The sequence below is a fragment of the Pseudomonas chlororaphis subsp. piscium genome, assembly GCF_003850345.1.
Lineage (GTDB): Bacteria > Pseudomonadota > Gammaproteobacteria > Pseudomonadales > Pseudomonadaceae > Aquipseudomonas > Aquipseudomonas piscium.
This window is the reverse complement of the sequence record NZ_CP027707.1, coordinates 5648395-5761822: the sequence shown is the minus strand read 5'-3', so window position 1 is coordinate 5761822 and position 113428 is coordinate 5648395. Positions and strand designations below refer to the sequence as shown.

Genomic DNA, 113428 nt, shown 5'->3' with positions numbered 1-113428 from the left:
GACCGCCCGGACGAAGACTCGGACCGCGAGCGTTATCAGACCGTGTATTCCGAGCGCCTGGGCGCCGTGGCCGCGCCGACCGCGGGGCTGCATTTCGACCAGCCGCTGCTGGAGGTGATTGCCGCCAAGGGCGTCGAGACCGCGTTCGTGACCCTGCATGTGGGCGCCGGGACCTTCCAGCCGGTACGGGTCGAGCGCATCGAAGATCACCATATGCACAACGAGTGGCTGGAAGTCAGCCAGGACGTGGTGGATGCGGTGGCGGCCTGCCGCGCGCGCGGCGGTCGGGTGGTGGCGGTGGGGACCACCAGCGTGCGTTCCCTGGAAAGCGCGGCGCGTGATGGTGTGCTCAAGCCGTTCAGCGGCGACACCGACATCTTTATCTACCCGGGCCGGCCGTTCCATGTGGTCGATGCCCTGGTCACCAACTTCCATTTGCCCGAATCCACGTTGTTGATGCTGGTTTCGGCGTTCGCCGGTTATCCCGAAGCCATGGCCGCCTACAAGGCCGCCGTCGAGCATGGATACCGCTTTTTCAGCTACGGTGATGCGATGTTCATCACCCGCAATCCCGCGCCACGCGGCCCTGAGGATCAAGCATGAGTCGCACCTGTCGTATGTCTTTCGAGCTGCTCGCCACCGATGGCAAGGCTCGTCGCGGTCGTCTGACCTTCCCCCGTGGCACCGTGGAAACCCCGGCCTTCATGCCGGTGGGCACCTACGGCACGGTCAAGGGCATGCTGCCTCGGGACATCGTCGCCACCGGCGCCGAGATCATCCTGGGCAACACCTTCCACCTGTGGCTGCGCCCGGGCACCGAAGTGATCAAGAAGCACGGCGACCTGCATGACTTCATGCAGTGGAAAGGCCCGATCCTCACCGACTCCGGCGGTTTCCAGGTGTTCAGCCTGGGCGCCATGCGCAAGATCAAGGAGGAGGGCGTGACCTTTGCCTCGCCGGTCGATGGCGCCAAGGTTTTCATGGGCCCGGAAGAGTCGATGCAGGTCCAGCGCGACCTGGGGTCGGACATCGTGATGATCTTCGACGAATGCACCCCGTACCCGGCCGACGAAGACGTCGCGCGGGTGTCCATGGAGCTGTCGCTGCGCTGGGCCCAGCGCTCGAAGAACGCCCATGGCGACAACACGGCGGCGCTGTTCGGCATCGTCCAGGGCGGCATGCACCAGGACCTGCGCATGCGCTCCCTGGAAGGCCTGGACAAGATCGGCTTCGACGGCCTGGCCATCGGTGGCCTGTCGGTGGGCGAGCCCAAGCACGAGATGATCAAGGTACTGGACTACCTGCCAGGCCAGATGCCAGCAGACAAACCTCGTTACCTTATGGGTGTTGGCAAGCCGGAAGATCTGGTTGAGGGTGTGCGCCGCGGTGTGGATATGTTCGATTGCGTGATGCCAACCCGTAATGCCCGCAATGGGCACCTGTTCATTGACACTGGCGTGCTGAAGATCCGCAACGCGTTCCATCGCCATGATGATTCGCCGCTGGATCCGACCTGCGATTGCTATACCTGCCAGAACTTCTCCCGTGCTTATCTGCATCATCTGGACAAGTGCGGCGAAATGCTGGGGAGCATGCTCAATACCATCCATAATTTGCGTCATTACCAACGTCTTATGGCTGGTTTGCGCGAGGCTATTCAACAGGGTACATTGGCCGCCTTTGTCGATTCCTTCTATGCCAAACGCGGGTTGCCCGTGCCGCCTTTAGAATAAGTTCTAAAGACGTTTAGACCCACTTTTGTAATTATCCGGAGTGTTACATGAGCTTTTTTATCTCGACTGCAATGGCTGATGCTGCTGCACCTGCTGCTGGCCCTGCTGGCACTGGTTTTGAGTGGATTTTCCTGGTCGGTTTCCTGGTCATCTTCTACCTGATGATCTGGCGTCCACAGGCCAAGCGCGCCAAAGAACAGAAGAACCTGCTGGGCAGCCTGCAGAAAGGTGACGAAGTTGTGACTACTGGCGGTATCGCCGGCAAGATCACCAAAGTGACCGATGACTTCGTAGTGCTGGAAGTTTCCGACACTATCGAGATGAAGTTCCAGAAAGGCGCTATCGCTGCCACGCTGCCAAAAGGCACGCTGAAGGCGATCTAAGTTTCATCTTTTACCAATCGACGGGGCGCGCAAGGCGCCCCGCTTCATAAACGGGCGGCGTGATGCTGAACAAATACCCTCTGTGGAAATACGTACTGATCCTGGCGGTGCTGGCGATCGGTTTTATTTATTCCGCTCCCAATCTATACCCTGATGATCCGGCCATTCAGGTCAGCGGCGCGAGTACTGCGTTGCAGGTCACTCAGGCGGATCTGGATCGTGCGAGCAAAGCGCTCACCGACGCCGGGATCAACGTCAAGGCAGCGACCATCGCGGCCAAGGGCAAGGGCGGCCTGTTGCGTCTGACCAAGCAGGAAGACCAGCTTCCAGCCAAGGACGTCGTGCGCAAGGCCCTGGGTGACGACTATGTCGTTGCATTGAACCTGGCACAAACCACCCCGCAATGGCTGCGTAACCTCGGCGCGCATCCGATGAAACTGGGCCTGGACTTGTCCGGTGGTGTGCACTTCCTGCTGGAAGTGGACATGGAAAAAGCCCTCGACGCACGCCTGAAAGTCTACGAAGGCGATGTGAAGAGCCTGCTGCGTAAAGAGCGCCTGCGCTATCGCAGCCTGCCGCAGCTAGGCGGTGCCATTCAGCTGGGCTTCAGCGACGAAGCGACCCGTGAACAGGCGCGTACGCTGATCCGCAAGAACTTCAACGATTTCGACATTGTTCCGGCCGACCTCAATGGTCAGGCGGTGCTGCGTCTGGCGATGACCCCGGCCAAGCTGGCGGAAATCCGCGAATACTCCATCAAGCAGAACTTGACCACGGTACGTAACCGCGTCAACGAGCTGGGTGTTGCCGAGCCTCTGGTTCAGCGTCAGGGCGCCAACCGTATCGTGGTTGAGCTGCCGGGCGTGCAGGACACCGCTGAAGCCAAGCGTATCCTGGGCAAGACGGCCAACCTTGAATTCCGTCTGGCCGCCGAGCCGGGCGCTTCGAAAGCCACTTCCGAATCTTTCGAGTTCCGTGAAGGCAATCGTCCTCCTGCGCTGATCGAGCGTGGCCTGATCATCACCGGTGACCAGGTGACCGACGCCCAGGCGGGCTTCGACGAGCACGGTCGTCCACAGGTGAATATCAAGCTCGATGGCCACGGCGGCGAGCTGATGAGTCGTTCGACCCGCAGCAATGTCGGTCGCAGCATGGCGGTGATCTTCATCGAGCAGAAGCCGACCACCACTTACACCAAGCAAGTGGTCGACGGTGTCGAGAAAGACGTCGCGGTGCAGAGCTTCAAGGAAGAGAAGAAGATCATCAGCCTGGCGACCATTCAGTCGCCGCTGGGCAGCCAGTTCCGCATCACCGGCCTGAACGGCCAGGGCGAGTCTTCCGAGCTGGCCCTGCTGCTGCGTGCCGGTGGTCTGGCCGCGCCTATGTACTTCGCCGAAGAGCGCACCATCGGCCCGAGCCTGGGTGCCGACAACATCACCAAGGGTATCGATGCGTCGCTGTGGGGCATGCTGTTCGTGTCGCTGTTCATCATCGCCATCTACCGTTTCTTCGGCATCATCGCCACCGTGGCGCTGGCGCTGAACATGGTGCTGCTGCTGGCCCTGATGTCCTTGCTGGGGGCTACGCTGACCCTGCCGGGTATCGCCGGTATCGTGTTGACCATGGGTATGGCGGTGGACGCCAACGTACTGATCTTCTCGCGCATACGTGAAGAGCTCGCCGCCGGTATGACCGTGCAGCGGGCAATCAACGAAGGCTTCGGCCGGGCATTCACCGCGATTCTCGACTCCAACCTGACCACCTTGCTGGTCGGCGGGATTCTCTTTGCCATGGGCACCGGCCCGGTCAAAGGCTTTGCGGTGACCATGTCCCTCGGGATCTTTACCTCGATGTTCACGGCCATCTGGCTGACCCGTGCGATGGTCAACCTGATCTTCGGCGGTCGTGACTTCAAGAAGTTGTGGATTTAAGGGGCTGCCATGTTACGTACTATCAACTTCATGGGCGTCCGCAACGTTGCGTTCGGCGTCACCTTGCTCCTGACCGTTCTGGCGCTGTTCAGCTGGTTCCACAAGGGGTTGAACTACGGCCTGGACTTTACCGGCGGTACGCTCATCGAGCTGACCTACGAGCGTCCGGCGGATGTGATGAAGGTTCGTGCTCAACTGAGCGAATCCGGTTATCACGAAGCGATCGTGCAAAGCTTCGGTGCCACCACCGACCTGCTGGTGCGGATGCCGGGTGAAGACCCGCAACTGGGCCATCAGGTAGCAGAGGCGTTGCAGAAGACTGGCGGCGACAACCCGGCGCAGGTCAAGCGCGTCGAGTTCGTCGGTCCGCAGGTGGGTGAAGAGCTGCGCGACCAGGGCGGCCTCGGCATGCTGATGGCGCTGGGCGGCATCCTGATCTACCTGGCCTTCCGCTTTCAGTGGAAGTTCGCGGTCGGCGCCATCGTCTCGCTGATCCACGACGTGGTGGTGACCGTGGGTATCCTGTCGTTCTTCCAGATCACCTTCGACCTGACGGTGCTGGCGGCGGTACTGGCGATCATCGGTTACTCGCTCAACGACACCATCGTGGTGTTCGACCGGGTGCGTGAGAACTTCCGCGTGCTGCGCAAGGCCAGCCTGATCGAGAACATCAACATCTCGACCACCCAGACCCTGCTGCGCACCATGGCGACCTCGATCTCCACCCTGCTGGCGATCGCGGCGCTGCTGTTCTTCGGTGGCGACAACCTGTGGGGCTTCTCTATCGCGCTGTTCGTCGGTGTTCTGGCGGGTACCTACTCGTCGATCTACATCGCCAACGTGGTGCTGATCTGGCTGAACCTGAGCAGCGAGGACCTGATTCCTCCAGCCAATACCGAGAAGGAAGTCGACGACCGTCCGTAACGGTTTCCGCTTCCTGGTAGGCAGTCAAAAAGGCGCGAGTATTGAACTCGCGCCTTTTTTTATGCTCCAAGGCAGGGAGAAGCGCGGGCTTGTCCCGCTTGTGATGGTCAGGAGGTTCACGTGAACAAGTCGATGCTGGTTGGTGCGGTATTAGGTGCCGTCGCTGTGACTGCTGGGGGGGCTGTTGCCACCTACAAGCTGGTCAATAGTGGCCCTGAGTATGCGCAGGTGCTGGCAGTTCAGCCGGTCAAACAACAGATCAAAACACCGCGTGAAGTATGCAAGGACGTCACCGTGACCCGTCAGGCTCCGGTGAAGGATCAACATCAGATCGCCGGTACGGTGGTCGGTGCGCTGGCCGGCGGTCTTCTGGGTAACCAGATTGGCGGCGGTACAGGCAAGAAGATCGCCACGGTCGCCGGTGCGGTCGGCGGTGGTTACGCTGGTAACAAGGTGCAGGAAGGCATGCAGGAGCGTGATACCTACACCACCACTCAGACTCGCTGCAACACGGTCAACGACATCAGCGAAAAGGTCGTGGGTTATGACGTGAAGTACGAGCTGAACGGCAAACAAGGCCAGGTGCGTATGGATCGTGATCCGGGCAGCCAGATCCCGGTCAACAAGGAAGGTCAGTTGATCCTGGGTCAGAACGTACCAGCGCAATAAACGTTTGAGCGTCAATCATGAAAAAGCACCCTTCGGGGTGCTTTTTTATTGCCTGAGGTTTGGATTTGCTTCTGTAGGAGCGAGGCTTGCCCGCGATCCGGGCGCCGCGGTGTATCAGCCTCATTCGGGGCTGAAGCTATCGCGGGCAAGCCTCGCTCCTACAGGGAGAGTGGTTTTTCGACAAATCCCAGGCATAAAAAAAGCACCCCGAAGGGTGCTTTTTTGTCGCTGGCGCTTAGCGCTTCAGCGAAGCCGGCAGGTGCGGCTGGATAGCGGTGAGGACCGCCTTGAAGCATTTGGTGTTGCCGGCAACCACGTGGCCTTTTTCCAGGAAGTCGTGACCGCCGGTGAAGTCGCTCACCAGTCCGCCGGCTTCTTGGATCAGCAGGGCGCCTGCAGCCATGTCCCACTCGGACAGGCCCGACTCCCAGAAGGCATCGAAACGACCGGCAGCCACGTAGGCCAGGTCCAGGCTGGCGGCGCCGGCGCGGCGGATGCCGGCGGTCTGGCCGACCAGGGCGCGGAACATGCCCAGGTAGTTGTCGAGGTTGTCCATCTGGTCGTCACGGAACGGGAAGCCGGTACCCAGCAGGGCGCCGTCCAGGCTGGTGCGGCCGCTGACACGCAGGCGACGACCGTTCAGTTGTGCGCCGCGACCACGGCTGGCGGTGAATTCTTCCTGGCGCACCGGGTCCAGAACCACGGCGTGTTCCAGGCGACCACGGTATTTGCAGGCGATGCTGACAGCGAAATGAGGAATGCCACGCAGGAAGTTGGTGGTGCCGTCCAGCGGGTCGATGATCCACAGGTAGTCTTCGCCTTCGCCGCTGCCAGCGTGCAGACCGGTTTCTTCACCGAGAATGCCGTGAGTCGGGTAGGCCTTGCGCAATGCGTCGATGATCTTCTGCTCGGCGGCGCGATCAACTTCGGATACGTAGTCTTTGGCGTCTTTTTCGTCGACCTTGATGGTATCCAGGCGCTCGATGGAGCGGAAAATCAGTTCACTGGCGCTGCGGGCGGCGCGCAGCGCGATATTCAGCATTGGCTGCATGGATAGGTCACCTAAGGTTGTTAAAGAAAGCCGAGCATTCTAGCAGAAAACTTTTGCAGATGAAGGTCGACATTCGCTCCGCTTGCCTTGATCTGCCGTTCAAACCGGTAAATGCGCGGACATTTTGACGAGTGGCGGTCCGTCTGGAGTTAGTCGGCTTCTATAAAGTGCCAGCCAGAAGCAGTTATTTTTGAGGCGGGAGCGCTGGCTGTTCTGTAAGATTTGCTCCCCTTTCCCGTGTCCGAGAGCGCCTCCCTTGCTGCAGAACATTCGTGTCGTCCTGGTCAATACCAGTCATCCCGGAAACATCGGTGGGGCTGCGCGTGCCATGAAGAACATGGGGCTGTCGCGGCTGGTGTTGGTCGAGCCGCGGATTTTCCCGTCCCATGAGGCCGATGCGCGCGCGTCCGGCGCTACCGACATTCTTGAAAGCGCTCAGGTCGTCGCCACCCTGGAAGATGCCCTGGCCGGCTGCACCCTGGTGTTTGGTACCAGCGCCCGTGACCGGCGTATTCCCTGGCCATTGCTCGACCCCCGTGAGTCCGGGGTCAAGGTGGTGCAAGAGGCAGGGCAGGGCGCCGAAATTGCCTTGGTCTTTGGCCGTGAAGATTCCGGCCTGACCAATGACGAGCTGCAGCGATGTCATTTTCACGTGCATATCCCTTCGGACCCGGAGTTCAGCTCGCTGAACCTGGCGACGGCGGTGCAGGTGCTGGCCTATGAAGTGCGTATGTCCTGGCTGGCGGCCGAAGGTCAGCCGAGCAAGGTCGAGAAGGATGAAGTGGCGTCGCCGCGCAGCGATGAGCTGGCGACCATGGACGAGCTGGAGCGGTTCTACGAGCATCTGGAGCAGACGCTGGTGGCCATCGACTTCCTCGATCCGGAGAAGCCACGGCACTTGATGGCGCGCCTGCGCCGGTTGTACGGACGCAGCTCGGTAAGCCGGGCGGAAATGAATATTTTGCGTGGCATCCTCACGGAAACCCAGAAAGCGGCCCGTGGCGAGCTCCTTAAGCGGAAGAATGATGATGTTTGAGCGTTTGCGTGAAGATATCCAGAGTGTTTTCCATCGTGACCCGGCGGCGCGTAACGCGTTCGAGGTCCTGACCTGCTACCCGGGCATGCACGCCATCTGGATTCATCGCCTGTCCGGCGCGTTGTGGGGCATGGGCTGGAAGTGGCTGGCGCGCCTGGTGTCGAACTTCGGTCGCTGGCTGACCGGGATCGAGATTCACCCGGGGGCCAAGGTGGGTCGCCGCTTCTTTATCGACCACGGCATGGGCATCGTCATTGGCGAGACCGCCGAGATCGGTGACGACGTCACCCTCTATCAGGGCGTGACCCTGGGCGGCACCAGTTGGAACAAGGGCAAGCGTCACCCGACCCTGGAGGACGGTGTGGTGGTGGGGGCGGGCGCCAAGGTACTGGGTCCGTTCACCGTGGGGGCAGGCGCCAAGGTCGGTTCCAATGCGGTGGTGACCAAGGCGGTGCCAGCGGGCGCTACTGTGGTGGGCATTCCCGGGCGCATCATCGTCAAGTCCGATGACGAGCAGGAAGCCAAGCGCAAGGCGATGGCCGAGAAGCTCGGTTTCGATGCCTATGGTGTCAGCGAGGACATGCCGGACCCGGTGGCGCGGGCTATTGGCCAACTGCTCGATCACCTGCAGGCCGTCGATGGGCGCCTGGAGGGTATGTGCGGGGCCTTGAAGGACCTGGGCAGCAGCTACTGCGCCAAGGATCTGCCAGCGCTGCGCGATGAGGACTTCGCAGGCGTCAAGGACAAGGGTGACAGCCAGGTCGGCTGAGCCGTCCAGGCGCCTTGGCATTGGTCGCGAGCAAGCTCGTTTTGTGGAAATGAGCTTGCTCGCGCAGCATCCGAAAGGATGCTGGCGACCCATTAGTCACCCGTCAAATCCAGGGCGTGCCATTACCCTGCAGACTTTGCTATGATTCGCGCGCTCTTTTGCGGGTAAACCTGACTAAAGTAGTAGGTCTTATAGTTGACTTAATTACTCGGGAATTGCATACTCGCTCCCATCCCGAAACACTCCGTGGTACTTGTCCATGCGACTGACTACAAAAGGCCGATACGCGGTAACAGCCATGCTTGACCTGGCGTTGCACGCGCAACATGGGCCGGTGTCCCTGGCCGATATCTCTGAGCGCCAAGGCATCTCCCTGTCCTATCTCGAACAGCTCTTCGCCAAGTTGCGCCGTAGCAATCTGGTGTCCAGCGTGCGTGGTCCAGGCGGTGGCTACCAGCTGTCGCGTGACATGCAAGGCATTCAGGTGGCCCAGGTGATCGATGCGGTGAACGAGTCGGTCGATGCAACCAAATGCCAGGGGCAGGGCGATTGCCATTCCGGCGACACCTGTCTGACCCACCACCTGTGGTGCGATCTGAGCCTGCAGATTCACGAATTTCTGAGCGGTATCAGCTTGGCTGACCTTGTGACTCGCCGTGAGGTGCAAGAAGTAGCCCAGCGTCAGGATCAGCGCCGCTGTAATGGCAAGGCGCAGCACCTGGACAAGATTGAAGCGTCCGCCGTCGAATGACAGCCAAAGAGCTAGCGGCACGCCAGCCAGCCTGATTTAGGAGAGAGTCCATGAAATTGCCGATTTACCTTGATTACTCAGCGACCACCCCGGTTGATCCGCGTGTCGCGCAAAAGATGAGTGAATGCCTGCTGGTCGACGGAAACTTCGGTAACCCGGCGTCCCGCTCCCACGTGTTCGGCTGGAAGGCCGAAGAGTCGGTGGAAAATGCCCGTCGCCAAGTGGCTGACCTGGTCAACGCCGACCCGCGTGAAATTGTCTGGACCTCCGGTGCCACCGAGTCCGACAACCTGGCAATCAAGGGTGTCGCGCATTTCTACCACACCAAGGGCAAGCACCTGGTTACCTCGAAGATCGAGCACAAGGCTGTCCTGGACACCATGCGCCAACTCGAGCGTGAAGGTTTCGAAGTCACCTACATCGATCCCAGCGAAGACGGCCTGATCACGCCGGCCATGGTCGAAGCCGCCCTGCGCGACGACACCATCCTAGTGTCGATCATGCATGTGAACAACGAGATCGGTACGGTCAACGACATCGCTGCCATCGGCGAACTGACCCGCTCTAAAGGCATTCTGTTCCACGTCGACGCCGCCCAGTCCACCGGTAAGGTCGACATCGACCTGCAGGCGCTGAAAGTCGACCTGATGTCCTTCTCTGCCCACAAGACCTACGGTCCTAAGGGTATCGGCGCGCTGTATGTCAGCCGCAAGCCGCGGGTTCGCCTCGAGGCGACCATGCACGGCGGTGGTCACGAACGCGGCATGCGCTCCGGCACCCTGGCCACCCACCAGATCGTGGGCATGGGCGAAGCCTTCCGTGTAGCCAAGGAAGACATGGCTACCGAAAACCTGCGCATCAAGGCGTTGAGCGACCGCTTCTACAAGCAGGTCGAGAACCTGGAAGAGCTGTACATCAACGGCAGCATGACTGCCCGCGTACCGCACAACCTGAACCTGAGCTTCAACTATGTCGAAGGCGAGTCGCTGATCATGGCGCTCAAGGACCTGGCGGTTTCCTCCGGTTCGGCCTGTACCTCGGCTTCGCTGGAGCCTTCGTACGTGCTGCGCGCCCTGGGCCGCAACGACGAACTGGCACACAGCTCGATCCGCTTCACCTTCGGCCGCTTCACCACCGAAGAAGAAATCGATTATGCCGCGCAGAAAGTCTGCGAGGCCGTGACCAAGCTGCGCGCTCTGTCGCCGCTGTGGGACATGTACAAAGACGGCGTCGATATCTCGAAGATCGAGTGGGCGGCACACTAAATATAGAAGCCGCCAGGTACAGCTCCTGTAGCAACGCGGCGACTGACGCAGGCGTAACTACAGGGTCTCAAGAGCGGCCCTGATGAGTGAGGATTAAGAATCATGGCTTACAGCGAAAAGGTCATCGACCACTACGAGAACCCGCGCAACGTCGGCAAGATGGACGCGGAAGATCCTGATGTCGGCACCGGCATGGTCGGCGCTCCGGCGTGCGGCGACGTGATGCGCCTGCAAATCAAGGTCAACGAACAGGGCATCATCGAAGACGCCAAGTTCAAGACCTACGGTTGCGGTTCGGCTATCGCCTCCAGCTCCCTGGCTACCGAGTGGATGAAGGGCAAGACTCTGGATGAAGCAGAGACCATCAAGAACACTCAGCTGGCTGAAGAGCTGGCCCTGCCGCCAGTGAAAATCCACTGCTCGGTACTTGCCGAAGACGCCATCAAGGCCGCCGTTCGCGACTACAAGCAGAAGAAAGGCCTGATCTGATTTAGCGGATCAGCTTTCACAGATTGAGCGAAAAGTAAGGAGTCACGATGGCTATCAGCATGACAGAAGCGGCTGCTCAACACGTGCGACGCTCCCTCAACGGGCGCGGCAAAGGTGATGGGATTCGTCTGGGTGTTCGCACCACGGGCTGTTCCGGCCTTGCCTATGTCCTGGAGTTCGTCGACGAGATCGGTGAAGACGATCAGGTGTTCGAGAGTCATGGCGAGAAAGTGATCATTGATCCGAAAAGCCTGACCTACCTGGATGGCACCGAACTGGACTTCGTCAAGGAAGGGTTGAACGAGGGCTTCAAGTTCAACAACCCCAACGTGCGCGGTGAATGTGGCTGCGGCGAAAGCTTCAACATCTGAGGCTGCTCGTGGGTACTCCTTGTCATTTCGCTTTATTTGAGCTGCAACCGAGCTTCCGCCTGGATCTCGAGCAGCTGGCCACGCGCTACCGTGAGTTGGCGCGTGCCGTTCATCCGGACCGCTTCGCTGACGCCTCCGAGCGTGAGCAGCGCCTGGCGCTAGAGCATTCCGCCAGCCTCAACGAGGCCTACCAGACTCTCAAAAGTCCTCCCAAGCGTGCGCGATACCTGCTCGCCATGGGCGGTCATGAGCTGCCGCTGGAGGTCACGGTGCACGATCCGGAGTTCCTTCTGCAGCAGATGCAGTGGCGCGAAGAGCTCGAGGATCTGCAGGACGAGGCCGACCTGGCCGGTATTGCAGCTTTCAAGCGCCGCCTGAAAGTGGCCCAGGATGAATTGAACGAAAGCTTCGCGGCCTGTTGGGATGATGCTGCGCAACGCGAACAGGCCGAACGCCTGATGCGGCGCATGCAGTTCCTCGACAAGCTCACCTACGAAGTGCGCCAGTTAGAAGAGCGCCTCGACGATTAACCCAGTGCCGCTCCGGTCGCACGCCTGATATACAGATAAGTCCAGATAAACATGGCCCTACTGCAGATCGCCGAACCCGGCCAAAGTCCTCAACCGCACCAGCGTCGCCTGGCTGTGGGGATCGACTTGGGCACTACCAATTCGCTGGTCGCTGCCTTGCGCAGTGGTCTTTCCGAGCCGCTGGCCGACGCCAACGGGCAGGTCATCCTGCCGTCTGCCGTGCGTTATCACACCGACCATGTCGAGGTGGGCGAGTCCGCCAGGCTGGCGGCGTCTGCCGACCCCCTGAACACTGTGTTGTCGGTCAAGCGCTTGATGGGTCGTGGTCTTTCCGACGTCAAGCAATTGGGCGAGCAGCTGCCGTATCGCTTCGTCGACGGCGAGTCGCACATGCCGTTCATCGAAACCATCCAGGGCCCGAAAAGCCCGGTGGAAGTCTCCGCCGATATCCTCAAGGTCTTGCGCCAGCGCGCCGAGTCGACCCTGGGTGGAGAGTTGGTGGGCGCGGTGATCACCGTTCCGGCCTATTTCGACGATGCGCAGCGTCAAGCGACCAAGGATGCGGCCAAGCTGGCCGGTCTCAATGTGTTGCGTCTGCTCAACGAGCCGACCGCGGCGGCCGTGGCCTATGGTCTGGATCAACACGCCGAAGGCGTGGTGGCCATTTATGATCTGGGTGGAGGGACTTTCGATATTTCCATTCTGCGCCTGACCGGCGGCGTCTTCGAAGTGCTGGCCACCGGTGGCGACAGCGCCCTGGGCGGCGACGATTTCGATCATGCGATCGCTGGCTGGATCATCGAGAGCGCCGGCCTGTCCGCCGATCTCGATCCGGGTAAGCAGCGCAATCTGCTGCAAATCGCCTGTGCCGCCAAGGAAGCGCTCACCAATGCCCCATCGGTCGAAGTGACCTATGGCGCCTGGTCGGCGCCGCTGACCCGCGAAGCCTTCGATGCCCTGATCGAGCCGATGGTGTCGCGCAGCCTCAAGGCTTGCCGTCGCGCCGTGCGTGATTCCAATGTCGAGCTGGAAGATGTCCAGGCGGTGGTCATGGTCGGCGGTTCGACTCGTGTTCCACGGGTTCGCGAAGCAGTCGCTGAAATGTTCGGTCGCCAGCCGCTGACCGAGATCGACCCGGACCAGGTGGTGGCCATTGGTGCTGCGATCCAGGCCGATACCCTGGCTGGCAACAAACGCGATGGTGGCGAACTGCTGCTGCTTGATGTGATTCCGCTGTCCCTGGGGCTGGAAACCATGGGCGGGTTGATGGAGAAGGTGATTCCGCGTAACACCACTATCCCGGTCGCCCGTGCCCAGGACTTCACCACTTACAAAGATGGCCAGTCGGCCATGATGATTCACGTGTTGCAGGGCGAGCGCGAGCTGATCAGCGACTGCCGTTCCCTGGCGCGCTTCGAACTGCGCGGCATTCCGGCCATGGTCGCCGGTGCGGCGAAGATCCGCGTGACCTTCCAGGTCGATGCCGATGGCCTGCTGAGCGTGTCCGCTCGCGAGTTGGGCTCGGGCGTCGAAGCCAGCATCCAGGTCAAGCCATCCTACGGTCTGACCGACGGCGAAATCGCCCGGATGCTCAAGGATTCCTTCCAGTACGCCAGCGACGACAAGGTCGCCCGCGTGCTGCGCGAGCAGCAGGTCGATGCCCAGCGCCTGATCGAGGCGGTGCAGGGCGCTCTGGAGGCGGACGGCGAGCGTCTGCTGGATGCCGAAGAGCGCATGGTCATCGAGCTGCAAATGCAGGAATTGAGTGAATTGATGCGTGGCACCGATGGTTACGCCATCGAGCAGCAGACCAAGCGTCTGTCGCAAGTGACCGATGCTTTTGCTGCCCGCCGCCTGGACTCGACGGTGAAAGCCGCTCTGGCGGGGCGCAATCTGAATGAAATCGAGGAATAACTGATGCCGCAGATCATTTTTCTGCCACACGCCGTGTTTTGCCCGGATGGCCTGGTTGTAGAGGCTGCGCCGGGTACCTCGATTCTCGAAGTGGCCCATGACAACCACATCGAGATCGAGAGCGCCTGCGGCGGCGTCTGCGCCTGCACCACCTGCCACTGCATCGTTCGCGAGGGTTTCGACTCGCTGAACGAAGCCGACGAGCTGGAAGAAGACCTGCTGGACAAGGCCTGGGGCCTGGAGGCGCAATCGCGTCTATCCTGTCAGGCGATCGTCGGCGAGGAAGACCTGACCGTCGAAATTCCGAAATACTCGCTCAACCATGCGGCCGAAGCGCCGCACTGATTCAAGGAATCATCATGAGTCTGAAATGGGTTGATGTGCTGGAAATCGCGATCCAGCTGGCTGAGTCCAAGCCGGATGTGGATCCGCGGTACGTAAACTTTGTCGATCTGCACCAATGGGTTCTGGCACTGCCGGAATTCAGCGACGATCCGGCTCGCGGTGGCGAGAAGGTTCTTGAAGCAATTCAGGCCGCCTGGATCGAAGAAGCAGACTGAGTCTGTCCCGTACGCAGTTAGGCAATCCCTATAAACCCGCGTATAATTCGCGGGTTTAATTTTTCGCTTTAATCACCGTTTCTGGAGTTACACCATGGCTGTTCAACGTACTTTCTCCATCATCAAGCCTGACGCTGTTGCAAAAAACGTCATCGGCGAGATCGTTACCCGTTTCGAAAAAGCTGGCCTGCGCGTTGTAGCTTCGAAAATGAAGCAACTGTCGAAAGCCGAAGCTGAAGGCTTCTACGCTGAGCACAGCGCTCGTGGCTTCTTCGGCGAGCTGGTTGCCTTCATGACTTCCGGTCCGGTTGTCGTTCAGGTTCTGGAAGGCGAAAACGCTATCGCTCTGAACCGTGAGCTGATGGGCGCTACCAACCCTAAAGAAGCTGCTGCCGGCACCATCCGCGCTGACTTCGCTGAATCCATCGACGCCAACGCCGTTCACGGTTCGGACTCCGAAGCCGCTGCTGCACGCGAAATCGCTTACTTCTTCGCTTCCACCGAAGTGACCACTCGCTAAGCCAAAGGCCCGTGAGTGAAGGTGAAACCATGACTACATCGACTGGCAAAACTAACCTGTTGGGTCTGACTCAACCGGAAATGGAAAAATTCTTCGACTCAATCGGGGAGAAGCGTTTCCGTGCCGGTCAGGTAATGAAATGGATTCACCACTTTGGCGTCGATGATTTCGACGCCATGACGAATGTCGGCAAGGCCTTGCGCGAAAAGCTCAAGGCCGTTGCCGAAATTCGCGGTCCGGAAGTGGTCAGCGAGGACATCTCCAGCGACGGCACCCGTAAATGGGTGGTGCGCGTGGCGTCCGGCAGCTGCGTCGAGACCGTTTACATTCCCCAGGGCAAACGCGGCACCTTGTGCGTTTCGTCCCAGGCAGGCTGTGCCCTGGACTGCAGTTTCTGCTCCACCGGCAAGCAAGGCTTCAATAGCAACCTCACCGCCGCCGAAGTCATCGGCCAGGTGTGGATTGCCAACAAATCCTTTGGCAGCGTCCCGGCGACCGTCGACCGTGCCATCACCAACGTGGTGATGATGGGCATGGGTGAGCCGCTGCTGAACTTCGACAACGTCATCTCGGCCATGCACTTGATGATGGACGACCTGGGCTACGGCATTTCCAAGCGCCGCGTGACCCTGTCGACCTCCGGCGTGGTACCGATGATCGATGAGCTGGCCAAGCACATCGACGTCTCCCTGGCGTTGTCCCTGCACGCACCGAACGATGCGCTGCGCAACCAGCTGGTACCGATCAATAAGAAGTATCCGCTGAAGATGCTGCTCGAATCCTGCCAGCGCTACATGTCGTCGCTGGGCGAGAAACGTGTGCTGACGATTGAGTACACGCTGCTCAAGGACGTCAATGATAAGGTTGAACACGCTGTCGAAATGATCGCGTTGCTCAAGGACATTCCTTGCAAGATTAACCTGATCCCGTTCAACCCGTTCCCGCATTCCGGTTACGAGCGGCCGAGCAACAACGCCATTCGCCGGTTCCAGGATCAACTGCATCACGCAGGCTTCAACGTCACCGTGCGCACCACGCGCGGCGAAGACATCGATGCGGCCTGTGGGCAACTGGTCGGGCAGGTGCTGGATCGCACCCGTCGTAGCGAACGTTATATCGCCGTGCGCGAGTTGAGCGCCGACGCCGATATGCCGCAAAGCGCTGCGAATCGTACCTGAGAGAGGATCTCCATGACCTTGCGCGTCGCGCTGCTTCTGCTTTTTGTCAGCCTGTCGGCTGGCTGTGTTCTTTCGGGGGATTTCAACCCGATGAAGACAAGCAAGGGGCGGGACGAGGCGCGTGAGGCCTATGTTCAGCTGGGCCTGGGGTATCTGCAGCAAGGCATGACCGAACGGGCGAAAGTGCCGCTGAAAAAGGCCCTGGAGCTGGACCAGTCCGATGCTGACGCCAATGCCGCCCTGGCGCTGGTGTTCCAGGCCGAAATGGAACCCGAGCTGGCTGACCAGCATTACCGCAAGGCCCTGGCTTCGCGTCCTTCCGATGCCCGTATCCTGAACAACTACGGCAGCTTTCTCTTTGAAGAAAAACGTTACAAAGATGCTTATCAGCGCTTTGAACAGGCGGCTGCTGATACCCTGTACCCCGAGCGATCCCGAGTGTTCGAGAACCTTGGCATGACCGCCGTGATGCTGGGTGAGCGTGATCTGGCCCGGCAACACCTGGAAAAAGCCCTGCGCCTGAACCGCCAGCAGCCTCGTGCATTGCTGGAAATGGCTGAGTTGTCCTTCGAAGACAGGCATTATGTGCCCGCACGCGACTATTACGATCGTTTTAGCCTGCTCAGCGAGCAAAATGCACGTAGTCTATTGCTCGGCATTCGGCTGGCAACGGTGTTCGAAGATCGCGACAAGGCCGCCAGTTACGGCCTGCAATTAAAACGACTCTATCCCGGTACGCCGGAATATCAGCAATACCTGTCGGAGCAATGATGAAAGCGGCGCATCCCGAAGTTCTAGCAGCGACTCGCGTAAACCCCGGTGAGACCCTGCGTCAGGCCCGCGAAAGCAATGGTTGGTCGCTGGCTGAAGTGGCCCTCAAGCTCAATCTGACCGCAAGCTCGTTGAGCAACCTGGAAGCCGGTGCTTTCGACAAGCTGCCGGGGCATACCTTCGCCCGCGGCTATATCCGTGCCTATGCCAAGTTGCTGGGGATGGACCAGGCCGTTCTGGTCCAGGCCTTCGACCAATACACAGGCACCGATTCCCAGGGCAGCAATGTGCATAGCCTGGGCCGTATCGAAGAGCCGGTACGGGTTTCCCACACTATTTTGCGCATCGTCAGCCTGTTGCTGCTGATCGCGGTGATCGGCGGCGGCTTTATCTGGTGGCAGGATCAGACCTCGGTGCGCACCAAGGAGCTGATCGGCCTCAATCAGGAACACGTCGAAGTCGAAGGTGCCGACGGCACCACGCAGATTCATCCGATCGACGAGCCGGAAGACCAGGCAGTCGTGGAAGGTCAGACCGAAGGCGAAACCGCCCTGGCCCTGCCTGAAACCCCGGCTCCAGGCCAGGCCCAGGCGGATGCCGCGGCTCCTGCGCCAAGCGTTCCGGCTGCCGCACCTGTTGCCCCGGTTGCTCCGGCACCAGTGGTCGTGGCACCGGCAGCACCCGCGCCGAGCGCTCCGGCCGCGCCTGCCCCTGTAGCGCCTGTGGTCGCGGCAGCGACTATTCCGGCTGCCCCGGCAGCTCCAACTGCACCTGCCGCAGCGCCTGTAGCTGGCGCGGGTCAGGTACAGATCCAGTTCACAGCCGATTGCTGGACCCAGATCACCGACGGCAGCGGTAAAGTGCTGCTGAGTGGCCTGAAGCGCAAGGGCGAGACCGCCGATGTTTCCGGCAAGCCGCCATTTGCCGTGCGCCTGGGTTATGCCCGTGGCGCGCAGGTCAGCTACAACGGACAAGCGATCGATGTGGCTCCGTTCACCAGTGGCGAGACTGCTCGCCTGAAGTTAGGTCAATAAGTCATGCACGGCGAATCTCCAATCAAACGTCGCGAGTCCCGCAAGATCTGGGTCGGCTCGGTACCTGTGGGTGGCGATGCCCCCATTGCCGTGCAGAGCATGACCAACAGCGACACCAACGATGTGGCGGCCACTGTGGCCCAGATCAACCGTCTGGAAGCGGCCGGCGTCGATATCGTGCGGGTTTCCGTACCGGATATGGACGCGGCCGAAGCCTTCGGCCGCATCAAGCAGCAGGTCAAGGTACCGCTGGTTGCCGACATCCACTTCGACTACAAGATCGCCTTGCGCGTGGCCGAACTGGGCGTCGATTGCCTGCGGATCAACCCCGGCAACATCGGTCGTGAAGACCGCGTGCGTGCGGTGGTGGACGCGGCCCGTGATCGCGGGATCCCGATCCGTATCGGCGTCAACGCCGGCTCCCTGGAAAAAGACCTGCAGAAGAAATACGGCGAGCCGACCCCGGCGGCGCTGGTGGAGTCTGCCCTGCGTCACGTCGAGCACCTCGAACGCCTGAACTTCAAGGACTTCAAGGTCAGCGTGAAAGCCTCCGACGTGTTCATGGCCGTCGAAGCCTATCGCCTGCTGGCCAAGGAAATCATCCAGCCGCTGCACCTGGGTATCACCGAAGCCGGCGGTTTGCGTTCAGGCACGGTGAAATCCGCCGTGGGCCTCGGTATGCTGCTGGCCGAAGGGATTGGCGATACTATTCGCATCTCGTTGGCGGCCGACCCGGTCGAAGAAGTGAAAGTCGGCTACGACATTCTCAAGTCCCTGCATCTGCGTTCCCGTGGCATCAACTTCATCGCCTGCCCGAGCTGCTCGCGGCAGAACTTCGATGTGGTCAAGACCATGAACGAACTGGAAGGGCGCCTTGAGGATCTGCTGGTACCGCTGGACGTGGCGGTCATCGGTTGTGTGGTCAACGGTCCGGGCGAAGCCAAAGAGGCGCATATCGGCCTGACCGGCGGGACGCCGAACCTGATTTACATCGACGGCAAGCCGTCGCAGAAACTGACGAATGACAATCTTGTGGATCAACTGGAAAAGCTGATCCGCGAGAAAGCGGCCGAAAAGGTCGAAGCCGACGCAGCGCTGATCGCGCGCGGCTAATCGAACGAATTAAGGATTTTTTGTGAGCAAGTCTCTGCAAGCCATTCGTGGCATGAACGACATCCTGCCCGAGCAGACGCCCTTGTGGCGCTATTTCGAGGGCACCGTTGCACGTTTGCTGGATAACTACGGTTACAAGCAGATCCGTATGCCGATCGTCGAGTTCACCGAGCTGTTCAAGCGCTCCATCGGTGAAGTGACCGACATCGTCGAAAAAGAGATGTACACCTTCGACGACCGCAACGGCGACTCCCTGACCCTGCGTCCGGAAGGCACCGCGGCGTGCGTGCGCGCGGTACTCGAGCATGGCATCACCGGCGGTGGCCAGGTGCAGAAACTCTGGTACATCGGCCCGATGTTCCGCCACGAGCGTCCGCAGAAAGGCCGTTATCGCCAGTTCCACCAGATCGGTTGCGAGGTCTTCAACCTCGACGGTCCGGACATCGACGCCGAGCTGATCGTGCTGACCTGGCGCCTGTGGGGAGAGCTGGGCATCCGTGACGCGGTCAAGCTCGAACTGAACAGCCTGGGGACCGCCGAAGCCCGTGCGCGTTATCGTGATGCGCTGGTGACGTTCCTCTCGGCGCGCATGGAGAGCCTGGACGAAGACAGCCAGCGCCGTCTGAAAACCAACCCGCTGCGCGTGCTCGACACCAAGAACCCGGACACTCAAGCCGTGCTGGTGGACGCGCCGAAGCTGGCCGACTACCTGGACGAAGAGTCCCGCGTGCATTTCGAGGGCCTCAAGGCCCGTCTGGATGCCGCCGGTATCCCTTATGTGATCAACCCGAAGCTGGTGCGCGGGCTGGATTACTACAGCAAGACCGTTTTCGAATGGGTCACCGACAAGCTCGGCGCCCAGGGCACCGTCTGTGCCGGTGGCCGTTACGATGGCCTGGTCGAGCAGATGGGCGGCAAGCCGACCCCGGGCGTCGGTTTCGCCATGGGGATCGAGCGTCTGGTGCTGCTGCTGGAAACCCTGGAGCAGATCCCGGAAGAGATCTCGCGTCAGGTCGACGTTTACCTCTGCGCCTTCGGGGAAGCTGCCGAACTGGCCGCACTGGCGCTGAGTGAGCGTGTTCGTGATCAATTGCCGAACCTGCGCCTGCAGATCAACGCCGGCGCCGGTAGCTTCAAGAGCCAGTTCAAGAAGGCCGACAAGAGCGGGGCGTTGTACGCACTGATCCTCGGTGACGACGAACTGGCCCAGCAAGTGGTAGGTTTCAAACCCCTGCGTGGCCAGGGCGAACAACAAAGCATTGCCTGGGATGCGCTCGCTGCACACCTGGCCACCTGCGTCGTGCAGGGTTGAAGCTGTCAAACAGCCGATTTAGCGAATAAGGAGTATTGGGGTGTCGAGTACCGAAGATGAACAGCTGGCGGATTTGAAGGACTGGTGGCAGCGCAACGGCAAACCCCTGGTCACCGGCGGCCTGTTGGCGCTGGTCATCGTGTTCGGCTGGCAGGCCTGGCACAAGTATCAGAACAATCAGTCGCAAGGCGCCTCGATGCTCTATCAGCAATTGCTGGAGACCACGCTGACGCCTGACGGCAAGCCGGATGCAGCCCGTGTCGCAGACCTGGCCGGCAAGCTCAACAGCGAGTTCGGCGGTACCGCCTACGCGCAATACGGCAGCCTGTTCGTCGCCAAGGTGGCGGTCGACACCGGCAAGCTGGACGACGCGGCGACCGAGCTCAAAGCCATCGCCGACAAGCCGGCCAACCCGACGCTGGGCGAGATCGCCCGTCAGCGTCTGGCCCAGGTCCTGGCGGCGCAGAACAAGGCTGAAGAAGCGCTCAAGCTGCTCGAAGGCGATGCCGACAAGGCATTCCTGGCCACTCGCGAAGAGCTCAAGGGTGACCTGCTGGTCCAATTGGGTCGTACCGACGAAGCCCATGCTGCGTACGAAAAAGCCAAGGCCGCGCTGTCCGATGAAGCGGCGGTCGGTGGCCTACAAATCAAGCTGGACGACCTGGCCAAAGGGGATGCGTGACGTGATCCGTTGGAAACATGCAGCATTGCTGGCTCTGGCCGTTCTGGCCGCGGGTTGCAGCAGCAACAGCAAGAAAGAATTGCCACCTGCCGAACTGGTCGACTTCAAAGAAGAAGTGGTCCTGCAGAAACAGTGGAGCCGTTCGGTCGGTGACGGCCAGGGCGAAACCTACAACATGCTGGTTCCGGCGATCGACGGCAGCACCATCTACGCCGCCGACGTCACTGGCGTGGTAGAGGCGCTGGATCGCATGAACGGCGACGTCAAATGGAAACAGGACCTGGAGTTGCCTGTGTCCGGTGCCGTTGGCGTAGGTTACGGCCTGGTCATGATCGGTACCCTCAAGGGCGAAGTGGTTGCTCTGGACGCTTCGAGCGGTGAAGAGAAATGGCGCGCGCGGGTGACCAGTGAAGTACTGGCTCCGCCGTCCACCAATGGCGATGTGGTTGTGGTCCAGACCCAGGATGACCGTGTGATCGGCCTCGACGCCGCCACCGGCAACCAGATGTGGGTCTATGACAGCACCCCGGCGGTACTGACCCTGCGTGGCACCAGCGCGCCAATCACCACCAACCGCCTGGCGGTCGCCGGTCTGTCGACCGGTAAAGTGGTGGCCCTGGACATCCGCAACGGCGTGCCGGTGTGGGAACAGCGCGTGGCCATTCCGCAAGGTCGTTCCGAGTTGGATCGTGTGGTCGACATAGACGGTGGCCTGCTGTTGTCCGGCGGCACCCTGTATGTCGCCAGCTACCAGGGTCGCGTAGCGGCGCTGGACCTGGAAAGCGGTCGTCCGCTCTGGCAGCGCGATGCTTCCAGCTATGCGGGTGTCGCTCAAGGTTTTGGCAGCGTCTATGTGAGCCTGTCTTCCGGCACAGTCGAAAGCGTCGACGAGCGTTCCACCACTGCCCTGTGGAGCAACGACTCGCTGGCCCGCCGTCAACTGTCGGCCCCGGAAGTCTTCTCCAGCTACGTGGCGGTCGGTGACCTGGAAGGTTACCTGCACCTGCTGAGCCAGGTGGACGGTCGTTTCGTCGGCCGTGAGCGTATCGACAGCGATGGTCTGCGTGCGCGTCCGCTGGTGGTGGGCAACATGATTTATGTGTATGGCAACAGTGGCAAACTGGAAGCCCTGACCATCAAGTAATGGTTTGACTATGCTTGGGGTTGATCCCCAAGCGGCCTTGCCCCGGCAAGGTTCGCAGCACGCGATGTGCTGCCCCGAGCACCAGCCGCTGCCTCGCAGCGGCTTTTGTATTTTCTGAATTAACGCAGTGGAGAGCCGCATGGTTCCCGTAATCGCCCTGGTGGGCCGACCGAACGTCGGCAAGTCCACCTTGTTCAACCGCCTGACTCGGACTCGCGACGCCATTGTCGGCGACCTGTCCGGTCTGACCCGTGATCGCCAATACGGTGAGGCCAAGTGGCAAGGGCGTACCTACATTCTGATCGACACCGGCGGTATCTCCGGTGACGAGCATGGCATGGACGAAAAGATGGCCGAGCAGTCGCTGCTGGCCATCGAAGAAGCCGATGTCGTCCTGTTCCTGGTAGATGCCAAGGCCGGTTTCACCGCGGCCGACCAGATGATCGGCGAGCACCTGCGCAAACGGAACAAGACCTCTTACGTGATTGCCAACAAGGTCGACAATATCGACCCTGACATGGCGCGTGCCGAGTTCGCCCCGCTGGGCATGGGCGACGCGATCCCGATCGCCGGTGCTCATGGCCGCGGTATCACGCAGATGCTGGAAATCGCCCTGCGCGAGTTCCCGAAAGACGACGCAGACGAGCCGGAAGAGGGTGAGGAAGAAGTCGTTGCCGAAGGCGAGGAAGCCAAGCGCATTCCAGGCCCGAGCGAAAAAGACGGGATCAAGATCGCCATCATCGGCCGGCCGAACGTGGGCAAGTCCACCCTGGTCAACCGCATGCTCGGCGAAGACCGGGTCATCGTCTACGACCAGCCGGGTACCACCCGCGACAGTATCTACATTCCCTTCGAGCGTAACGAAGAGAAGTACACGCTGATCGACACCGCCGGTGTGCGCAAGCGCGGCAAGATCCACGAGGAAGTCGAAAAGTTCTCGGTGGTCAAAACCCTGCAGGCGATCAAAGACGCCAACGTGGTGATCTTCGTCATGGACGCCCGCGAAGGCGTGGTGGACCACGACCTGAACCTGCTGGGCTTCGCCCTGGAAGCAGGTCGGGCCCTGGTCATTGCCCTGAACAAATGGGATGGCATGGACCCGCGCGAGCGTGACTATGTGAAGACCGAGCTGGAGCGCCGGCTGTTCTTCGTCGACTTCGCCGATATCCACTTCATCTCGGCGTTGCACGGTACTGGCGTGGGTAACCTCTACCAGTCGGTGCAGAACTCCTTCAAGTCCGCGGTTACCCGCTGGCCGACCAGCCGCCTGACGCAGATTCTCGAAGACGCCGTGAGCGAGCACGCGCCACCGATGGTCAACAACCGTCGCATCAAGCTGCGTTATGCCCACCTGGGTGGCGCCAACCCGCCGCTGATCGTGATCCACGGCAACCAGGTGGAGAAGGTGCCGAAGTCTTATGTGCGCTACCTGGAAAACACCTACCGTCGTGTTCTGAAGCTGGTCGGTACGCCGATCCGCATTGAATTCAAGGGTGGTGAAAACCCGTACGAAGGCAACAAGAACACGCTCACCGACCGTCAGGTCAACAAGAAGCGTCGTTTGATGACGCACCATAAAAAGGCCGAGAAGAAGCGCAAGGACAAGCGCTGAGGCTCGCTGCGGGAACCGGCTTGCCGGTGAGGCTCTGGACCTGGTTCAACGCTTCGCCGGCAAGCCGGTTCCTACAGGACTTGTCTTGGAAAAAGGGCGCCTTTGGCGCCCTTTTTCATGCCTGTGGTTTGGGCTATTCTCGGGACCTCCCCGTGCCGCCGTAGAGCCGGGTGTTCAGTAGGGAATTACCCATGATCACCAGTAAGCTGCCGAATGTCGGCACCACCATCTTCACGCAAATGTCGCAGCTCGCCGTGGAAACCGGCGCGCTGAATCTGTCTCAGGGTTTTCCCGATTTCGATGGCCCGCAAGCCCTGCGCGATGCCGTCGCCCGACATATCGCCAGCGGTCACAACCAATACGCACCGATGACCGGCCTGCCGGCCTTGCGCCAGCAAGTGGCGGCCAAGATCGCCCGCAGTTATGGCGTGCAGGTGAATGCCGACACCGAGGTAACCATCACTCCGGGCGCCACCCAGGCGATCTTCTGTGCCATCCAGGCGGTGATCCAGGCCGGTGATGAAGTGATCGTCTTCGATCCTTGCTACGACAGCTATAAGCCTTCGGTGGAGCTGGCCGGCGGGCGTTGTGTGCATGTGCAGCTGGGCCTGAACGATTTCGCCATCGATTGGCAGAAGCTCGGCGCAGCCCTGAGCCCACGTACGCGGATGATCATTCTCAATACGCCGCACAACCCCAGCGGTGCCTTGATCAGCCGTGTGGAACTCGATCAGTTGGCGGCGCTGATTCGTGATCGGGATATCTACCTGGTCAGCGACGAGGTGTACGAACACCTGGTGTTCGATGGCATCCCCCATGCCAGCGTGCTGGCCCATGAAGAGCTGTACCAGCGGGCATTCGTGGTCAGCTCTTTCGGCAAGACCTACCACGTGACCGGCTGGAAAACCGGCTACGTGGTTGCTCCGCCGGCCCTGAGCGCGGAGCTGCGCAAGGTGCATCAATATGTCAGCTTCTGCGGCGTGACCCCTTTGCAGTACGCTCTGGCGGACTACATGGCCGAACACCCGGAGCATGTCGAAGAGCTTCCCGGCTTCTATCAGGCCAAGCGTGACCTGTTCTGCGATCTGCTAGGGCCTTCGCGGTTCAGCTTTACCCGGGTGGCCGGTACTTACTTCCAACTGGTGGACTACTCGCAGATCCGCCCGGACCTGAATGACGTAGAGATGGCGATCTGGATGACCCGCGAGCACGGCGTCGCGACCATTCCGGTGTCGGTGTTCTACCGCGAGCCACCGCAAGGACAGCGTCTGGTAAGGCTATGCTTTGCCAAACGTGAGGAGACGCTGCGCCAGGCAGCGGAGAAACTATGCGTGATCTGAGTGCTTTGCCCAATCTGAACGTGGCGCTGATCCAGACCTCCCTGGTCTGGCACGACCGCCAGGCCAACCTCGAGCACTTCGAGCTGTTGCTCGAACAGGCCCGGGGCGCCGATCTGATTATCCTGCCGGAAATGTTCACCACCGGGTTTTCCATGGAGTCCGAAGCCCTCGCCGAGGCGGAAAACGGTCCGACCAGCAAGTGGCTGCGCAGTCAGGCCGCCAGGCTCGGTGCGGTGGTCACCGGCAGCGTTATTATCCAGGCTGCCGATGGCAGCCATCGCAACCGCCTGCTGTGGGCTCGCCCTGACGGTGAGGTCTGGCATTACGATAAACGTCATTTGTTCCGCATGGCGGGCGAGCACGATCACTACACGCCGGGTGAGCGCCAGGTGCAGTTCGAACTCAAGGGGTGGCGTGTCAGGCCGTTGATCTGTTACGACCTGCGTTTTCCAGTGTGGAGCCGCGATGCCCGGGATACTGACTTGCTGCTGTACACAGCCAACTGGCCGGGGGCGCGGCGTCAGCACTGGAACCGCTTGTTGCCGGCCAGGGCCATCGAAAACCTGTGTTATGTGGCCGCGGTCAATCGGGTCGGCAGCGACGGCAAGGGGTTTACCTACACCGGGGATAGCCAGGTGCTGGATTTCCAGGGCGAGACGCTGCTCTGCGCGGGGGAGGCCGACGGGGTATTCCAGGTCTGCCTGAACGCCGCGGATCTGGCCGCCTATCGCGCGCGCTTTCCAGCCTACCTCGATGCGGACACCTTCGAGTTCACCCAGGCTTAAAGATCTGTTGGAGTGGGCCGTTAAGGGATAAGAGGATTTTCAGGGAGATTCATCATGACCACTATCGGTGCTGCGAGCATCAATCCATTCCCGCTGGGGGCTGCGCCGCAAAAGCTCAACATCGCCGAGCAGCAGGCCAGCCCGCTTGAGGTGCAGGACAAGAGCGTTGCCGAAGACAGTGACTCGGTGAGTGTCGACATGCAGGAGTACGGCGCCAAGGCCGATTTCACCTCTCCCACCGCTGATATCGTCGCGCAGTTGCAGAAGCAGATCGACCAGACCGAAAAGACCCTGTCCGAGCAGCAGTCGCAATTGTCCGGGGTGCAGAAGGGCCAAGCGAACGAGGAGCAGAAGGCACAACAGGCTTTGGAGGTGCAGGCGCAGATCGCGATCACCGCCAACAACCTGCAGGTGTTGCAGGCGGCCTTGCTCCAGGCGCTGACGGCGCGGATCAATACCACCGCCTGAATGAGGCAATAAATGGCAGCAAAAAAAAAGCCCCGGATCATCCGGGGCTTTTTTGTCGCCGTATAAACCGTCAGGCGGCCTTGGCGTCCAGCTGGCTCAGGGAGCGGTTCAGCGCGCTGAACAGGGCCTTGAAGCTGGCGGTGGTGATGTTTTCATCGATACCCACACCGTGCACCGCGCGTTCGCCGTTCACGCGCAGTTCGATATAGGCAGCTGCCTTGGCGTTGGTACCCGCGCCGATGGCGTGCTCGTTGTAGTCCATGATTTCCACCGGAACCGGCAAGCCGGCCACCAGGGCTTCCAGGGCGCCGTTGCCCTTGCCGCGCCAGTGCAGGTTGGTTTCGCCCTGGCCCTTGCCGGACACTTCCACTTCCACGGCGCTGTGGCCGTTTTCTTCCTGCAGGCGGTGGCTGACCAGCGCGTACGGGGTGTTGGCCTGCAAGTATTCGCTGTGGAGCAGCGCGTGGATCTGCTGGGCGGTCATCTCAAGGCCCAGGCGATCGGTTTCACGCTGTACTACCTGGCTGAACTCGATCTGCATGCGACGCGGCAAGCTGATGCCGTATTCCTGTTCCAGCAGGTAGGCGATACCGCCTTTGCCCGACTGGCTGTTGACGCGAATCACCGCCTCGTAGCTGCGGCCGATGTCGGCCGGGTCGATCGGCAAGTAGGGTACTTCCCACAGCGCATCGGATTTCTGCTGGGCGAAGCCCTTGCGGATCGCATCCTGGTGCGAGCCGGAGAAGGCGGTGTGAACCAGGTCGCCGACATACGGATGACGAGGGTGCACCGGGATCTGGTTGCACTCTTCGACCACTTTGCGCACGCCGTCGATGTCGGAGAAGTCCAGCTCTGGATCGATGCCTTGGGTGTAGAGGTTCAGGGCGACGGTGACCAGGTCGACGTTGCCGGTACGTTCGCCGTTGCCGAACAGGCAGCCTTCGACGCGGTCCGCGCCGGCCATCAGGCCCAGCTCGGTGGCGGCTACACCGGTACCACGGTCGTTGTGGGTGTGCAGGCTGATGAGCACGCTGTCACGACGGTTGATGTGGCGGCCGAACCATTCGATCTGGTCGGCATAGATGTTCGGCGTGGCGACTTCGACGGTGGCCGGCAGGTTGAGGATCACCTTGTTGGCTGGCGTCGGGTTCCAGACCTCGATCACCGCGTCGCAGACTTCCTTGGCGAACTCCAGCTCAGTGGCGCTGAAGGTCTCTGGCGAGTATTCGAACTGCCATTGGGTTTCCGGCTGCTGGGCGGCGTATTTGACGAACAGCTTGGCGGCGTTCACCGCGATCTCTTTCACGCCTTCCTTGTCCTGGTTGAAGACAATGCGGCGGAACGAAGGGCTGGTGGCGTTGTACAGGTGGACGATGGCTTTCTTCGCCCCACGCAACGATTCGAAGGTACGGGCGATCAGGTCCTCACGGGCCTGGGTCAGCACCTGGATGGTGGTGTCGTCCGGAATGTGCCCGCCTTCGATCAGGGTACGCACGAAGTCGAAGTCGGTCTGCGAAGCAGCCGGGAAGGAGGCCTCGATTTCTTTCACACCGACGGCGACCAGGGTTTTCCAGAAACGCAGCTTCTTCACCGCATCCATCGGCTCGATCAACGACTGGTTGCCATCACGCAGGTCGGAGCTGCACCAGATCGGCGCGCTGGTGATGGTCTTCGACGGCCAAGTGCGGTCCGGCAAGTTGATGGTCGGGAACGCGCGGTACTTCGAGGAAGGGTCTTTGAGCATGCTCATGGGGAAATCCTTATTGTCCGGGCCGAAAAGAGGCGGCCTGCCGGTGAATCAATGGGTGTGCTGTTTGAAGCAGGGGACGAGGTACCGCGACTCAACCTGGCAGTCGTGCGCTGACGAGGCAGAGGCTTCGGTGTTGACGGCGCTGAATGAGGGTGTGAGAGGTTTTCATGCCCTCAACCCTAACCATTGGGGTGAAAGATGGCAAGCAGTCGAAAAAAATTGAGATAAATCTCTTAAAACGGAAATTTTGCGAGATTTTATTCTGTCGGAGTGACGGCTTTCTCGATCTTATTGCGCAGACTTTTGAACCTGCGCAATCCCTGCAGGAGCCATGACTCAGGGCTGGAAGGCACCGATAAAGATCGCCGGATCGACCCGGGCGTCGTTCAGGCTGACGTTCCAGTGCATGTGCGGTCCGGTGGCGCGCCCGGTGGAGCCGACTTTCCCGACCACGCCGCCGCGGGCCAGTTGCTGGCCGACCTTCACGTCGATCTTCGACATGTGGCAGAACATGCTGATAAAGCCCTGGCCATGGTCGACGAATACGGTGTTGCCATTGAAAAAGTAATTGCCGATCAGGATCACCTTGCCGGCCGCCGGCGTTTTGATCGGCGTCCCGGCGGGCACCGCGAAGTCCAGCCCGGCGTGTGGGTTGCGCTCCTCACCGTTGAAGAAGCGGCGAACGCCGAACTTGCTCGACAGCGGGCCGCTCACCGGTTTGTCCAGCAGCAGGTTGCTCGGCGTATTGGGGCTAAAACTGCGGTAGGCGCGAACCTGCTCGGCCAACTCGGCGTCGATGCGCTTGAGGTCGGCCGGATCGGGGTTGACCTGGCGTTTGTTCTTCAGCGTGATGTGCTGTTCCGGGTATTTCTTGCTGGTCACGCCGAAGTTCAGGCTGCGACCGCCAGCACTGATCTGCTGGGTGCCGGGCTTGACGGTCAGGGGGATGCCGACAATCGCCAGCCAGTTGTTCTGTTCCTTGACCACCAGCAGCGGTTTTCCCTGGTAGCTGGCCTTGGGCGCCTGGGCGGCGCTGCCCAGGTCGATCACCGCCACGCCGCCGGGCACCGGCTTGTTCAGCAGGCGCGTGATGTAGCTATCGGCGTGGGCGTTGAAGGTCAGGCACAGCAACAGCAGGGAGCTCAGAAAGCGCGGCATGGATCAATCCAGTAAAGAAAGGGTGACAGGCGTCAGGTGATTGTCTTCGACCCGGACCTGCAGTTCGCCTTCGCCAAGGCGGGCCTTGAGACGCTGGCCCGGCTGGGTCTGTGCGGCGCTGCGAATGGCCTGGCCACGCTCGTCCAGCAGGATGCTGTAGCCACGGCCGAGGGTAGCCAGCGGGCTGACCACATGCAGGGTCTGCATCTGGCTTTGCAGTTGCAGGCGCCGGGATTTCAGGCCTTCGCGCATGGCCCGTGGCAGGCGTTCGGCCAGGCTGTCGAGGCGTTGTCGCAGCAGCGCCAGTTGACGCCCGGGGTGCTGGCCGGCGAGTCGGGTTTCCAGGCGGATCAGGCGTTCGCGGCGGGTATTGAGGCTGCGCTCGAATGCCCGGCGCATACGCATGTCCAGGTCGTCCAGGCGCTGTGCTTGCTGGCGCAGGCGCTCGCCGGGGTGGCGCAGGCGCCGGGCCATGCCTTCCAGGCGCAGGCGATCGCGCAGCAGGCGATCGCGCATGCGCATCACCAGGCGTCGATGCAGGCTTTCGACCCGATGTCGCAGATCGCTGGAGTCCGGTGCGAGCAATTCGGCGGCCGCCGAGGGCGTCGGTGCGCGCACGTCGGCGACAAAGTCGCTGATCGAGACGTCGGTTTCATGACCCACGGCGCTGACGATTGGCGTGACACAGGCATCCACCGCCCGGGCCACGGCTTCTTCGTTGAAGCACCAGAGGTCTTCCAGGGAGCCACCGCCACGGGCCAGGATCAGCGCGTCGAAGCCCCGGGCATCGGCCATTTTCAGGGCGCGGACGATCTGCGCGGTCGCCTCGCGGCCTTGCACGGCGGTAGGGATCAGGGTCAGGGCCACTTGTGGCGCGCGGCGGCGGAACACGCTGATGATGTCGCGAATCACCGCGCCCGTCGGCGAACTGATAATGCCGATGCGCTGGGGATGGGCCGGCAGCGGCACTTTGCGTTCGGTGCTGAACAGGCCTTCGGCGCTGAGCTTTTCCTTCAGGGCATCGAAAGCCAGGCGCAGGGCGCCGTCGCCGGCCGGTTCGACCGTATCGAGGATCAGCTGATAGTCGCCGCGGCCCTCGAACAGCGAGACCTTGCCGCGCACCTTGACCGCCAGGCCGTCCTTCAACGCCTGGCGCACCCGCGCGGCATTTTGCCGAAACAGCGCGCAGCGCACCTGGGCACCGCTGTCCTTGAGGGTGAAATACACATGGCCGGACGCCGGGCGGGCGAGGTTGGAGATTTCGCCTTCGACCCAGATGTTGCTGAACACGTCTTCCAGCAACACCCGCGCACGGCCGTTGAGCTGGCTGACGGTCAGGACTTCGCGGTCCAGGCCGAGTCTTGCAAAGGGATCTTTAATCATGGAGCGCAGTTTAAAGGCATTCGGCAAACAATCTCCATGGATCGAAACAAAAGGAGACGATGCCTTTTGTTGGCCTCGAATACTCCTTCGGCGATTAGGGCGTGAGGGCGCCGTGGAAGTGTTCGATGAACTGCTTGACCAGAGGTGTCGGGTCCTGCCGGCAGGCGAGGGCGACCGTGCTCTGGCAGGCCGGGTCTGCCAAGGGCAGGAAGCGCAGGCTGGCGGGTGCGATGTCTTGCATCGATTCGGGCAGCAGGGCGATGCCGAATCCGGCCTGGATCAATTGCAGCTGGGTGGTCTTGCGCGACAGCACCCGCGCCGCCTTGGGAAAAAAGCCCTGGCGCATGCACAGCTCGGCCGACAGGTAACTCAGGCCTCCACGCTGTGGATGGGGAATGGAGATAAAGGCTTCGTCGCGCAGTTGCGCCAGATCCACGCCTTGCTCGGGAGGATCCAACGCCAGAGGGTGATTCGGCGGCACGGCCAGCAACAGGCGCTCGCTGAACAGCGGCGTGATCCGCACGCCCTCGCGCTGGCGCAGTACCGGCAGCCGTAGCAGGCCGATATCCAGCCGGCCTTCGGCGACTTCCTCCAACTGCGCTTCGGAAGACAGGGTGGCGATGTCCATCGAGGCGCCCGGGCACTGCTCCAGATAACCGCTGATGGCCCGCAGCAAGCGGCCGCTCATGGACACCGTGCTGGAGTGGCTCAGGCGCAATGTCCCCAGTTGCCCCTGGCCGACCTGGGTCGCCAGTTCGCTGGCCTTGTTCAGCTCGTCGAGCAGGTTGCGGGCGCGCGGGTAGAAGGCCTCGCCCGCCGCAGTCAGCCTGGGCAGGCGCGCGGTGCGCTCGAACAGCGGGGTCTTGAGGTGGGTCTCCAGTTCCTTGATCTGCCGGCTGAGGGCGGACTGGGCAATGAACAGACGTTCGGCGGCCGCGCTGAAACTGCCGCTGTCGGCGATTTCCACGAAGTAGCGCAGTTGGCGGGTTGAAATCACTCGTCATGCCTTTTTGAGATGGGTGGATGGCTTTGATGATATTAGTCGCAAGGCTTGTGGCTGGCTAAAGTCATTCCTTGATTAAAGGAGGATGGCGAATCGATGAGCATGGTCGAGTTGTTGGGGCAATGGTCGTGGGGGGCGAGTGGCTGGTTGGCGATCGGCCTGGGGATCGCCCTGGCCTATATCGTGTTCGGCATTGCCGGGTTCGGCACGGCGCTGGTGGCCGGGCCGGTGCTGATCCTGTTCATGCCGCTGTCGAAGATAATCCCGCTGCTGGTGCTGCTGGATTTTGTCGCGGCCTTCGGCAATCTCTTGCCAGCGCGGCGGGATGTCGATCGCTCCGAGCTGGTGCGCCTGCTACCGTGCATGGCTCTGGGCTGCACCCTGGGGGTGATCTTCCTGCTCAACCTCAAGTCCGACCTGTTGCTGCTGTTGATGGGGCTGTTTATCAGCGCTTATGCGGTGTACAGCCTGTGGGTCAAGGCAAGACCCAAGGCGCTGGCGGCGGGCTGGGCGATTCCCATGGGGACCGTGGGTGGGACGTTCGGGGCGCTGTTCGGCAGTGGCGGCTTTTTATATGCGATCTATCTGAACAGCCGCCTGCCCAAGGATGCGGCGCGGGCCACCCAGAGTGCATTGATCAGTTGCAGCACGGTGGTACGCCTGAGCCTGTTCGCCATTGCCGGCGTTTATGCGCAGCTGCCTTTATTGCTGCTGGCGCTGTGTTTGTTGCCGGCGATGGCGCTGGGCTTGTGGATGGGGCGGCGGCTGACCATGAAGTTGTCCCGCGAGGCGTTCGTCCGGCTGGTGACCTGGCTGGTGCTGGCCAGCGGCATTGCCCTGATCGGCCGTTACCTGAGCACTTGACCTGTGGGGTTCAGGGATTAAGCTGCGGGTCCTCGGATCTGCCAGGCACGCCGACTTCTACACTTATGGGTAGGTATCGGCTTGCTGGCGGTATTGTCCGAGCAGGCGACGCAGACTTCCCTTCAGACGCTTCAGGCCCCACCCATGAACTCGCAAAGCATCATCGTTCCGAAAATCTCCACCTTGCCGGTTCACGAACCCCGCGCCCGGGCGATCGTGCGCTGGTTGGTGCGCAAGAACATCGTCGAGGAAGCCTTGAGCACCTGTGGCCGTACCGGCAATCGCATGGCGCACGCGATTGCCCCAGGCGCGCGGGAGGTGGTGCTGCATCCGGAGGCCTTGCCCTTCGGTGAGCCGGTCAACGGCCTGGAGATCATCACCAAACGCTGCATCTATACCCCGGCCAAGGGGTTTCTCGAGGAAGCGGGTTGCGCCGAGTGCCGCCAGGAAGTGGGGGAGGCGTTGTTCGAGAGCCTGGAAGACTGGATGCCCGGGCGCACCGATAACTTCACCTGCCCCGAGTGCGGGCATGAAGATGACATCAACGGCTTTCTGTTCTTGCAGGAGTGCGGCTTTTCCAACCTTGGTTTCATCTTCAACAACTGGGCCGAGGCCGGGTTCAAGCAGAGCTTTCTCGACGAGTTCGCCGAATGGCTGGATCAGCCGGTGAGCTGGGTGAAGGTGGAGTTGTAAGGGGATTTCGGCAGCCGGGTCCGGGTGGTGAAATCATCGTCGGCAGGTGCAATGCTGGCCCGCGAAACAGACGCTGTGTTCCGGCAAATTCCCCATCCATCACCCCGTTGATAATAGACAGACTTTTACATTGAGCCCGGGTAGGTGTCTGAGTATAATGGCGCGCTTCCATTTTCCCGCTCGGGAGCCCCCGCGATGCTGCGTATCAGCCAAGAAGCTCTGACCTTCGACGACATTCTCCTAGTGCCCGGTTATTCCGAGGTGCTTCCTAACGAAGTCAGTCTCAAGACCCGTCTTACCCGTGGCATCGAGCTGAATATTCCACTGGTTTCCGCCGCAATGGACACCGTCACTGAAGCCCGTCTGGCAATCGCCATGGCTCAGGAAGGTGGCATCGGCATCATCCACAAGAACATGACCATCGAGCAGCAAGCTGCCGAAGTCCGCAAGGTCAAGAAGTTCGAAGCCGGCGTCGTCAAAGACCCGATCACCATCGAGGCTGACGCCACGGTGCGCGACCTGTTCGAACTGACCCGCATGCACAACATTTCCGGCGTTCCGGTACTGCACGATGGCGACCTGGTCGGCATCGTCACCTCCCGTGACGTGCGTTTCGAAAACCGCATGGACGCCAGCGTCCGTGAAGTGATGACGCCTAAAGAGCGCCTGGTCACGGTCAAGGAAGGCGCCGACAAGAACGACGTGCGCGAGCTGCTGCACAAGCACCGCATCGAGCGCGTGCTGATCGTCGACGACAAGTTCGCCCTCAAGGGCATGATGACCGTCAACGACATCGAAAAAGCCAAGGCTTACCCGCTGGCCAGCAAGGACGATCAAGGTCGTCTGCGCGTAGGTGCTGCAGTCGGTACCGGTAAAGACACCGGTGACCGCGTTGCCGCCCTGGTCAACGCCGGTGTGGACGTGGTGGTGGTCGACACCGCCCACGGTCACTCCAAGGGCGTGATCGACCGCGTACGCTGGGTCAAGGAAAACTACCCGCAAGTGCAGGTGATCGGCGGCAACATCGCCACCGGTGCCGCTGCCAAGGCCCTGGCCGCGGCCGGTGCCGACGCAGTCAAGGTCGGTATCGGCCCTGGCTCGATCTGCACCACCCGTATCGTCGCCGGTGTCGGCGTACCGCAAATCAGCGCCATCGCCAATGTCGCCGCGGCCCTTGAGGGCACCGGCGTTCCATTGATCGCCGACGGCGGCATCCGCTTCTCCGGTGACCTGTCCAAGGCCATCGTCGCCGGTGCTTCCGCGGTGATGATGGGCTCGATGTTCGCCGGTACCGAAGAAGCGCCAGGCGAAATCGAACTGTTCCAGGGTCGCTCCTACAAGGCTTACCGCGGCATGGGTTCGCTGGGCGCCATGTCCCAGGCCCAGGGCTCTTCCGACCGTTACTTCCAGGACTCCTCCGCGGGTGCCGAGAAGCTGGTTCCGGAAGGCATCGAAGGCCGTGTTCCGTACAAGGGCACCCTGACCGCCATCATCCATCAACTGATGGGTGGCCTGCGTTCTTCCATGGGCTACACCGGTAGCGCCAACATCGAAGAAATGCGCACCAAGCCAGAGTTCGTACGCATCACTGGCGCCGGTATGGCTGAGTCCCACGTCCATGACGTGCAGATCACCAAGGAAGCGCCGAACTACCGCGTAGGTTGATGCTTCAAGCAAAACGTTAAATGACCGGGGCTGTTTTATTCAGCCCCGAGTCGTTTCTGAATCACGACTGTTTTCGAATTACCTAGACGAGACTGAATCATGGCCCTCGACATTCATGCCCACCGCATCCTGATCCTCGATTTCGGTTCCCAGTACACCCAATTGATCGCCCGTCGCGTGCGTGAAATCGGCGTGTACTGCGAACTGCATCCGTTCGACATGGATGACGAAGCGATTCGCGAATTCGCTCCAAAAGGCGTCATTCTCGCCGGCGGCCCCGAGTCCGTGCACGAAGCCGATAGCCCGCGCTGCCCGCAAGCGGTGTTCGACCTGGGCGTGCCGGTCTTCGGTATCTGCTACGGCATGCAGACCATGGCCGAGCAAATGGGCGGCAAGGTCGAGGGTTCCGAGCTGCGTGAATTCGGTTATGCCCGCGTCGATGTGGTCGGCAAGAGCCGCCTGCTGGACGGCATCGAAGACCACGTCGACGCCGACGGCCTGTTCGGCCTCGACGTGTGGATGAGCCACGGTGACAAGGTCACCAAGATGCCGGAAGACTTCCACATCCTGGCCAGCACCCCGAGCTGCCCGATCGCCGGCATGTTCAACGACGACCTGCGCTACTACGGCGTGCAGTTCCACCCGGAAGTGACCCACACCAAGCAGGGCGGTCGCATCCTGTCGCGCTTCATCCTCGACATCTGCGGCTGCGAAGCCCTGTGGACGCCGTCGAAAATCGCTGAAGACGCCATCGCCCAGGTGCGTGCCCAAGTGGGCACCGACAACGTTCTGCTGGGCCTGTCCGGCGGTGTCGACTCCTCGGTGGTCGCGGCCCTGCTGCACAAGGCCATCGGCGACCAGCTGACCTGCGTCTTCGTCGACAACGGCCTGCTGCGCCTGCACGAAGGCGAGCAAGTGATGGCCATGTTCGCCGAGAACATGGGCGTCAAGGTGATCCGCGCCAACGCCGAGGACCAGTTCCTCAACAACCTGGCCGGCGAAGCCGACCCGGAGAAGAAGCGCAAGATCATCGGCCGTACCTTCATCGACGTGTTCGATGCCGAATCCTGCAAGCTGGACAACATCAAGTTCCTGGCCCAGGGCACCATCTACCCGGACGTGATCGAGTCGGCTGGCGCCAAGAGCGGCAAGGCCCATGTGATCAAGTCGCACCACAACGTGGGCGGCCTGCCGGAAGAAATGAACCTCAAACTGGTCGAGCCACTGCGCGAGCTGTTCAAGGACGAAGTCCGTCGTCTGGGCCTGGAGCTGGGCCTGCCGTACGACATGGTCTACCGTCACCCGTTCCCGGGCCCGGGCCTGGGCGTGCGTATCCTCGGCGAAGTGAAGAAGGAATACGCCGACCTGCTGCGTCGCGCCGACCACATCTTCATCGAAGAGCTGCGCAAGGCCGACTGGTACCACAAGGTCAGCCAGGCATTCGTGGTGTTCCAGCCGGTGAAATCGGTGGGCGTGGTCGGTGACGGCCGTCGTTACGCCTGGGTCGTGGCCCTGCGTGCCGTGGAAACCATCGACTTCATGACCGCGCGTTGGGCACACCTGCCTTACGAGCTGCTGGAAACCGTCAGCGGCCGGATCATCAACGAAATCGAAGGCATCTCCCGCGTCACCTACGACGTGTCGAGCAAGCCGCCAGCCACCATCGAGTGGGAATGATCCCGGCCGAGTGATCGGCTGCTGATCGTTCAGGCAACAGCAATGGCGATCGAGACCTTCGGGTGTCGATCGCCATTTGTGTTTCAGGGTCTTTAAAAAGCCCGGTTTCCAGCCCTCCCGCAATACCAGGAAAGACATGGGCCCATCGTCGCCCGCCTGGCCTGTGTACCCTCGACAGACATTCATCGAACGCCCAGCGGCGGCCTTTGGCGATGCCGGCGCAGGCGTTGAAAAAATTCATGGTTGTCAGTTGACAACCTTTTAATTGTTGACGAGACTGGAGGCCATGGATGGCTCGCACACCTCATCCCAAGAAAGACATTGAAATGGCGCTGCGTTACGCCGAGTGGCAGGGCTGGCGCGTCGAAGTCGGCGGTAGTCATGCCTGGGGCAAGATCTACTGCCCTTACAACACTGAGGTGTGTCGTTGCGGCGAGTTCTGCATCACCAGTGTGTGGAGCACGCCAAAAAATCCCCTCCAGCATGCCCGGGCGCTGTGCCGGGTAGTCGACAACTGCACGCTGAATCAGCTGCGCGGCGGGAAAGTCCCGCAACCTCGTCGGGAGTCATGACCATGGAATACCTGTTTACCCTCAACTACCTGCTGCCTGCCCACGACTGTGACCCGGACGTGCTGGTGGAGCGCCTTGGCGCGGGGGGCTGCACCGATGCGCTGGTCGGTACCGGGCTGGCGGGGCGCCTGGCGCTGGAGTTCAGTCGCGAGGCCGAAAGCGGTGAGGCGGCCCTGCTCAGTGCCCTGGGCGATATCAAGCGGATCATTCCGGATGCGCGGCTGGTAGAGGCCAGCCCGGATTTCGTCGGCCTGAGCGAGATTGCCGACATCGTCGGGGTCTCCCGGCAGAACATGCGCAAGCTGATGCTGAACCATGCCGGCAGTTTCCCCCTGGCGATCCACGAGGGCAGTGCCTCGCTCTGGCATCTGGCGGAAGTGCTGAGCTGGCTGGCGGCCCGGGGCGGTTACCAGTTGCAGCACCCGGTGATAGAGGTGGCGCGGGTCGCGCAATCCGTGAACCTGGCCAAGGAGGCCCGCCGGGTCGGCACCCCGAGCGCCGAGCTGGTGGCGCTGCTGGGCTGAGCGGGCCTGCCGCGGCGGTCAGCGTCGGGCGACGTCCGAGAAGTAGAACTTGTCCAGGGTGTGGCGTGATTCGGTGTATTCGAACTGCCGGCCGTCCTGCAGGAAGGTCTGGTTGCTGACCACTATCACGTGGCTCTGGCCTTCCAGGTCCAGGTGCTGCTGGTCATCCCGGGTACGTGGAATCGCTTCGATGGTCCGCTGGGCGTAGCTGATCTGCAGCTGCAGGGTTTGCTCGATATAGGCGTAGATCGAGTGCTCGGCAATCTGCCGGTCCAGCCCCGGGATCAACTCGGCGACGAAGTGGTTGATGTCGAGAATCACCCGTTTGCCATCGATACGCCGCACCCGCTTGATGCGGGTGATCAGGCTGCCTTCCTCGGCTTGCAGGTGTTCGCGCAACGCGCCTTCGAGGGGAAACTGGGTGAACTCCACCACCTCGGTGCTGACGTCGTTGCCCAGGCGTGGATAGGTTTCCTGGAAGCTGACGATGCCGCCCAGCTGGAACTCGATCGGGTGCGGCGACAGCACAAAAGTGCCCTTGCCGTGGATCTTCTGGGCGAAGCCGCGCTCCTGCAGCTGTTCGATGGCCTTGCGCACGGTGCCGCGGCTGGCCTGGTAGCTGTCCATCAACTCGGTTTCGGAAGGCAGACGAGCGCCGCGTTCCAGGCGCTCGGTGGTGATACTGGCAAGCAGATCGCTGTAGATCTGGTTGTATTTACTCATGGGATGGCTCTGTGCCGTCTGCGCTCAAGGCGGGAACCTTAAGGGCCGTGAGCGGATTTGTCTATTTGAGGCGCTTGGGTCGAACGCCTGACTGCGGGTGGCGAAGTGGCAGTGAAACACCTTACAGCAGTTTAAGAATTTTCTGGCGCGCATGGTGTGCCCTGCCGGAGAACACGGGTCTAGAGCTGTTTTCGTGCAGCAGAAATTCCCCGCGACCTGGGTTTCGAAGCGGCATTCGTAAACTCGTCTGTACGAGTTGTTGCTTTAACTCGTACAGACGAGTATTTTCGCTTCGGCGTGCTGCCAATAACAAAAAACCAAAGCGGAAGAACAAGCATGAGCCACGATTACTCCACGATCGCCAGCGAGTTGCTGCACAGCCTCGGTGGCGCCGACAACCTCGAACAAGCCGCGCACTGCGTCACCCGTCTGCGCCTGGCGCTCAAGGACCCGAGCCTGGTGGACAGCGCGACGCTGAACCAGATCGATCTGGTCAAGGGCTCGTTTTTCACCGGTGGCCTGTTCCAGGTGGTCATTGGCCCCGGCGAAGTCGAAAAGGTCTATGCCGCGCTGCGCCAACTCACCGGGCTGGCCGCCTCCACCATCGCCGACGTCAAGCAGAAGGGCGCCGACAAGACCCACGCCATGCAGCGCCTGGTGCGGGTGTTTTCCGATGTCTTCATGCCGATCCTGCCGGCGCTGATCATTGCCGGTCTGCTGATGGGGGTGAACAACCTGATCGGCGCCAAGGGCATGTTCATCGAAGGCCGCACCCTGCTCGAGGCCTACCCGACCCTGGATGGTGTGTGGAGCCTGATCAACCTGATGGCCAACACCTCCTTCGTATTCCTGCCGGCCCTGGTGGGCTGGTCGGCGGCCAAGCGTTTTGGCGGCAGCGAAATCCTCGGCATCGTGCTGGGCCTGATGCTCGTGCATCCCGACCTGCTCAATGCCTGGAACTACGGCAAGGCCGTGGCCGGGCTGGAGGGCCAGAGCCTGCCGTACTTCGACATCTTCGGCCTGTTCCAGATCGAGAAGGTCGGCTACCAGGGGCAGATCCTGCCGATCCTGCTGGCGGCCTACGTCATGAGCGTCATCGAAAAATGGCTGCGGGCGCGGGTGCCGAACGCGATCACCCTGCTGGTCGTGCCCATCACCACCATAGTGGTCACCGGCGTGCTGGCGCTGGCGGTGATAGGCCCGGTGACCCGGCACCTGGGGATCCTGATCACCGAAGGCGTGGTCACCCTGTTCGAGCTGGCGCCGATGGTCGGCGGGGCGATTTTCGGCCTGCTCTACGCGCCGCTGGTGATCACCGGCATGCACCACATGTTCCTCGCCGTGGACCTGCAACTGATCTCGACCCAGGGCGGCACCTTCATCTGGCCGATGATCGTCATGTCCAACCTGGCCCAGGGCAGCGCGGCGCTGGCGGTGTTCAGCATGAGCCGCAACGCGCGGGACCGCAGCATGGCCTCGACCTCGGCGATTTCCGCCTATTTCGGCATCACCGAGCCGGCCATGTTCGGGGTCAACCTGCGCTACAAGTTTCCGTTCTACGCCGCGCTGATCGGCTCGGCGCTGGGCAGCATTTTCCTCTCGCTGAACAAGGTCCAGGCCTCGGCCATTGGCGTCGGTGGGCTGCCGGGGTTCATCTCGATCATTCCCCAGTACATCCCGATGTTCGTGGTCGGCATGGTCGTCGCCCTGGTGGTGCCGTTCGTGCTGACCTGCGGCTTGAGCATGAAGATCATCCGGCCGGGGTATCGCGTCGCCTGACAGATTGCTATCGCGGGCCAGCCAGATTTCCGCGTTCCCTTGTAGGAGCGAGGCTTGCCCGCGATAAGGCCCCCAGGGCCAGTACCCAACCCATTGAAGGAGCCCGCCATGCAAGACTGGCAGCGTTCGGTGATCTACCAGATCTACCCGAAGAGTTTCTACAGCCACAGCGGCCAGGCCACCGGTGACCTGCTGGGGGTGGTCGACAAGCTCGACTACCTGCACTGGCTGGGTGTCGATTGCCTGTGGCTCACCCCGTTCCTGCGCTCGCCCCAGCGCGACAACGGCTACGACATCAGCGACTACTACGCCATCGACCCGAGCTACGGGACCATGGCCGATTGCGAGCTGCTGATCGCCGAGGCCGGCAAGCGCGGCATCAAGCTGATGCTGGACATCGTGGTCAACCACACCTCCATCGAGCATGAGTGGTTCCAGCAGGCCCGCAGCAGCCTCGACAACCCGTACCGCGACTTCTACATCTGGCGCGACCAGCCGAACAACTGGGAGTCCAAGTTCGGCGGTTCCGCCTGGGAATACGAAGCGCAGACCGGCCAGTACTACTTGCACCTGTTCGACCATACCCAGGCCGACCTCAACTGGGACAACCCCCAGGTGCGCGCCGAAGTGTTCAAGATGATGCGCTTCTGGCGCGACAAGGGCGTGGGCGGTTTCCGCCTGGACGTGATCAACCTGATCTCCAAGCCGGTCGATTTCCCGGAAGACGCCAGCGATGGCCGACGCTTCTATACCGACGGCCCGAACGTGCACCCGTACCTGCAGCAGATGCATCGCGAGGTCTTCGAGGGCTTTGACCTGGTCAACGTCGGCGAGATGTCTTCAACCAGCCTCGAACACTGCATTCGTTACTCGCAGCCCGAGTCGAAAGAGCTGTCGATGACCTTCAACTTCCACCACCTGAAGGTCGATTACCCGAACCTGCAGAAGTGGATTCGCGCCGACTTCGACTTCCTCCAGCTCAAGCGCATCCTCTCCGACTGGCAGAGCGGCATGCAGGCCGGCGGTGGCTGGAACGCGCTGTTCTGGTGTAACCACGACCAGCCACGGGTAGTGTCGCGTTTCGGCGACGACGGTGAATACCGGGTGGTCTCGGCGAAGATGCTCGCCACCGCGCTGCACTTCCTCCAGGGCACGCCGTTCGTGTACCAGGGCGAAGAGCTGGGCATGACCAACCCCGGTTTTACCCACATCGACCAGTACCGCGATGTCGAGACCCTGAACATCTACCGCCTCAAGCGTGAAGCCGGCGACAGCGAAGCGGACAACATGGCGGCGATCATGCAGAAGTCCCGGGATAACGGGCGCACGCCAATGCAATGGAAGGCCGAGGTCCATGCCGGTTTCAGCAGCGTCGAACCCTGGATCGGCGTGCCGGCCAATGCCGCACTGATCAACGTCGAGCAGCAGCTGGAAGACCCGGATTCGGTGTTGCACCACTACCGTCAGCTGATTGCCCTGCGCCGTCGCGAGCCGCTGATCCAGGACGGCGAGTATCGCCAGCTGCTGGCCGAGCATCCGCAGGTCTGGGCCTATCTGCGCGAAGGGCAGGGCGAGCGCCTGCTGGTGGTGAACAATTTCTACGGCAGCGCCTGCGAAGTGCAGTTGCCGGAGGGAGTGATGACCGAGCGCACGGAGCAGCGCCTGGTCATCAGTAACTACGCGGACCATGAAACCCGCAGTCGCCAGCTGTTCCTGCGGCCTTACGAGTCCTTTGTCCTGCACTTGATCGACCGCTGACAACCTTCTCCGCAAGAGCGCGGCGTGCCTGGCACACCGCGAGCTTTCGCTCGCCGGTAGGGCGGCGCCTGCGGGGCACACACACAGAATAAAAATAATGGGGTGGCTTATGAAAACAACAATAAATCGCGGCCTTGCAGCATCTTGCATCTGCCTGGCACTACCGTTCCCGGCCCAGGCCCTGGAGTTCGCCGGTTACCTGCGCAGTGGCCTTGGGACTTCGGTCAACAGCAGCTCGCAATCCTGTTTCCAGTTGCCCGGCGCGCAGTCCAAATACCGCCTGGGCAACGAATGCGAACAGTACGCCGAGCTGGAACTGCGCCAGGATCTCTACACCCTGGACGACGGCTCGGTATTCAGTGTCGACGCCATGGCGTCGCTCTATAACCAGTACGACCGCAGCCTGACCTTCCAGGGTGACAACGGCTCGGCGCGCATGCCGCAGATGTATGCCCAATGGTCGAACATGCCCAGCCTCAATGGCGGCTCGCTGTGGGCCGGCCGGCGTTACTACAAGCGTAACGACATCCATATCTCCGACTTCTACTACTGGAACCAGAGCGCCACCGGCGGCGGTATCGAGGACGTGCTGATCGGCGACCTGAAATACAGCTACGCCTTCTCGCGCAAGGACAACCTGTACCAGAAGGACTACATCAACCGGCACGACTTCAACGTCGCCGGTTTCAAGACCAACCCCGGCGGCGAGCTGGAACTGGGCCTGAGCTACATCGACAAGCCCGACAGCCGCGACGCCCATCGGGGTTGGGCCATCACCGCCCAGCATGTGCAAAAGGACTTCCTCGGCGGCAAGAACAAGCTGGCGTTGCAGTACGGCGAAGGCCCGGGCACCGGGTTGGGCTACACCGGCAATGTGCAATTGGACGACAGCAACAAGAGCTACCGTCTGGTGGAGTTCTTCGACTGGCAACTGACCCCGCGTTTTGGTGGGCAGGTCGAAGCGATCTACCAGAAAGACATCCGCCCCGACGGTAACGACCAGAACTGGATCTCCCTGGGTATCCGCCCGGCCTACGCCATCAGCGAGCAGTTCAAGCTGGTCACCGAGCTGGGCCACGACCAGGTCGAGGCCCCTGGTGGCACGCGCAAGCTCAGCAAGTTCACCTTCGCCCCGACCTGGTCGCCCAAGGGCCCGGAATTCTGGGCGCGCCCCGAGGTGCGCCTGTACTACACCTATGCCAGCTGGAACCAGGCCGCCAAGCGCGCGGCCAATGAGCTGGCGGCGGGTTCGGCGCTGTCCGACACCGGCGCTTTCGGCACCGCCAGGCATGGTGCGAACGTCGGATTGCAGATCGAGTACTGGTGGAAATAAGCGATGCTGTCGGGGCTCGCGCTCCATCGGCACTTACAAGAACAAACAGCAGGTGAAGTCATGGCTACAACCCAACAATTGCAACTGCTCGCGCCGCTGTCCGGGCTGCTGATGCCCCTGGAGCAAGTGCCGGACCCGGTGTTCTCCAGCCGGGTCATCGGTGACGGCCTGTGCATCGACCCGACCTCGCAGACCCTGCGCGCGCCGCTGGCCGGCGTGGTCAGCAACGTGCAGGACAGTGGCCATGCGGTGAGCGTCACCGACGACAACGGGGTGCAGGTGCTGATGCACATCGGCCTGGACACGGTGAATCTGGCAGGCAAGGGGTTTAGCCGCCTGGTGCAGGAGGGCCAGCGGGTCGAGGCCGGGCAGCCGCTGATCGAGTTCGATGCCGACTACATCGCCGTGCATGCCCGCAGCCTGCTGACGCTGATGCTGGTGGTCAGTGGCGAGCCCTTCACCTGGCTGACCGCGGGCAGCGCGCTGGTGGACAGCGGTCAGCCGTTGTTGCAGTTGAGCCCGGGCGAGCCTGCGCCAAGCGCGGAGCCCGAAGAAGAGGGCGAGGCGCTGTTCTCCAAACCCGTGCTGCTGCCCAATCCCAATGGCCTGCATGCGCGCCCGGCGGCGGTGTTCGCCCAGGCGGCCAAGGGCTTCAAGGCGAGCATCTGCCTGCACAAGCAGCAGGCCAGTGCCAACGCCAAGTCCCTGGTGGCGATCATGGCGTTGCAGACCGCGCAGGGCGATGCCCTGCAAGTCAGCGCGGCGGGCGAGGATGCCGAGGCGGCGATCAAGGCCCTGGCCGAATTGCTGGCGAGTGGTTGTGGTGAGGCGGTGACGGCGGTGAGCGCCTCCGAACCCGTGGCGCCGGTTGCTGCGCCATCGGGCAAATTGCTGCGTGGCGTCTGCGCCTCGACGGGGTCGGCCTTCGGGCAGGTGGTGCAGGTGGCCGAGCAGAAGCTCGAGATCGTCGAGTTCGCCAGCGATCAGGCGGCGCAGCGCGAGCAGCTCAAGCAGGCGCTGGCGCAGGCCACCGAGGCCCTGCAAGCACTGCGGGACAAGGCTGCCAGTGCGGCCCAGGGCGAGATCTTCAAGGCTCACCAGGAGCTGCTGGAAGATCCGAGCCTGCTGGAGCAGGCCCATGCCCTGATCGCCGACGGCAAAAGCGCGGCATTCGCCTGGAACAGCGCCACCGAGGCCACCGCCGAGCTGTTCAAGGGCCTGGGCAATCCGCTACTGGCCGAGCGTGCGCTGGACCTGATGGATGTCGGGCAGCGGGTGCTCAAGTTGTTGCTGGGCGTGCAGGACAGCGCCTGGACCCTGCCGGAGCAGGCGATCCTGATTGCCGAGCAGCTCACCCCGTCCCAGACCGCCGGCCTCGATACCCGCAAGGTGCTGGGGTTTGCCACGGTCGGCGGCGGGGCCACCAGCCATGTGGCGATCCTGGCCCGGGCCTTGGGTTTGCCGGCGGTCTGCGGCCTGCCGGTGCAGGTACTGGCGCTGGCCAGCGGTACGCCGGTGCTGCTGGATGCCGACCAGGGCGAATTGCACCTGGAGCCGCAGCCGGCGGTGATCGAGCAGTTGCAGGCCCGGCGTCAGCAGCAACAACAGCGTCAGCGCCAGGAGCTGGAGCAGGCCGCCCAGGCCGCGGTGACCCGCGACGGCCATCACTTCGAGGTGACGGCCAACGTCGCCTCGCTGGCCGAGGCCGAGCAGGCTATGGGCCTGGGCGGGGAGGGCGTCGGCCTGTTGCGTTCGGAGTTTCTCTACCAGGACCGCGGCGTCGCCCCGAGCCATGAAGAACAGGCCGCGACCTACAGTGCCATCGCCCGGGCCCTGGGGCCGGAGCGCAACCTGGTGGTGCGGACCCTGGATGTCGGTGGCGACAAACCGCTGGCCTATGTGCCGATGGAACCTGAAGCCAACCCCTTCCTCGGCATGCGCGGGATCCGCCTGTGCCTGGAGCGCCCGCAGCTGTTGCGCGAACAGTTCCGGGCGATCCTCGCCAGCGCCGGGCTGGCCCGCCTGCACATCATGCTGCCGATGGTCACCCAGCTGGCGGAGTTGCGGCAGGCGCGGCAGATGCTGGAGGACGAAGCCCTGGCCCTGGGGCTCAAGGAATTGCCGAAGCTGGGGATCATGATTGAAGTGCCGTCGGCGGCGCTGCTGGCCGACCTGTTCGCGCCGGAGGTGGATTTCTTCTCCATCGGCACCAACGACCTGACCCAGTACACCCTGGCCATGGACCGCGATCACCCGCGCCTGGCCAGCCAGGCCGACAGTTTCCACCCGGCGGTGCTGCGTCTGATCGCCTCCACGATCAAGGCCGCCCATGCCCATGGCAAGTGGGTCGGGGTCTGCGGGGCGCTGGCTTCGGAAACCCTGGCGGTGCCGCTGCTGCTGGGGCTGGGGGTGGACGAGCTGTCGGTCAGTGTGCCGCTGATTCCGGCGATCAAGGCCCGCGTGCGCGAGGTCGAGTTGAGCCCATGCCAGGCCCTCGCCGGGCGCATTCTCGGCCTGGAAAGCGCCGAGCAGGTGCGCGACGCCTTGCACCAGCATCAGCAATCGACGCTGGCCCCTTCACTGGTTCTGGAGAACTGAACATGTTCGAGAAATTGCAGCGGGCGTTCTGGAAAGCCCTGACCCCGGACCTGGTGCCTGACCAGCCGAAAGCCACAGCCCGCCCCACCGGCGATGCCGTCCTGAGCCCAGTGCTATTGGCGGCCCTGGGCGGCGCGAATAACCTCAAGACCCAGCAGCGCGTGGCCCTGACCCGGGTGCGGGTGGAATTGCATGACCCGACCTTGCTCGATGCCACGGCCTTGCGTAGCGCCGGCGTGCCCGGGGCGATGGCGCTGGCCGGGGGGGTGGTGCATCTGATCGTCGGCCTATCCGCGGTGTAGCCGTTGGCGAGCGGCGAGTGCTGCGCACTCGATCGCGGGCAAGCCTCGCTCCTACAGGCGCCGCCTATCTGTAGGTGCGAGCGGGTGGCGATCCGACTTGCCCGCGATGGCGTCCTTTCAAGCACCGACGACCTGCCTGCGGCCGCTTGCCGCGCCGCCCTTACTGTTTCTCAACTGCGGGTGTATCGTATTCGCCTTTTGCGGGCCCGACCCGCCGCGGATACGTGAGGTAGTTGAGTCCATGTCCTTTACCCGTCGACAGATACTCGGTGGTCTGGCCGGTCTTGCAGTGGTTGGCGTGGGCGCCGGTGGCGCGTCGCGTTACTGGCTGGGCAAGATGGCCGACGCCGAGGCGGGCCACGATTATCAGCTGATCGCCGCGCCGCTGGACGTGGAGCTGGTGCCGGGGCACAAGACCGAAGCCTGGGCTTTCGGTCCTTCCGCGCCGGGCACCGAGTTGCGGGTGCGCCAGGGCGAATGGCTGCGGGTGCGCTTCATCAACCACCTGCCGGTGGCCACCACCATCCACTGGCACGGTATCCGCCTGCCGTTGGAAATGGACGGCGTGCCTTACGTCTCGCAATTGCCGGTCATGCCGGGCGAGTACTTCGACTACAAGTTCCGCGTGCCGGATGCCGGCAGCTACTGGTACCACCCCCACGTCAACAGCAGCGAAGAGCTGGGCCGTGGCCTGGTCGGCCCGCTGATCATCGAAGAACGCGAGCCCACCGGCTTCAAGTACGAACGCACCCTGAGCCTGAAAAGCTGGCATGTGGATGAAGAGGGTGCCTTCGTGCCCTTCAGCATTCCCCGCGAGGCGGCGCGTGGCGGTACCGCGGGGCGCCTGTCGACCATCAACGGCGTGTCCCAGGCGGTGGTGGAGATCCCGGCCGGGCAGATCACCCGCGTGCGCCTGCTCAACCTCGACAACACCCTGACCTACCGCATCAACATCCCCGACGTCGAGGCGCAGATCTACGCTCTGGACGGCAACCCCATCGAGCCGCGCCCGCTGGGCAAGGAATACTGGCTGGGGCCGGGCATGCGCATCTGCCTGGCGATCAAGGCGCCGCCGGCCGGCGAAGAGCTGGCGCTGCGCAACGGCCCGGTGCGCCTGGGTACCTTCCGTTCGGTGGCCAACAGCGACGCGCCGACCGAGTGGCCGCCCGCGTTGCCGGCCAACCCGATCGCCGAGCCGGACCTGGATAACGCCGAGAAGCTCAACTTCAACTTCGAGTGGGTTGGCTCGGTCTCGGTGAACGTGGACAATGGCAAGCCACCGAGCCTTTGGCAGATCAACGGCAAGGCCTGGGACATCACCGACAAGACCTGCGCCGACCGCCCGATCGCTACGCTCAAGAAGGGCCAGAGCTACATTTTCGAATTGAAGAACATGACTCAGTACCAGCACCCGATCCACTTGCACGGCATGAGCTTCAAGGTCATTGCCTCGAACCGCAAGAAGATCACCCCGTACTTCACCGACACCTACCTGCTGGGCAAGAACGAGCGTGCCCGGGTGGCGCTGGTGGCGGATAACCCGGGGGTGTGGATGTTCCATTGCCATGTGATCGACCACATGGAAACCGGCCTGATGGCCGCCATCGAGGTGGCCTGATGCGGCAGATTCGCCCTGCCCGGATCATCGATCGCAGCCGCGACCAGGACTTCATGCGTGAAGCCCTGGCCCTGGCCGCCCAGGGCGCGGCCCTGGGCGAGGTGCCGGTGGGCGCGGTGCTAGTGCAGGACGGGGAAATCATCGGCCGGGGTTTCAACTGCCCGATCAGCGGCAGCGATCCCAGCGCCCACGCGGAAATGGTCGCGATCCGCGCCGCGGCCCAGGCAGTCGACAACTATCGCCTGCCCGGCAGCACCCTCTACGTGACCCTGGAGCCGTGCAGCATGTGCGCCGGGCTGATCGTGCATTCGCGTATCGCCCGGGTGGTGTACGGCGCCCTGGAGCCCAAGGCGGGCATCGTGCAGAGCCAGGGGCAGTTCTTCAGCCAGGGTTTTCTCAACCATCGGGTACTGGTCGAGGGCGGGGTGCTGGCCGAAGAGTGTGGCGCGGTGTTGAGCGAGTTTTTCAAGGCGCGTAGAGCCAGCCGCAGCTGAGCCCCTTCCTCTTCTGTAGGAGCGAAGCTTGCTCGCGATGAACGATAACGCGGTGTGCCTGCAGAAACGCGGCGTCCCGATCGCGGGCAAGCCTCGCTCCTACAGAGCCATTTATTTCCTGGCGACGATAACGGCGCGCATCGGCGCCGGCAGGCCTTCGATGGTCTTGCTGTGGTCGTTCGGGTCGAGGAAGTCGCTCAGCGACTGGTACTTCATCCACTCGGTGCCGCGCTGTTCCTCGACGCTGGTCACGCTCACATCCACGCAACGCACATCGCTGAAGCCGGCTCGGCGCAGCCAGAGTTCCAGGGCCGGTACCGACGGCAGGAACCACACGTTACGCATCTGCGCGTAGCGGTCTTCCGGCACCAGCGCCTGATGCTGGTCGCCTTCCACCACCAGGGTTTCCAGCACCAGTTCGCCGCCTTTGACCAGGCAGTCCTTGAGCGCCAGCAGATGCTCGATCGGCGAGCGGCGATGGTAGAACACGCCCATGGAAAACACCGTGTCGAAGCCTTCCAGGTTGGCCGGCAGGTCCTCGAACGGGAACGGCAGGTGCCACACTGCGGGCTCCGACAGGTAGCGCTGCACCGCCTGGAACTGGCAGAAGAACAGCCAGTTCGGGTCGACGCCGATCACGCTGTGGGCGCCGGCGCCGAGCATGCGCCACATGTAGTAGCCGTTGCCGCAGCCGACATCGAGGATGCGTTTGCCTTGCAGGTTCAGGTGCGGAGCGACCCGCGACCACTTCCAGTCCGAACGCCATTCGGTGTCCACATGCACGCCGAACAGGTCGAACGGGCCCTTGCGCCAGGGCGACAGGCCCATCAGCGCGGCGCGCATCTGGGCGCGGGTGGCGTCGTCGCAGTCGGTGTCCAGGGTCAGCCCGTTGAGTAGGTCGACGGTGCTTGGCTGGATCTTCGGCAGCGCATCCAGCGCGCTCTGCCAGCGCTCCAGGTCGCCGTGGCCCTTTTCCATCTTGGTGTCGAGTTGCGCTTGCAGGGTGTTGGCCCAGTCGGCCAGCGGCGTACCGGCCAGACGGCGGGCGAGGGGGGACAGATCGATCATGGCAAGGCAATCAACGAGGCAAAGTTAAGACACTGGAACCACGGCACGACTTTCGAGAACCCGGCGGCCAGCAGGCGTTCGCGGTGTTCTTCGAGGCTGTCGGGCTTCATGACGTTTTCGATGGCGCTGCGTTTCTGGGCGATTTCCAGTTCGCTGTAGCCGTTGGCGCGCTTGAAGGCGATGTGCAGGTCGGTGAGCAGCGCATGCTCCTCGGGGTCGTTGAAGCGCAGCTTCTCCGAGAGGATCAGCGCGCCGCCGGGCAGCAGCGATTGGCGAATGCGCCCGAGCAGCGCTAGGCGCTGTTCGGGGGCGATGAACTGCAGGGTGAAGTTCAGCGCCACCACCGAGGCGGGCTGGAACTCCAGGGCGAGGATGTCGCCTTCGATCACTTCTACCGGCAGCAGCTCCTGGAACATCGAGTCCTGGCCGTTGAGGTACTCGCGGCAGCGCTCGACCATGGCCGCCGAGTTATCCACCGCGATCACCCGGCAGCCGTCGGTGCGCACATGGCGGCGCAGGGCCTGGGTCACGGCGCCGAGGGACGAGCCCAGGTCGTAGAGCACGCTATTGGGCTGGGCGAACTGGGCGGCGAGCACGCCGAGGTTCTCGACAATGGTCGGATAACCCGGCACCGAGCGCTTGATCATGTCCGGGAACACCCGCACCACGTCCTCGTTGAAGGCGAAGTCGGGCACCTGGGCCAGGGGCTGGGCGAAAAGGCGGTCGGGTTCTTTGCTCACGGCGGTTCCAGCGGTGGAGATAGAAAGAGGGGCGGCATTGTAGCCGCTGCCGCAGGCTGCGATAAGGCCCGAAGGGCCTTCGGCGCCTCAAGGGCGACACAAGGTGTCCGGTTGATGGATGCCTGCCTGTAGCCGCTGCCGAGCTTGCGAGGCTGCGCACGAGGACGCAGTCCTCGCCAAGCCTGTGCATGGGGTTTATCTGGAGGATCGTTACGGCCGCTTCGCAGCCGATCGCAGCCTCGCAAGCTCGGCAGCGGCTACAGGGCTACAGGGCTACAGGGTTCAGCGGGGTTTCTGGCGGAATACCGACGCTGCGATCCCCCATTGCCCCAGCCAGTAACTGAGGATGATCAGGTAGGGCGCGGCATCGAAGGCCACCACAAAACGGCTGATGCCGATCACGCTGTCGGAGAACACGAAGGCCACGGCGCCGGCGGCGGCCAGTTGCGCCGAGCGTTTGGGCACGTCGCTGCCCAGGCGGGCCAGGGCGCGCCAGAGCATGGCGCTGATGGCCAGGCCGTAGACGATCACCGGCACCAGCAACGGGCCCAGGCCATGGTTGATCAGGATGCCCAGCAACGCCGCGCCGGCGACCAGGGCCAGCAGCAGGGGCAAGGGCGCCAGGCGCCGACAATCGCTGGTATAGGCCTTGAGGTAGGCCAGGTGCGCGACCAGGAAGGCCCCTAGGCCGAACACGAACAGGTCGGCGGGCCAGGCCAGCAGCACGTCGCCGAGCAGGGAAAACAACAGGCCGAGGCTGATCCAGCGGCGATAGTCGCTGGGGGGCGCATCGTGCAGCCAGCCGAGCAGGGCCAGCACCGGCAGCGGCTTGACCAGCAGGCACAGCAGGGTGGCGTGGATGCTCAGGCCGTAGAGGAAGGTCACCGCGCCCATCAGCGCCAGGATCAGCCAGCCCATGTCACTTGACCGAAATGGCGCAGTCGAAGGCTTTCACCGGCGCGACTTCCGGGGCCCAGGGTTGCTGATAGGTCAGCAGCAGGCGCCCGGTGCCGGCGGCGAAGGCCTGGAAGCGCCAGGTGGACTGGCCGGCGCTGCCCACCAGGCCACGGTCTTTGGGGTTGCTATAGACCTCGGGGCTGACTTTACGCAGCACGCCGCCGGCCGAGTCCTGGATCGCCCAGCGATACCCCGTGCTCGGGTTGCTCGGCAGGGTCAGGATCAGGTTTTGCCCGTTGCTCAGTTGCACTGGGCATTCGCTCTGGTTCTCGACCGTGACGTTTTGCTTGGGTTGGCTGGCGCAGGCGGCGAGCAGGGCAAGGCTGAGGGGCAGCAACAGACGAATCGGTGACATGGGTCAGAAAGCTCCGGTCATGACAAAGGGCGAGCATAACCGAAGATGGGGGAATCTGTGGTGGGGTAGCGATTCTGTAGGAGCGAGGCTTGCCCGCGATGAACGATGACGCGGTGCGTCAGGCACTACGCGTTGTCTCCATCGCGGGCAAGCCTCGCTCCTACATATCTGCGTTTAGAACAGCACTTTCGCCACATCGGCGAAACGCTTGGCGAAGTGCACGGTGATGCCTTCCTTGAGGTAGTCCGGCAGCTCTTCGAAGTGGCCGCGGTTGGCTTCCGGCAGGATCAGCTCGAAGAGCTTCTGCCGGCGCGCCGCGATGACTTTCTCGCGTACCCCGCCGATGGGCAGGACATGCCCGGTCAGGGTCAGCTCGCCGGTCATGGCCACGCCCTTTTTCGGCGGCTGGCTGCGCGCCAGGGACAGCAGGGCGCTGGCCATGGTCACCCCGGCGCTCGGGCCATCCTTCGGCGTGGCGCCTTCCGGCACGTGCAGGTGGACGAACGCCTCGTCGAAGAACTTCGCATCGCCACCGAACTGCTTGAGGTGCGAGGTGACATAGCTGTAGGCGATTTCCGCTGACTCCTTCATCACGTCCCCCAGTTGCCCGGTGAGCTTGAAGCCACGGTTGAGGGTATGAATCCGCGTGGCTTCGATCGGCAGCGTGGCGCCGCCCATGCTGGTCCAGGCCAGGCCGGTGATCACCCCGGTGCCGCTGAGCACCTGCTCGTTGCGGAACACCGGCATGCCCAGGGAGGCTTCCAGGTCTTTCGGGCCGACTTTGATCACCGCGTCCGGTTCTTCCAGCAGCCGTACCACGGCCTTGCGCACCAGCTTGCCCAGCTGTTTTTCCAGCTGGCGCACGCCGGACTCGCGGGCGTAACCATCGATCACCGCGCGCAGGGCCGCATCGCTGATGCTCAGGCTGGCCTTGGACACCCCGGCCTTTTCCAGCTGCTTGGGCCACAGGTGGCGCTTGGCGATGGCCAGTTTTTCCTCGGTGATATAGCCCGACAGGCGAATCACTTCCATGCGGTCCAGCAATGGGCCGGGAATCGAATCCAGGGTGTTGGCGGTGCACACGAACAGCACTTTCGACAGGTCCAGGCGCAGGTCCAGGTAGTGGTCGAGGAATTCCACGTTCTGTTCCGGGTCGAGGGTTTCCAGCAGCGCCGAGGCCGGGTCGCCCTGGTAGCTCTGGCCCATCTTGTCGATCTCGTCGAGCATGATCACCGGGTTCATCACTTCGACGTCTTTCAACGCCTGCACCAGCTTGCCCGGCAAGGCGCCGATGTAGGTGCGGCGGTGGCCCTTGATCTCGGCCTCGTCACGCATGCCGCCAACGCTGAAGCGGTAGAACGGCCGGCCCAGGGATTCGGCGATGGACTTGCCGACGCTGGTCTTGCCCACGCCGGGCGGGCCCACCAGCAGCACGATGGAGCCGCTGATCTCGCCCTTGTAGGCGCCGACCGCGAGGAATTCGAGGATCCGGCTCTTGATGTCGTCGAGCCCGGCGTGATGCTGGTCCAGCACCTTGCGCGCATGCTTGAGGTCGAGCTTGTCTTCACCGTACACGCCCCAGGGCACCGCGGTGGCCCACTCCAGGTAGTTGCGGGTGACCGCGTACTCCGGCGAGCCGGTCTCGAGGATCGACAGTTTGTTCATCTCCTCTTCGATGCGTTTCTGCGCCTGGGGCGGCAGGACCTTGCCGGTCAGGCGCTGCTCGAACTGCTCGATGTCGGCGCTGCGATCGTCCTTGGTCAGGCCCAGCTCCTGCTGGATGACCTTGAGCTGTTCCTTGAGGAAGAACTCGCGCTGGTGCTCGCCGATCTTGCGATTGACCTCGGCGGAAATCTCTTTCTGCAGGCGCGCGACCTCGACCTCCTTGCGCAGCATCGGCAGGACTTTTTCCATGCGCTTGAGCATCGGCACGCAGTCCAGCACTTCCTGCAGTTCGTTGCCGGTGGCCGAGGTCAGCGCGGCGGCGAAGTCGGTCAGCGGCGACGGGTCGTTGGGGCTGAAGCGGTTGAGGTAGTTCTTCAGCTCTTCGCTGTACAGCGGGTTGAGCGGCAGCAGTTCCTTGATCGCGTTGATCAACGCCATACCATAGGCCTTGACCTCGTCGGTCGGCTCGCTCGGCTGGTGCGGGTACTCGACCTCCACCAGGTACGGCGGGCGATGATGCTTGAGCCAGGTGCGGATGCGCACGCGGGTCAGGCCCTGGGCGACGAATTGCAACTTGCCGTTCTCGCGGCTGGCGTGGTGCACCTTGACCAGGGTGCCGTACAGCGGCAGGGCCGAGGTGTCGAAATGCCGTGGGTCTTCCGGTGGGGTGTCCATGAAGAACAGCGCCAGCGAATGGTGTTCGGACTTGCTCACCAATTCCAGGGTTTCGGCCCAGGGTTCTTCGTTGACGATCACCGGCAAAACTTGCGCGGGGAAGAACGGTCGATTGTGGATCGGGATGATGTAAACCTTGTCCGGCAGATTCTGCCCGGGCAGGGCCAGGCCCTTGCCGGAGGACGTATGGAGTTCGGCGTTTTCCGGGTCGGCGTATTCACTCATGGTTTCAGGAAGTTCTTGCTGGTCGCTCATGGGGCACCTGCGCAATGGGGTATGCGAAGTTAGATGGGGCAGGTGACGGGCGGTTTCAATGGGCCATGGGCCGGATCAATTATTTCAGTCTTTGTCGCCGGGACGCGGTGCAGTCTTCAAAACGGCGATGGCGAGGCTGTCATTTCTGCGCAGGAACGCTGGTAAATTGGCGGTGACAGAAAAATGACATTGAGAACCCCCTGATTTTATTGCGTGATCTTCTTCTCTCGGCGGTCTAATCTGGACCGATTAAATGTTGTCAGGGAAATGGCATTTATTTGACGCATCTTTAGCTGCCCAGAGGGACGCGTAATGATCAAGGGACTTTTCAGCGGGGAGCGGCGGGTGTCGCCGTGGGTGTGCAAGGTCGACAACAGTGAGGTCGCGGCGACGAGAGCCGTCTCATGAAGTGGCGCCATACGTTCCAGGTAAGGATCACCGGGATATTGGCGTTATTGCTGTTGATCGTGATCGGGGTGGTGTATTTCGCCGTCAAGGCCGCGACCAATCATGCGGTGGAAAACCAGGCGCAAGTGCAGCTGCAAACCGGCGCCCGGGTATTCGAACGCCTGCTAGAACTGCGCGGCCGACGCTTGCGTTATGGCGTGGACTGGCTGGTAGTGGACTCGCAGTTTCGCGAGGCGGTGATCAGCGGCGATTCCCAGGCGATTCTCGAGGCGCTGCGTCAGCACGGCACCGGCACCCGCGGCAGCGAGCTGTTCGTGCTCGGCGTCGAAGGCACGGTGATCGCCAGCACCCTGGGGGCGATCGCCGAGCGCGAGCATTTCCCTTATGACCGTGCATTGCGCACGGCCCTGCGGCAGAACAAAAGCATGTTGATCGTCGCGCTCAAGGGCCAGCCTTATCTGCTGGTCCAGGGGCAGGTGCTGACGCCGATGCACATGAACCGGGTGGTCATGGCGTTTCGCATGGACGACCTGTTCGCCAGCGAGCTGCGCTCCATGAGTAACCTGGAAGTGTCTTTCCTCACCCTGCAGGACGGGCGCGCGGGAGAACTGTTCAGCACTCAGCCGGACATTTTCTGGGCCACCATCATCACCACCCTGCGCAACTCGTCCTGGCGCGCCCTACCGCAGTTGAGCGATGCCCACGGCAAGCGCTTTCTCAATCAGGCCCTGCAACTGGCCAATACCGACGATCCCGACGACCCCAAGGTTCTGGCGTTGCTGCAAAGCCCTCTGGATCACGCCTTGCAGGCCTTTGCGCCGCTGGACCGGGAGTTCCTGGCGATTGCCCTGGCGGCGCTGGTGGTGTCGCTGGCTGGCGCCCTGTTCATGGCGCGGCGGGTGTCGTGGCCGTTGAATGTGCTGGCCGATGCCGCCCAGCGTATCGGCGCCGGCAACTACCAGGTGCCGGTGGTGCTCAAGCGCACCGACGAGTTCGGCTTGCTGGCCGAGGCGATCAACGCCATGCAGAGCGGGATCGCCAGCCGCGAGCTGCAACTGGCCCATAACGCCCTGCACGACCCCTTGACCGGCCTGCCCAACCGGGCGCTGGCCATGGAACGTCTGAGCAACGCCATCGGCGCCGGGCGCAAGGTGGTGCTGCTGTACCTGGGCATCGAGGACTATCGAGCGATCAACGAAGGCCTGGGCCCGGAGGGAGTGGAGCAGATGATGCGCGAAGTCAGCCGGCGGCTGTCGGAGACGGTATCCACCGGCGACACCGCCGCGCGCATCACCGCCAACGAGTTTCTGTTGCTGCTGGAAAATACCGAGATCGATGGCGCGGTGGCCATGGCCGATCGGCTCCACACATTATTGAGCCGGCCGCAGACCATTCATGGCGATGAAGTGCAGCGCCAGGTGTGCATCGGCGTGGCGGTCTACCCCACCGACGGGCAATCGGCGGAAGAGCTGATCAGCCGCGCCGCCATCGCCCGCCATGACGCGGCCGCCCAGCCCGGTTACCTGCAGATCTACCAGCAGGACCGCGACCTGGCCCATCAGCGCCAGGTCGGGCTGATCCGCGACCTGCGTCGGGCGGCGGCGGAAGGTGAGTTGTTCTTGCTGTATCAGCCCAAGCTCGACCTGCGCCATGGCCATGTGCACCAGGCCGAAGCCTTGCTGCGCTGGCAGCACCCGGAGTTCGGCATGGTCTCGCCGGCGGAATTCATCCCCCTGGCCGAGCGCACCGGCAGCATGAACAGCCTGACCCTGTGGGTGATCGAGGAGGGCATGCGGCAACTGGCCGAATGGAACATGCGCGGGCTGCACCTGCAGTTGTCGCTGAACATCTCGGTGGACGACCTGCATGGCCACGACCTGGCGGCGCGGGTGAGCGTGTTGCTGCAGCGTTATCGGCTGTCCGCCGAGCAGTTGATTTTCGAGATCACCGAAAGCGCCATCATGCGTCACCCGGAGCAGGCGCTGGAGGTGCTGCAGAGCCTGCGCGACTGCGGCATCAGCCTGTCGGTGGACGACTTCGGCACCGGCTATTCGTCGCTGGCGCAATTGCAGCGGCTGCCGGTGCAGGAGCTGAAGATCGACCAGTCGTTTATCCGCAACCTCGACGAAACCAGCGGCGACGCGGTGATCGTGCGCTCCACCATCGAGATGAGCCACAACCTGGGGCTCAAGGTGGTGGCCGAAGGGGTGGAACAGGAGCGCAGCCTGCGCCTGCTGGAGCGCTGGCATTGCGACACGGCCCAGGGCTACCTGATCAGCCGGCCGCTCAGCGCCGCGGCCTTCGAGGCCTGGCTGTTGAAGTCGCGGATTTCCAGCTGAGCAACGCTGTGTGGCCGCTCCGGGCACTACGGCCAGACATCCGCAGGCCCTGCTCCACGGTATGAAGTCTGTCGCTGTGAACCTCGGTGATGGGGCCGCGGCTTACTGCTTGGTGCACTCGGCGGGGAGCGCTACGACGCCGCCCATGGAGGCGAAGGCGACCATGCCGCCACTGGGCAACACGCAATTGTATTCGCCGTTGCTGGTGCTGGCGGTGAAGTAGGTCTGGGAAGCGTCGCTACGCACATTGGAGACCGTGGTCACGGGCTTGCCGAGGGTGGTCTGGGCGCGGGTCTTGAGGTCGTCGTTGCTGGGTTTGGCAATGGCGCAACCGCCCAGGGCGAGCACCAGGCCGCCGAGCAGGGTGAGGGTACGGGCAGTGGGGTGGAGGTTCATGGTGATTCTTCCTTGGCGTTGTTGTGTTTTCTACGGCGCAGCCGGCCCCGACACCGCAGAGCGGCGGTGTTGAGAAGAGCGGGTGAGTGGTTGGCACTATATCGCCGGGGTGGGGGAGGGTCGATTAGCACAGATGGGCTAATGTCCCTTTGCAATTATTGGGCTGGGGACGGGCGTCGGCGCAGGGCCGGCTGGAGTCGCCGGCCCCGGATCGAGGTTCAGGTCAGCAGTTGTTCCTGCAGGCGCCGGCCGAGTACGTCCAGCAGGTCGCAGCCATCGCGCAGGGGGATGACGCAGAGCTGGGCGAAGTCCTGGAGCAGCGCCGGGTTGCTGTGCAGGTTGGCGTCGCTGGCGATGTTTTCCAGCAACTGGATCGCGGCGCGGATGCGGTGGGCGGCGGCTTCGTGCAGCACATCCAGGGGCGCCTCGGTGTCGATCAGCAAGGCGGGGATGCTGCAGTCGTTGCTGGTCAGGGCCATGTAGCGGCGGGGTTTGGTGGGTAGGGCGGGTGGATCGGGAACGACTTTTTTCATTGAACTGGCTCCGGGTAGGGATCTGAGCCGCCAACAGCCTTCCTACGGGCTTGGGTGGCAGCCGTGCGCGGGGTAGGAACCGAATACCCAGGGACTCGGCCACGTCGAAACGTGCCCGCGCACAGCCGCCGCGGCTGATCTTACGGACACCTTAAAAGGGCCGCAATCAGTCGGGACGCGTACGCGCCGAGGGTCATCAAAAGGGTTCCTACGCCCTGTCACTGAATTGGCAGTGACAGGCCAAACCATAGAGTCCGGGGCCCGGCGGGACAAGGTGATAGGAGTCGACGCGTGTTGTAGGAATTTTCGCTGTAGCCACTGCCACACCGATCTCGGATCGACATTGGCCTGTAGCCGCTGCCGAGCCTGCGAGGCTGCGATCGTCTGCGTAGCAGACGCAAGGGCGGTACCCCCATCGGCCTGATACACCGCGTTGTCTGATTTGGCGTCCGCTTCGCGGCCGGTCGCAGCCTCGCGGGCTCGGCAGCGGCTACACGAGTCGTTATCGTCCGGGAGCCTTGTGGTGGTTGGGTGGGCCCTATCGCGGGCAAGCCTCGCTCCTACAGAAGCGGAGCGGAACACCACGATCCTGCTTCTGTAGGAGCGAAGCTTGCTCGCGATGACGTCAGCTCGAACAACGCAGGAGCGAGAGGTCAAAGCAACACCCCCAAACGCCACCCACAAAAAAAGGCGGCTACCCGCAGGTAGCCGCCTTTTCATTCACCGCCGGTAAGGCTTATTCCGACAGTTTGTAGGCGATGATGTAGTCGCCCATCTTGGTGCCCAGCGAGCCGTGGCCACCCACGACCACCAGTACGTACTGCTTGCCATCCTTGCCGGTGTAGCTCATCGGCGTGGCCTGGCCACCCGCTGGCAGGCGGGATTTCCACAGTTCCTTGCCGTTGTTCACGTCATAACCGCGGATGTACTGGTCCAGGGTGCCGCTGAGGAAGCCCACGCCGCCGGCGGTGACCATCGAGCCGCCCATGCTCGGCACGCCGATGGGCAGGCCGATCGGTACTGGCGAGCTGTCGCGGCTGGTGCCGTTCTTGTGCTTCCACACCACTTTGTTGGTGGTCAGGTCGATACCGGCCACGTAGCCCCAGGCCGGGGCCTGGCAAGGTACGCCGAACGGCGACATGAACGGATGCATGATCACCGCGTACGGCGCGCCGGTGTTGGGTTGCACACCGGAGGTTTCGCTTTCGCGCTTGCTGCCGGCGGCGACTTCGGCGCGCGGCACCAGCTTGGAAACGAAGGCCATGTAGTTCGGGCTGGTGAACAGCAGGTGACGGACCGGATCGATCGACACGCTGCCCCAGTTGAACACACCGACGTTACCCGGGTAGATCAGGCTGCCCTGGATCGATGGCGGGGTGTACTGGCCTTCGTAGCGCAGTTCCTTGAACTGGATGCGGCACAGCATCTGGTCGAACGGCGTGGCGCCCCACATGCCTTTCTCTTCCAGCGGCGGTGGCAGCAGGTTCAGGTCCGAACGGGCCTGGGTCGGCGCGGTGTGGTCGCCTTCGACTGCACCGGCCGGCGCCGGTACTTCCTGGATCGGCACGATCGGGGTGCCGTCGCGACGGTCCAGCACGTACAGGCTGCCTTGCTTGGTCGGCTGGATCAGCGCCGGCTTGATGCCGTCAGCGGTCTTCATGTCCACCAGGGTCGGCTGGCTGCCCACGTCCATGTCCCACAGGTCATGGTGGGTGAACTGGTAGTTCCAGCGCAGCTTGCCGGTGTCGATGTCCAGGGCCACGGTGCCGGCGCTGAACTTCTCGGCGCCCGCGGTGCGGTTGCCGCCCCACTGGTCAGGCATCTGGTTGCCCAGCGGCAGGTAGATCAGGCCCAGTTTCTCGTCGACGCTGGCCAGGGACCACATGTTCGGCGAGTTGCGGGTGTAGGTCTGGCCTTCTGGCAGCGGAGCGGTTGCGTCGGGATTGCCGGCGTCCCAGTTCCACACCAGGTGACCATCGTGCACGTCGAAGGCGCGGATCACGCCGGACGGTTCGTTGGTCGACTCGTTGTCGGTCACGTGGCCGCCGATGATCACCAGGTTACGGGTGATGGCGGCCGGCGACGTCGAGTAGTAGCCACCCGGAGTGAACGGGCCGATACCGGCCTTCAGGTCCACGGCGCCCTTGTTGCCGAAGTCTTCGCAGACCTTGCCGGTGTCGGCGTTGATCGCGATCAGGCGCGCGTCGGCGGTCGGCAGGAACAGGCGACGCGGGCAGCTGGCGGCGATGGCCTGGCCGGCGGCCGAGAGGCTGGCCGGGGTGCTGATGGCGTCGGTCTTGTTGAAGCTGGCTTCGTCGTAGTACGACACGCCACGGCAGGTCATGTGCGCCCAGCCACGGAAGTCATCGCCGTTCGGACCCTGGATTTTCGGGTCGAAACGCCAGATTTCCTTGCCGGTGTCCGGGTCCAGCGCCAGCACCTGGCTGTGGGCGGTGCAGGCATAGAGCATGCCGTTGACCTTCAGCGGGGTGTTCTGGTTGGTGATTTCCACCGGGTCCTTGGCGGTCGGCATGTCGCCGGTGCGGATGCGCCAGGCTTCCTGCAGCTTGCCGATGTTGGCCGGCGTGATCTGGGTTAGCGGCGAGTAGCGGTCGCCGAACTCGGTACGGCCATACGCCTGCCAGTCGCCTTCGGGCATGGTCGGCGCGGCGCTGGTGGTGTCGGCGCTTTCACGGCCCAGTTCGCCCGAGATTTCGCCCGGGTTGGTGAACTGGCTGTTGATCGCGGCACCACCGGCCAGGACCACGGCCACGCCCAGTACCGCGGTACCCAGCGGCGCCGGGCCGTTGCGCAGCAGCGGACGACGGAACCATGGCAGCAGCAGAACCACACCCAGGGCAAAGAACAGCGACAGGCGTGGCACCAGTTGCCACCAGTCCAGGCCGACTTCCCACAGTGCCCAGACGGAGCTGGCGAACAGCACCACCCCGTAGACGAGCAGCGCGGAACTACGCCCCGCCAGCAGCAGCACGCCGCTGACGATCAGGCCGATACCGGCCAACAGGTAGTACAGCGAGCCGCCGAGCATGCTCAGCTTGATCCCCCCGGCCAGCATGGCCAGGCCCATTAGCAGCAGCAAGATACCGAGCAGGCTCGGCAGCAGGCGGCTCGGACTTGAAGCACCATCAGTGCTCATAGTGTGGTTCTCCGTGACGTTTAAGGTAGTCCCGCGCTTGTTCACTGTAGATGACGATCAGGCGCGGGCATGGTTCAGCAGTGTTTGGGGAAAAACAGTTTTATTCAGATTGAACGAGCCCCAGGGCTCATCAGAACGAGCTCTGGATCTTGATCCCGCCGATCAGCGCGTCGTCGACCTTGTCCACGCCACCCGGGTGGCGGATGTATTGCAGGTTCGGGCGCACGGTCAGCCAGTTGGTGACATGCACGCCGTAGTACAGCTCGGCGCTGTATTCGGTGTCCTGGGGCGGCAGGTAGGCCGGGTTGTCATAGTCCTGGATGAGATTGGCCTGGTTGGTCGCTTCGGCGTTCTTGCGGTAGGCCGGGTTGACGTGGACCCGGGCCATGGCGAAGCCGATGTCGTCCTTGGCGCGCGCATCGAACAGGCCCTTGTAGACCAGGCCGGCCTGGACGTAGTTGTCGATGGCGTTGGTCTTCTTGTCGTGCATCGTCGCGTTGGCGAACAGGCTCAAGCCGCGCGAGTGGTCGCTGGCCAGGCTGGTGATCTGCTGTTGCGCGCCCAGCCACAGGCCGTGCTTGCTCGAACTGCTGCGATAGGCCTCGCCGCTCAAGGCCGCCGGCTGGCCGTTGCTGTCCTTATAGACGTCGCTGGCCTTGGCGCTGCTGTAGTAGTAACCGGCGCGGTATTCACCCGGCAGCCCGTTGAGTTTCGGCGTCCACACCAGCTCCACCGGCAGCAGGGTGCCCTGGGTGCCGCTGCCGCTGAGCTTGAAGCCGTTGCCGCGCTCGAGGTTGGACGGGTTCTGCTCATAGGCGCCGATCTGCGCGTAGAGCTCAGGGGTCAGGTGATATTTGACCCGCAGCGCCCATTGGCTGACCGGCCAGTTGTACCAGACGCTACCGGCCCAGTTGCCGACCTGGGAGCCACAGAACGCCAGGTTCTGGAAGTCGCAAGGGAAGCTGTTGAAGTCTTCGCCCTGGCCGAACCGGCCGACCTTGATATCGAGTTTCTGGTCGAAGAATTTCTGCTGGTACCACATCTGCGTCAGGCGCCAGGTCTGGCCGCGGCCCCAGACTTCCTGGGCCGAGGTGAAGCCGCCGACCCGCGGGTCGTTGATGCGGTCGTTGCTGATGTTGTCGCCGTCACGCTTGGTGATGGTCAGTTGGAACTCGGCATCGTTCCAGCCGAGGATCTTGCCCAGGTCCAGGTGGCTGCCGAAGGCGAACTGGTCGCTGAAGCGCGCGGTGCGGTCATGGTCGTAGCCACCATGCAGGTTGGCGCCCATTTCGCCGACGAAGTCGATCTTGAAGTCGTAGCCTTTTTTCGCCAGCTCGGTGCGGTTGCCGTTCCAGTCGCCGAGCATCCAGGGGGACTCGCTGTCGAAGGCCGGCGCGGCCTGGGCGCAGGTGGCCAGGCCGAAGGCGCTGAGCAGGGCCACGGCTTTGTGGCTGGCGGAAGGGTAAAAGACAGCGCTGTCTTTGAAAGGCTTGAAGTTAGGCATAAGTTGTCAGGTAAGGGCTTTTTATAAGAGGTCAGAAAAACAGGGGATATCGCGCGTTGCGAACCTCAGGGGTCGAAAGCGGTAGCCACTGTTTTAAGGAAAAAAATCGATTCAGCGTTGGGGGCGTAAGGATAAAGCGCCTCCTCTTGGAGAGAAAGCGCTTTTAGTGACATGAATCATTTCGGATTTGGTAACAGTGTGTTTTTTTCAGCCGTTGGTATTCGGCATGGAACTACCGTCAATCTTCTTCCGGTCAAACAGGGGCAAGTCGTTCTACTTTGAATAACTCGCTCCTGTTGTTATGCGGGTTCAACTAAGGACGTTCAGACTTCTTTTCTCCAGCCGGAGAAGGTGATGGACGTTCCTTCTTCCTCTTCATCCTTGATCTCAATCTTGTAAGTACCCCCGCCAGCTACACCGTCAATCAAGGCTTTTTCATCGTTTGCGCGTAACTCGGCACCTTTGGCTTGCTCCTGGTAAAACTTCACGACCTCGGAGAACGGCGTATAGGTTTTCAACAAGACCTCGAAATCATGCCGCGGCCGGCCGGCCAGTTCGTCGTAGTCTCCATAAATCGGCGCGCCTTTCAGGCCCGGGGTGGTGAAAAAACCATCGACGCCCGCGCCCACCAAGTGGGAGTTTTTGGGCAACAACGCAAGCATTGCCTTGGGGAAGTCGGCGGGCAGTTGCGCGGCGCTCCAAGAGTCCTTTTTCGGGTCGGTGGTGATGTATTCGACCGTGGCAATCTTTTGCGCGAGGGCACGTGTCTCGGGATCTTCACTTTCGGCCCAGAACGCGACCATTGGCGGCAACTCTTTGCTCCAGGCAATGATTGGCTCGGCGTCGCTCTTCTGGGCGTCTTTGGCCTGGAAGATGGTCAGCACGGTTTCGGGGCCCGGATTGCAGGACAACGACTCTGTCCTTGATTTGACGGTGCAGTGCCCATTCACCAGGCCTACGGCGATCAACTGCCCCTTGTCGTTCAACAGCAGCGCGGCGCGTTCATCGCCATGATCGTGATCCATGGCCGTGAGCATTTTGCGTCCGGCAGGTACACCTTTCTCGAACGTCGAGAACTCTGAATCGAGGGAATCCAGTACTTGCGTCACGATCATAGAGCCGTCGCTGGTGAAGCTGCCGGTGGCGTAGCCGATGAAGTCGATCAGGGCTGCGCGAACCGCCGGATCTTCATTGAGCTGCGGTGGTCGTGCCGGCGCGGGGGCATTGGTGAGCTGCAACACGGTTGTGCCATCTGCACGTTTTTCCGATTGAAGGGACAGGGCGACGGCGTCAAGCGAGAGGGTGAGTGCCAAAAGCACGGCGAACGGGCGTGTGAGGTTGAACAAGGGGTCAGTCCTTTGTTGGATGGAAATCCGGTTTCTGCGGGAGGTCACGGGTTGATGGCACTGTTTCAGGCCGTCATGACAGGTACGCAACCTTGGAAAGATAAAGCAGCGCATTTTGCCCGGTCACGGCCTGGCGGTACAGGCTGGGGATTGCGCAATGCCGTGGGAGTCAGGTTCTGAGGGGGAGGGGGCGGAGAGGAAAATCGCAGCCCGAAGGCTGCGATTGTGGGGGGACTCAGAAGGTGGTGCGCAGGCCGACCTCGATGCTGCGCCCTTGGGCCGGGGCGATGTCGCGCAAGATCGAGCTGGCGTAACGCACGGTCTGGTTGGTCAGGTTCTCGCCCTTGACGAAGGCCAGCCACTGGCTGCTGCCGATGTCGAAGTGGTAACCGGCGCTGGCGCCCAGGGTGGTGTAGCCGTCGGTGCCGCTTTCGTTGTCCGGCACGCGACGCTGGCTGGCGGCGTGTTCGACATCGATGCGCGCCTGCCAGCGATCCAGTTCCCACAGCAGGCCGCTGTTCAGGCGCAGCGGCGCGATGCGCGGCAGGGCTTCGCCGTTGTCCAGGTTCTTGGCACGGGTGTAGTCGCCGGACAGTTCCAGGGCGAACTTGCCGTAGGCGCTTTCGCCGAGCTTCCAGTGGTCCTGGGCCTCGATACCGGCAAACCGCGCGCGGACCCCGGAGTAGGTGTATTCCGGCATGCCGCCCGCGTCTTCCTCGCCTTCATCGTTGAGGGTGCGGCCGCTGCCGAGCAGCCCGATGTAGTTGGAGAAGTGGCTGTAGAACACCCCGACGCTGCCTTTGTGGGTGCCGTTGTCGAAACGCAGGGCCAGGTCGCTGGACACGGCTTTTTCCTTCGACAGGTTGGCGTCGCCGACTTCATAGGTGCCGGTGGCCACGTGGGCGCCGTTGGCATACAGCTCGTAGAAGGTCGGGGCGCGTTCGGTGTAGCCCAGGGTGGCGGCCACGGACCAGACCGGCGTCAGGGTATAGACCGCGCCGGACGACAGGCTGCCGGCGGTGAAGCTGCTGGAACTGTCGGCCTGGCTGAAGCGTTCGTTGCCTTTGCTGTCCGGGTCGACGCGGGTGTGCTCCAGGCGCCCGCCAAGGCTGAGTTTCAGGCGCTCGGTGGCCTGCAATTCTTCGAGGATGAACAGCGCGGCGCTGTCGGTATCGGTCTGCGGCACGAAGGCCTCTTCGCCGAGCGCGGAAAACTCGCTGCGGCTGACCTGGGTGCCAATCACCCCATTGAGCGGGCCGAGGGGCTGGTGGCGGGCTTCGACACGGGCTTCGTAACCCTTGTTCTTGAAGATAGTGCCGGTCTCGCCGCCTTCGATTTCGCGGTGTTCGTAATCGGTGTAGCCGGCGTCGAACTTCAGCGAGCTGAAGGGGCCGTCGAGGTTGCGCAGTTCCGAGGCGAAGGCGTAGTGATCCTGCTTCATGCGGATGCGCACGTCCTCTTCGGCGGGCGAGCCGTAGTTGGAGTCGTAGTTGCTGTAGGACAGCCCGGCGTAACCGTCGTCCCAGGTGTAGGAACCGCCGATGGCGCCGCCGTCCTGACGGCCGTCGCTGTTGCCCAGGCGACCCTTCTTGCCGTTGCCGTCTTCACTCGCCGGGGCGTGGCGGCTGCGGGCGTAGCCGGGGATTTTCAGGTCGTTGAACTGCCGCGAGTTGGCGTCCAGGTGCAGGGCGAAGGTGCCGTTGCCGGCTTCCAGCTTGCCGGCGCTGCTGCGGGTGGTGTCGGCACCGCCGTAACGCAATTCACCGGCACCCTGGATGCCCTCGATGGCCTCGGTGGGGATGCGGTTGTCGAAGGTGTTGACCACGCCGCCGATGGCGCTGCCGCCATACAGCAGGGCGGCCGGGCCGCGGACGATCTCGATGCGCTCGACGTTGACCGGGTCCAGCGGCACGGCATGGTCGTAGGACAGCGACGAAGCATCCAGCGCGCCGACGCCGTTGCGCAGCAGGCGAATGCGATCGCCATCCAGGCCGCGAATGATCGGCCGGCTGGCGCCCGGGCCGAAGTAGGACGAGGACACGCCCGGCTGCTTATTCAGGGTTTCGCCGAGGCTGCCTTGCTGTTGCAGGGTCAGGTCGTCGCCTTCCAGTACCGTGCTCGGCGCTGCCGTTTGCTGGCTGCCCAGGGGGTTGGCGGTGATGACCTGCGGTTGCAGCTCCAGGGCGTGGGCCTGGGAGGCGAACAGCAAGGCGGCGGACAAAGGGCTAAGACGCCAGAGTAGAGAGCGAGAAGGGCGGTGGGCAGAGAGGGACATCGGTCATTCCTTGGCAGCGCAGGACAGCGCGCTTTGAGTCAAAAGAGAACAGGCGTGACACGGCGAGGTGTCTGGATCAGGGGTTTGTTTTTTATTGATACAATATAACATCTCTTTTGGCGCGAAAAGGAAGGAACTTTTTCAGCGTCCCTTTTCTGTAGGAGCGAGGCTTGCCCGCGATGCAGGCGCTGCCGGTTATCAGAAGCGACGCGCCATCGTTCATCGCGGGCAAGCCTCGCTCCTACGGGTTCACCGGCGCGCGGGATCTCACCTACAGTTACTCAAGATCCGCATCCACCCTTCCACCGGATCGAACCCTCGGCTAAGGTGCGCGACTTCCTTTTTCTCTTGCTCAAAGGCCCGGCATGACTGCAACGAACAACGACCCGCTGCACGGCGTCACCCTGGAACAGATCCTCAAGGCGCTGGTGGAACATTACGAATGGCGGGGGTTGGCCGAGCGCATCGATATCCGTTGCTTCAAGAGCGACCCGAGCATCAAGTCGAGCCTGACCTTTCTGCGCAAGACGCCCTGGGCGCGGGAGAAAGTCGAGCAGCTGTACGTGAAGTTGCAGCGCACCAAACGCCCGCTCTAAGGACATTCGATGGCTGTCGAGCCGGTTTTTCCTTCAGGCGGCAAACGGCTGTTCACCGCGCTGGCCGCGTTGCTCGGCTGGGCGGGGCTGACGATCCAGCTGTACCTGATCCTTCATCTGCGCTGGACGGTGGACGCCAGCCTGTTGGGCGGGCTGATCAATTTTTTCAGTTTTTTCACCGTGCTCACCAACACCCTGGTGGCGGTGGTGCTGACCTGTGCCCTGAACCTGCGCAGCTCACGGGGGCAGCGGTTCTTTCTGCAACCCTGGGTCAGCAGCGGCATCGCGGTCAGCATTTTGGTAGTGGGGCTGGCGTACAGCCTGTTGCTGCGTCACCTGTGGCATCCCCAGGGCTGGCAGTGGGTGGCGGACGAGTTGCTGCACGACGTGATGCCGTTGCTGTTTCTCGTCTACTGGTGGTGCTGCGTGCCCAAGGGACGCCTGGGGTTGCGGCATGTCGCCGGGTGGATGCTTTACCCGCTGCTGTACTTCGCCTATGTCCTGCTGCGCGGGCATGTGCTGGGGCTGTATCCCTATCCTTTTGTCGACGTGGACAAGCTGGGCTATGCGCAGGCGTTCGTGAATGCGTTGGGGGTTCTGGCGGGGTTTGTGCTGGTGGCGTTGGTACTGGTGGGTGTTGATCGGTGGCGGGGGCGAACCTTGGGTTCGGTGTCGTCTGGTTGAAGGTTATCGCGGGCAAGCCTCGCTCCTACAGACAAGCGCAATCGTGTAGGAGCGAGGCTTGCCCGCGATAGGCGGCAAAGCCGCCGTTTTTATTCTTCTTCGCTACTGTCCAGGCGCCAGTAACCGGCGGCCTTCACGAACTCGTCGTCGAGTCGGTGCTCGTCCAGCAGCACCCGGCGAATCTGCCGCGAGACTTTGCTTTCCGTGGCCACCCAGGCGTACAGCTTGCCGCTCGGTACCTGTAGCCCGCGCACGGTGCTGATCAGGTCCTGCTGGCCGCCGTCGCGCTCGACCCAGATCACTTCGATCTGCGCCGCGCTCTCCAGCACTTGCCGCTCGGCCGCATCCTGGATCTCGATCACCGCCAGCACCCGGCGTCCGGCCGGCAACTCTTCCAGGCGCCGGGCAATGGCCGGCAGTGCGGTTTCATCGCCGATCAGCAGGTAGCTGTCGAAGATGTCCGGCACGATCATCGAGCCGCGGGGGCCGCCGATATGCAGGAACTGGCCGGGCTTGGCCTGCTCGGCCCAGGTCGAGGCAGGGCCGTCGCCGTGCAGGACAAAGTCGATATCCAGCTCACCGATGTCCAGGTCGTAGCGCCGTGGCGTGTAGTCGCGCATGGCCGGCATCGCGCCGTTGTCCTTGCCCGGGCCCAGCACCAGGGTTTCCAGGGCGGCCTGCTGTTCGGCGTTCTGCGGGAACAGCAGCTTGATATGGTCGTCGCTGCCCAGGCTGATGAAGCCGGCGAGTTCCGGCCCGCCCAGGGTAATGCGGCGCATGCGCGGGGTCAGGTCCACCACCCGCAGCACTTCCAGGCGGCGGCGTTTGATTTCATGGCTGACCCGATGAATCGATGGCGAGTTGTCTGCGGTCATTCAGCTGACTCCTGAGCAGAAGGGGTGGCCGGGCCGTCGACGATGGCGCGGGCGGTGTTGTTCAGCAGGTCGCGGACCCGCACGATTTCTTGCGGGTTCCAGCGGCCGTGGTGCATCTGCAAGGCGTGGCGCAGGTTGTGCACTGCCTCGTGGATTTCCGCCGGACGATCATGGCCGCGCAACGAGCGCTTGCTGACGTCGATGCGCATGCGCACGCCGTCCAGGGCAATCGCCTGGTCCTGTAATGACAGACGACCGGCCTCGGTCACGCTGTAGCGTTTTTTCCCGCCTTCGGCGTCGCCGCTGATCAATTCGCTCTCTTCGAGGAAGGTCAGGGTCGGGTAGATCACGCCCGGGCTGGGGCTGTAGGCGCCATCGAACATGCCTTCGATCTGGCGGATCAGGTCATAGCCGTGGCACGGCTGTTCGGCGATCAGCGCCAGCAACAGCAGCTTCAGGTCGCCGGGGGCGAAGACTCGCGGGCCGCGGCCGCCGCGTTCACGCCCGGGGCGTTTCTCGAAACCGTCGTGGCCGTCACCGTACTCGCGGTGGGGGTGGTGGTGTTCTCTCATTTTCTCTTTCTCCTGTTTGGTTAAGACATAACTTAAGATATATCTTAAAAGTCGCGCAAGTACTTCTGCGCCAGCCAGATCAGCCGTTTGTCGGAGAATAGAATTGAGAAGCATTCTTGTGGCCGCTGCCGAAGGCTGCGATAAGGTCCGAAGGACCTTTTGAGGCCCTCAAGAGCACGCCTCCTGCGGAGTCGATCGCAGCCTGCGGCAGCGGCTACAGGACGGGGGGAGGATTCAGCGTTGAGCCAGGCTGCCCAGGCATTGGGTGTTGCTGCCCGGTTGCAGGTATGGAGTGAGAATCGGCGCCATGCCCTTGAGCACCTGGACCGGCAAGGCCGAGGTGAACTTGAAGGCTTGGGCCGAGGCGCCCGGCACATAGGCGGTCAGGGTGCCGAAGTGGTGTTCGCCGATATAGAACACGAAGGTGGCGGTGCGGTTGATGGATTTCGAACTGAGAATCCGGCCGCCGGAGCCGATGGCCTCGATGCGGTTGTCGCCGGTGCCGGTCTTGCCGCCCATGGCCAGCGGCGTGCCGTCGGCCAGTTTGAAGCTGCCGGAAACCCGCTTGGCGGTCCCGGCGTCCACCACTTGCGACAGGGCTCCACGTAGCGCGATGGCCACTTGCGAAGGCATCACCCGCTTGCCCTCGGCCGGGTCGTTGATCAGCTTGGTTTCATAAGGCGTACCGGCGGCGAAATGCAGGCTGTCGATGCGCAGGGTCGGCATGCGCACGCCGTCGTTGAGGATGGTGCCGACCAGTTCGGCCAGCGCCGCGGGGCGATCGCCGGAACTGCCGATGGCAGTCGCCAATGAGGGCACCAGGTGGTCGAAGGGGTAGCCGACTTTCTGCCAGCGCTGGTGAATGTCGAGGAACGCCTCGATCTCCAGCATGGTGCGGATGCGGCTGTCCCGGGCGCTCTTGTGCCGGCTCTTGAACAGCCAGCTGTAGACCTCCTGGCGCTCGAATTCGCTGGCTTTGACGATCTCGCTGAACTTGGCGTCGGGGTTGTTCAGCAGGTAGCCGAGCAGCCACAGGTCCAGCGGGTGCACCTTGGCGATGTAGCCCTGGTCGGGCAGGTCGTAGGAACCGGGGCCGTAGCTGTAATAGAGCTTGTCCAGGCGTTCGTCGGTGAGTTTCTCCGTGAGCTTGGCGCCCTTGAGGTGCGAGCGCACGAAACTGTTGAAACTCTCCTGGCTGGCTTCCGGCAGCAGGTAGCGGTGCACGGCCGCCAGGCGGATCGGCGTCGGGTGCATGCTGTCGAGGAAGGTGTCCAGGCGCGCCTGGGTGTCCTTGTTGCGGTACTTCTTCCAGAACCGCAGGAGGAAGGAAGTGCCCTCGCGGTCGGCGAACTTGGCCAGGTATTCCTGGCGCCGCGGGTCGCCGTCATCCTTGAGCAGGGCGGCGCTGTTGCTCGGGCCGGCGTAGGTGCTGTAGCGCACCAGGTCGCGCATCAGGCGGATGAAGGGCAGGTTGATGGACTCGCGCAGGGCGTCGCGCAGGCTCGGCATGCGGCCGTTGTCTTCCTTGCGGAAGTTATGAAAGGTGTGCAGCCCGCCGCCGGTGAAAAAACTCTCGCCGGGGCTGGCCGAGTATTTGCGATCCAGGGCCGCCTCGAGCATTTTCGGCAGGCTGCGGTCGCTGTTCTGGATCAGGTAGTCCACGGCCCAGCGGCTCAGGCGGTCCTGTTCGGCGATCTCGACTTTCTTCAGCACCGCCGGGGTTTCGGCGCCGTACTGCTCGTACAGTTCGGCAATGATCTGCAGGTAGGTGGTCAGGACCCGCAGCTTGGCGGTGGAGCCCAACTCCAGCTTGCTGCCTTCGTTGATGTCGAAGGGCTGGTCGGTGCTGTCGGTCTGGACCCGCACCCGCGAACCGTCGGGCGTCAGTTCGAGCAGGGTGAAGCTGTAGCGCACCTGGGTGGTGCTGGTGGGCGTCAGCAGGCGTTCGCCGAGCAGGCCGATTTCGGCGGCGAACGCCGGGTCGGCCAGGTGCTTGAGGTACTCGGTGGCCTGGCGCTGCAGGTCGCTTTGCAGGGTACTGGTGGCGGACAGGTCGAGGCGGTCGAGGTCGTATAGCGGCCGGTTGAGCAGGCCGGCCAGGCGGCTGCGGGCGACGCTGATGCCCTTGTTGGTTTCGATCGGCTGGATCGTCGGTTGCTGCACCCAGTCGCGGAAGGTGGCCTTGCTGGCCAGGGCGGCGGTCGACAGCGGCGGGTCGATCACCCCGCTCTGGGTCAGTACGCGGATATGGCTGTCGGTGAGTTCGACCAGTTCCTGGCGACCTTTGGACAGGTAATGCGAAGGCCGGCGCTGGGCGATCATCAACGACAGCACCTGGCGCAGGGCCAGGCCGCGTTGCGCCAGGCTCTGCGGATCGCTGGCGGTGCTCGCCAACTGCTCGTTGACCTGGGCGAAGTCGGCGCCATACCAGACCCGCAGCCCTTCGGCCATGCCGTGCACTTCACCGTGGCCGGGCACCGCTGACAGCGGCACGCTGTTGAGGTAGTCGCGGATGATGCGCCGCCGGGCCTCGAGAGTCTGCTGGCCGCCCTGGTAGGCGCGCACGCTGGCGGAAATCATCTGCCGGATCTTCTCCGCGCCGGATACGGTCAGGCCGTCCGGCGAGTGCCGGTACTTTTCCAGCTGGGTCGCCAGGGTACTGCCGCCCGCCGTCTGCCCGGGCAGGTGCAGGAGCTTGGCCACTTGCGACCAGGCGGCCTTGGCGAAGCGCGGCCAGTCCACCGCCGGGTTGGCCAGGGGCTGCTCGGGGTCGAGCAATTCGCGGTTCTCGATGAACAGCAGGCTGCGCACCATCACCGGCGGGATGGAGGCAAAGTTCGAATAGAGCTGTTGCGGGTACTTGAATTGATAGAGCGGCGCCGCGCGGCAATCGGTGATCGACAGCCCGGCCTGAATCTTCTCGGTATAGGGTACGAAGAAGCCGTTCTCGCTGTAGTTCATCAAGGAGGGGGAGAAGCGGGTCTGGGCCTCCACCACGTAACCGCGCTTGAGCAGGCGCGCCAGGAAATCATCCAGGGCGCTGTAGCCCAGGCGTTTGTCGAAGGGGCCGGCGCCGGGGTAGACGATGGCATCGCTGGGCCCGGGCGCCATGGAATAGTTCAGGTCCGCGGCGAACTTGCTGAGCTCGCGCGCCTGCAATTTCGAGGTGCGCATTTCCTTGGATGCGGCAAAGCCCAGGGCAACCAGCGCCATCAGCAGCAATAGCCAGAACAGCCGCCACCAAAGCCGGCTTGAATGGGGTTTTTCGGGGATAGGCGCTTCTTCCACTCGATCAGTTGGCACTACTTTTTTACTCGAATCGGTCTGCCTTAAAGCACCCATAGTCGACTGATCCATTCACGCAGATTGATCGGACTTGTCTGAAGCTTAGACGGTGGCGGGCAATGGTGAAAAATTTGTGATCGGCCTGAAAGCATTCACCTCTCTTGCAGGAGCGCGCGTACTCGCTATAGACCCGAGAGCGCCGGGGTATATCGGAAACACCGCGTCATCCTTGACCATCCACGCGGTCAGGCTCGCGCCTTGGGCATTCGACAGGGAGCGGGAGAGGGTTGAAATAGAGCCATCGCGACCGGTAAATACGCCCTAGGTAGGGGCATGACGCTGCACCATGGCTGTGCAATACTCGGCGCCGTTCAAAAATGACAAACGGCGAAAATTCCAGGTAATGCCACTCGGTAAAACCGGAAAATACCGAGATTTCTCTCTGAATTTATCTGTTTATAGAGTGAAAAAGCCTGCCGTCGGCTTTTTATACTGCACGCCCCACTGATCTTGCAGGATTTGTCCTACAAGACGTGTCGGCCCACAAGGTCGATCCGATCTGGCGGGTACGGGTTATCCGTCCGTGCCTTACAGACTCGGTGGCTCATATCCAATAACAAGATGAGGTTGTATCCCTATGCCAGTTGGCAACCACCTGCCCCAAGGCGAGACCGCTCAAGGCGGCCCGCTGAAACGCGAACTCGGCGAACGGCATATTCGCTTGATGGCGCTTGGCGCCTGTATCGGTGTCGGCCTGTTCCTCGGTTCGGCCAAGGCCATCGAAATGGCCGGCCCGGCCATCATGCTGTCCTACATCCTCGGCGGCCTGGCGATTCTGGTGATCATGCGCGCCCTCGGCGAGATGGCCGTGCATAACCCGGTCGCGGGTTCCTTCAGCCGTTACGCGCAAGACTACCTGGGCCCGCTGGCGGGCTTCCTCACGGGCTGGAACTACTGGTTCCTGTGGCTGGTGACCTGCGTCGCGGAAATCACCGCGGTGGCGGTGTACATGGGCATCTGGTTCCCCGACGTGCCGCGCTGGATCTGGGCCCTGGCGGCCCTGGTGAGCATGGGCTCGATCAACCTGATCGCGGTCAAGGCCTTCGGTGAGTTCGAGTTCTGGTTCGCCCTGATCAAGATCGTCACCATCATCGCCATGGTCATCGGCGGCGTCGGCATCATCGCCTTCGGTTTCGGCAATGACGGCGTGGCGCTGGGCATCTCCAATCTGTGGACCCATGGCGGTTTCATGCCCAACGGCATGACCGGCGTGCTGATGTCCCTGCAGATGGTGATGTTCGCCTACCTGGGCGTAGAGATGATCGGCCTCACCGCCGGTGAAGCGAAGAACCCGCAGAAGACCATTCCCAACGCCATCGGCTCGGTGTTCTGGCGCATCCTGCTGTTCTATGTGGGCGCGCTGTTCGTGATCCTGTCGATCTACCCCTGGAACGAAATCGGCACCCAGGGCAGCCCGTTCGTGATGACCTTCGAGCGCCTGGGCATCAAGACCGCCGCCGGCATCATCAACTTCGTGGTGATCACCGCCGCGCTGTCGTCCTGCAACGGTGGCATCTTCAGCACCGGGCGCATGCTCTACAGCCTGGCGCAGAACGGCCAGGCCCCGGCCGGTTTCGCCAAGACCTCGAACAACGGCGTACCGCGTCGCGCGCTGCTGCTGTCGATCTTCGCCTTGCTGCTGGGCGTGCTGCTGAACTACCTGGTGCCGGAGAAGGTGTTCGTCTGGGTAACATCCATCGCCACCTTCGGCGCGATCTGGACCTGGGTGATGATCCTCCTGGCCCAGCTCAAGTTCCGCAAAGGCCTGAGCGCCTCGGAACGCGCCGGCCTGAAATACCGCATGTGGCTGTACCCGGTCAGTTCCTACCTGGCCCTGGCGTTCCTGGTGCTGGTGGTGGGGCTGATGGCCTACTTCCCGGACACCCGCGTGGCGCTGTATGTGGGCCCGGCGTTCCTGGTGCTGCTGACGGTGCTGTTCTACCTGTTCAAGCTGCAACCGAACAATGCCCAACAGGGCGCGGTGCGTTCGGTGTCGTAACCACTGCAGGCGATAAAACAAAAAGCCCCGGTCAGTGACCGGGGCTTTTTTATGCGGGCGATCTTTCTGCGGTTCCAGGTTTTAGTGTTGCAACCCCCCGTTCACCGCAGCCCGATCGCCGGTGCGCGGTCAGCCCCCCAACAGCCCCGTGGTGTCCGCGTCGAACGCCGCTTTCGCTTGCTGGGCGGCGGGCGCCAGCAGGGCCAGCAACGCGGCCTCGCTGTACAGCTTGGTGCTCGCCAGGCGCTTGGGCGTCGGTTCGATCGGGATCAGCACGTCTTCATCGCTGGCGTGCAGCCAGATCGCCACCACCTGCAGCGCCGAGACGAACAACACTCGCAGTTCAAAGGTTCGGCCTTTGAGGTGCGGCGCCTTTTCCGCCAGGTTCAGCGCATTGACCGTGGCCGACGCCATGGCGCCGTGGTTCAGGGACGAGAACTCGACCTGGCCAGCGACTTCTGCCAGTTGAGCGTCGGCAATCGACCCCCCGTCGCTGAACACCAGGTAATGCCAGTCCCCCAGCGCGGCCTGTTGCAGGCCTTTGCCTTGGGCCAGGTCTTCCAGGCTCAGCGAGTAGCCACGGTAGGGCTCGGACAGGCTCACTTTGCTGGCCGTGGCCTGGGCGATCTGGCGGTTGACGCCGAAGCCTTTGCTCTGCAGGGCGGCCTGGAGAGCCGGGCGCAGTACCTGAGCGCCGTTGGCGGGTGCCTTGGGATAAGTCAGTTGCATGCTGCCCTCCTTAGTTTTTCCGGGTGAAGTAAGTGTGGGTCCAGTTGCCGCCGCCGTTGTACGAGCGGGGGAAGCTGTTCAGGGCACGGGTCGAATAACCGTAGATGGAGTCCGCAATCAGCAGGTAGCTGCCGTTGGTGCCATAGATCGCCAGAAAGTGCGCGCCGCCGCCAAACCAGGCACAGCGCAGGCCAACGGGGCGCCCCATGTTGATCTGGTTGTCGATGGCCGACAGTTGGATCGAACCCTGGCTCATGCCACCAAAGCTGCGGGTGGTTTGCAGGGCCGAGTCCAGGTAGCCGTACACGTTGCACGGCCCCGGCTGGTTGCAGCAGGAATTGCGGCCCAGTTCCGTGTTGGCGACCCCGCATTGAGTCCAGGAACCGGTGCGGTAATAGTTGCCGACCGAGGCCGACAGCGCGGCCCAGCACCAGTTGGTCTGGGTTTGCTGCTGAATGCTGAAGTTGAGGCTGGCGGCCAGGGCGGCGTGTTCCGCGCGGTCGTCGACTTCGCTCAGTCCGGCATTGAGCAGGGTGCCGACCAGGCACTGTGGCAGTGCCTCGGCAGGACCTGTACGGGTGAATGGTGTGTCTTCAAGGGTTAACATTTTCATCCTCCATGAGTGAAAACAAGCGTCCAGCTTGTGTCGTTGTTGCGTGCTGCGATAAAGCGTTTTTCGAAAGCCCGTGACCGGCTTGTAGGGTTCACCATCCTCGATGGCCTGCTCTGGTCGGGCTCAGGGATAACCTTAGTTGCAGTATGCATTTGTGCAAATAAAATTATGCATTAATGCAAATCGTTGGCGGCAAGCCGTCTGCTATGGATGGCCTGGGAGGAGGGCTTGCACGACAACGGCCCATGCGGGCCGGCTTGGATGCCGCACGTCTGAAAGACCACGGGATCAGCAATTTCGCCGATCGATGGGCATAAAAACCTGCCATACAAGTTGAGCAACGTTCCAACGCGGGAGTGTCACCCATGAGACTCTTATGGAAGGGAATCTCCAGATACACGGTGATCGGCATCGCCAACACCTTTATCCACTGGCTGGTGTTCTTCTTGCTGAGCCTGGTGGTGGGCCTCAGCCAGGCGCTCAGCAACCTGGCGGCCTTTTGCGTCGCGGCGTCGTTTTCTTTCTATATGAATGCGCGTTTCACCTTCGCCGCCAGGAGGTCGGTCGGCGGCTATCTGCTGTTTCTGGGCGGCATGGGCGCGCTGAGCCTGGGCGTCGGGCATGCCGGGGATCTGTGGCGGCTGCCCGGCTTGCTGACGGTGCTGGTGTTTTCCGCCCTGAGCCTGGTGGCGGGGTTTCTGTTCGCCAAGTACCTGGTGTTTCGCGAGTGTGAGCCATGAAGATCTCGCTGATCGTTCCGGTCTTCAATGAAGAGCAAGCCATCGGCCTGTTTTACCAGGCGGTGCGTCGCGAGTTGCGCTTCGAGCAGGGCGAAGTCGAGATCGTGTTTATCAACGACGGCAGTTCCGACCGCACGGCCGAGGAGGTCAAGGCCCTGGCGCAGGTGGACGAACAGGTGCTGCTGATCAACTTCTCGCGCAATTTCGGCAAGGAGCCGGCGTTGTTCGCCGGGCTGGAACACGCCAGCGGCGACGCAGTGATTCCCATGGACGTCGACCTGCAGGACCCGATCAGCGTCATCCCGCGGCTGATCGAGGAATGGCAGAAGGGCGCCGATGTGGTCCTCGCCAAACGCCGCGGGCGCGCCGCCGACAGTTACCTGAGGCGCTGCAGCGCGGCGCTGTTCTACCACCTGCTGAACCGTATCGCCTACACCCGGATCGAGGAAAACGTCGGTGACTTCCGGCTCATGGATCGCAAGGTGGTCGATGTGATTCGCACCCTGCCCGAGCATCAGCTGTTCATGAAGGGCGTGCTGTCGTGGGCCGGCTTCACCACGGTGGTGGTGGAGTACGAGCGCGCCGGGCGGGTGGCGGGCAACAGCAAGTTCAATGGCTGGAAGCTGTGGAACCTGGCGCTGGAAGGCATCACGTCGTTCAGCACCGTACCGTTGCGGTTGTGGACCTACGTCGGTGGCGGCATCTCGATTTTCGCCGTGCTCTACGCGGTGTACATGGTCCTGGACAAGATTTTCTTCGGCAACAGCGTGCCCGGCTACCCTTCGTTGATGACCGCCATTCTGTTTCTCGGCGGTGTGCAGTTGATCGGCATCGGCATCCTTGGCGAGTACGTCGGCCGTATCTATATCGAAGCCAAGCATCGGCCGCGTTATGTGATCAAGGACGTCATCGGCGGCAAAGACCGCCTGGGGCTCTAGCATGGGCAGAATGGGCAGCTTGTTCAGTGGGGAACTCGGGCGCCGCCAGGTCTGGCTGTTTTTTCTGTTCGCCACCTTGTTGTATGTGCTGCCGCTGATCCTCGCGGACTTTCCCTATATCGATGACAACTGGCGTTCGTTGTCGGCCGGTACCGCCTGGACGGAGCAGGGGCGGCTGTTTGCCGAGCTGTTCTACAACGCCCTGACCTTCAGCGGCGCTGCGCCGAACATCTTTCCCTTGCCGCTGTTGATCGCCACGGTCGCCATGGCCGCGGCACTGAGCAGCTTGACCTTCCATTACTACCCGCAGCCGACGGCAGCCTGCTGCCTGGTGCTGTTACCGCTCTGGTACAACCCCTTCTTTCTGCAGAATCTGTCGTATCAATACGACGGCCCGGCCATGGCCTTGAGCCTGGTGGCGGTGATCTACGCCATCACCTATCGCAACCCGTACCGCGTGCTGCAGTGGCTGGTGCCGGCCTTGCTGGTCGCGCTGGCCATCGGGCTGTATCAGATCAGCATCAATGTGTTCCTGGGCCTGTGCTGCCTGGAGGTGATCCGCGGCGCCAATGACAAGACTGCCTGGCCGCGCTGGTGGGAAATGATCGGCTGGAAGATCGCCCAGGCAGCCCTGGGCTGGATGATCTATTGCATCACCGCCTATCCCTTCATGGAGCAGACCCGCACCTTGCTGCTGAACTGGTCGGCGCAGCCCTTGCTGCAACTGCAGGTCAACATCGGTCGGGTGCTGGAAAAAGTCGTGCTGCTGTTTCACGGCGGGTTCGCCTGGGTGTTCGCCGTGCTGGCGCTGTGCGCCCTCGCCGGTTGCGTGCGGTTGGGACTGAACCTGTTCAAGCGGCCGGACAGCGGCCTGAAAAAGCTCGTGATGGCCCTGGTCTGCCTGCTGACATTGCTGCTGGTGGTCGTGCTGGTGTCGGGGATCGCGCTGTTTTTCCGCGACTTCAATGAAGGCGCCCGAACCTTGATGGGCTTCGCGCTGCTGTTGGTGTTGCTGTTCTATCTGAGCCACCTGGCGTTGGCGACACTCCATGAGCGCTTGTCGCTGCTGCTGATAGTGCCGCTGCTGGCGATGCTGTCGCTGTCGTTCGCCTATGGCCGGGTGCTGACGGTGCAGAAAACCCTGGTGGCCAGCGCACTGTGGAGCCTTGAACGCGACATCACCAGCCACCAGCAGTTGCGCGAGGCCAAGCGCATCTATATGTCGGTGACCTATTCCGATCACTGGCTGCTGGCGGCCGCAGGCTCGTTCAAGCAGATGCCGGTGCTGCACTACCTGCTGAACATCGACTTCTTCATGCTGGCGGAGAACCTGCCCAAGGTGGGCATTACCAACGTGGTCGCGGAAAGGGGGCGGCGCAATGCGACCCTGGTCGGTTACCAGGGCTATCCACCGCTGGTGGACAGCCGCTACTACCGGATCTACCTGCTGGGGGACTACGGTTTTATCGTCATGAAGGAGCCGGCGCCGATCAAGACGCTGCACTGGTGAGGGCCGGCGGTCCGGCTAGACATCGATGATCACCAGGGTGCCGTGGCTACCGGGCAGCACCGCATGAACCAGCCCGGCTTCGACCAGGTACATCTGGCCCGCGTTCACCCTCACCTCACTGCCGGCAATGCCCAGGCGCAGGCAGCCATGGGTCACCAGCAGGGCTTCGTTGTAGTCGTGGCTTTCTTCGGCGTGGGCCTGTTGGTCCATGCGCAGCACCTTGATGCGCGCCGGCCCGACCTGGCCCACCACGGAGGACTTCCAGCTAGCGGGCAACTGGCTGGACAGCGAATCGAATGACAGCAATGGCATGTGGAACTCCCAAAAGTCAGTGGTGCAGCGGTCTGCTTTCGGTGGTCCGGTCAAGCATCGTGGGGGCGTTTTTTCAGAATTCGTCCATCAGCAGCACACGGCATTCCTTGGCCTGGAAGGCGTTGATCTGCGGCACCAGGCGGGTGAAGTGCTCGGTCTGGCAATGGGCCTTGAGCGCTGCGCGGTCTGGCCATTGCTCGATAAAGATGAAGTGCCCCGGGTCTTGCTGGTCGACGAACAGGTCGTAGGCGATGCAGTCCGGCTCCTGGCGGGTCTTCTCCACCAGTTCGGCGTACCAGGGGCGCACGGTGTCGAGGTGTTCGGGTTTGATGAAGTCTTCGGCGATGACTTTGAGCACGGATTTGCGTCCTTTGCCTATCGATGAATAACGCCCCCACCGCAAGGGCGGGGCGTCGGGAGTGGCTGGTCAGGCCGCGGCTTCGTTGTTCGGCTCGAAGCTGTCGGCGCGCGCCAGTTGCCACATGCGCGAATAGAACTCGCCGGTGACCGCGCCGGTGAGCAGTTCGCCGGGCTTGAGGAACACATGCAACTGCGAGAACAGCTTGATCTCGGTGGCCGACATGCGTCGCACCAGGTGCCTGGCTTCCAGTTGCGACGGGTGTTGCAGGCCTGCGGCGGCGAGCATTTCCGCCAGGGCCTTGAGGGTGTTGCGGTGGAAGCTGAACACCCGTTGCGCCTTGTCCGGCACCACCAGCGCCCGCTGGCGCAGGTTGTCCTGGGTGGCGACGCCAGTCGGGCATTTGTTGGTGTGGCAGCTTTGCGACTGGATGCAACCGATGGCGAACATGAAGCCACGCGCCGAGTTGGCCCAGTCGGCGCCGATGGCCAGCACGCTGGCGATGTCGAAGGCGCTGACGATCTTGCCGCTGGCGCCGAGCTTGATCTTGTCGCGCAGGTTCAGGCCCACCAGGGTGTTGTGCACGAACAGCAGGCCTTCGCGCATCGGCGCGCCGATGTGGTCGGTGAATTCCACCGGTGCCGCGCCGGTGCCGCCTTCCTTGCCGTCGACCACGATGAAGTCGGGGAGGATGCCGGTTTCCAGCATGGCCTTGGCGATGCCCATGAACTCCCACGGGTGGCCGAGGCAGAACTTGAAGCCCACGGGCTTGCCGCCGGACAGCTCACGCAGCTGCTGGATGAAATGCATCATTTCGATCGGCGTGGAAAAGGCGCTGTGGCTCGATGGCGAGATGCAGTCCTCGCCCATGCGCACGCCACGGGTGTCGGCGATTTCCTGGGTCACCTTGTGCTTGGGCAGGATGCCGCCGTGGCCGGGCTTGGCGCCCTGGCTCACCTTGATTTCGATCATCCGCACCTGCGGGTTCTGCGCCTGCTGGGCAAAACGCTCCGGGTCGAAATGGCCGTCGCTGGTACGGCAACCGAAGTAGCCGCTACCCAGTTCCCAGGTCAGGTCGCCACCGTTTTCCCGGTGATAAGGGCTGATGCTGCCTTCGCCGGTGTCATGGGCGAAGTTGCCGAGCTTGGCGCCCTGGTTGAGGGCGCGGATGGCGTTGGCGCTGAGGGAGCCGAAGCTCATGGCCGAGATGTTGAACACCGAGGCCGAGTAGGGTTGCTTGCACTGCGGGCCGCCGACCGTGACGCGGAAGGTGCTCGGGTCGCTCAGGGGCGCCGGGCGCATGGAGTGGCCGATGAATTCGAAACCCGACTGGTAGACGTCGATCAGGGTGCCGAACGGCTTGTCGGCGCTTTCGTTCTTGGCCCGGGAATAGACCAGCGAGCGCTGGGCCCGGGAGAAGGGCAGGGCCTCGCTGTCGGACTCCAGCAGGTACTGGCGGATTTCCGGGCGGATGCCTTCCACCAGGTAGCGGATATTGCCCAGGATCGGGTAGTTGCGGCGCACCGCGTGGGGGCTTTGCAGCAGGTCGAAAATGCCCAGCAGGCTGAGCAGGGCGGTTACCAGGGTGATTGGCCAGAGCCAGTCATGTTCGAGAAAGGGCAAGCTGGCGAGGGTGAAAATCACGCAGGCAGCAAAGAAGGCGTAGCGGCTCAGGAGGGACAGGCTCATACGGTTTCCTTGGTTCGGACTCTATAGATTTCGTTTTTGGGTACTCATTCTTCTTGTGTGGCCAACGATCTTGTTGTTGTAGAGAGCGGCCGTGGCGCAGCAGGTGTGCGTACACCACAGCTTCAGGCATCAGGCATTCTGCGCCTGGAGAAAAATCGAAAACAGCTCGGACTGGGACTTGATGCCCAGCTTGCCGTAGATGTGTTTCTTATGGACTTTCACGGTTTCGGCAGAGATTTGCAGCTTACGAGCGATCTCCTTGCTGGAGCAACCGCTGAGCATCAGGTGCCCGACCTCCAGCTCACGGGCGGTCAATTGCGTGCCCTTGAGCCGTTGCAGCGAATCTTCCAGACGATTGCGCCAGTTGCCGCCTGGGTTCGGCGTGCCGGCGTCCGGTTGTTCCAGCGGCTCATGGGCCAGGCGCTGGCGTAGCAGGCTGACCACCCAGGGCTGGATCAACGACAGCAGGGCGAGTTGCTGCGGAGTGAAGCGCTGCCGGGCACCCAAGGACAGGCACAGGGTGCGTTCGCCGTCGAGCTGGCAATTGAAGTGGACCTCGTCGGCCACCAGGTTCAGGCGAAAGTAGCGCTGGTAGTACTCGGTGCGCTCGAAGTCCTCAGGCGCCACTTCGGCCAGGTGATAGAGGCCGGTCCCCGGCTGTTCGCGGCTGGCGAGGTAGAAGGGGTCGAGCAGGTACAGGCCGTTGAGGTAGTCCTGGAACAACTGGTCGGGGCTGCCGTCCGCCCCCGGGCATTCGGCGAACACCCGCGGCGCCTGTTCATTGCTGAAAAGCAGCGCGACCCAGCTGTCGAAGCCCAGGTACTGCTCCAGCTGGCGCACCAGCAGAGTCCAGAAGTTCGGCCGGTCGAGGGCGTCGATCAGTTGGCCGACGCTGCGGTGCCAGGCGATGTCTTCCAGCGAGAGGGTCATGGATTCTGCCTTTTTCGGAGTGCCCCGACGCCCGATCAGCGGCCGGTTGCTGTTGCGCATACTGGCGCCGGGGCTCGCCGTGGGCAAGCGTGAACGCCTGATGCCAGGCGTTGCCGAGGGGCGATAGACGATTGACGGCTTTCCTTATTGCAACTGGTTCTCGTTTCCATGGCTGAATAATGTTACTGTATAACGCATTGCAACCTTAGCTATCCCCTGGAGACTCCCATGAAAGCCAATATCCATCCCGCCTACCGCACCGTGCTGTTCCACGATACCGCCGCGGACGTGTACTTCCTGATCGGTTCCACCGTGGACACCGACCGCACCCAGCGCCACAGCGATGGCAACACGTACCCCTATGTCGCCCTCGACGTCTCCAGCGCCTCGCACCCGGTCTACACCGGCCAGCAGCGCAAGACCCAGTCCGAAGGGCGGATCGCCGGCTTCAACAAGCGTTTCGCTTCTTTCGGCTCGTCCGGCAAGACCGGCAACGCTTGAGGGATCTTGTGGTTTTTATCGCGAGCAAGCTTGCTCCTACAGGGCACGTGTAATCTTCTGTAGGAGCGAGCTTGCTCGCGATGGCCGCACCAGGGTCTTGTTCAACCCCGCTTAATCCCTGCCGAGCAGGCTCTCGGATGAATGGCATTAAAATGCCACTACGGTTCTGCCAAGAACTTCTACGCTTGAGTCAAAGGACAAGGACAGCTGCTGCCACCGACAAGGAGTATGTGCACCGACGTTGGCCCGAGGTGTTGCCATGGGTGAGCCAAGCGTTGCCAATTCCCCGCGCCTGTCCGGCGTATTGCTGGTCGATGAACAACCTGGCGTGCTTGAGCGCCTGCGTCATCTGCTGCGCCATGAACCCTATGCCCTGCACCTGGCCACCAGCGGCGCCGAAGCGTTGCAGATCATGGCCCGCGAGCCGATCGACCTGCTGCTGAGCAGCGCCCGTCTACCGCAAATGGACGGGGTGACGCTGCTGGCCCGGGTTCACCAGGATTACCCCCATACCACGCGCATCCTGCTCACCGGCGAGTCCGACCTGGCGCTGATCGTCAAGGCGATCAACGAGGGCCAGGTCTATCGCTACCTGAGCAAGCCGTGGAGCGACGAGGAGATGCTCCTGACGCTGCGCCAATCCTTGGCCCATCAACATTCCGAGCGTGAGCGGCTGCGTCTGGAGGAACTGATCCACGAGCAGAACAGCGAACTCAAGACCCTCAACGCGGCCCTGGAAAAACGCGTTGAGGCGCGTACCGCCGAGCTGCAGCAGACCGCCGACATGCTCGACCTGGCCTATGAAGAGCTCAAGCACAGTTATGCCACCAGCACCGAGCTGTTTTCCCTGCTGGTCAATCAGCGCCTGCCGCCTTCCCGGCAGACCAACCGGCAGATCATCGAACTGGTGCGGGCCTACTGCAAAGTGCATGGGGTCGACGAAGGTGGCAGCCGCGACCTGGGCATGGCGGCGGCGCTGTACAACATTGGCAAGCTGGGCTGGAGCGACAGCATGATGATCGCCCCGGCGGACCTGCTGCATCATCCGGAGCGCGAGCGTTATCGCGATTATCCGAAGCAGAGCGAGTCGCTGCTGATGACCCTGGAACCGATGCAGGATGCGGCGCGGCTGATTCTGCACCACCAGGAACACTGGGACGGCAGCGGTTTTCCCGACCACCTCAAGGGCGAGGCGATTCCCTTCGGTTCGCGCCTGCTGAAACTGGCGGTGGACTTCATCGAGTTGCAGCGCGGCCTGATCCTGGAGCGCCACATGAACAGCGACGAGGCGCTGGTGTACATCCGCAAATACGCCGGGCGCCTGTACGACCCGCAGCTGGTGGAAGACTTCATCCAGGTCTGCGCGGTGTACCTGCGCGACGTGACCCTGGGCGATCCGTCGGTCAAGGTCCTGGGTTCGCGCGAGTTGCAGGAGGGCATGGTGCTGGCGCGCAACCTCAATGCCGACAACGGCATGCTGCTGCTCAACGCCGGCAAGGTGCTGAACGGGCCGTTGCTGGACAAGCTGATTGCCTACGAAGCCATGGAGGGCGCGCGCTACAGCATCTTCGTCAAGTTGCCCGAGGAGCCAGGTGTATTGAAAAAACAGGCGCCGACTGTGTCGTGACGACGCCTCGCCAGTCATGGGATCCTTGCCGCCTTCGCGTACCCGATCCAGGTTTTTCATGACTCTTTCAAGCGCTACATCCCCCATTATCCGTATCGCCGCGGCCCTGTTGATCGGCCCCGACGGCCGTACCCTGCTGGTGCGCAAGCGCGGCACCCAGGCCTTCATGCAGCCGGGCGGCAAGATCGAGCCGAGCGAGTTGCCGGCCCAGGCCCTGGCCCGTGAGCTGGAAGAAGAACTCGGGCTGCGTATCGACCCGGCCGACGCACGTTACCTGGGACGGTTTTCCGCCCCGGCGGCCAACGAGCCGGGTTTTGTGGTCGAGGCCGAATTGTTCCGCCTCGATCTGGACACCAACGAGGTACAGCCCGCGGCGGAAATCGAGGAGGTCTGCTGGGTCGATCCGCAGGTTGCCGACGAGCTCACCTTGGCCCCATTGACACGCGACCTGATCTTGCCGTTTTATCGCGCCTCGCAACTGGCCTCGGCCTGATTTTTCAAGGACAAAGGATTGCCCATCATGATTCCCCTTCACGACATGTTGATCTTCATCGCCGCAGCGCTGCTGATGGTGCTGACTCCTGGCCCCAACATGATCTATCTGATCTCCCGCTCGATCTGCCAGGGCCGCCGGGCGGGCGTGACCTCGCTGGTCGGCGTGGTGGCCGGTTTCTTCGTCCACCTGTTCGCCGCGGCGATCGGCCTGACCGCGGTCTTCATGGCGGTGCCGGTGGCCTATGAAGTGCTCAAGTGGGTCGGCGCCCTGTACCTGATGTGGCTGGCCTGGCAGGCCCTGAAGCCGGGCGCGCGTTCGCCGTTCGAGGCGCAGCAGCTGCCGCCGGACTCGTCGCGCAAGCTGATCCTGATGGGCTTTCTCACCAGCGCCCTGAACCCGAAGATCGCGGTGTTCTACCTCTCGGTCTTTCCCCAGTTCATCAGCCCGGAACACGGTTCGGTGTTCACCCAGAGCATCATCCTCGGCCTGACCCAGATCAGCGTGAGCTTCAGTGTCAACCTGCTGATCGCGTTGTTTGCTTCGGGAATCGCCGCCTGGTTCGTGCACAACCCGCTGTGGCTGGCGACCCAACGTTATTTCATGGGCTTCGTGCTGGCCGGGCTGGCGGTGCGTCTGCTGCTGGAACAACGCCAGACAGCTTGATCCTTTCATTCACCCGCGAGCCCGGGGGCCTCGACCAACCATGTCCATCCAGCGCCTCGATGCCAGTCATGCCACCGCCTACCGCGCGTTGATGCTCGAGGCCTACGAGCATCACCCGCAGGCCTTTACTTCCAGCGTCGCCGAACGGGCGGCGATGCCCCTGAGTTGGTGGGAGTCGCGGCTGAGCAGCCCGCTGGACCTGTTGCTGGGGGCCTTCGAGGATGGCGAGCTGGTGGGCATCGTCGGGCTGGCGTTCGAGGTCCGGGAAAAAGCCCGGCACAAGGCCACGCTGTTCGGCCTGTATGTGGCGCAGCCTTATCGCCACAGCGGCCTGGGCTACCGGCTGGTCCAGGCGCTGCTGCAGGAGGCGCGGCAACGCCCCGGGGTACGGCTGGTGCAACTGACGGTCACCGCTGGCAACGAAGCCGCCCTGGTGCTGTACCAGCGCTGCGGTTTCGTCCAGTTCGGCCTGGAGCCGCTGGCGGTGCGGGTGGGCGTCGAATATTTCGACAAGCTTCACCTGTGGCGTGAGGTCATCTCCCCCCTCTGAAGATCCCCGCTCCTACAGGCCGACGCCGCTTTTCAACGCACCGCGCTGACCCCGTCCAGGGTCGAGAACGAGGTGTCCTTGGCGGTCAGCAGGAAGTCGCGCATATAGGGCGCATCCAGCATGTCGGCGCGGATCGCCGCGTACAGCGTGGCGAACAGGCCTTTTTCCCCCAGGCGCTTGGCCTTCACATAACCCCGTGAGCTGTATTCATGCAGCGCCCAGTGGGGCATGCCGCATACGCCCCGGCCGCTGGCCACCAGTTGCATCATCATCACCGTCAGTTCCGAGGTGCGGACCTGGGCCGGCTCGATGTCGGCCGGTTCCAGGAAGCGGGTGAAGATATCCAGGCGGTCGCGCTCCACCGGGTAGGTGATCAGGGTTTCGCTGAGCAGGTCTTCCGGAACTATGTAGGGCTTGCTGGCCAGGCGGTGCTGGTTGGCCACCGCGAGCATGGCTTCGTAGGTGAACAGCGGCACGTAGGTGATGCCCGCCAGTTCCACCGGGTCGGAGGTCACCACCAGGTCCAGGTCGCCGCGGGCCAGGGCCGGCAGCGGGGCGAAGGAGAAACCCGAGGCCAAATCCAGCTCGACTTCCGGCCAGGCGTCGCGGAACTGGTCGATGGTCGGCATCAGCCACTGGAAGCAGCTGTGGCATTCGATGGCCATGTGCAGGCGCCCGGCGGTGCCGCCGGCGAGGCGGGAAATGTCCCGCTCGGCGGCGCGCAGCAACGGCAGGGTGGCGTCCGCCAGTTGCAGCAGGCGCAGGCCGGCGCTGGTGAAACGCACCGGCTTGGTCTTGCGCACGAACAGCGGCATGCCCATGCGCTCTTCCAGTTCCTTGAACTGGTGGGACAGGGCGGACTGGGTCAGGTGCAGGCGTTCGGCGGCTTCGACCAGGCTGTCGGCTTCGCGCAGGGCGTGCAGGGTCTTCAGGTGACGGATTTCGAGCACCAGGGTCTCCATGAATAAATTTTGTGATCAACACGAAAAGGTTGAGTTTGTCTCATGTTGGCTTGGCTGTCGACAATAGCGCCATCTTTTACAGGGAGGAACCCACCCATGGCCTTGGCCCACACCCTTGGTTTTCCGCGCATCGGCGCCGACCGCGAATTGAAAAAAGCCCTCGAATCCTACTGGAAGGGCGACCTCGACCGGCAGGCGCTGCAAGACGTCGGACGCCAGCTGCGGGCCAGGCACTGGCAGCTGCAAAAGGACGCCGGCATCGACCTGCTGCCGGTGGGCGACTTCGCCTGGTACGACCAGGTGCTGACTCAATCGCTGGCCTTTGGCGTGGTTCCCGAGCGCTTCGACAGCAGCAAGGACGCCCAGGGCCGGCCGACCCTCGACACCCTGTTCGCCATGGCCCGCGGTGCCTCGGCTGGCTGCTGTGGCGGCGAGCACGCCAAGACCCAGTACGCCCAGGAACTGACCAAGTGGTTCGACACCAACTACCACTATCTGGTCCCGGAATTCAGCGCCGATCAGTCGTTCAAGCTGAGCTGGGAGCAACTGTTCGACGAGGTCGACGAAGCCCACGCCCTGGGCCACCGGGTCAAGCCGGTGATCATCGGTCCGTTGACCTACCTGTGGCTGGGCAAGGCCAAGGGCAACGACTTCAACAAGCTCGAGCTGCTGGAGCGCCTGCTGCCGGTCTACGGCGAAATCCTCAACCGCCTCAAGGCCCAGGGCGTGGAGTGGGTGCAGATCGACGAACCTATCCTGACCCTCGACCTGCCGCAGGAATGGAAGGGCGCCTTCGAGCGGGCTTACCACATCCTCCAGTACTCGCCGCTGAAAAAACTGGTGGCCACTTACTTCAGCGGCCTGCAGGACAACCTCGGGCTGGCCGTCGGCCTGCCGGTGGACGGCCTGCACATCGACGCCGTGCGGGCGCCGGAACAACTGACCCAGGTGCTCGACCGCCTGCCGACCTACAAGATTCTTTCCGTGGGCCTGGTCAACGGTCGCAACGTCTGGCGTTGCGAGCTGGAGCAGGCACTGCAGCAGCTGCAAGCGGCGCAGGAGCGTTTTGGCGACAACCTGTGGGTCAGCAGTTCCTGCTCCCTGCTGCACAGCCCGGTGGACCTGTCCCGGGAAGATCAGCTGGATGCCGAGCTGAAAAGCTGGCTGGCCTTCGCCGTGCAGAAATGCGGCGAGATCTCGGTGCTGCGTGATGCCCTGAACCATCCCCAGGCCCCGGCGGTGCAAGCGGCCCTGGCCGAAAGCCGCCAGGTGCAGGCCAGCCGAGCGCGGTCGCCGCGGATCCACAAGGCCGAGGTCCAGGCGCGGCTCAAGGCGGTCAGCGCCGCCGACAGCCAGCGTCATTCGCCCTTTGCCCAACGCATCGCCCAGCAGCACGCCCGCCTGAAGCTGCCGGTGTTCCCGACCACCACCATCGGTTCGTTCCCGCAGACCGCATCGATCCGCCTGGCCCGTCAGACGTTCAAGCAGGGCAAGCTGTCGAACAACGACTACACCGACGCCATGCGCTGCGAAATCCGCCATGCGGTGCAGGTCCAGGAGCGTCTGGGGCTGGACGTGCTGGTCCACGGCGAAGCCGAGCGCAATGACATGGTCGAGTACTTCGCCGAGCAACTGGACGGCTACCTGTTCACCCGTTTCGGCTGGGTCCAGAGCTACGGTTCGCGCTGTGTGAAACCGGCGGTGATCTACGGTGACCTGAGCCGCCCGCAGGCCATGACGGTGGACTGGATCAGCTACGCCCAGAGCCTGACCGACAAGGTGATGAAGGGCATGCTCACCGGGCCTGTGACCATGCTGATGTGGTCTTTCCCCCGCGAGGATGTGTCCCGTGAAGTGCAGGCCCGGCAACTGGCGCTGGCCCTGCGCGATGAGGTGGTGGACCTGGAAAAGGCCGGGATCAAGATCGTGCAGATCGACGAAGCGGCGTTCCGCGAAGGCCTGCCGCTGCGCCGGGCGGACTGGCAGGCGTACCTGGACTGGGCGGTGGAAGCCTTCCGCCTGACCGCCTCGGGGGTGCGCGACGAAACCCAGATCCACACCCACATGTGCTACAGCGAGTTCAACGACGTGATCCAGGCCATCGCGGCCATGGATGCCGACGTGATCACCATCGAGACGTCGCGTTCGGACATGGAGTTGCTGGAGGCTTTCGAAGCCTTCGACTACCCGAACGACATCGGCCCGGGGGTGTATGACATCCATTCGCCGCGGGTGCCGGACACCGCCGAGATGGTCAAGCTGATGAGCAAGGCGGTCCGGCGCATCCCCGCCGAGCGCCTGTGGGTCAACCCGGACTGTGGCCTGAAGACCCGCGCCTGGCCGGAAACCGAAGCCGCCCTGGTCAACATGGTCGCCGCCGCCCGCCAGTTGCGTAACCAGCAGGCCTGATCCCACTGACGCCTGCCTCTGTAGGAGCGCAGCTTGCGCGCGATGAGTCCACAGGCGCCGCGCTGCTTCAGGAACACCGCGTCATTGTTCACGACCATCGCGAGCAAGCTTCGCTCCTACAGTGGGCCGCGGCACGAGGCTGCGATAAGGACCGAAGGGCCTTCAGCGAACTTAAGATCGCTACGCCCCTTCGGGCCGATCGCAGCCTGCGGCAGCGGCTACAGGTTTTATGACCGCTGGGCAATCTTCATCAAACTGTCACGTAACTGTGGCAGCGCGCTCGATCAAAGTTCATCAGACTCGCGCTCTACTGGGCTTCTGCGTTTCGGTGTTTCTTCATGTGGGCAAGATTTTTTTCAACGACTATTTTCCTGGCCGCGCTGCTGTTCGGCCTGCCGTCTCAGGCGGCGTCTCGATGCGATGTCAACGTACCGACCCAAAGGGTCGAACTGGAGCAGGTGAGCCTGGCCTACCAGAGCATCGGCCGTGCCTCCGATCCGGCCCTGTTGCTGGTGATGGGCCTGGGCGGGCAGTTGATCCACTGGCCGGACGAAGTGGTCGTTGCCCTGTGCCAGCAGGGGTTCCGGGTGATCCGTTACGACAACCGCGATGTCGGCCTGTCCACCTGGCGCCAGGCGCCGGCCAGCGCCAACCTGACGTTCGAGGTGCTGCGCTACAAGCTCGGCCTGCCGGTGGCCGCGCCCTACAGCCTGACCGATATGGCCGATGACGCCCTGGGCCTGATGAATGCCCTGCAGGTCGAGCAGTTCCATGTCCTGGGCGCGAGCATGGGCGGGATGATCGCCCAGCACCTGGCGGCCATGGCGCCGCAACGGGTCGAGAGCCTGACCCTGATCATGACCAGCTCCGGCGCCGAAGGCCTGCCGGCGCCCAATTCGGCGCTGGTGCAACTGTTGTCGCGGCGCAGTGCGCCGAACCGTGAGGTGGCGCTGGAGCAACAGGCCGACCTGCTGGCCGCCCTCGGCAGCCCGCAGGTCACTGACGATCGCCAGGCGCTGCTGCACCAGGCGGCGCTGTCCTATGACCGTGCCTTCAATCCGGAAGGGGTGAAGCGCCAGATCATGGCGATCCTTGCCGAACCGAGCCGGGTGGCCCTGCTCAACCAGCTGCGGGTGCCGACCCTGGTGGTGCATGGCACCGCCGATCCGCTGCTGCCGGTGATGCACGGCGTACACCTGGCCGCGCATATCCAGGGCAGCCAGCTGAAGCTGATCCCGGGCCTGGCCCATCGTTTCCAGGAAGCCTTCAAGGCGCCGTTGCTGGCGGCGGTGCTGCCCTACCTGCAACGCCATCGCGAAGATACCTCGCACTGGGCGCAGATCGATCCGCTGCCCGCGCCGAACCTCCTCTGACCTGGCTTCTGTAGGAGCCAGGCTTGCCGGCGATGCAGGCAACGCGGTGTGTCTGGAGTGCCGCTATCGCGAGCAAGCTTCGCTCCTACAAGTCCGTGGCGGCCTGGCTTCTGTAGGAGCCAGGCTTGCCGGCGATGCAGGCAATGCGGTGTGTCTGATGTAGCGCTTTCGCGGGCGATCGAGCCTCGACCGGTTGCTCCTAAAGGGGACGTGCGTGCATCAGCGGACGATCTTGTCGACCTGGATCCCGAGTTTCTTCAGGCGGTACCAGAAGCTGCGTTCGGAAATGCCGATCAGCTGCGCGGCGGCGGCCTGCACGCCGTTGCTCTGTTGCAGGGCGGCGAGGATGTAGGCCTTCTCCACTTCGGCCAGGGCGGCGTCCAGGTCGCTGGGCACGCTGAGGCTGTCGCCGGGCAGGGGGCTGGCCCCGGCGTTCAGCGGTGGTGAAGTAAACAGATAACCCGGCAGGTCGCTTTCCTCGATCACCGCGCCTGAAGCGACGATGGTCGCGCGTTCGACGCAGTTCTGCAGTTCGCGGATATTGCCCGGCCAGGCATAGTTGGCCATGGCCTGCAGGGCCTGCGGGCTGAAGCCGGTGATGCGCTTGCCGGCAGTGGCGCCCAGGGTGTGAGCGAAATGCCGGGCCAGGGGCGCGATATCCTCGACCCGCTCGCGCAGGGCGGGCAGGGGGATCGGGAAGACATTGAGGCGGTAATACAGGTCTTCGCGAAACTCCTTGTTGGCCACCGCCTCCAGCAGGTTCTTGTTGGTGGCGGCGATCACCCGCACATCGACCTTGCGCTCGCGCGGGTCGCCCACCGGTTCGATCACCCGCTCCTGCAAGGCGCGCAGGATCTTCGCTTGCAGGGCCAGCGGCATGTCGCCGACCTCATCGAGAAACAGCGTGCCCTTGTCCGCCTGCTGAAAACGCCCGACCCGGTCCGCCACGGCGCCGGTGAAGGCGCCCTTGCGATGGCCGAACATTTCGCTTTCCAGCAGGCCTTCGGGGATCGCCGCGCAGTTGACCGCGACAAAGGGTTTGTTGGCGCGGTTGCCGTGCTGGTGGATGGCCCGGGCGACCATCTCCTTGCCGGTGCCGCTTTCGCCGGTCAGCAGGATGGTGGCGTTGCTTTCGCGCACCGAGTCCACCGCTTGCAGGACCTGGCGGAAAGTCGGGCTGTCGCCCACCAGGCTGTCGAACTGCCGGTGCTCGTCGAGCTCGGCGCGCATGCGCTGGTTGTCTTTGAGGATGTCGCGAAACTGCAGGGCTTTGCTGACGGTGATGTCCAGCTCGTCGATGTCGAAGGGCTTGGCGATGTAGTCGTAGGCGCCGTTGCGCATCGACTGCACGGCGTTTTTCACCGTGCTGTAGGCGGTCATGACAATCACCGGGATCTGCGGGTAGCGCTGCTTGATCTCGGCCAGCAGCTGCGGGCCGTCCATGCCGGGCATGCGCCAGTCGCTGATCACCAGGTCGATCTCTTCCTGCTCCAGCACCTTGAGCGCATGCAGGCCGTTGCCGGCGGTGAACACCTGGATACCGTCCTGGCTCAGCGCCGAGGACAGCAGGTCGCAGAGTTTGGGCTCGTCGTCGACCACCAGCAGGTTATGCGTCATGGCTGGGCCTTTTGCTCATCTTCATCATCTTCCTCGTCATCACCTTTGGCCGGAATGTACAGGCTGAAGGTGGCGCCGGCATCTATTTCGCTGCTGCATTCGATGTGCCCGTCATGGTTTTCCATGATCGAGAACACCTTGGCCAGGCCCAGCCCGGTGCCCGAGGCCTTGGTGGTGACGAAGGGGGTGAAGATGCGTTCGAGCATGTCCGGCTCGATGCCCTGGCCGGTGTCGGTGACCCGCAGGATGGTGTGCTCGGCGTCCTGGGCGATGCCCAGGGTCAGGCGGCCGCCCGCGGGCATGGCGTCGATGGCGTTGAGGATCAGGTTCAGGCAGGCCTGCTTGAGCTGGCGCGCGTCGGCGTACAGGGTCGCGCCCGGCGCCTGGTCGTCGATCTGCGCATCGATCTTGTGGCTGGCCAGTTCCGGCTCGCAGAAGCCGATCAGTTCCTCCACCAGCGGCCGCGCCAGCAGGGTCGAGCGGATCGGCGCGCTGGGTTTGGCGAAATCGAGGAAGTCGGTGATCAGATCGTTGATCCGGCTGACTTCGCTGATCACGTATTCCAGGTGGCGCTTGTCGCCTTCGGGCAGGTTCGCCCGGCGGTGCAGCAGTTGGGTGGCGGTCTTGATGATGCCCAGGGGATTGCGGATTTCATGGGCCAGGCCCATGGCCACTTCGCCCAGGGCGTGGAGGCGGTCGCGGCGGCGCAACTGGGCTTCCAGGTGCTGCAGTTCGCCCAGGCGTTCGCTCATGTGGTTGAAGGTGCTGCTCAGCTCCGCCAGCTCGTCGCCGCCAATCACCGGCACTCGTTGTCGGTAGTCACCGGCGATCACCGCCCGGACCCCCTTGGACAGGCCGCGCAGGGGCATGGTCAGGCGTTGCGAGACCAGCCAGCCGACCGCCAGCGACGCCGCCGAACTGAGCAGGAAGATCAAGATGAACAGGTTGCTCTGGTTGACCAGCCCCACCAGGCTGCTGTGGCGCAGCAGGCCGCTGAAAATCACCCCCACCAGGTCGCCGTTGCTGTTGAAGATCGGTCGGTACAGGCCGCTGTAGCGGCTGGTGAACTGCTCCGTGGGCTGGCGGGTTTCGCGCAGAATGCTCTCGATGCTCTCCGGCACCCGGCTGGGGTGGTCCTCGAAACGCTGGGTGGCGAAGATCTCGGCGAAATCGTTGGCCTTGGCCAGGTACAGGCGCAGGTCGAGGGAATGCACATCGGCCACGCTGGTGAGGAAACTGGCGTCCAGGTAGGTGGCGATCAGCAGTTGGTAATCGTTGCCGTCGAGAGTGGTCTGGAAGGTCGAGACCACCGCGCCGGTGGCCACGCCGCCGATCTGCAGGGTCTGCAGCACCGCGTTGGGGGCCAGGCTGATCTGCCCGACGATATCGTCGGCGGCGGTGCTGAACACCACCTGATGGTCGCGCTTGCGGATCAGCGCCACCACATCGATGCCCATGGAGTCGGCGATGTCGGCGGTGAGCTTGTCGTGCTTGGCCGCGTTGCGGTCGGTGGGCGGCTTGGCATAACGCAGGAACAGTTGGGCGATGCGCGCGTTGTCGCGCAGGGTCTCGGTGATTTCGTCCTCGACGATCTTGGTCGATTCCTGCAGCCAGATGCGCACGTTGCTGTCGAAGATCTGCGACAGGGTGGTGGCCGCCAGCTCGGCGGCGATCATCGTGGGGATCACGCTGACCATCCAGAACGCCAGCACCAGCTTGCGCTGCAGGCTCCAGCGGGAGATGGCGAAAGGGCGAGGGGGGCGGCGGTCTTTTCTGGTCATGAACTTTCGCTTAGTGCAGCGGCCATGGCGGGGTCGGAGCGATCCGGCCGGAGAACATATTTCAGCCCTTTGAGCAGGGTGTCGAGCAGCGGGTTGCGATGCTGGAAGAACAGGTTGTTGCCGGTGAAGCTACAGCCCAGGCGCAGCTTGCTGGCATAACCGGCTTGGCCACATTCGTACAGCGCGATCCGGTGCTGGATACAGTAGTCGACATTGGCCATCCAGCTGCGGAAATACAGGTTGTGCTCACGACTGATCTCCAGGTCGTGGGCGAAGAATTTGTCGATCAGCCGGTGTTCGTCAAGCAGCACCAGGTTGAAGGCCACCAGTTGTTGGTCGACCCAATACAGCACGCAGGCGGCCCGTTCCCCCAACTGCTGGAGGATACCGGTGAAGTAGGGCGCGGGTAAGCGTTCGAATTGCAGGTCGCTGCGCTGCAGGGTGGCTTCATACAGGCGCATGATCTCGGGCAGGACGTCGTCGATGTTGCGCCGCCATTCGATCCGCGGCCCGGGCGCGCGCAACTTGCGGCGCAGGTCCTTGCGCGTGGATTTGCCCAGGGTGCCGAGGTAGGCATCCAGCGAGCCGAAGGGCACCGGTAGCAGGGCGCTGGGCAGGCTGGGCATGGCTTGCAGGCCGAATGCCTGGCAGCTGGCGGCCCATTGCCGGTCCTGGCTGGCGGCGTCCTTGACCGCCAGCAGGCCGATGCCCTGGGCGTCGGCGTCGCGCCGGGCCAGGTGCAGCAGTTGCTCCAGCAGGGCCTGGCGGCGCACCGCGGGGATATGGCTGGCGGTGCCGGCATGGCACTGTTCGGCCACCGGCGAACCGATGGCATACAGCGGCAGTTGCAGCAGCCCCGGCCACCAGCGTTGCAGGCGTTCGCTCAGGCGCTTGGCCGGGCCCGAGACGGTGGTGTCCAGGCGGTAGCGGGTGATGAAGGCCGGGGCGGCGGCTACCAGCGCCCCGTCTTCGAATACCGCCAGGTAGCGCCAGGTGAAGTCCTCGATGCCGGCGTTCTGTACCGCCAGGTAATAGTCCCAATCCTCCAGTGCACCGGGAAAACAGTCGTTCCAGGCGCTGGGGTCGATGGCCTGGATGCTCGAAAAGACTTGGCTGGTGATCACGTGCGGTCCTTGAATCAGGCGAACTGGCGCAGGTCTGCGTACACCGCGGGCCGTGGGCCCGCCTGACGTTCGATGAAGTCCGCGCTCAACTCCACCACCCGGCGGTACTGCAGGTCGACGGTGATCATGTGGTAGCAGTTGTCGAGCAGCACCTTGACCACCGGGCCGCCGAGCTTGCGTTCGACATAGTCGGCGTTCCAGCGGCTGGTGATGTCGTCCTCGATGGAGTGCAGCACCAGGGCCGGGGTGGTGATCGACGGCATGCGTTTTTTCACCACCGCGTTCATCCGGTGCAGCTCGCGCACAGTCACCCCTTCCATGGTCAGCAGGCCGGCACTGCTGCTTTCGCCAGCCTTCATCTGCCGCTCGACCACCGCCCGCAGGCGCTCGTTCTTGATGCCGTACGGCGGCTTCTCCTCGAAGCTGCAGATGTGCACGCCGAACGGAATCTTCATCAGCAGCGGGGTGAGGAACGCCAGCTTGTTGATGCTCCAGCCGTCGTACTTGAGGGTGGTCGAATACATCAGCAGGCCGCTGACCTGCCCCGGGTGTTCCGAGGCCAGGTACATGGACATGACGGCGCCCATCGACAGGCCGCCGACGAACACCTGCCGGTGGCGCTGGCGGATGCCGACGAAGGTCCGGCGCACGCCCTCGTACCAGTCCTGCCAGCCGGTGGCTTGCAGGTCGGCGTTGTTGCCGCAATGCCCGGCCAGGGTCGGCACGTACACCGTGCACCCGGCCTTGGCCAGGCCGGCGGCCACCCGACGCAGTTCCGTCGGGGTGCCGGTGAGGCCGTGGATCAACAACACCGCGACCTCGCCATTGCCGAGGACGAACCCGGCATCGCCTTCGCCCAGGTCGATGCCTTCGCCCAGATCGATCTGTGCTGTCATCGCTTCATGGCCCGGTCCAGCAGACGGTCGAGCAGGGCGATGCCGAGGTCGATCTCCGCGTAGCTGATTTCCAGCGAGGGGGCCAGGGTGATGACGTTCTTGTAGTAGCCGCCCACATCGAGAATCAGCCCCAGGCGCTGGCCATTGATTTCGATGTCGCCCTTCATGCCTTCCTCGACCATGTAGTCCAGGGTCGCCTTGTCCGGGGTGAAACCGTCGGTGGTGCAGATCTCGCAGCGCAGCGCCAGGCCCAGGCCGTCGACATCGCCGATGATCGGGTAGCGTTTCTGCAGGTCCTGCAGGCCGGCCAGGAAGTATTTGCCCTTCTCCATGACCATCGCGCCGTAGTCGGTCTCGCTGGTCATCTTGAACATTTCCAGGCCCACGGCAGTGCCCAACGGGTTGGAGGCGAAGGTGGAGTGGGTCGAACCCGGCGGGAACACCTTGGGGTTGATCAGCTCTTCGCGGGCCCAGATGCCGCCCAGGGGGTTGAGGCCGTTGGTCAGGGCCTTGCCGAAGACGATCACGTCCGGCTTGACGTCGAAGTGCTCGATCGACCACAGCTTGCCGGTGCGGTAGAAGCCCATCTGGATCTCGTCGACCACCATCAGGATGCCGTGCTGGTCGAGCACATGCTTGAGCTCGCTGTAGAAGTTCATCGGCGGGATCACGTAGCCGCCGGTGCCCTGGATCGGCTCGACGTAGAAGGCGGCGTATTCGCTCTGGCCGACTTTCGGGTCCCACACGCCGTTGTATTCAGTCTCGAACAGCCGGGCGAACTGCTGCACGCAGTGGCTGCCGTACTCTTCCTTGGTCATGCCCTTGGGGCCGCGGAAGTGGTAAGGGAAGGGAATGAAGTTGGCGCGCTCGCCGAAGTGGCCGTAGCGGCGACGGTAGCGGTAGCTGGAGGTGATCGACGAAGCGCCGAGGGTGCGGCCGTGGTAGCCGCCTTCGAAGGCGAACATCAGGCTTTTGCCATTGGTGGCGTTGCGCACGACTTTCAGCGAGTCCTCGATGGACTGCGAGCCGCCGACGTTGAAGTGCACGCGGCCGTCGAGGCCGAACTTCTTCTTGGCATCCACCGCGATCATTTCCGAGAGCTCGATCTTGCCCTTGTGCAGGTACTGGCTGGCGATCTGCGGCAGGGTGTCGATCTGTTGCTTGAGGGCATTGTTCAGGCGCGGGTTGGCATAACCGAAGTTCACCGCCGAGTACCACATCTGCAGGTCGAGGTAGGCCTGGTCGCTGGTGTCCCAGACGTAGGAGCCTTCGCAGCGGCTGAAGATCCGTGGTGGTTCGATGTAGTGGACGGTGTCGCCGTAGGAGCAGTACTTGGCTTCTTTTTCCAGAAGTACCTGGTCTTCTGCGGTAGCGATACGAATGTCAGACATGATGGAAGAGTTCCTGAGTGTGTACGGAATGTTCGGTGGTGTTGTCGAGGGCGAAGGCATTGGCGTTGGCCGCTTCGTTGGGCAACAGGGCCAGCAGTGCCGGCAGTTCGGCGAAGGAATCGAACGTCGCGTGGGGGATAGCGTTGCGTTGGCAGTACTCGGCCAGGCGACCCTTGGCGAACACGAAGTCGGCGCTGGAGGCCACGCACATGTCGGACTGGCCGTCGCCGATCACCAGCACCCGCTTGCCCTTGGGCGTGGATTTGCATTTGCAGTTGCCGGACGCGGCGCGGCAGGCGTCGCTGGAGTGCGGGAAGTCGATGCGCCAGCTGTGCTGGTCGACCTGGCGCAGGCGGTTGGCGAGGATCGGCAGCAGGCTCACGTAGTGGCGCGCGAGGATCCGCGCGATGCCTTGCTCGATGCCGTCGCTGACCACTTCCAGGGAAGCGCCCAGGCCGATCACGTGATCGACGAAGTCGGGGAAGTCGGGATCGATCTCGACGCTGTCGAAGTAGGCGAGCAGCTCGGCGGGCGAGGCCTTGACCAGCGCCAGTTGGCGGCTGAGGCATTCCCGGGAGCCGATATGGCCATCCAGCCATTGTTGCTCGATGTCTTCCCAGCTCGGGTCGGCGAAGCGTTGGAGGACGTTGTCGATCACGTCGGTGCGGGTGATGGTCCCGTCGAAGTCACACACGATATGCCAGTGCATCATCTGCAGTTACCTGTTGGAGAGGAGCGCACTTTGCGCATGCCAGGTACTGGAGCAGGGACTGTGCCAAGTGGCTTGGGCCCAGGCGGGCCGGGCTCTGCGCGGGAAAAAGGCATTGGAAGGGGTGGTTGGAGCTACAAATTTTGTAGCTCGCTACAAACAACATCAGTGCTTGCAGGGAGGGGGCGGGGTGGTGATTGATGCGCGCATCTTCACTCCAGGAAACCCGCGCCATGTTCAGCTTCACACGCTCCGCCCTGTTTGCCGTCCTGCTCATCCTGGGGGCCACCAGCGGGGCTTTCGCCGAGGACGGGGGCCAGGATGGATTGAGCGGCTCGCTGGGCCTGGGCATCGGTTACCAGCCCCATGACCCCAGCGGCAGCCGGCATGACACTGTGCCCTTGCCCTATGTCGATCTGGAGTGGGGCGATGTCAGCCTCGACACTGACGACGGCCTGACCTGGGATGCCTTCAAGGGCAATGGTTTTAGCGCCGGGCCCTATATCAACTATTTGCCGGGACGCAACGCCAACGGCTCGCTGCGCGGCCTGCGGGACGTGCCGAACATGGCCGATGTCGGCGGCTACATCCAGTACGCGCCGGACGACTTCTGGCGCCTGTTCGCCTCCCTCGGCAGCGCGGTGGCCGCGGGCGAGGGGCAGGGTGGGCTGCTGGGCAAGATCGGTGGCGAAATCGGTTATCCCCTGGGCCTGGGGATCATCGGCAGCAACAACCTCACCGCGCATTTCGCCGACGCCCGGCAGACCCAGACCTTCTTTGGCGTCAGCGACGCCGAGGCCCAGGCGACGGGCATCGGCCGCTACAGCGCCGGCGGCGGTTTGCAGAACCTGACCCTGACCCAGAACCTGCAGGTGCCCCTGGGCGGTAACTGGTCGTGGATGACCAGCGCCAGCTGGATTCACCTGACGGGTTCGGCGGCCGACAGCACCCTGGTGCGCGAGCGCGGCGAAGTGAATCAGGGCCAGGTCCAGACCGCCCTCAGCTACCAGTTCTGAGACCCGCCAAGGCCTTATCGCCGGGCTTGCGGGGCGATGGCGTTCTCCAGGCCGTCATCGCGGGCAAGCCTCGCTCCTACAAAAAAGCGGGGCTGAATACCTTTGCCGACGTGCGCTGTTTCTATAGGAGCGAGGCTTGCCCGCGATCAAGGCGCCGCGGAGTGCCTGTAGGACCGCGTTATCGTTCATCTCGAGCAAGCTTCGCTCCTGCAGTGGAGGAATTGGTCCACCCTTTGCACTGGCAGCCATGAACCCACTTTTCAGGAAGTTCTTCATGGCTCGTCCCGCTTATCGCCTGCTCGCCCATTCGCTGTGGGACATCGTCCCGATCCTGATGGCCCTGGTGCATTTTTCCTTCGTGCTTTGGCTGGTGCTGGCCTTTCACAGCCTGTCTTGGTGGGTGATCCTGCCAGCGGCGCTGTTGTATGCGGTCAGCCTGTCGTGGAGCATCAACAGCATTTCCCACAACCAGATCCACAACGCCTATTTCAGCCTGCCGTGGCTGAACCGCGCCTTCGACCTGCTGCTGTCGGTGACCATCGGTTTTTCCCAGACCCTGTACCGCGATATCCATAATCGCCATCACCGTGGCAACTCGGATCGGCCCGGGGCGGACGGCACCACGGTCGACCCGCTGTCGATCTACCTGCATGGCCGCAATGGCCAGCCGGACAATGTCTGGGCCTACACCTTCCTGAGTTTTTTCCGCGACGATCCCAAGGCCATCTACCAGGAAATGCAGCGCAAGCGCCCGGCGGACGCGCGTTGGGTCAAGGTGGAAGTAGGCATGACGGTGCTGGCCTATGTGGCGCTGGCGCTATACGACTGGCATGCGCTGCTGGTGCTGTTGCCGTTCTGGTACCTGGGACAGTCACTGTCCTCGCTCAACGGCTACTACGAGCACCTGGGCGGCAACCCGGACCTGCCGATCGCCTGGGGCGTGAGTTCCTACAGCCGGCTCTACAACCTGATCTGGATGAACAACGGCTACCACGCCGAACACCACTACCGGCCGAAGATGCACTGGACCCGGGTCAAGGCCTTCCACCGCGAGATCCGCGAACAGCAGCAGGCGGCGGGGGTGAAGGTGATCCCGCTGGCCCATGGCCTGGGCTTTCTGCTGAAACACCCGAAGCGCTGACACCCGCGTAGCTGTAGCCGCTGCCGCAGGCTGCGATAAGGCCCGGAGGGCCTTCAGAGGCCCTCAAGAGCAGCACCTCCTTTGGGGTCGTTCGCAGCCTTCGGCAGCGGCTACAAAAGTCCTTCAGGCTTCTTCGCCTTCGGCCAGCAGGGCGATCCCGCCGATGATCACGAAGACCCCGACCCAGTGCAGCAGGCTGATCTGCTCGCCCAGGCCCAGCCAGGAGCCGAGCAACACCACCACGAACACCAGCGAACTCAGGGGGAAGGCCAGGGACAGGCTGCTGCGTCGCAGGATCAGCATCCACACGAAGAACGCGCCGATGTAGCAGGCGATCGCCAGCAGCACCCCCGGGTTGACCGCCACCGCGGCCAGCCATTGCAGGTTGAAATCCATCTGGCCCAGTTGATCGCCGCCGACCTTGGTGGCGATCTGGCCGGCGCTTTCGAAGCCGATCAGCAGGGCCCAGAGCACCAGGGTGCCGAGGCGGCCGTGGAGCCAGCCGTGAGTCTGTGCAGTCATAGCATCTTTCCTTGTGAATCGTTGAGGGGGCTCAGGTGCTGGCGACGTACACCAGCATTACACCGAGGGTGATCACCAGGGTGCCCAGCCAGCGTCGGCGGCTGACGTTCTCGCCGAGAACCAGCTTGCCGGCCAGGACCACGCCGCAATAGGCCAGGGCCGCCGCCGGGAACAGTAGGCTCAGCGGCGCGCGGGACAGGGCTTCGAGCCAGACGAAAAACTCGATCACATAGGCGCCGATGCCGCACCACAAGAGCGGTGCGTTGAACACCTGGCCCCAGAAGGCATTCAGGCGAAAACCGCCTTCCAGCTCCGGCAGGCGGTCCAGGCCGAGCTTGAAACAGAGCTGGCCGATCACGTCCAGGACGATGGAAAAGGCCACCAGCAAGATAACGGTCAGGGTCACGGGAACAGCTCCTCGAACAGCGCCATCAGGGCTTCGTTGGTGGTCGCATTGCGCTGCAGGTCGGCTTCGCTCCAGCGTTCGGCCGGTGGCTGGTCGGAGTGTGCTTCCCAGCGCTTGAAGGCGTTGCTGAAGGCCGGCGCGGCGAACTCGCCACAGACGTCGATACCGAGGATGCGCTTGCGCGCCGCGAGGCTGCGCAGGGCCAGCAGCAGGTGGCTCAGGCGCATGCCGCCCTGGTCCCAGTTGGTGGCGGCGTCGGCGCTGGCCAGCACGTCCTTGTCTATGGTGATCCAGATCGCCTGGGTCGGCAGGCTGTCGATCATCTGCTCGAGGAAGGCGGGCCAATCGAGCCCGGCCAGGTTGCGCCAGTGCAGGTGGTTTTCCTGTTGCTGGTGCCCGGCGCCGTCGCCGACCCGGCCCCAGACCTTGGAGGGCACGTGCTGCCAGGGAAACAGCTGCAACCTGCCGTGGCGCAATGCCTTGAGGTTGCCGCCGCGCAGCTGTGGGTTGTGCAGGTCGTCGCTGCACGGCCCGAGGGTGACGATGCGCTGGATCTGCGGCAGCTGCAGGGCCCGGTTGACCCAGGAACCGCAGTGCCGGCGCGGCGCGAAGCGTACCCAGTCGGGGTGGTTGTCGAAGTGGATCAAGCTGACCGGCTGTTGCAGGTCGGCGAGGAAGGCCGGGGTCAGGTGGTGGTAGTCACCGGAGCCGACAAAGAAGATTTCCGGCTGCGGGCCGCTGTGGGCGGGCCTTTGCCGCAGGCGCTCGGTGAAGTGGCGGTAGGTGCGTTCGGTGGACCAGAGCCGCAGTTTCGGGCCCAGGTCCAGCAGGTCCAGGCGTCGCGCCTGGCCGCTGCGCAGCCGGCGCTGGACAGGCTCCTGGGCGGTCAGGCTGTGGTCGAGATCGAGAATGTTCAAAGCAGGATTTACCCATGGCAGCGCCCCTCGAAAAAGCTTGCGTCACAGGTCGCGGACGCAGGCAGAGTGGGCTTTACAGGGTAAATGCAAGGGACGGGCCAGGGCGCTGAACGCAACCTGTAGCCGCTGCCGAGCCCGCGAGGCTGCGATCGACCCCGCAGGGGGCGCAGAGATCTTGGGAACGCTGAAGGCCTTCGGCCTTATCGTCCGAACGCGGCCCAAGCCTTCGGCAGCGGCTACAGGGGCGGGGGAGTCAGGCGTGGACGCGGACCCAGACGCTGACCAGCACGGTGGCGGCCATCAGCCAGGCCACCGCGGCCACCGCGAGGGAGGCTTCCAGGCGCAGGCGGTCGACCATCACGTAGAGGGTCGCCAGGTACACGAAGTAGGGAATGATCGACCACATGCCGAAGACGATGGTGGTCTTCAGGTCGTCGATGGAGCGGCCCTTGCCAACGATGTAGTGGGCGATCAGGGCGAAGGTCGGAAACAGCGGCACCAGGCCGGCGATGTAATAGTTCCTGGTCTTGGCCAGGGCGGCGAGGATCACCACCACGGCGGCGCCCAGGCAGGCTTTCAGCAATAAATCCACGGTACTTCTCGCAGATGTTGGTTAGTGGCTCAGGCCGTATTTCTTGACCTTGTCGAACAGCGTGGTCTTGGCCATGCCCAGTTCCTGGCTGGCCTGGGTCAGGTTGCCGCCGCTGCGTTGCAGGGCGTCGTTGAGCAGGTTGCGCTCGAAGGCCTCGACCGCCTCGGCAAAGCCCAGGCCTTGCGCGGCGTTGCCGCTGGACTTCTTGAACGCCGGCAGGCCCAGGGCAAAACGTTCGGCGACGTTGCGCAGCTCGCGCACGTTGCCAGGCCAGTCGTGGCTCATCAGGTTCGACAGGGTCTGGTTGTCCAGCTCCGGCGCGGCGCGGTCGAAACGCAGGGACGATTGCTGCAGGAAGTGCTCGAACAGCTGCAGGATGTCCTCGCGACGTTCGCGCAACGGTGGCAGCTCCAGGGTCACCACGTTCAGGCGGTAATACAGGTCGCTGCGGAACTGGTTGGCGCGCCCCAGCTCATCGAGGTCGGACTTGGTCGCCGCGATCACCCGGCAATCCACCGCCACGCTCTGGTTCGAACCGAGGCGTTCCAGGGTGCGCTCCTGCAACACCCGCAGCAGTTTGATTTGCAGGTTCATCGGCATGCTTTCCACTTCGTCGAGGAACAGCGTGCCTTCGTGGGCGTGCTCGATCTTGCCGATGCGGCGCTTGCCGGCGCCGGTGAAGGCGTTGGCCTCGTGGCCGAAGATCTCGCTTTCGAACAGGTTTTCCGGCAGGCCGCCGCAGTTGAGGGCGACGAACTGGTGGGTGTGGCGGCGGCTGAAATCATGCAGGCAACGGGCGACCAGTTCCTTGCCGGTGCCGGTCTCGCCTTCGATCAATACGTTGGCCGAGGTGTCGGCGACGTTGGCGATCAGTTCCCGCAGGTGCTGCATGGCTGGCGAGCGGCCGATGATCCGTCCTTCGAGGGAGTCGCGCTCGGCCAGCTGGCGGCGCAGCGACGACACTTCCCGGGCCAGCCCGCGCTGCTCCAGGGCACGGCGGGCAACCTCCACCAGGCGCTCGGGGGAGAAGGGCTTTTCCATGAAGTCATAGGCGCCTTTCTGCATGGCGCCGACGGCCATGGAGATATCGCCGTGACCGGTGATCAGCACCACCGGCAGGCTGCGGTCGCGGGCCTTGAGGCGGGTCAGCAGCTCCAGGCCGTCGATGCCCGGCAGGCGGATATCGCTGATGACGATTCCGGCGAAGTTGTCGCTGACCCGCTCCAGGGCTTCTTCGGCGCTGCCGACGCCGACACAGGGAATGTCTTCCAGGGCCAGGGCCTGCTGGCAGCCGAGCAGGACATGGGGATCGTCTTCGACGATCAGGACGGTAAGGTCGTTGTTCATAGCGGCTCGGCTTGTGTAGGGCTGACCAGGGGCAGGCTGAGGACGAAGGCGGTACCGCCGTCGGCCGGGTGCTCGACGCCCAGGTTGCCACCCGTGGCGGCGGCCAGGCTGGCGGACAGGGTCAGGCCGAGGCCCAGGCCCTGTTCGCCGGGTTTGGTGGTGAAAAAGGGTTCGAACAGATGCTTGCGCGCTTCGGCGTCGATGCCGTGGCCGTTGTCACGCACCCGCAGGCGGTATTTGCCCTCGACGCTTTCGCCTTCCAGCCACAGCTCCGGCCGCGACTGGGCCTGCATGGCGTCCAGGGCGTTGCCGATCAGGTTGACCAGGATCTGCTCCAGGCGGGTCTGGTCGATCTTTACCTGGACCTCGCTGAAGTTGCGGTGCAATTGCAGCGGCAGGTTTTCCAGGCGCGCATTGAGCAGCAGCAGGGCGGCGTCCACGGCCTTGCCGAGGCTGGCTTCGCCCTGGTCCTCGCCACGACGGGCGAAGGAACGCAGGCTGGCGGTGATGCGGCCCATGCGGTCGATCAGTTCGTTGATGGTCTTGAGGTTGGTGCTTGCGGTGTCCAGGGCGCCGCGCTCGAGGAAACGCACGGTGTTGCCGGATAGGGTGCGCAGGGCGGCCAGCGGCTGATTCAGTTCATGGGCGATGCTGGTGGACATCTGGCCGATGGCGGCGAGCTTGCCGGCCTGGACCAGTTCGTCCTGGGCGCGGCGCAGGGTTTCCTCGGCCTGGCGGCGCTCGCGGATCTGGCCCTTGAGCCGTTCGTTGCTGGCACGCAGGTCGCTGGTGCGTTCGGCGATCCGCCGTTCCAGCTGGTTGTTGGCTTCCTGCAGGGCTTCGCGGGCGGCGAGGCGGGTGGCGATGACCTTGCGCCGCTCGTTCCAGGCAATCAGCAGGAAAGCCACCAGGGCGAAGGCCACGGCCACCAGGATGCCCTGGTTGATGGCTTCGCGGCGCAGGTCCTTGAGCGGGGTCAGCAGGGTGAAGTTCCAGGGCGTATCGCTCAGGGGCCGGGTCTGGGACAGGTAGCTGATTTCCTTGTCGTCGGACACCAGCTCGGTGTTGGCCGGGAAGGTCAGTTTCTCCACGCCTTCGGCCAGGCGTTCGCGGGCCAAGGGCTCCAGTTCGTTGAGGGTGAACCAGTAATATTGCAGGCTGCGCGCCAGGCGCTCCTTGGTGTCGTCGCTCAGCGGGCGTACCGACCTGAGCCGCCGGGCGGGGTCGCTGGAGAGGATGATGATGCCGTTCTCGTCGCTGACGAAGCCTTCCAGGCGGGCGCGTTGCCAGCGCTCTTCGAGGGCTTCCAGGCGCACCTTGACCACCGCCACGCCGATGATCTTGCCCTGTTCTTCCAGGCCGTGGGCCAGGTAGTAGCCGGGTTCGCCGTTGGTGCTGCCGATGCCGTAGAAGCGTCCGGGCTGGCCGCGCACGGCGTTCTGGAAATAGGCCCGGAACGACAGGTCTTCGCCCAGGTAGCTGTCGACGTCGCGCCAGTTGCTGGTGGCCAGCACGCGGCCGGTGGTGTCCATCACGTAAATGGCCCGACTGCGGCTGCGCCGGTTCAGGCCTTCGAGGTAATTGTTGACAGTCTGCCGGTGCTCCGGCGTCGGGTCATTGAGCAGCAGCGAAACGCTGGATTCGAGTTCCAGCAGGCTGGGCAGGTAGGTGTATTTGCTGATCTCGCTTTCGACCGCGCGGGCGTGCAGTTCCAGCTGGCGTTCGCCGTTCTCGCTGAGGCTGCGGATGCCGTAGTGCTCGCTGACCCAGAAGCCGACGTAGCCCAGGCCGATCATCAGCAGGATGACCAGGGGCGGCAGGAACAGGTGGCGGATCAGACGGGGTTTCACGGCGAGTGATGGCGGCGCGGCGCGATAGAGAGTGGGGTCGCATTTCATCACAGTGGTCCCGGGTGTACCAGTTGTCCGTCCATGGTGACGTCCCCGTGGTATTGCGAGCTGTAGCCGCTGCCGAAGGCTGCGATCGCCCACAAGGTGGGCGCCCGATCTTGAGATCGCTGAAGACCTTCGGCTTTATCGCAGCCTGCGGCAGCGGCTACAGGGATTGCATGGTTTTTAGTGCTGCAGGATTTTCTCGAGGAAATGCTGCGCACGCTCGGAGCGGGCGTTGATATCGCCGAAGAATTCCTCTTTCGGGCAGTCTTCGATGATTTTGCCTGCGTCCATGAAGATCACCCGGTCCGCGACCTTGCGGGCGAAGCCCATTTCGTGGGTCACGCACATCATGGTCATGCCTTCGTGAGCCAGCTGCACCATCACGTCCAGCACTTCGTTGACCATTTCCGGGTCGAGCGCCGAAGTCGGTTCGTCGAACAGCATGACGATTGGGTCCATCGCCAGCGCGCGGGCGATCGCCACACGCTGCTGCTGGCCGCCGGACAACTGGCCCGGGTGCTTGTGGGCGTGGGCGGCCAGGCCGACCCGGTCAAGCAGTTGCAGGCCTTTCTTGGTGGCCTCTTCCTTGCTGCGGCCCAGCACCTTGATCTGCGCGATGGTCAGGTTCTCGGTGATGGTCAGGTGCGGGAACAGCTCGAAGTGCTGGAACACCATGCCTACACGGGAGCGCAGTTTCGGCAGGTTGGTCTTCGGGTCGGCGATGGAGGTGCCGTCGACCACGATGTCACCTTTCTGGAAGGGTTCCAGGGCGTTGACGCACTTGATCAGGGTGGATTTGCCGGAGCCGGATGGTCCGCACACCACGATCACTTCGCCTTTCTTGACCTCGGTGCTGCAATCGGTCAGCACCTGGAAGTCCCCATACCACTTGTTGATGTTCTTGATAGAGATCATACGGCAAACCTTTTTTGCAGACGCTTGACCAGCACCGAGGCGGCAAAGCTGATTGTGAAGTACACCAGACCGGCAACGATCAGGAACTCATTGGAGCGGCCGATGATGTCGCCGCTGGAGCGCGAAGCATTGAGGAAGTCCACCAGGCCCACGGTGTACACCAGCGAGGTGTCCTGGAACAGGATGATGCTCTGCTGCAGCAGCAGCGGGGTCATCTTGCGGAACGCCTGGGGCAGGATGATCAGGCGCATCATCTGGCCATAGCTCATGCCCAGTGCCTGGGCAGCGCCCATCTGGCCCTTGGGAATCGACTGCACGCCGGCGCGGACGATTTCACAGAAGTACGCCGCTTCGAACATCATGAAGGCCACGATGCACGAGCCGAACGCACCGATCGGGGTGTCTTCGCCGGTGATCCAGCGCAGCACGAAGGGCACCGCCAGGTAGAACCAGGTGATCACCAGCAGCAGCGGGATGGAGCGGAAGTAGTTGACGTAGACGCCGGCGATGTTCGACAGCAACTTGCTGTGGGACAAGCGCATCAACGCCAGGATGGTGCCGAGGATGATCCCGCCGACGACGCCCAGGGCCATCAGCTTGAGGGTCATCAGCATGCCGTTCCACAGGCCGGGAATGGCCGGGACGACGCCAGTGAAATCGAATTCCATTATTTGCCCCCCACGGAGATCAGGCCGGGCACTGCGACTTTCTTCTCGACCATGCGCATCAGCAGCATCAGGCTCATGTTCAGGGTGAAGTAGATCAGCGTGGCCAGGGTGAAGGCTTCAAACAGGTTGGCCGAGAACTCGGCGGTCTGCTTGGTCTGCGCCAGCAACTCCATCAGGCCGATCAGCGAGGCCACGGAGGAGTTCTTGAAGACGTTGAGGAATTCCGAGGTAAGCGGCGGAATGATGATCCGGTAGGCCTGGGGCAGCAGCACGTTCCAGTAGATCTGCGGCAGCGAAAAGCCCATGGCGCGGGCCGCGGATTCCTGGCCGCGTGGCAGCGCCTGGATGCCGGTGCGCACTTGTTCGCAGACGCGGGCGGCGGTGAACAGGCCCAGGCACACGACGACGCTCAGGTAGGCCGAGGTGGTCGGGTTGAGGTCCTGCTTGTACCAGTCCTGCAGGTCTTGCGGCAGCAGGTCGGGTACCAGGAAGTACCAGATGAACAGCTGAACCAGCAGCGGTACGTTACGGAAGATCTCCACGTAGACGGTGGCGATGCCCGACACCAGGCGGTTCGGCACGGTACGCATGACGCCCAGTACCGAGCCCAGCAGCAGTGCGACGATCCAGGCCACCACGGCGATGGCGATGGTCCAGCCCAGGCCCGCGATGAACCAGTCGAGATAGGTCTCGCTGCCCACGCCGGTGGACTTGAAGAACACGCCCCAGTCCCAGTTGTAATTCATTAGGGTCTCCCCTCTGATCGATCGATGTACAAGCACCCGCTTGGGGAAATCCGTTCCCGCCTGGATGACGGCCAGGCACACGCGATCGGCTCGACAACCACCGGTTCGAGTGTTTCCAAAAAAAGCCAGCAGGTAGTGACAGGCTCCTGAAAGGGCCGGGCCCTTTCAGGAGACAAGGTTAGTCAGGAATCAGGACTTTTTATCGTCAGCCGCTTTGTCGGTCGGGTTGGCGATCAGGGCCTTGAGCTCGTCGCTCATCGGGAACATCAGGTTCAGGCCTTTTGGTGGAATCGGCGACTGGAACCATTTGTCGTAGATCTTGTTGATCTCGCCCGACTTGTAGGTCGCGATGATGGCGTCGTCCACGGCCTTCTTGAACGGTGCGTCGCCCTTGCGGACCATGCAGCCGTAGATTTCGTAGGATTGCGCGGTACCGGTCACGGCCCAGTCGGTCGGTTTGCGGGCCTTGGCCATTTCACCGGCCAGTAGCGCGTCGTCCATCATGAAGGCCACGGCGCGGCCGCCTTCGAGCATGTTGAAGGACTCGCCGTGGTCCTTGGCGGAGATCACGTTCATGCCCATCTGCTTGTCGGCGTTCATCGCCTTGAGGATGCGCTCGGACGTGGTGCCGGCGGTGGTCACGACGTTCTTGCCCTTCAGGTCGGCGAAGTCCTTGTAAGGCGAATCCTTCTTGGACAGCAGACGGGTGCCGATCTCGAAGATGCCGACGGAGAAGTCGACCTGCTGCTGACGCTCGACGTTGTTAGTGGTGGAACCGCACTCGACGTCCACGGTGCCGTTCTGCACCAGCGGGATACGGGTCTGCGAGGTAACCAGGTTGTATTTGACCTTGAGATCCGGCATGTCGAGGTCTTTCTTCAGGGCTTCGACGATTTTCAGCTGGATGTCGTGGGAGTAGCCGACTGGAACGCCGGATGCATCCGCGATGTAGGAGAACGGAATGGAAGCGTCGCGATGTCCGAGGGTGATGGTGCCGGAGTCTTTGATTTTCTTCAGCGTGCCGGTGAGTTCGGCGGCGACCACTGGAGTGCTAATCAGAGCAGCAGCAATGGCTGCGCCCAACAGATGGGGAACGATGCGCATCAATATTTCCTCGACATTTGTTTTTTTTATGAAGCCAGTTCGACGGCTCTTTTATACAGCGAATGCCTTGACGGCTCCTGATGTGTGTTGGCCCATCAGGCATTCGTCGGAGAGTGTAGAGCATGAGTCGTGCCAGGCCAGCTGATCCGTATCAAGACCTTGATTTAGAAGGCTATTAAATATTTATGGCGGATATTGTCGGCGGTCTTTATCCGGTTATCCGAATCGACCCGAAAGTCGCGTTCGGAAAACCGAATGCCCAGCAGGGCGGGCTCATTCCCCTGTAGGAGCGAGGCTTGCCCGCGAACCAGGCGCTGCGGTGTAGCTGTTGGATCGCGTTATGGTTCATCGCGGGCAAGCCTCGCTCCTACAAAAGCGGTAGGCATGAAAAAGCCCCCGGGCCATGTGGCGTGGGGGCTTCTTTATAGGAGGGGCGATCAGGCGGCTTCGATCTTCGCCCGGTTCTGTTCGACCTTCTGCAGGTAGTGCTGCAGTTTTTCCTGCTCGGCCGGAGTCGTGAACAGACCCAGCTTGCTGCGGCGCCACAGGATGTCCTGGGCATTGATCGCCCATTCTTCGCTGCACAGGTAATCGACTTCACGGGTGTACAGGCCGCCACCCAGGTGTTCGCCCAGGTCGCTCAGGCTGTGCACGCCTTCCAGCAGGCGCCAGGTACGGCTGCCGTAGCTGGTGGCCCAGCGGCGGGCGATTTCGCTGGGCACCCAGTCGAACTTCTGGCGAATCGCTTCGGCCAGTGCCTGTGGCGTGGTCATGTCTTCGCCGCCGGGCAGGGTCGAGTGCGCGGTCCAGCTCGGCTTGATGCCCTTGAAGAATGGCGTCAGCTGGGCCATGGCCGATTCGGCCAGCTTGCGGTAGGTGGTCAGCTTGCCGCCGAACACCGACAGCAGTGGCGCTTCGTCGGCATTGCCGGACAGCGCCAGGGTGTAGTCGCGGGTCACGGCCGACGGGTTGTCGGACTCGTCGTTGCACAGCGGGCGCACGCCGGAGTAGGTGTGCACGATGTCCTGGCGGCTCAGCTGTTTCTTGAAGTGGGCGTTGACCACTTTCAGGATGTAGTCGGTTTCGCCTTCGGTAATCGCCACCTTCGCCGGATCGCCGGTGTACTCGCGGTCGGTGGTGCCGATCAGGGTGAAGTGGTTCAGGTACGGAATGGTGAAGACGATGCGCTGGTCTTCGTTCTGCAGGATGTGCGCATGTTCGCCTTCGTACAGCTTCGGCACGATCAGGTGGCTGCCCTGGATCAGGCGGATGCCGTAAGGCGAATCCAGCTTCAGGTCGTCCTTGATGAACTTGGCGACCCATGGGCCGGCGGCGTTCACCAGGGCCTTGGCTTGAATCGAGAACAGGCTGCCGTCGGCGCGCTCCAGGTGCAGGTGCCACATGCCCTTGCTGCGGCGGGCGCTGATGCAACGGGTCTGGGTGCGCACATGGGCGCCTTTTTCCCGGGCGGCCATGGCGTTCAACACCACCAGGCGAGCATCGTCGACCCAGCAGTCGGAGTATTCGAAGCCTTTGGTGATCTCGGCTTTCAACGGGCTGTCGGGCCCGAACTTGAGGCTCTTGGAGCCGGCGAGTTTTTCCCGCTTGCCCAGGTGGTCATAAAGGAACAGGCCGGCACGGATCATCCACGCCGGGCGCAGGTGCGGGCGGTGCGGCAGGACGAAACGCATGGGCTTGACGATATGCGGGGCCTTGGCCAGCAGCACTTCGCGTTCGGCCAGGGCTTCGCGCACCAGACGGAATTCGTAATGTTCGAGGTAGCGCAGGCCACCGTGGATCAGCTTGCTGCTGGCCGAGGAGGTATGGCTGGCCAGGTCGTCTTTTTCGCAAAGGAACACGGACAGGCCACGCCCGGCGGCATCGGCGGCGATGCCGACACCATTGATCCCACCGCCGATCACGGCAATGTCATAAATCTCGGCGAGAGGGGGCGCGGGCAAGGTGGAAGTGGGCATCGGCTGGCCTCGTGTTCTTTTGATATTTGAAATCGAACATGAATGTTCATTTGCGAAAATGGTAGCGCAGAAACACGCCGACAGCCAGTGGACTTCGATTGAAAAAACTCATCGAAAGGCGGGCAAAGGAAAATTTACGAACATTGTCGGACGCAAGGCGTCCGCGGTTTGCGGGCGGGGGGGGATCTGTAGCCGCTGCCGAAGGCTGCTATCGCGCCCGAAGGGGGCGCAGGATCTCCAGTTCGCTGAAGGTCTTCGGCCTTATCGCCTGCGGCAGCGGCTACACGGGGAGGGGGTCAGACGACTTCCAGGCGAATCTTGTGCTGCTGCAGCAACTGGGTCAGCGCCGGAACCGGCTGCTGGTCGGTGACCAGGCAATCGATCAGGCTGATGGGGCCGAGGCGGATCATGGCATTGCGCCCGAACTTGCTGGAGTCGGCGGCCAGGATCACCTGGCGGGCATTGGCGATGATCGCCTGGGAAACCCGCACTTCCTGGTAGTCGAAGTCCAGCAGGCTGCCGTCTTCGTCGATGCCGCTGATGCCGACCAGGGCGAAGTCGACCTTGAACTGGTTGATGAAATCGACGCTGGCCTGGCCGACCACGCCGCCATCGCGACGCACATTGCCGCCGGTCAGCAGCACGTCGAAGTCGTCCTTGGCGCTGAGCATGGAGGCCACGTGCAGGTTGTTGGTGATGATCTTCAGGTGGCTGTGATTGAGCAGCGCCCGGGCAATGGATTCGGTGGTGGTACCGATGTTGATGAACAGCGAGGCGTGATCGGGGATCTGCGCGGCGATGGCTTCGCCGATGCGTTGTTTCTCATCGCGCATCTGATCGGCGCGCATCGCGTAGGCGGTGTTTTCGACACTGGAGTCGTAGGCTGCGCCGCCATGGTAGCGACGCAACAGGTTCACTTCCGCCAACTGGTTGATATCGCGGCGGATGGTTTGCGGTGTAACGACGAACAGCTGGGCCATCTCCTCGATGCTGACATAGCCGCGTTCGCGGACCAGCTCGAGGATTTGCTGCTGACGGGGAGGCAGATTCATGGGGCTTCCTTTGGGCTGCCATGCAAAATTTGCCCATGATGCCGCAGGAATCCGCTCCCGACCAGTTACAACCCGATACGAATCCGCGACTTGGCTTATTCAGCGCCTTCGTGCGGTTCCCAGTCGCGGGTGCGGCTGACGGCTTTTTTCCAGCCGGCGTAGAGCTTTTCTTTCTCGGTTTCGGCCAGTTGTGGTTCGAACTCACGCTCGATCACGGCCTTGCCGCGCAGCTCTTCCAGGCTGCCCCAGAAACCGCAGGCCAGGCCAGCCAGGTAGGCCGCGCCCAGGGCCGTGGTTTCGCGCATTTGCGGGCGCTCGACCTGGGTGCCGAGGATGTCGGCCTGGAACTGCATGAGGAAGTTGTTGGCTACCGCGCCGCCATCCACGCGCAGGGCCTTGAGGCGTTCGCCGGAGTCCTGTTGCATGGCGTCGAGGACGTCGCGGGTCTGGTAGGCGATCGATTCCAGCGCGGCGCGGATGATGTGGTCCACACGCACGCCGCGGGTCAGGCCGAACAGCGCGCCACGGGCGTAGGGGTCCCAGTACGGAGCGCCCAGGCCGGTGAAGGCCGGGACCAGGTACACGCCGTTGCTGTCCTTGACCTTGTTGGCGAAGTATTCGGTGTCGTGGGCGTCGTTGATGATCTTCAGCTCGTCACGCAGCCATTGCACGGTGGAGCCACCGTTGAACACCGCGCCTTCCAGGGCGTAAGCCACTTCGCCGCGAGGGCCGCAGGCGATGGTGGTGAGCATGCCGTGCTTGGACTTGACCGCCTTGTCGCCGGTGTTCATCAGCAGGAAGCAGCCGGTGCCATAGGTGTTCTTCGCCTGGCCCGGCTCGACGCACATCTGGCCGAACAGCGCAGCCTGCTGGTCGCCGGCGATGCCGCCGATGGCGATGCCGCTTTTGGTACGGCCGTAGATTTCCGAGGAGGACTTCACTTCCGGCAGCATTTCCCGCGGGATATCCAGTACTTCCAGCATCTTCGCATCCCACTCCAGGGTGTGGATGTTGAAGAGCATGGTGCGCGAGGCGTTGGTGTAGTCGGTGACGTGGGTCTTGCCGCCGGTGAATTTCCAGATCAGCCAGCTGTCGATGGTGCCGAACAGCAGTTCGCCGTTGCGCGCGCGTTCGCGGCTGCCTTCGACGTTGTCGAGGATCCACTTCAGTTTGGTGCCGGAGAAGTACGGGTCGGTGACCAGGCCGGTGGTGTCGCGGATGTACTCTTCCAGGCCGTCAC

Annotated in this window: 103 protein-coding genes (2 of these 103 running past the window's edge); 57 read left to right on the top strand and 46 right to left on the bottom strand. The window is 62.9% G+C overall.

Features of this window, described 5'->3' with window-relative positions:
- The 6 genes from queA to C4K38_RS25975 all read left to right on the top strand — a co-directional run.
- Positions 1–603, top strand: the 3' portion of a protein-coding gene (gene queA, locus C4K38_RS26000) for a tRNA preQ1(34) S-adenosylmethionine ribosyltransferase-isomerase QueA (RefSeq protein WP_053280750.1). It extends 447 nt beyond the left edge of the window; the window shows 603 of its 1050 coding nt (coding positions 448–1050); its start codon lies off the left edge, out of view; it ends in the stop codon at positions 601–603.
- Between the two features lie 14 nt (positions 604–617).
- Positions 618–1733 carry a tRNA guanosine(34) transglycosylase Tgt gene (gene tgt / locus C4K38_RS25995; RefSeq protein ID WP_162096445.1) on the top strand — a complete coding sequence of 372 codons (1116 nt, stop codon included), beginning with the start codon at positions 618–620 and terminating at the stop codon, positions 1731–1733.
- A gap of 47 nt (positions 1734–1780) precedes the next feature.
- Positions 1781–2116, top strand: a complete 336-nt coding sequence (gene yajC / locus C4K38_RS25990; protein WP_007929510.1) for a preprotein translocase subunit YajC — start codon at positions 1781–1783, stop codon at positions 2114–2116.
- A 62-nt stretch (positions 2117–2178) separates the two neighbouring features.
- Positions 2179–4047, top strand: coding sequence for a protein translocase subunit SecD (gene secD / locus C4K38_RS25985; protein WP_053280749.1), 1869 nt, complete (start codon positions 2179–2181; stop codon positions 4045–4047).
- Between the two features lie 9 nt (positions 4048–4056).
- Positions 4057–4971, top strand: a complete 915-nt coding sequence (gene secF, locus C4K38_RS25980) for a protein translocase subunit SecF (RefSeq protein WP_007929512.1) — start codon at positions 4057–4059, stop codon at positions 4969–4971.
- Between the two features lie 120 nt (positions 4972–5091).
- Positions 5092–5640 (top strand): glycine zipper 2TM domain-containing protein, encoded by a 549-nt coding sequence (locus C4K38_RS25975; protein ID WP_023967173.1) that lies wholly within the window; start codon positions 5092–5094, stop codon positions 5638–5640.
- Between the two features lie 235 nt (positions 5641–5875).
- On the opposite strand, the gene suhB is transcribed toward C4K38_RS25975, so the two are convergent.
- Positions 5876–6691 carry a type III secretion system regulator SuhB gene (suhB, locus tag C4K38_RS25970; RefSeq protein WP_007929514.1) on the bottom strand — a complete coding sequence of 272 codons (816 nt, stop codon included), beginning with the start codon at positions 6689–6691 and terminating at the stop codon, positions 5876–5878.
- Positions 6692–6947: 256 nt separating this feature from the next.
- Here suhB and trmJ point away from each other — a divergent pair, with 256 nt between their 5' ends.
- From trmJ to C4K38_RS25860, 22 genes are all read left to right on the top strand, one after another.
- Entirely contained in the window at positions 6948–7727 is a 780-nt protein-coding gene (gene trmJ / locus C4K38_RS25965) for a tRNA (cytosine(32)/uridine(32)-2'-O)-methyltransferase TrmJ (RefSeq protein WP_053280748.1), read from the top strand.
- Positions 7720–8496, top strand: coding sequence for a serine O-acetyltransferase (cysE, locus tag C4K38_RS25960; RefSeq protein WP_053280747.1), 777 nt, complete (start codon positions 7720–7722; stop codon positions 8494–8496). The genes trmJ and cysE overlap by 8 nt, the downstream gene beginning before the upstream one ends.
- A gap of 259 nt (positions 8497–8755) precedes the next feature.
- Positions 8756–9247: a Fe-S cluster assembly transcriptional regulator IscR gene (gene iscR / locus C4K38_RS25955; RefSeq protein WP_009045442.1), complete on the top strand. Its 492-nt coding sequence runs from the start codon at positions 8756–8758 to the stop codon at positions 9245–9247.
- Between the two features lie 50 nt (positions 9248–9297).
- Positions 9298–10512, top strand: coding sequence for an IscS subfamily cysteine desulfurase (locus C4K38_RS25950; protein WP_053280746.1), 1215 nt, complete (start codon positions 9298–9300; stop codon positions 10510–10512).
- 102 nt (positions 10513–10614) lie between these two features.
- Positions 10615–11001 carry a Fe-S cluster assembly scaffold IscU gene (iscU, locus tag C4K38_RS25945; RefSeq protein ID WP_003443374.1) on the top strand — a complete coding sequence of 129 codons (387 nt, stop codon included), beginning with the start codon at positions 10615–10617 and terminating at the stop codon, positions 10999–11001.
- 47 nt (positions 11002–11048) lie between these two features.
- A complete protein-coding gene (iscA, locus tag C4K38_RS25940; protein WP_007929524.1) occupies positions 11049–11372 on the top strand; it encodes an iron-sulfur cluster assembly protein IscA in 324 nt (107 codons plus the stop codon).
- An 8-nt stretch (positions 11373–11380) separates the two neighbouring features.
- Positions 11381–11902 carry a co-chaperone HscB gene (gene hscB, locus C4K38_RS25935; RefSeq protein WP_053280745.1) on the top strand — a complete coding sequence of 174 codons (522 nt, stop codon included), beginning with the start codon at positions 11381–11383 and terminating at the stop codon, positions 11900–11902.
- Between the two features lie 51 nt (positions 11903–11953).
- Positions 11954–13816 carry a Fe-S protein assembly chaperone HscA gene (hscA, locus tag C4K38_RS25930; protein WP_053280744.1) on the top strand — a complete coding sequence of 621 codons (1863 nt, stop codon included), beginning with the start codon at positions 11954–11956 and terminating at the stop codon, positions 13814–13816.
- Positions 13817–13819: 3 nt separating this feature from the next.
- On the top strand, positions 13820–14161 hold the full coding sequence (gene fdx, locus C4K38_RS25925; RefSeq protein ID WP_009045439.1) for an ISC system 2Fe-2S type ferredoxin: 342 nt from the start codon (positions 13820–13822) through the stop codon (positions 14159–14161).
- A gap of 14 nt (positions 14162–14175) precedes the next feature.
- Positions 14176–14376: a Fe-S cluster assembly protein IscX gene (gene iscX / locus C4K38_RS25920; protein WP_007929528.1), complete on the top strand. Its 201-nt coding sequence runs from the start codon at positions 14176–14178 to the stop codon at positions 14374–14376.
- A gap of 94 nt (positions 14377–14470) precedes the next feature.
- Positions 14471–14896 (top strand): nucleoside-diphosphate kinase, encoded by a 426-nt coding sequence (ndk, locus tag C4K38_RS25915; protein WP_007929529.1) that lies wholly within the window; start codon positions 14471–14473, stop codon positions 14894–14896.
- Between the two features lie 29 nt (positions 14897–14925).
- Positions 14926–16074, top strand: a complete 1149-nt coding sequence (gene rlmN / locus C4K38_RS25910) for a dual-specificity RNA methyltransferase RlmN (protein WP_007929531.1) — start codon at positions 14926–14928, stop codon at positions 16072–16074.
- Positions 16075–16086: 12 nt separating this feature from the next.
- Positions 16087–16845 (top strand): type IV pilus biogenesis/stability protein PilW, encoded by a 759-nt coding sequence (pilW, locus tag C4K38_RS25905; protein WP_053280743.1) that lies wholly within the window; start codon positions 16087–16089, stop codon positions 16843–16845.
- Positions 16845–17879, top strand: coding sequence for a RodZ domain-containing protein (locus C4K38_RS25900; RefSeq protein ID WP_053280742.1), 1035 nt, complete (start codon positions 16845–16847; stop codon positions 17877–17879). The genes pilW and C4K38_RS25900 overlap by 1 nt, the downstream gene beginning before the upstream one ends.
- A gap of 3 nt (positions 17880–17882) precedes the next feature.
- Positions 17883–18992, top strand: a complete 1110-nt coding sequence (gene ispG / locus C4K38_RS25895; protein ID WP_007929536.1) for a flavodoxin-dependent (E)-4-hydroxy-3-methylbut-2-enyl-diphosphate synthase — start codon at positions 17883–17885, stop codon at positions 18990–18992.
- Between the two features lie 22 nt (positions 18993–19014).
- The gene (gene hisS, locus C4K38_RS25890; RefSeq protein ID WP_053280741.1) at positions 19015–20304 is read left to right on the top strand and encodes a histidine--tRNA ligase; all 1290 of its coding nucleotides are present in this window, start codon (positions 19015–19017) and stop codon (positions 20302–20304) included.
- A 40-nt stretch (positions 20305–20344) separates the two neighbouring features.
- Positions 20345–20986, top strand: a complete 642-nt coding sequence (locus tag C4K38_RS25885; protein ID WP_025806099.1) for a tetratricopeptide repeat protein — start codon at positions 20345–20347, stop codon at positions 20984–20986.
- Positions 20979–22130 carry an outer membrane protein assembly factor BamB gene (gene bamB, locus C4K38_RS25880; RefSeq protein WP_009050636.1) on the top strand — a complete coding sequence of 384 codons (1152 nt, stop codon included), beginning with the start codon at positions 20979–20981 and terminating at the stop codon, positions 22128–22130. Before C4K38_RS25885 ends, bamB begins: the two co-directional genes overlap by 8 nt.
- Before the next feature lie 139 nt (positions 22131–22269).
- Positions 22270–23742 carry a ribosome biogenesis GTPase Der gene (der, locus tag C4K38_RS25875; protein ID WP_007929542.1) on the top strand — a complete coding sequence of 491 codons (1473 nt, stop codon included), beginning with the start codon at positions 22270–22272 and terminating at the stop codon, positions 23740–23742.
- Positions 23743–23933: 191 nt separating this feature from the next.
- The gene (locus tag C4K38_RS25870; protein WP_053280740.1) at positions 23934–25082 is read left to right on the top strand and encodes a pyridoxal phosphate-dependent aminotransferase; all 1149 of its coding nucleotides are present in this window, start codon (positions 23934–23936) and stop codon (positions 25080–25082) included.
- Positions 25070–25867 (top strand): amidohydrolase, encoded by a 798-nt coding sequence (locus C4K38_RS25865; protein ID WP_053280739.1) that lies wholly within the window; start codon positions 25070–25072, stop codon positions 25865–25867. The genes C4K38_RS25870 and C4K38_RS25865 overlap by 13 nt, the downstream gene beginning before the upstream one ends.
- A 54-nt stretch (positions 25868–25921) precedes the next feature.
- Entirely contained in the window at positions 25922–26335 is a 414-nt protein-coding gene (locus C4K38_RS25860) for a hypothetical protein (RefSeq protein ID WP_053280738.1), read from the top strand.
- A 70-nt stretch (positions 26336–26405) separates the two neighbouring features.
- Here C4K38_RS25860 and leuA read toward each other — a convergent pair whose 3' ends face one another.
- From leuA to C4K38_RS25840, 4 genes are all read right to left on the bottom strand, one after another.
- Positions 26406–28085, bottom strand: coding sequence for a 2-isopropylmalate synthase (leuA, locus tag C4K38_RS25855; protein WP_053280737.1), 1680 nt, complete (start codon positions 28083–28085; stop codon positions 26406–26408).
- A 336-nt stretch (positions 28086–28421) separates the two neighbouring features.
- Positions 28422–29243 (bottom strand): peptidoglycan DD-metalloendopeptidase family protein, encoded by an 822-nt coding sequence (locus C4K38_RS25850; protein ID WP_053280736.1) that lies wholly within the window; start codon positions 29241–29243, stop codon positions 28422–28424.
- A 3-nt stretch (positions 29244–29246) separates the two neighbouring features.
- Positions 29247–30626 (bottom strand): exodeoxyribonuclease VII large subunit, encoded by a 1380-nt coding sequence (xseA, locus tag C4K38_RS25845; RefSeq protein WP_053280931.1) that lies wholly within the window; start codon positions 30624–30626, stop codon positions 29247–29249.
- A 94-nt stretch (positions 30627–30720) separates the two neighbouring features.
- The gene (locus C4K38_RS25840) at positions 30721–31623 is read right to left on the bottom strand and encodes a LysR family transcriptional regulator (RefSeq protein WP_053280735.1); all 903 of its coding nucleotides are present in this window, start codon (positions 31621–31623) and stop codon (positions 30721–30723) included.
- Positions 31624–31725: 102 nt separating this feature from the next.
- Here C4K38_RS25840 and C4K38_RS25835 point away from each other — a divergent pair, with 102 nt between their 5' ends.
- From C4K38_RS25835 to C4K38_RS25810, 6 genes are all read left to right on the top strand, one after another.
- A complete protein-coding gene (locus C4K38_RS25835; protein WP_053280734.1) occupies positions 31726–32493 on the top strand; it encodes a sulfite exporter TauE/SafE family protein in 768 nt (255 codons plus the stop codon).
- Between the two features lie 144 nt (positions 32494–32637).
- Positions 32638–33186: a hypothetical protein gene (locus tag C4K38_RS25830; protein ID WP_038576146.1), complete on the top strand. Its 549-nt coding sequence runs from the start codon at positions 32638–32640 to the stop codon at positions 33184–33186.
- A gap of 195 nt (positions 33187–33381) precedes the next feature.
- Positions 33382–34851, top strand: coding sequence for an IMP dehydrogenase (gene guaB / locus C4K38_RS25825; protein ID WP_025806086.1), 1470 nt, complete (start codon positions 33382–33384; stop codon positions 34849–34851).
- 99 nt (positions 34852–34950) lie between these two features.
- A complete protein-coding gene (gene guaA / locus C4K38_RS25820) occupies positions 34951–36528 on the top strand; it encodes a glutamine-hydrolyzing GMP synthase (RefSeq protein ID WP_016703480.1) in 1578 nt (525 codons plus the stop codon).
- Positions 36529–36818: 290 nt separating this feature from the next.
- Entirely contained in the window at positions 36819–37100 is a 282-nt protein-coding gene (locus C4K38_RS25815; RefSeq protein WP_053280733.1) for a hypothetical protein, read from the top strand.
- 2 nt (positions 37101–37102) lie between these two features.
- Positions 37103–37624 carry a helix-turn-helix transcriptional regulator gene (locus tag C4K38_RS25810; RefSeq protein WP_053280732.1) on the top strand — a complete coding sequence of 174 codons (522 nt, stop codon included), beginning with the start codon at positions 37103–37105 and terminating at the stop codon, positions 37622–37624.
- An 18-nt stretch (positions 37625–37642) separates the two neighbouring features.
- Here C4K38_RS25810 and treR read toward each other — a convergent pair whose 3' ends face one another.
- The gene (gene treR / locus C4K38_RS25805) at positions 37643–38347 is read right to left on the bottom strand and encodes a trehalose operon repressor (RefSeq protein WP_009050622.1); all 705 of its coding nucleotides are present in this window, start codon (positions 38345–38347) and stop codon (positions 37643–37645) included.
- Between the two features lie 336 nt (positions 38348–38683).
- On the opposite strand from treR, the gene treP reads away from it, so the two are divergent.
- From treP to tadA, 7 genes are all read left to right on the top strand, one after another.
- Positions 38684–40126, top strand: coding sequence for a PTS system trehalose-specific EIIBC component (treP, locus tag C4K38_RS25800; RefSeq protein ID WP_025806083.1), 1443 nt, complete (start codon positions 38684–38686; stop codon positions 40124–40126).
- Positions 40127–40234: 108 nt separating this feature from the next.
- Complete coding sequence (treC, locus tag C4K38_RS25795) at positions 40235–41884, top strand: alpha,alpha-phosphotrehalase (protein ID WP_053280731.1); 1650 nt, start codon at positions 40235–40237, stop codon at positions 41882–41884.
- 109 nt (positions 41885–41993) lie between these two features.
- Positions 41994–43217 carry a maltoporin gene (locus tag C4K38_RS25790; RefSeq protein ID WP_053280730.1) on the top strand — a complete coding sequence of 408 codons (1224 nt, stop codon included), beginning with the start codon at positions 41994–41996 and terminating at the stop codon, positions 43215–43217.
- A gap of 60 nt (positions 43218–43277) precedes the next feature.
- Positions 43278–45815, top strand: coding sequence for a phosphoenolpyruvate--protein phosphotransferase (gene ptsP, locus C4K38_RS25785; RefSeq protein ID WP_053280729.1), 2538 nt, complete (start codon positions 43278–43280; stop codon positions 45813–45815).
- 2 nt (positions 45816–45817) lie between these two features.
- Entirely contained in the window at positions 45818–46117 is a 300-nt protein-coding gene (locus C4K38_RS25780) for a PTS sugar transporter subunit IIB (RefSeq protein ID WP_053280728.1), read from the top strand.
- Between the two features lie 241 nt (positions 46118–46358).
- A complete protein-coding gene (locus C4K38_RS25775) occupies positions 46359–47735 on the top strand; it encodes a multicopper oxidase family protein (protein WP_053280727.1) in 1377 nt (458 codons plus the stop codon).
- The gene (gene tadA, locus C4K38_RS25770; RefSeq protein WP_053280726.1) at positions 47735–48229 is read left to right on the top strand and encodes a tRNA adenosine(34) deaminase TadA; all 495 of its coding nucleotides are present in this window, start codon (positions 47735–47737) and stop codon (positions 48227–48229) included. The genes C4K38_RS25775 and tadA overlap by 1 nt, the downstream gene beginning before the upstream one ends.
- A 111-nt stretch (positions 48230–48340) precedes the next feature.
- Here the strand turns inward: tadA and cmoB are convergent, their stop codons facing one another.
- The 5 genes from cmoB to lon all read right to left on the bottom strand — a co-directional run bounded on the left by cmoB (position 48341) and on the right by lon (position 53944).
- On the bottom strand, positions 48341–49297 hold the full coding sequence (gene cmoB / locus C4K38_RS25765; RefSeq protein WP_053280725.1) for a tRNA 5-methoxyuridine(34)/uridine 5-oxyacetic acid(34) synthase CmoB: 957 nt from the start codon (positions 49295–49297) through the stop codon (positions 48341–48343).
- Positions 49294–50037 (bottom strand): carboxy-S-adenosyl-L-methionine synthase CmoA, encoded by a 744-nt coding sequence (gene cmoA, locus C4K38_RS25760; protein ID WP_053280724.1) that lies wholly within the window; start codon positions 50035–50037, stop codon positions 49294–49296. The genes cmoB and cmoA overlap by 4 nt, the downstream gene beginning before the upstream one ends.
- A gap of 282 nt (positions 50038–50319) precedes the next feature.
- Complete coding sequence (locus tag C4K38_RS25755) at positions 50320–50955, bottom strand: lysoplasmalogenase (RefSeq protein ID WP_053280723.1); 636 nt, start codon at positions 50953–50955, stop codon at positions 50320–50322.
- Between the two features lies 1 nt (position 50956).
- A complete protein-coding gene (locus C4K38_RS25750) occupies positions 50957–51349 on the bottom strand; it encodes a protease inhibitor I42 family protein (protein ID WP_053280722.1) in 393 nt (130 codons plus the stop codon).
- A gap of 174 nt (positions 51350–51523) precedes the next feature.
- Positions 51524–53944: an endopeptidase La gene (gene lon, locus C4K38_RS25745; protein WP_053280721.1), complete on the bottom strand. Its 2421-nt coding sequence runs from the start codon at positions 53942–53944 to the stop codon at positions 51524–51526.
- 404 nt (positions 53945–54348) lie between these two features.
- On the opposite strand from lon, the gene C4K38_RS25740 reads away from it, so the two are divergent.
- On the top strand, positions 54349–56691 hold the full coding sequence (locus C4K38_RS25740) for a putative bifunctional diguanylate cyclase/phosphodiesterase (protein ID WP_053280720.1): 2343 nt from the start codon (positions 54349–54351) through the stop codon (positions 56689–56691).
- Between the two features lie 102 nt (positions 56692–56793).
- On the opposite strand, the gene C4K38_RS25735 is transcribed toward C4K38_RS25740, so the two are convergent.
- From C4K38_RS25735 to C4K38_RS25710, 6 genes are all read right to left on the bottom strand, one after another.
- A complete protein-coding gene (locus C4K38_RS25735) occupies positions 56794–57087 on the bottom strand; it encodes a hypothetical protein (RefSeq protein ID WP_053280719.1) in 294 nt (97 codons plus the stop codon).
- Between the two features lie 218 nt (positions 57088–57305).
- Entirely contained in the window at positions 57306–57620 is a 315-nt protein-coding gene (locus tag C4K38_RS25730) for a hypothetical protein (RefSeq protein ID WP_053280718.1), read from the bottom strand.
- 736 nt (positions 57621–58356) lie between these two features.
- Entirely contained in the window at positions 58357–60777 is a 2421-nt protein-coding gene (locus C4K38_RS25725; RefSeq protein ID WP_053280717.1) for a glucose/quinate/shikimate family membrane-bound PQQ-dependent dehydrogenase, read from the bottom strand.
- A gap of 130 nt (positions 60778–60907) precedes the next feature.
- A complete protein-coding gene (locus C4K38_RS25720) occupies positions 60908–62281 on the bottom strand; it encodes a carbohydrate porin (RefSeq protein WP_053280716.1) in 1374 nt (457 codons plus the stop codon).
- 323 nt (positions 62282–62604) lie between these two features.
- The gene (locus tag C4K38_RS25715; protein WP_053280715.1) at positions 62605–63627 is read right to left on the bottom strand and encodes a hypothetical protein; all 1023 of its coding nucleotides are present in this window, start codon (positions 63625–63627) and stop codon (positions 62605–62607) included.
- Between the two features lie 235 nt (positions 63628–63862).
- Positions 63863–65902, bottom strand: coding sequence for a TonB-dependent receptor (locus C4K38_RS25710; protein ID WP_053280714.1), 2040 nt, complete (start codon positions 65900–65902; stop codon positions 63863–63865).
- Between the two features lie 365 nt (positions 65903–66267).
- On the opposite strand from C4K38_RS25710, the gene C4K38_RS25705 reads away from it, so the two are divergent.
- Both C4K38_RS25705 and C4K38_RS25700 read left to right on the top strand, forming a co-directional pair.
- Positions 66268–66498: a VF530 family protein gene (locus C4K38_RS25705; RefSeq protein WP_053280713.1), complete on the top strand. Its 231-nt coding sequence runs from the start codon at positions 66268–66270 to the stop codon at positions 66496–66498.
- Between the two features lie 9 nt (positions 66499–66507).
- Positions 66508–67182, top strand: a complete 675-nt coding sequence (locus C4K38_RS25700; RefSeq protein ID WP_053280712.1) for a Pr6Pr family membrane protein — start codon at positions 66508–66510, stop codon at positions 67180–67182.
- An 89-nt stretch (positions 67183–67271) separates the two neighbouring features.
- Here C4K38_RS25700 and C4K38_RS25695 read toward each other — a convergent pair whose 3' ends face one another.
- The 3 genes from C4K38_RS25695 to C4K38_RS25685 form a co-directional block, all read right to left on the bottom strand.
- A complete protein-coding gene (locus C4K38_RS25695) occupies positions 67272–68057 on the bottom strand; it encodes a siderophore-interacting protein (protein ID WP_053280711.1) in 786 nt (261 codons plus the stop codon).
- The gene (locus C4K38_RS25690; protein WP_053280710.1) at positions 68054–68629 is read right to left on the bottom strand and encodes a PadR family transcriptional regulator; all 576 of its coding nucleotides are present in this window, start codon (positions 68627–68629) and stop codon (positions 68054–68056) included. Before C4K38_RS25690 ends, C4K38_RS25695 begins: the two co-directional genes overlap by 4 nt.
- A gap of 234 nt (positions 68630–68863) precedes the next feature.
- Complete coding sequence (locus C4K38_RS25685; RefSeq protein WP_053280709.1) at positions 68864–71971, bottom strand: transglycosylase domain-containing protein; 3108 nt, start codon at positions 71969–71971, stop codon at positions 68864–68866.
- A gap of 580 nt (positions 71972–72551) precedes the next feature.
- Between C4K38_RS25685 and C4K38_RS25680 the strand changes: the two genes are divergently transcribed.
- Entirely contained in the window at positions 72552–73973 is a 1422-nt protein-coding gene (locus C4K38_RS25680) for an amino acid permease (RefSeq protein WP_053280708.1), read from the top strand.
- A gap of 129 nt (positions 73974–74102) precedes the next feature.
- On the opposite strand, the gene C4K38_RS25675 is transcribed toward C4K38_RS25680, so the two are convergent.
- A complete protein-coding gene (locus C4K38_RS25675) occupies positions 74103–74702 on the bottom strand; it encodes a hypothetical protein (RefSeq protein ID WP_053280707.1) in 600 nt (199 codons plus the stop codon).
- Positions 74703–74712: 10 nt separating this feature from the next.
- Positions 74713–75309, bottom strand: coding sequence for a papain-like cysteine protease family protein (locus C4K38_RS25670; RefSeq protein ID WP_053280706.1), 597 nt, complete (start codon positions 75307–75309; stop codon positions 74713–74715).
- A gap of 371 nt (positions 75310–75680) precedes the next feature.
- Here C4K38_RS25670 and C4K38_RS25665 point away from each other — a divergent pair, with 371 nt between their 5' ends.
- From C4K38_RS25665 to C4K38_RS25655, 3 genes are read left to right on the top strand one after another with little or no spacing between them, the layout of a single operon-like run.
- Complete coding sequence (locus C4K38_RS25665; RefSeq protein WP_053280705.1) at positions 75681–76055, top strand: GtrA family protein; 375 nt, start codon at positions 75681–75683, stop codon at positions 76053–76055.
- A complete protein-coding gene (locus C4K38_RS25660) occupies positions 76052–76993 on the top strand; it encodes a glycosyltransferase family 2 protein (RefSeq protein ID WP_053280704.1) in 942 nt (313 codons plus the stop codon). The genes C4K38_RS25665 and C4K38_RS25660 overlap by 4 nt, the downstream gene beginning before the upstream one ends.
- A gap of 1 nt (position 76994) precedes the next feature.
- Complete coding sequence (locus C4K38_RS25655; protein WP_053280703.1) at positions 76995–78503, top strand: glucosyltransferase domain-containing protein; 1509 nt, start codon at positions 76995–76997, stop codon at positions 78501–78503.
- A gap of 15 nt (positions 78504–78518) precedes the next feature.
- Here C4K38_RS25655 and C4K38_RS25650 read toward each other — a convergent pair whose 3' ends face one another.
- From C4K38_RS25650 to C4K38_RS25635, 4 genes are all read right to left on the bottom strand, one after another.
- Positions 78519–78815 carry a cupin domain-containing protein gene (locus C4K38_RS25650; RefSeq protein ID WP_053280702.1) on the bottom strand — a complete coding sequence of 99 codons (297 nt, stop codon included), beginning with the start codon at positions 78813–78815 and terminating at the stop codon, positions 78519–78521.
- A 73-nt stretch (positions 78816–78888) separates the two neighbouring features.
- The gene (locus C4K38_RS25645) at positions 78889–79173 is read right to left on the bottom strand and encodes a putative quinol monooxygenase (RefSeq protein WP_025806048.1); all 285 of its coding nucleotides are present in this window, start codon (positions 79171–79173) and stop codon (positions 78889–78891) included.
- 69 nt (positions 79174–79242) lie between these two features.
- Complete coding sequence (locus tag C4K38_RS25640) at positions 79243–80862, bottom strand: FMN-binding glutamate synthase family protein (RefSeq protein WP_053280701.1); 1620 nt, start codon at positions 80860–80862, stop codon at positions 79243–79245.
- Between the two features lie 129 nt (positions 80863–80991).
- Entirely contained in the window at positions 80992–81792 is an 801-nt protein-coding gene (locus C4K38_RS25635) for a helix-turn-helix transcriptional regulator (protein WP_053280930.1), read from the bottom strand.
- A gap of 228 nt (positions 81793–82020) precedes the next feature.
- On the opposite strand from C4K38_RS25635, the gene C4K38_RS25630 reads away from it, so the two are divergent.
- From C4K38_RS25630 to C4K38_RS25610, 5 genes are all read left to right on the top strand, one after another.
- Complete coding sequence (locus C4K38_RS25630) at positions 82021–82293, top strand: type B 50S ribosomal protein L31 (RefSeq protein ID WP_016703453.1); 273 nt, start codon at positions 82021–82023, stop codon at positions 82291–82293.
- Positions 82294–82552: 259 nt separating this feature from the next.
- Entirely contained in the window at positions 82553–83920 is a 1368-nt protein-coding gene (gene nosR, locus C4K38_RS25625; RefSeq protein WP_053280700.1) for a response regulator c-di-GMP phosphodiesterase, NosR family, read from the top strand.
- Between the two features lie 58 nt (positions 83921–83978).
- Positions 83979–84413 carry an NUDIX hydrolase gene (locus tag C4K38_RS25620; RefSeq protein ID WP_053280699.1) on the top strand — a complete coding sequence of 145 codons (435 nt, stop codon included), beginning with the start codon at positions 83979–83981 and terminating at the stop codon, positions 84411–84413.
- Between the two features lie 27 nt (positions 84414–84440).
- Positions 84441–85079 (top strand): LysE family translocator, encoded by a 639-nt coding sequence (locus C4K38_RS25615; RefSeq protein ID WP_009050586.1) that lies wholly within the window; start codon positions 84441–84443, stop codon positions 85077–85079.
- 40 nt (positions 85080–85119) lie between these two features.
- Positions 85120–85629, top strand: a complete 510-nt coding sequence (locus C4K38_RS25610) for a GNAT family N-acetyltransferase (protein ID WP_053280698.1) — start codon at positions 85120–85122, stop codon at positions 85627–85629.
- A gap of 32 nt (positions 85630–85661) precedes the next feature.
- Here the strand turns inward: C4K38_RS25610 and metR are convergent, their stop codons facing one another.
- On the bottom strand, positions 85662–86579 hold the full coding sequence (gene metR / locus C4K38_RS25605; protein ID WP_009050584.1) for a transcriptional regulator MetR: 918 nt from the start codon (positions 86577–86579) through the stop codon (positions 85662–85664).
- Positions 86580–86687: 108 nt separating this feature from the next.
- On the opposite strand from metR, the gene metE reads away from it, so the two are divergent.
- Positions 86688–89000 carry a 5-methyltetrahydropteroyltriglutamate--homocysteine S-methyltransferase gene (gene metE, locus C4K38_RS25600; protein WP_053280697.1) on the top strand — a complete coding sequence of 771 codons (2313 nt, stop codon included), beginning with the start codon at positions 86688–86690 and terminating at the stop codon, positions 88998–89000.
- A 338-nt stretch (positions 89001–89338) separates the two neighbouring features.
- Positions 89339–90373, top strand: a complete 1035-nt coding sequence (locus C4K38_RS25595) for an alpha/beta fold hydrolase (RefSeq protein WP_053280696.1) — start codon at positions 89339–89341, stop codon at positions 90371–90373.
- Between the two features lie 219 nt (positions 90374–90592).
- Here C4K38_RS25595 and C4K38_RS25590 read toward each other — a convergent pair whose 3' ends face one another.
- Genes C4K38_RS25590 through C4K38_RS25565 form a run of 6 tightly spaced genes read right to left on the bottom strand, consistent with a single transcriptional unit; the run spans position 90593 to position 97894 of the window.
- Positions 90593–91990, bottom strand: a complete 1398-nt coding sequence (locus C4K38_RS25590; RefSeq protein WP_053280695.1) for a sigma-54-dependent transcriptional regulator — start codon at positions 91988–91990, stop codon at positions 90593–90595.
- Positions 91987–93771 (bottom strand): sensor histidine kinase, encoded by a 1785-nt coding sequence (locus C4K38_RS25585; RefSeq protein WP_053280694.1) that lies wholly within the window; start codon positions 93769–93771, stop codon positions 91987–91989. Before C4K38_RS25585 ends, C4K38_RS25590 begins: the two co-directional genes overlap by 4 nt.
- On the bottom strand, positions 93768–94895 hold the full coding sequence (locus C4K38_RS25580; protein ID WP_053280693.1) for a GNAT family N-acetyltransferase: 1128 nt from the start codon (positions 94893–94895) through the stop codon (positions 93768–93770). Before C4K38_RS25580 ends, C4K38_RS25585 begins: the two co-directional genes overlap by 4 nt.
- A gap of 14 nt (positions 94896–94909) precedes the next feature.
- A complete protein-coding gene (locus C4K38_RS25575; RefSeq protein ID WP_053280692.1) occupies positions 94910–95791 on the bottom strand; it encodes an alpha/beta hydrolase in 882 nt (293 codons plus the stop codon).
- Entirely contained in the window at positions 95788–97182 is a 1395-nt protein-coding gene (locus C4K38_RS25570; protein ID WP_053280691.1) for an aspartate aminotransferase family protein, read from the bottom strand. Before C4K38_RS25570 ends, C4K38_RS25575 begins: the two co-directional genes overlap by 4 nt.
- The gene (locus tag C4K38_RS25565) at positions 97175–97894 is read right to left on the bottom strand and encodes an MtnX-like HAD-IB family phosphatase (RefSeq protein ID WP_053280690.1); all 720 of its coding nucleotides are present in this window, start codon (positions 97892–97894) and stop codon (positions 97175–97177) included. The genes C4K38_RS25570 and C4K38_RS25565 overlap by 8 nt, the downstream gene beginning before the upstream one ends.
- A gap of 230 nt (positions 97895–98124) precedes the next feature.
- Here C4K38_RS25565 and C4K38_RS25560 point away from each other — a divergent pair, with 230 nt between their 5' ends.
- Positions 98125–98907, top strand: a complete 783-nt coding sequence (locus C4K38_RS25560) for a MipA/OmpV family protein (protein WP_053280689.1) — start codon at positions 98125–98127, stop codon at positions 98905–98907.
- 274 nt (positions 98908–99181) lie between these two features.
- Positions 99182–100048 carry a fatty acid desaturase family protein gene (locus C4K38_RS25555; RefSeq protein ID WP_053280688.1) on the top strand — a complete coding sequence of 289 codons (867 nt, stop codon included), beginning with the start codon at positions 99182–99184 and terminating at the stop codon, positions 100046–100048.
- Positions 100049–100171: 123 nt separating this feature from the next.
- Here the strand turns inward: C4K38_RS25555 and C4K38_RS25550 are convergent, their stop codons facing one another.
- The 13 genes from C4K38_RS25550 to glpK form a co-directional block, all read right to left on the bottom strand.
- Positions 100172–100570, bottom strand: a complete 399-nt coding sequence (locus C4K38_RS25550; RefSeq protein ID WP_053280687.1) for a DMT family transporter — start codon at positions 100568–100570, stop codon at positions 100172–100174.
- A gap of 31 nt (positions 100571–100601) precedes the next feature.
- A complete protein-coding gene (locus C4K38_RS25545) occupies positions 100602–100976 on the bottom strand; it encodes a DMT family transporter (protein WP_053280686.1) in 375 nt (124 codons plus the stop codon).
- Positions 100973–101893, bottom strand: a complete 921-nt coding sequence (locus tag C4K38_RS25540) for an arginase family protein (RefSeq protein WP_053280685.1) — start codon at positions 101891–101893, stop codon at positions 100973–100975. The genes C4K38_RS25545 and C4K38_RS25540 overlap by 4 nt, the downstream gene beginning before the upstream one ends.
- A 253-nt stretch (positions 101894–102146) precedes the next feature.
- Complete coding sequence (locus tag C4K38_RS25535) at positions 102147–102476, bottom strand: GlpM family protein (RefSeq protein ID WP_162096444.1); 330 nt, start codon at positions 102474–102476, stop codon at positions 102147–102149.
- A 30-nt stretch (positions 102477–102506) separates the two neighbouring features.
- On the bottom strand, positions 102507–103784 hold the full coding sequence (gene aauR / locus C4K38_RS25530) for a two-component response regulator AauR (RefSeq protein ID WP_231998608.1): 1278 nt from the start codon (positions 103782–103784) through the stop codon (positions 102507–102509).
- A 44-nt stretch (positions 103785–103828) separates the two neighbouring features.
- Positions 103829–105730 carry a two-component sensor histidine kinase AauS gene (aauS, locus tag C4K38_RS25525; protein ID WP_053280683.1) on the bottom strand — a complete coding sequence of 634 codons (1902 nt, stop codon included), beginning with the start codon at positions 105728–105730 and terminating at the stop codon, positions 103829–103831.
- Between the two features lie 177 nt (positions 105731–105907).
- A complete protein-coding gene (locus C4K38_RS25520) occupies positions 105908–106642 on the bottom strand; it encodes an amino acid ABC transporter ATP-binding protein (RefSeq protein WP_009050568.1) in 735 nt (244 codons plus the stop codon).
- Positions 106639–107310, bottom strand: coding sequence for an amino acid ABC transporter permease (locus C4K38_RS25515; RefSeq protein WP_009050567.1), 672 nt, complete (start codon positions 107308–107310; stop codon positions 106639–106641). Before C4K38_RS25515 ends, C4K38_RS25520 begins: the two co-directional genes overlap by 4 nt.
- Entirely contained in the window at positions 107310–108056 is a 747-nt protein-coding gene (locus C4K38_RS25510; RefSeq protein WP_053280682.1) for an amino acid ABC transporter permease, read from the bottom strand. The genes C4K38_RS25515 and C4K38_RS25510 overlap by 1 nt, the downstream gene beginning before the upstream one ends.
- A 189-nt stretch (positions 108057–108245) precedes the next feature.
- A complete protein-coding gene (locus tag C4K38_RS25505; RefSeq protein ID WP_025806014.1) occupies positions 108246–109160 on the bottom strand; it encodes a glutamate/aspartate ABC transporter substrate-binding protein in 915 nt (304 codons plus the stop codon).
- A gap of 437 nt (positions 109161–109597) precedes the next feature.
- Positions 109598–111136 carry a glycerol-3-phosphate dehydrogenase gene (glpD, locus tag C4K38_RS25500; RefSeq protein ID WP_053280681.1) on the bottom strand — a complete coding sequence of 513 codons (1539 nt, stop codon included), beginning with the start codon at positions 111134–111136 and terminating at the stop codon, positions 109598–109600.
- Positions 111137–111432: 296 nt separating this feature from the next.
- The gene (locus C4K38_RS25490; protein WP_007922413.1) at positions 111433–112188 is read right to left on the bottom strand and encodes a DeoR/GlpR family transcriptional regulator; all 756 of its coding nucleotides are present in this window, start codon (positions 112186–112188) and stop codon (positions 111433–111435) included.
- A 95-nt stretch (positions 112189–112283) separates the two neighbouring features.
- A protein-coding gene (glpK, locus tag C4K38_RS25485; RefSeq protein WP_053280680.1) for a glycerol kinase GlpK crosses the window boundary here: on the bottom strand, positions 112284–113428 show its 3' portion. The gene runs 361 nt beyond the window's last position; only the last 1145 of its 1506 coding nucleotides appear in the window; the start codon falls outside the window, past its right edge — the gene reads right to left on this strand; the stop codon is at positions 112284–112286.

Bases quoted from the DNA above. Each gene is read 5' to 3' on its own strand.
- C4K38_RS25555 (WP_053280688.1), top strand. From the start codon at position 99,182: ATGGCTCGTCCCGCTTATCGCCTGCTCGCCCATTCGCTGTGGGACATC.
- C4K38_RS25700 (WP_053280712.1), top strand. From the start codon at position 66,508: ATGGCTGTCGAGCCGGTTTTTCCTTCAGGCGGCAAACGGCTGTTCACC.
- ispG (WP_007929536.1), top strand. From the start codon at position 17,883: ATGCACGGCGAATCTCCAATCAAACGTCGCGAGTCCCGCAAGATCTGG.
- C4K38_RS25590 (WP_053280695.1), bottom strand. From the start codon at position 91,990: ATGACGCATAACCTGCTGGTGGTCGACGACGAGCCCAAACTCTGCGAC.
- C4K38_RS25705 (WP_053280713.1), top strand. From the start codon at position 66,268: ATGACTGCAACGAACAACGACCCGCTGCACGGCGTCACCCTGGAACAG.
- C4K38_RS25725 (WP_053280717.1), bottom strand. From the start codon at position 60,777: ATGAGCACTGATGGTGCTTCAAGTCCGAGCCGCCTGCTGCCGAGCCTG.
- C4K38_RS25685 (WP_053280709.1), bottom strand. From the start codon at position 71,971: ATGGGTGCTTTAAGGCAGACCGATTCGAGTAAAAAAGTAGTGCCAACT.
- C4K38_RS25565 (WP_053280690.1), bottom strand. From the start codon at position 97,894: ATGATGCACTGGCATATCGTGTGTGACTTCGACGGGACCATCACCCGC.
- C4K38_RS25575 (WP_053280692.1), bottom strand. From the start codon at position 95,791: ATGACAGCACAGATCGATCTGGGCGAAGGCATCGACCTGGGCGAAGGC.
- treC (WP_053280731.1), top strand. From the start codon at position 40,235: ATGCAAGACTGGCAGCGTTCGGTGATCTACCAGATCTACCCGAAGAGT.
- tgt (WP_162096445.1), top strand. From the start codon at position 618: ATGTCTTTCGAGCTGCTCGCCACCGATGGCAAGGCTCGTCGCGGTCGT.
- C4K38_RS25680 (WP_053280708.1), top strand. From the start codon at position 72,552: ATGCCAGTTGGCAACCACCTGCCCCAAGGCGAGACCGCTCAAGGCGGC.
- C4K38_RS25830 (WP_038576146.1), top strand. From the start codon at position 32,638: ATGAACTCGCAAAGCATCATCGTTCCGAAAATCTCCACCTTGCCGGTT.
- C4K38_RS25550 (WP_053280687.1), bottom strand. From the start codon at position 100,570: ATGACTGCACAGACTCACGGCTGGCTCCACGGCCGCCTCGGCACCCTG.
- tadA (WP_053280726.1), top strand. From the start codon at position 47,735: ATGCGGCAGATTCGCCCTGCCCGGATCATCGATCGCAGCCGCGACCAG.
- C4K38_RS25850 (WP_053280736.1), bottom strand. From the start codon at position 29,243: ATGCCGCGCTTTCTGAGCTCCCTGCTGTTGCTGTGCCTGACCTTCAAC.
- ptsP (WP_053280729.1), top strand. From the start codon at position 43,278: ATGGCTACAACCCAACAATTGCAACTGCTCGCGCCGCTGTCCGGGCTG.
- C4K38_RS25790 (WP_053280730.1), top strand. From the start codon at position 41,994: ATGAAAACAACAATAAATCGCGGCCTTGCAGCATCTTGCATCTGCCTG.
- pilW (WP_053280743.1), top strand. From the start codon at position 16,087: ATGACCTTGCGCGTCGCGCTGCTTCTGCTTTTTGTCAGCCTGTCGGCT.
- C4K38_RS25750 (WP_053280722.1), bottom strand. From the start codon at position 51,349: ATGTCACCGATTCGTCTGTTGCTGCCCCTCAGCCTTGCCCTGCTCGCC.
- xseA (WP_053280931.1), bottom strand. From the start codon at position 30,626: ATGATTAAAGATCCCTTTGCAAGACTCGGCCTGGACCGCGAAGTCCTG.
- C4K38_RS25740 (WP_053280720.1), top strand. From the start codon at position 54,349: ATGAAGTGGCGCCATACGTTCCAGGTAAGGATCACCGGGATATTGGCG.
- C4K38_RS25650 (WP_053280702.1), bottom strand. From the start codon at position 78,815: ATGCCATTGCTGTCATTCGATTCGCTGTCCAGCCAGTTGCCCGCTAGC.
- treP (WP_025806083.1), top strand. From the start codon at position 38,684: ATGAGCCACGATTACTCCACGATCGCCAGCGAGTTGCTGCACAGCCTC.
- C4K38_RS25815 (WP_053280733.1), top strand. From the start codon at position 36,819: ATGGCTCGCACACCTCATCCCAAGAAAGACATTGAAATGGCGCTGCGT.
- C4K38_RS25690 (WP_053280710.1), bottom strand. From the start codon at position 68,629: ATGAGAGAACACCACCACCCCCACCGCGAGTACGGTGACGGCCACGAC.
- C4K38_RS25670 (WP_053280706.1), bottom strand. From the start codon at position 75,309: ATGTTAACCCTTGAAGACACACCATTCACCCGTACAGGTCCTGCCGAG.
- guaA (WP_016703480.1), top strand. From the start codon at position 34,951: ATGGCCCTCGACATTCATGCCCACCGCATCCTGATCCTCGATTTCGGT.
- metE (WP_053280697.1), top strand. From the start codon at position 86,688: ATGGCCTTGGCCCACACCCTTGGTTTTCCGCGCATCGGCGCCGACCGC.
- C4K38_RS25665 (WP_053280705.1), top strand. From the start codon at position 75,681: ATGAGACTCTTATGGAAGGGAATCTCCAGATACACGGTGATCGGCATC.
- C4K38_RS25560 (WP_053280689.1), top strand. From the start codon at position 98,125: ATGTTCAGCTTCACACGCTCCGCCCTGTTTGCCGTCCTGCTCATCCTG.
- C4K38_RS25585 (WP_053280694.1), bottom strand. From the start codon at position 93,771: ATGACCAGAAAAGACCGCCGCCCCCCTCGCCCTTTCGCCATCTCCCGC.
- nosR (WP_053280700.1), top strand. From the start codon at position 82,553: ATGGGTGAGCCAAGCGTTGCCAATTCCCCGCGCCTGTCCGGCGTATTG.
- C4K38_RS25695 (WP_053280711.1), bottom strand. From the start codon at position 68,057: ATGACCGCAGACAACTCGCCATCGATTCATCGGGTCAGCCATGAAATC.
- yajC (WP_007929510.1), top strand. From the start codon at position 1,781: ATGAGCTTTTTTATCTCGACTGCAATGGCTGATGCTGCTGCACCTGCT.
- C4K38_RS25950 (WP_053280746.1), top strand. From the start codon at position 9,298: ATGAAATTGCCGATTTACCTTGATTACTCAGCGACCACCCCGGTTGAT.
- C4K38_RS25520 (WP_009050568.1), bottom strand. From the start codon at position 106,642: ATGATCTCTATCAAGAACATCAACAAGTGGTATGGGGACTTCCAGGTG.
- C4K38_RS25615 (WP_009050586.1), top strand. From the start codon at position 84,441: ATGATTCCCCTTCACGACATGTTGATCTTCATCGCCGCAGCGCTGCTG.
- rlmN (WP_007929531.1), top strand. From the start codon at position 14,926: ATGACTACATCGACTGGCAAAACTAACCTGTTGGGTCTGACTCAACCG.
- C4K38_RS25870 (WP_053280740.1), top strand. From the start codon at position 23,934: ATGATCACCAGTAAGCTGCCGAATGTCGGCACCACCATCTTCACGCAA.
- suhB (WP_007929514.1), bottom strand. From the start codon at position 6,691: ATGCAGCCAATGCTGAATATCGCGCTGCGCGCCGCCCGCAGCGCCAGT.
- C4K38_RS25860 (WP_053280738.1), top strand. From the start codon at position 25,922: ATGACCACTATCGGTGCTGCGAGCATCAATCCATTCCCGCTGGGGGCT.
- C4K38_RS25710 (WP_053280714.1), bottom strand. From the start codon at position 65,902: ATGTCCCTCTCTGCCCACCGCCCTTCTCGCTCTCTACTCTGGCGTCTT.
- C4K38_RS25505 (WP_025806014.1), bottom strand. From the start codon at position 109,160: ATGCGCATCGTTCCCCATCTGTTGGGCGCAGCCATTGCTGCTGCTCTG.
- bamB (WP_009050636.1), top strand. From the start codon at position 20,979: ATGCGTGACGTGATCCGTTGGAAACATGCAGCATTGCTGGCTCTGGCC.
- fdx (WP_009045439.1), top strand. From the start codon at position 13,820: ATGCCGCAGATCATTTTTCTGCCACACGCCGTGTTTTGCCCGGATGGC.
- C4K38_RS25570 (WP_053280691.1), bottom strand. From the start codon at position 97,182: ATGTCTGACATTCGTATCGCTACCGCAGAAGACCAGGTACTTCTGGAA.
- C4K38_RS25900 (WP_053280742.1), top strand. From the start codon at position 16,845: ATGAAAGCGGCGCATCCCGAAGTTCTAGCAGCGACTCGCGTAAACCCC.
- C4K38_RS25635 (WP_053280930.1), bottom strand. From the start codon at position 81,792: ATGACCCTCTCGCTGGAAGACATCGCCTGGCACCGCAGCGTCGGCCAA.
- C4K38_RS25675 (WP_053280707.1), bottom strand. From the start codon at position 74,702: ATGCAACTGACTTATCCCAAGGCACCCGCCAACGGCGCTCAGGTACTG.
- treR (WP_009050622.1), bottom strand. From the start codon at position 38,347: ATGAGTAAATACAACCAGATCTACAGCGATCTGCTTGCCAGTATCACC.
- C4K38_RS25510 (WP_053280682.1), bottom strand. From the start codon at position 108,056: ATGAATTACAACTGGGACTGGGGCGTGTTCTTCAAGTCCACCGGCGTG.
- leuA (WP_053280737.1), bottom strand. From the start codon at position 28,085: ATGAGCATGCTCAAAGACCCTTCCTCGAAGTACCGCGCGTTCCCGACC.
- C4K38_RS25865 (WP_053280739.1), top strand. From the start codon at position 25,070: ATGCGTGATCTGAGTGCTTTGCCCAATCTGAACGTGGCGCTGATCCAG.
- ndk (WP_007929529.1), top strand. From the start codon at position 14,471: ATGGCTGTTCAACGTACTTTCTCCATCATCAAGCCTGACGCTGTTGCA.
- C4K38_RS25515 (WP_009050567.1), bottom strand. From the start codon at position 107,310: ATGGAATTCGATTTCACTGGCGTCGTCCCGGCCATTCCCGGCCTGTGG.
- C4K38_RS25595 (WP_053280696.1), top strand. From the start codon at position 89,339: ATGTGGGCAAGATTTTTTTCAACGACTATTTTCCTGGCCGCGCTGCTG.
- C4K38_RS25655 (WP_053280703.1), top strand. From the start codon at position 76,995: ATGGGCAGAATGGGCAGCTTGTTCAGTGGGGAACTCGGGCGCCGCCAG.
- C4K38_RS25660 (WP_053280704.1), top strand. From the start codon at position 76,052: ATGAAGATCTCGCTGATCGTTCCGGTCTTCAATGAAGAGCAAGCCATC.
- C4K38_RS25620 (WP_053280699.1), top strand. From the start codon at position 83,979: ATGACTCTTTCAAGCGCTACATCCCCCATTATCCGTATCGCCGCGGCC.
- aauS (WP_053280683.1), bottom strand. From the start codon at position 105,730: ATGAAATGCGACCCCACTCTCTATCGCGCCGCGCCGCCATCACTCGCC.
- C4K38_RS25640 (WP_053280701.1), bottom strand. From the start codon at position 80,862: ATGAGCCTGTCCCTCCTGAGCCGCTACGCCTTCTTTGCTGCCTGCGTG.
- C4K38_RS25735 (WP_053280719.1), bottom strand. From the start codon at position 57,087: ATGAACCTCCACCCCACTGCCCGTACCCTCACCCTGCTCGGCGGCCTG.
- iscR (WP_009045442.1), top strand. From the start codon at position 8,756: ATGCGACTGACTACAAAAGGCCGATACGCGGTAACAGCCATGCTTGAC.
- guaB (WP_025806086.1), top strand. From the start codon at position 33,382: ATGCTGCGTATCAGCCAAGAAGCTCTGACCTTCGACGACATTCTCCTA.
- C4K38_RS25780 (WP_053280728.1), top strand. From the start codon at position 45,818: ATGTTCGAGAAATTGCAGCGGGCGTTCTGGAAAGCCCTGACCCCGGAC.
- hscA (WP_053280744.1), top strand. From the start codon at position 11,954: ATGGCCCTACTGCAGATCGCCGAACCCGGCCAAAGTCCTCAACCGCAC.
- cysE (WP_053280747.1), top strand. From the start codon at position 7,720: ATGTTTGAGCGTTTGCGTGAAGATATCCAGAGTGTTTTCCATCGTGAC.
- C4K38_RS25835 (WP_053280734.1), top strand. From the start codon at position 31,726: ATGAGCATGGTCGAGTTGTTGGGGCAATGGTCGTGGGGGGCGAGTGGC.
- C4K38_RS25630 (WP_016703453.1), top strand. From the start codon at position 82,021: ATGAAAGCCAATATCCATCCCGCCTACCGCACCGTGCTGTTCCACGAT.
- secF (WP_007929512.1), top strand. From the start codon at position 4,057: ATGTTACGTACTATCAACTTCATGGGCGTCCGCAACGTTGCGTTCGGC.
- iscX (WP_007929528.1), top strand. From the start codon at position 14,176: ATGAGTCTGAAATGGGTTGATGTGCTGGAAATCGCGATCCAGCTGGCT.
- C4K38_RS25720 (WP_053280716.1), bottom strand. From the start codon at position 62,281: ATGCCTAACTTCAAGCCTTTCAAAGACAGCGCTGTCTTTTACCCTTCC.
- der (WP_007929542.1), top strand. From the start codon at position 22,270: ATGGTTCCCGTAATCGCCCTGGTGGGCCGACCGAACGTCGGCAAGTCC.
- C4K38_RS25775 (WP_053280727.1), top strand. From the start codon at position 46,359: ATGTCCTTTACCCGTCGACAGATACTCGGTGGTCTGGCCGGTCTTGCA.
- glpD (WP_053280681.1), bottom strand. From the start codon at position 111,136: ATGCCCACTTCCACCTTGCCCGCGCCCCCTCTCGCCGAGATTTATGAC.
- iscU (WP_003443374.1), top strand. From the start codon at position 10,615: ATGGCTTACAGCGAAAAGGTCATCGACCACTACGAGAACCCGCGCAAC.
- C4K38_RS25610 (WP_053280698.1), top strand. From the start codon at position 85,120: ATGTCCATCCAGCGCCTCGATGCCAGTCATGCCACCGCCTACCGCGCG.
- iscA (WP_007929524.1), top strand. From the start codon at position 11,049: ATGGCTATCAGCATGACAGAAGCGGCTGCTCAACACGTGCGACGCTCC.
- C4K38_RS25490 (WP_007922413.1), bottom strand. From the start codon at position 112,188: ATGAATCTGCCTCCCCGTCAGCAGCAAATCCTCGAGCTGGTCCGCGAA.
- C4K38_RS25755 (WP_053280723.1), bottom strand. From the start codon at position 50,955: ATGGGCTGGCTGATCCTGGCGCTGATGGGCGCGGTGACCTTCCTCTAC.
- secD (WP_053280749.1), top strand. From the start codon at position 2,179: ATGCTGAACAAATACCCTCTGTGGAAATACGTACTGATCCTGGCGGTG.
- C4K38_RS25730 (WP_053280718.1), bottom strand. From the start codon at position 57,620: ATGAAAAAAGTCGTTCCCGATCCACCCGCCCTACCCACCAAACCCCGC.
- C4K38_RS25810 (WP_053280732.1), top strand. From the start codon at position 37,103: ATGGAATACCTGTTTACCCTCAACTACCTGCTGCCTGCCCACGACTGT.
- cmoB (WP_053280725.1), bottom strand. From the start codon at position 49,297: ATGATCGATCTGTCCCCCCTCGCCCGCCGTCTGGCCGGTACGCCGCTG.
- lon (WP_053280721.1), bottom strand. From the start codon at position 53,944: ATGAGCGACCAGCAAGAACTTCCTGAAACCATGAGTGAATACGCCGAC.